The organism is Streptomyces sp. NPDC056128, from assembly GCF_042263835.1.
GTDB lineage: Bacteria > Actinomycetota > Actinomycetes > Streptomycetales > Streptomycetaceae > Streptomyces.
Window position 1 is genome coordinate 1 of sequence record NZ_JBHJVQ010000009.1, and the last position, 112,622, is coordinate 112,622.

The 112,622-nt window shown below is 72.2% G+C and carries 101 protein-coding genes, 14 tRNA genes, 1 other RNA gene and 1 riboswitch (1 of these 117 running past the window's edge); of the genes, 53 read left to right on the plus strand and 63 right to left on the minus strand.

What is annotated here, in order from left to right; translation table 11 throughout:
- Positions 1–121: 121 nt before the first annotated feature.
- Positions 122–2,239 carry an asparagine synthase-related protein gene (locus ACFC1X_RS19230; protein ID WP_376355187.1) on the minus strand — a complete coding sequence of 706 codons (2,118 nt, stop codon included), beginning with the start codon at positions 2,237–2,239 and terminating at the stop codon, positions 122–124.
- Positions 2,240–2,974: 735 nt separating this feature from the next.
- Between ACFC1X_RS19230 and ACFC1X_RS19235 the strand changes: the two genes are divergently transcribed.
- The 4 genes from ACFC1X_RS19235 (at position 2,975) to ACFC1X_RS19250 (ending at position 7,938) form a co-directional block, all read left to right on the plus strand.
- Complete coding sequence (locus ACFC1X_RS19235; protein WP_376355189.1) at positions 2,975–4,396, plus strand: MFS transporter; 1,422 nt, start codon at positions 2,975–2,977, stop codon at positions 4,394–4,396.
- An 89-nt stretch (positions 4,397–4,485) separates the two neighbouring features.
- The gene (gene lhgO, locus ACFC1X_RS19240; protein ID WP_376355191.1) at positions 4,486–5,691 is read left to right on the plus strand and encodes an L-2-hydroxyglutarate oxidase; all 1,206 of its coding nucleotides are present in this window, start codon (positions 4,486–4,488) and stop codon (positions 5,689–5,691) included.
- 35 nt (positions 5,692–5,726) lie between these two features.
- Positions 5,727–6,575, plus strand: coding sequence for a tRNA (guanosine(46)-N7)-methyltransferase TrmB (trmB, locus tag ACFC1X_RS19245; RefSeq protein ID WP_376355193.1), 849 nt, complete (start codon positions 5,727–5,729; stop codon positions 6,573–6,575).
- Between the two features lie 10 nt (positions 6,576–6,585).
- A complete protein-coding gene (locus ACFC1X_RS19250) occupies positions 6,586–7,938 on the plus strand; it encodes a PrsW family intramembrane metalloprotease (RefSeq protein WP_376355195.1) in 1,353 nt (450 codons plus the stop codon).
- Positions 7,939–7,960: 22 nt separating this feature from the next.
- Here the strand turns inward: ACFC1X_RS19250 and ACFC1X_RS19255 are convergent, their stop codons facing one another.
- The 10 genes from ACFC1X_RS19255 to ACFC1X_RS19300 form a co-directional block, all read right to left on the minus strand.
- Complete coding sequence (locus ACFC1X_RS19255; protein ID WP_376355197.1) at positions 7,961–8,905, minus strand: aldo/keto reductase; 945 nt, start codon at positions 8,903–8,905, stop codon at positions 7,961–7,963.
- Between the two features lie 135 nt (positions 8,906–9,040).
- Positions 9,041–10,081 (minus strand): M23 family metallopeptidase, encoded by a 1,041-nt coding sequence (locus ACFC1X_RS19260; RefSeq protein WP_376355199.1) that lies wholly within the window; start codon positions 10,079–10,081, stop codon positions 9,041–9,043.
- Positions 10,082–10,092: 11 nt separating this feature from the next.
- Positions 10,093–10,248, minus strand: a riboswitch (cyclic di-AMP (ydaO/yuaA leader).
- 224 nt (positions 10,249–10,472) lie between these two features.
- On the minus strand, positions 10,473–11,708 hold the full coding sequence (locus ACFC1X_RS19265) for a PP2C family protein-serine/threonine phosphatase (RefSeq protein WP_376355201.1): 1,236 nt from the start codon (positions 11,706–11,708) through the stop codon (positions 10,473–10,475).
- A 149-nt stretch (positions 11,709–11,857) separates the two neighbouring features.
- Positions 11,858–11,931 (minus strand) — tRNA-Met (locus ACFC1X_RS19270).
- A 57-nt stretch (positions 11,932–11,988) separates the two neighbouring features.
- On the minus strand, positions 11,989–13,143 hold the full coding sequence (locus ACFC1X_RS19275; protein WP_376355203.1) for a dihydrofolate reductase family protein: 1,155 nt from the start codon (positions 13,141–13,143) through the stop codon (positions 11,989–11,991).
- Between the two features lie 161 nt (positions 13,144–13,304).
- A complete protein-coding gene (locus ACFC1X_RS19280) occupies positions 13,305–14,024 on the minus strand; it encodes a hypothetical protein (RefSeq protein WP_376355205.1) in 720 nt (239 codons plus the stop codon).
- Between the two features lie 84 nt (positions 14,025–14,108).
- Positions 14,109–14,483, minus strand: a complete 375-nt coding sequence (locus tag ACFC1X_RS19285; RefSeq protein ID WP_376355207.1) for a hypothetical protein — start codon at positions 14,481–14,483, stop codon at positions 14,109–14,111.
- A 23-nt stretch (positions 14,484–14,506) separates the two neighbouring features.
- Positions 14,507–14,875 carry a hypothetical protein gene (locus ACFC1X_RS19290; protein WP_376355209.1) on the minus strand — a complete coding sequence of 123 codons (369 nt, stop codon included), beginning with the start codon at positions 14,873–14,875 and terminating at the stop codon, positions 14,507–14,509.
- Between the two features lie 43 nt (positions 14,876–14,918).
- Positions 14,919–15,119, minus strand: a complete 201-nt coding sequence (locus ACFC1X_RS19295) for a hypothetical protein (protein WP_376355211.1) — start codon at positions 15,117–15,119, stop codon at positions 14,919–14,921.
- Positions 15,120–15,278: 159 nt separating this feature from the next.
- A complete protein-coding gene (locus ACFC1X_RS19300) occupies positions 15,279–15,731 on the minus strand; it encodes a hypothetical protein (RefSeq protein ID WP_376355213.1) in 453 nt (150 codons plus the stop codon).
- Positions 15,732–15,987: 256 nt separating this feature from the next.
- Here ACFC1X_RS19300 and ACFC1X_RS19305 point away from each other — a divergent pair, with 256 nt between their 5' ends.
- Positions 15,988–17,607, plus strand: coding sequence for a translation initiation factor 2 (locus tag ACFC1X_RS19305; RefSeq protein ID WP_376355215.1), 1,620 nt, complete (start codon positions 15,988–15,990; stop codon positions 17,605–17,607).
- Between the two features lie 22 nt (positions 17,608–17,629).
- Here ACFC1X_RS19305 and ACFC1X_RS19310 read toward each other — a convergent pair whose 3' ends face one another.
- The 6 genes from ACFC1X_RS19310 to ACFC1X_RS19335 form a co-directional block, all read right to left on the minus strand.
- Positions 17,630–19,546: a tetratricopeptide repeat protein gene (locus ACFC1X_RS19310; protein ID WP_376355217.1), complete on the minus strand. Its 1,917-nt coding sequence runs from the start codon at positions 19,544–19,546 to the stop codon at positions 17,630–17,632.
- Between the two features lie 316 nt (positions 19,547–19,862).
- A tRNA-Lys gene (locus ACFC1X_RS19315) sits at positions 19,863–19,938 on the minus strand.
- Between the two features lie 108 nt (positions 19,939–20,046).
- The gene (locus ACFC1X_RS19320) at positions 20,047–21,582 is read right to left on the minus strand and encodes an amino acid permease (RefSeq protein WP_376355219.1); all 1,536 of its coding nucleotides are present in this window, start codon (positions 21,580–21,582) and stop codon (positions 20,047–20,049) included.
- Positions 21,583–21,698: 116 nt separating this feature from the next.
- Entirely contained in the window at positions 21,699–23,840 is a 2,142-nt protein-coding gene (locus tag ACFC1X_RS19325) for a DEAD/DEAH box helicase (protein ID WP_376355221.1), read from the minus strand.
- Between the two features lie 235 nt (positions 23,841–24,075).
- Entirely contained in the window at positions 24,076–24,624 is a 549-nt protein-coding gene (locus ACFC1X_RS19330; protein WP_376355223.1) for a hypothetical protein, read from the minus strand.
- Between the two features lie 136 nt (positions 24,625–24,760).
- Positions 24,761–25,111 (minus strand): metallopeptidase family protein, encoded by a 351-nt coding sequence (locus ACFC1X_RS19335; protein ID WP_064728673.1) that lies wholly within the window; start codon positions 25,109–25,111, stop codon positions 24,761–24,763.
- 71 nt (positions 25,112–25,182) lie between these two features.
- On the opposite strand from ACFC1X_RS19335, the gene ACFC1X_RS19340 reads away from it, so the two are divergent.
- From ACFC1X_RS19340 to ACFC1X_RS19370, 7 genes are all read left to right on the plus strand, one after another.
- A complete protein-coding gene (locus ACFC1X_RS19340) occupies positions 25,183–26,745 on the plus strand; it encodes a metallophosphoesterase (RefSeq protein ID WP_376355225.1) in 1,563 nt (520 codons plus the stop codon).
- 80 nt (positions 26,746–26,825) lie between these two features.
- Positions 26,826–26,898: transfer RNA gene (locus ACFC1X_RS19345), tRNA-Glu, on the plus strand.
- Between the two features lie 34 nt (positions 26,899–26,932).
- Positions 26,933–27,007: transfer RNA gene (locus ACFC1X_RS19350), tRNA-Asp, on the plus strand.
- Between the two features lie 24 nt (positions 27,008–27,031).
- Positions 27,032–27,105: transfer RNA gene (locus tag ACFC1X_RS19355), tRNA-Phe, on the plus strand.
- A gap of 108 nt (positions 27,106–27,213) precedes the next feature.
- Entirely contained in the window at positions 27,214–31,158 is a 3,945-nt protein-coding gene (hrpA, locus tag ACFC1X_RS19360; RefSeq protein ID WP_376355227.1) for an ATP-dependent RNA helicase HrpA, read from the plus strand.
- 107 nt (positions 31,159–31,265) lie between these two features.
- Positions 31,266–31,340, plus strand: a tRNA-Asp gene (locus tag ACFC1X_RS19365).
- Positions 31,341–31,644: 304 nt separating this feature from the next.
- Positions 31,645–31,839, plus strand: coding sequence for a DUF6274 family protein (locus ACFC1X_RS19370; protein WP_125492939.1), 195 nt, complete (start codon positions 31,645–31,647; stop codon positions 31,837–31,839).
- 429 nt (positions 31,840–32,268) lie between these two features.
- On the opposite strand, the gene bldC is transcribed toward ACFC1X_RS19370, so the two are convergent.
- Both bldC and ACFC1X_RS19380 read right to left on the minus strand, forming a co-directional pair.
- Positions 32,269–32,475, minus strand: coding sequence for a developmental transcriptional regulator BldC (bldC, locus tag ACFC1X_RS19375; RefSeq protein WP_003949541.1), 207 nt, complete (start codon positions 32,473–32,475; stop codon positions 32,269–32,271).
- A 532-nt stretch (positions 32,476–33,007) separates the two neighbouring features.
- Entirely contained in the window at positions 33,008–33,859 is an 852-nt protein-coding gene (locus tag ACFC1X_RS19380; protein WP_376355229.1) for a hypothetical protein, read from the minus strand.
- 220 nt (positions 33,860–34,079) lie between these two features.
- Here ACFC1X_RS19380 and ACFC1X_RS19385 point away from each other — a divergent pair, with 220 nt between their 5' ends.
- The gene (locus ACFC1X_RS19385) at positions 34,080–35,174 is read left to right on the plus strand and encodes a Leu/Phe/Val dehydrogenase (protein WP_376355231.1); all 1,095 of its coding nucleotides are present in this window, start codon (positions 34,080–34,082) and stop codon (positions 35,172–35,174) included.
- 320 nt (positions 35,175–35,494) lie between these two features.
- The gene (locus ACFC1X_RS19390) at positions 35,495–35,749 is read left to right on the plus strand and encodes a DUF3073 domain-containing protein (protein ID WP_003974884.1); all 255 of its coding nucleotides are present in this window, start codon (positions 35,495–35,497) and stop codon (positions 35,747–35,749) included.
- Between the two features lie 69 nt (positions 35,750–35,818).
- On the opposite strand, the gene purM is transcribed toward ACFC1X_RS19390, so the two are convergent.
- From purM to purS, 9 genes are all read right to left on the minus strand, one after another.
- Entirely contained in the window at positions 35,819–36,886 is a 1,068-nt protein-coding gene (gene purM / locus ACFC1X_RS19395; protein ID WP_376355234.1) for a phosphoribosylformylglycinamidine cyclo-ligase, read from the minus strand.
- A gap of 47 nt (positions 36,887–36,933) precedes the next feature.
- The gene (gene purF / locus ACFC1X_RS19400; protein WP_376355236.1) at positions 36,934–38,460 is read right to left on the minus strand and encodes an amidophosphoribosyltransferase; all 1,527 of its coding nucleotides are present in this window, start codon (positions 38,458–38,460) and stop codon (positions 36,934–36,936) included.
- Between the two features lie 62 nt (positions 38,461–38,522).
- Complete coding sequence (locus ACFC1X_RS19405; RefSeq protein ID WP_376355238.1) at positions 38,523–39,311, minus strand: META domain-containing protein; 789 nt, start codon at positions 39,309–39,311, stop codon at positions 38,523–38,525.
- 62 nt (positions 39,312–39,373) lie between these two features.
- Complete coding sequence (locus ACFC1X_RS19410) at positions 39,374–40,171, minus strand: sterol carrier family protein (protein WP_376355240.1); 798 nt, start codon at positions 40,169–40,171, stop codon at positions 39,374–39,376.
- Positions 40,172–40,181: 10 nt separating this feature from the next.
- Entirely contained in the window at positions 40,182–41,015 is an 834-nt protein-coding gene (locus ACFC1X_RS19415) for a M23 family metallopeptidase (protein ID WP_376355242.1), read from the minus strand.
- Between the two features lie 28 nt (positions 41,016–41,043).
- Positions 41,044–41,550: an ArsR/SmtB family transcription factor gene (locus ACFC1X_RS19420; RefSeq protein WP_376355244.1), complete on the minus strand. Its 507-nt coding sequence runs from the start codon at positions 41,548–41,550 to the stop codon at positions 41,044–41,046.
- Between the two features lie 122 nt (positions 41,551–41,672).
- A complete protein-coding gene (gene purL, locus ACFC1X_RS19425) occupies positions 41,673–43,931 on the minus strand; it encodes a phosphoribosylformylglycinamidine synthase subunit PurL (protein ID WP_376355246.1) in 2,259 nt (752 codons plus the stop codon).
- The gene (purQ, locus tag ACFC1X_RS19430; protein WP_376355248.1) at positions 43,928–44,608 is read right to left on the minus strand and encodes a phosphoribosylformylglycinamidine synthase subunit PurQ; all 681 of its coding nucleotides are present in this window, start codon (positions 44,606–44,608) and stop codon (positions 43,928–43,930) included. Before purQ ends, purL begins: the two co-directional genes overlap by 4 nt.
- Entirely contained in the window at positions 44,605–44,877 is a 273-nt protein-coding gene (gene purS, locus ACFC1X_RS19435; protein WP_365643086.1) for a phosphoribosylformylglycinamidine synthase subunit PurS, read from the minus strand. Before purS ends, purQ begins: the two co-directional genes overlap by 4 nt.
- Before the next feature lie 340 nt (positions 44,878–45,217).
- Between purS and ACFC1X_RS19440 the strand changes: the two genes are divergently transcribed.
- The 8 genes from ACFC1X_RS19440 (at position 45,218) to ACFC1X_RS19475 (ending at position 49,854) form a co-directional block, all read left to right on the plus strand.
- On the plus strand, positions 45,218–45,535 hold the full coding sequence (locus ACFC1X_RS19440; RefSeq protein ID WP_064728688.1) for an Lsr2 family protein: 318 nt from the start codon (positions 45,218–45,220) through the stop codon (positions 45,533–45,535).
- Positions 45,536–45,662: 127 nt separating this feature from the next.
- Positions 45,663–45,734 (plus strand) — tRNA-Gly (locus ACFC1X_RS19445).
- An 80-nt stretch (positions 45,735–45,814) separates the two neighbouring features.
- Positions 45,815–45,887, plus strand: a tRNA-Gly gene (locus ACFC1X_RS19450).
- 142 nt (positions 45,888–46,029) lie between these two features.
- Complete coding sequence (locus ACFC1X_RS19455) at positions 46,030–47,022, plus strand: ABC transporter ATP-binding protein (protein WP_376355250.1); 993 nt, start codon at positions 46,030–46,032, stop codon at positions 47,020–47,022.
- Positions 47,019–47,834: an ABC transporter permease gene (locus ACFC1X_RS19460; RefSeq protein ID WP_376355252.1), complete on the plus strand. Its 816-nt coding sequence runs from the start codon at positions 47,019–47,021 to the stop codon at positions 47,832–47,834. The genes ACFC1X_RS19455 and ACFC1X_RS19460 overlap by 4 nt, the downstream gene beginning before the upstream one ends.
- Before the next feature lie 47 nt (positions 47,835–47,881).
- The gene (locus ACFC1X_RS19465; RefSeq protein ID WP_376355521.1) at positions 47,882–49,144 is read left to right on the plus strand and encodes a sensor histidine kinase; all 1,263 of its coding nucleotides are present in this window, start codon (positions 47,882–47,884) and stop codon (positions 49,142–49,144) included.
- 11 nt (positions 49,145–49,155) lie between these two features.
- On the plus strand, positions 49,156–49,758 hold the full coding sequence (locus ACFC1X_RS19470; RefSeq protein WP_122617087.1) for a response regulator transcription factor: 603 nt from the start codon (positions 49,156–49,158) through the stop codon (positions 49,756–49,758).
- 23 nt (positions 49,759–49,781) lie between these two features.
- A tRNA-Gly gene (locus ACFC1X_RS19475) sits at positions 49,782–49,854 on the plus strand.
- A gap of 60 nt (positions 49,855–49,914) precedes the next feature.
- On the opposite strand, the gene ACFC1X_RS19480 is transcribed toward ACFC1X_RS19475, so the two are convergent.
- From ACFC1X_RS19480 to ffs, 6 genes are all read right to left on the minus strand, one after another.
- Entirely contained in the window at positions 49,915–50,814 is a 900-nt protein-coding gene (locus ACFC1X_RS19480) for a phosphoribosylaminoimidazolesuccinocarboxamide synthase (protein ID WP_376355254.1), read from the minus strand.
- 85 nt (positions 50,815–50,899) lie between these two features.
- Positions 50,900–52,360 (minus strand): N,N-dimethylformamidase beta subunit family domain-containing protein, encoded by a 1,461-nt coding sequence (locus tag ACFC1X_RS19485; RefSeq protein ID WP_376355256.1) that lies wholly within the window; start codon positions 52,358–52,360, stop codon positions 50,900–50,902.
- Between the two features lie 176 nt (positions 52,361–52,536).
- A complete protein-coding gene (locus tag ACFC1X_RS19490) occupies positions 52,537–54,405 on the minus strand; it encodes a hypothetical protein (protein ID WP_376355257.1) in 1,869 nt (622 codons plus the stop codon).
- Between the two features lie 306 nt (positions 54,406–54,711).
- On the minus strand, positions 54,712–55,965 hold the full coding sequence (gene purD / locus ACFC1X_RS19495) for a phosphoribosylamine--glycine ligase (protein ID WP_376355259.1): 1,254 nt from the start codon (positions 55,963–55,965) through the stop codon (positions 54,712–54,714).
- 120 nt (positions 55,966–56,085) lie between these two features.
- On the minus strand, positions 56,086–58,410 hold the full coding sequence (locus tag ACFC1X_RS19500) for a DNA polymerase III subunit gamma and tau (protein WP_376355261.1): 2,325 nt from the start codon (positions 58,408–58,410) through the stop codon (positions 56,086–56,088).
- 47 nt (positions 58,411–58,457) lie between these two features.
- Positions 58,458–58,552, minus strand: an RNA gene (ffs, locus tag ACFC1X_RS19505) — signal recognition particle sRNA small type.
- Between the two features lie 74 nt (positions 58,553–58,626).
- On the opposite strand from ffs, the gene ACFC1X_RS19510 reads away from it, so the two are divergent.
- Positions 58,627–58,714 (plus strand) — tRNA-Ser (locus ACFC1X_RS19510).
- Between the two features lie 88 nt (positions 58,715–58,802).
- Here ACFC1X_RS19510 and ACFC1X_RS19515 read toward each other — a convergent pair.
- From ACFC1X_RS19515 to ACFC1X_RS19535, 5 genes are all read right to left on the minus strand, one after another.
- Complete coding sequence (locus ACFC1X_RS19515; RefSeq protein WP_376355263.1) at positions 58,803–60,596, minus strand: copper resistance protein CopC; 1,794 nt, start codon at positions 60,594–60,596, stop codon at positions 58,803–58,805.
- A 201-nt stretch (positions 60,597–60,797) separates the two neighbouring features.
- Positions 60,798–61,574: an SDR family NAD(P)-dependent oxidoreductase gene (locus ACFC1X_RS19520; protein ID WP_376355265.1), complete on the minus strand. Its 777-nt coding sequence runs from the start codon at positions 61,572–61,574 to the stop codon at positions 60,798–60,800.
- Positions 61,571–62,062, minus strand: coding sequence for a cupin domain-containing protein (locus ACFC1X_RS19525; RefSeq protein WP_376355267.1), 492 nt, complete (start codon positions 62,060–62,062; stop codon positions 61,571–61,573). Before ACFC1X_RS19525 ends, ACFC1X_RS19520 begins: the two co-directional genes overlap by 4 nt.
- A complete protein-coding gene (locus tag ACFC1X_RS19530; protein ID WP_376355269.1) occupies positions 62,059–62,679 on the minus strand; it encodes a GNAT family N-acetyltransferase in 621 nt (206 codons plus the stop codon). Before ACFC1X_RS19530 ends, ACFC1X_RS19525 begins: the two co-directional genes overlap by 4 nt.
- Entirely contained in the window at positions 62,672–64,801 is a 2,130-nt protein-coding gene (locus tag ACFC1X_RS19535; protein WP_376355271.1) for a penicillin acylase family protein, read from the minus strand. The genes ACFC1X_RS19530 and ACFC1X_RS19535 overlap by 8 nt, the downstream gene beginning before the upstream one ends.
- Positions 64,802–64,884: 83 nt before the next feature.
- On the opposite strand from ACFC1X_RS19535, the gene ACFC1X_RS19540 reads away from it, so the two are divergent.
- The 7 genes from ACFC1X_RS19540 (at position 64,885) to ACFC1X_RS19570 (ending at position 69,124) form a co-directional block, all read left to right on the plus strand.
- On the plus strand, positions 64,885–65,613 hold the full coding sequence (locus ACFC1X_RS19540) for a siderophore-interacting protein (protein WP_376355273.1): 729 nt from the start codon (positions 64,885–64,887) through the stop codon (positions 65,611–65,613).
- Positions 65,614–65,637: 24 nt separating this feature from the next.
- A complete protein-coding gene (locus ACFC1X_RS19545) occupies positions 65,638–66,228 on the plus strand; it encodes an HhH-GPD-type base excision DNA repair protein (protein WP_376355275.1) in 591 nt (196 codons plus the stop codon).
- Positions 66,229–66,676: 448 nt separating this feature from the next.
- Complete coding sequence (locus ACFC1X_RS19550; protein ID WP_376355277.1) at positions 66,677–67,354, plus strand: HdeD family acid-resistance protein; 678 nt, start codon at positions 66,677–66,679, stop codon at positions 67,352–67,354.
- A gap of 82 nt (positions 67,355–67,436) precedes the next feature.
- Positions 67,437–67,757 (plus strand): hypothetical protein, encoded by a 321-nt coding sequence (locus ACFC1X_RS19555; protein ID WP_376355279.1) that lies wholly within the window; start codon positions 67,437–67,439, stop codon positions 67,755–67,757.
- Positions 67,758–67,809: 52 nt separating this feature from the next.
- Positions 67,810–67,944 carry a hypothetical protein gene (locus tag ACFC1X_RS19560; RefSeq protein WP_376355281.1) on the plus strand — a complete coding sequence of 45 codons (135 nt, stop codon included), beginning with the start codon at positions 67,810–67,812 and terminating at the stop codon, positions 67,942–67,944.
- Positions 67,945–68,099: 155 nt separating this feature from the next.
- On the plus strand, positions 68,100–68,396 hold the full coding sequence (locus ACFC1X_RS19565) for a type II toxin-antitoxin system VapB family antitoxin (RefSeq protein ID WP_003999914.1): 297 nt from the start codon (positions 68,100–68,102) through the stop codon (positions 68,394–68,396).
- Positions 68,397–68,506: 110 nt separating this feature from the next.
- On the plus strand, positions 68,507–69,124 hold the full coding sequence (locus ACFC1X_RS19570; RefSeq protein ID WP_376355523.1) for a LytR C-terminal domain-containing protein: 618 nt from the start codon (positions 68,507–68,509) through the stop codon (positions 69,122–69,124).
- Positions 69,125–69,160: 36 nt separating this feature from the next.
- Here the strand turns inward: ACFC1X_RS19570 and upp are convergent, their stop codons facing one another.
- Positions 69,161–69,796 carry a uracil phosphoribosyltransferase gene (gene upp / locus ACFC1X_RS19575; protein WP_031036926.1) on the minus strand — a complete coding sequence of 212 codons (636 nt, stop codon included), beginning with the start codon at positions 69,794–69,796 and terminating at the stop codon, positions 69,161–69,163.
- Between the two features lie 138 nt (positions 69,797–69,934).
- Between upp and ACFC1X_RS19580 the strand changes: the two genes are divergently transcribed.
- The 8 genes from ACFC1X_RS19580 (at position 69,935) to ACFC1X_RS19615 (ending at position 74,498) form a co-directional block, all read left to right on the plus strand.
- The gene (locus ACFC1X_RS19580) at positions 69,935–70,159 is read left to right on the plus strand and encodes a hypothetical protein (RefSeq protein WP_376355284.1); all 225 of its coding nucleotides are present in this window, start codon (positions 69,935–69,937) and stop codon (positions 70,157–70,159) included.
- 300 nt (positions 70,160–70,459) lie between these two features.
- Positions 70,460–71,002: a hypothetical protein gene (locus tag ACFC1X_RS19585; protein WP_376355525.1), complete on the plus strand. Its 543-nt coding sequence runs from the start codon at positions 70,460–70,462 to the stop codon at positions 71,000–71,002.
- Positions 71,003–71,076: 74 nt separating this feature from the next.
- Positions 71,077–71,508, plus strand: a complete 432-nt coding sequence (tadA, locus tag ACFC1X_RS19590; RefSeq protein ID WP_376355527.1) for a tRNA adenosine(34) deaminase TadA — start codon at positions 71,077–71,079, stop codon at positions 71,506–71,508.
- Between the two features lie 66 nt (positions 71,509–71,574).
- Positions 71,575–71,659: transfer RNA gene (locus ACFC1X_RS19595), tRNA-Ser, on the plus strand.
- Between the two features lie 89 nt (positions 71,660–71,748).
- Positions 71,749–71,925, plus strand: a complete 177-nt coding sequence (locus tag ACFC1X_RS19600; RefSeq protein WP_376355286.1) for a hypothetical protein — start codon at positions 71,749–71,751, stop codon at positions 71,923–71,925.
- Positions 71,925–72,218: a Dabb family protein gene (locus ACFC1X_RS19605; protein ID WP_376355288.1), complete on the plus strand. Its 294-nt coding sequence runs from the start codon at positions 71,925–71,927 to the stop codon at positions 72,216–72,218. Before ACFC1X_RS19600 ends, ACFC1X_RS19605 begins: the two co-directional genes overlap by 1 nt.
- Positions 72,219–72,421: 203 nt before the next feature.
- Positions 72,422–73,285 (plus strand): RNA polymerase sigma factor SigF, encoded by an 864-nt coding sequence (locus tag ACFC1X_RS19610; protein ID WP_376355290.1) that lies wholly within the window; start codon positions 72,422–72,424, stop codon positions 73,283–73,285.
- Between the two features lie 292 nt (positions 73,286–73,577).
- Positions 73,578–74,498, plus strand: coding sequence for an RNA polymerase sigma factor SigF (locus ACFC1X_RS19615; protein ID WP_122616462.1), 921 nt, complete (start codon positions 73,578–73,580; stop codon positions 74,496–74,498).
- An 809-nt stretch (positions 74,499–75,307) separates the two neighbouring features.
- Here the strand turns inward: ACFC1X_RS19615 and ACFC1X_RS19620 are convergent.
- Positions 75,308–75,505 carry a hypothetical protein gene (locus ACFC1X_RS19620; RefSeq protein WP_376355292.1) on the minus strand — a complete coding sequence of 66 codons (198 nt, stop codon included), beginning with the start codon at positions 75,503–75,505 and terminating at the stop codon, positions 75,308–75,310.
- Between the two features lie 207 nt (positions 75,506–75,712).
- Here ACFC1X_RS19620 and ACFC1X_RS19625 point away from each other — a divergent pair, with 207 nt between their 5' ends.
- The 3 genes from ACFC1X_RS19625 (at position 75,713) to ACFC1X_RS19635 (ending at position 79,728) form a co-directional block, all read left to right on the plus strand.
- Positions 75,713–76,213 (plus strand): MarR family winged helix-turn-helix transcriptional regulator, encoded by a 501-nt coding sequence (locus tag ACFC1X_RS19625; RefSeq protein WP_122616464.1) that lies wholly within the window; start codon positions 75,713–75,715, stop codon positions 76,211–76,213.
- A gap of 13 nt (positions 76,214–76,226) precedes the next feature.
- Positions 76,227–78,797: an MFS transporter gene (locus ACFC1X_RS19630; protein ID WP_376355294.1), complete on the plus strand. Its 2,571-nt coding sequence runs from the start codon at positions 76,227–76,229 to the stop codon at positions 78,795–78,797.
- A gap of 109 nt (positions 78,798–78,906) precedes the next feature.
- Positions 78,907–79,728, plus strand: a complete 822-nt coding sequence (locus ACFC1X_RS19635) for a YceI family protein (protein WP_376355296.1) — start codon at positions 78,907–78,909, stop codon at positions 79,726–79,728.
- On the opposite strand, the gene ACFC1X_RS19640 is transcribed toward ACFC1X_RS19635, so the two are convergent.
- Together ACFC1X_RS19640 and ACFC1X_RS19645 are read right to left on the minus strand one after the other, a co-directional pair.
- Positions 79,711–80,412, minus strand: a complete 702-nt coding sequence (locus tag ACFC1X_RS19640) for a GAF and ANTAR domain-containing protein (protein ID WP_376355298.1) — start codon at positions 80,410–80,412, stop codon at positions 79,711–79,713. The two genes, ACFC1X_RS19635 and ACFC1X_RS19640, sit on opposite strands and share 18 nt — an antisense overlap.
- Positions 80,413–80,430: 18 nt before the next feature.
- On the minus strand, positions 80,431–81,183 hold the full coding sequence (locus tag ACFC1X_RS19645; RefSeq protein WP_376355300.1) for an ANTAR domain-containing protein: 753 nt from the start codon (positions 81,181–81,183) through the stop codon (positions 80,431–80,433).
- A gap of 217 nt (positions 81,184–81,400) precedes the next feature.
- On the opposite strand from ACFC1X_RS19645, the gene ACFC1X_RS19650 reads away from it, so the two are divergent.
- Complete coding sequence (locus ACFC1X_RS19650) at positions 81,401–81,769, plus strand: STAS domain-containing protein (protein WP_376355302.1); 369 nt, start codon at positions 81,401–81,403, stop codon at positions 81,767–81,769.
- Positions 81,770–81,893: 124 nt separating this feature from the next.
- Positions 81,894–82,364 (plus strand): PPOX class F420-dependent oxidoreductase, encoded by a 471-nt coding sequence (locus tag ACFC1X_RS19655; RefSeq protein WP_122616469.1) that lies wholly within the window; start codon positions 81,894–81,896, stop codon positions 82,362–82,364.
- 31 nt (positions 82,365–82,395) lie between these two features.
- Here ACFC1X_RS19655 and ACFC1X_RS19660 read toward each other — a convergent pair whose 3' ends face one another.
- From ACFC1X_RS19660 to ACFC1X_RS19695, 8 genes are all read right to left on the minus strand, one after another.
- On the minus strand, positions 82,396–83,154 hold the full coding sequence (locus ACFC1X_RS19660) for a TetR/AcrR family transcriptional regulator (RefSeq protein WP_376355304.1): 759 nt from the start codon (positions 83,152–83,154) through the stop codon (positions 82,396–82,398).
- Between the two features lie 122 nt (positions 83,155–83,276).
- Positions 83,277–84,767, minus strand: a complete 1,491-nt coding sequence (locus ACFC1X_RS19665) for an MFS transporter (RefSeq protein WP_376355306.1) — start codon at positions 84,765–84,767, stop codon at positions 83,277–83,279.
- A gap of 47 nt (positions 84,768–84,814) precedes the next feature.
- The gene (locus ACFC1X_RS19670; RefSeq protein ID WP_376355307.1) at positions 84,815–86,983 is read right to left on the minus strand and encodes an ArnT family glycosyltransferase; all 2,169 of its coding nucleotides are present in this window, start codon (positions 86,981–86,983) and stop codon (positions 84,815–84,817) included.
- Positions 86,980–88,317 carry a glycosyltransferase gene (locus tag ACFC1X_RS19675; protein WP_376355309.1) on the minus strand — a complete coding sequence of 446 codons (1,338 nt, stop codon included), beginning with the start codon at positions 88,315–88,317 and terminating at the stop codon, positions 86,980–86,982. Before ACFC1X_RS19675 ends, ACFC1X_RS19670 begins: the two co-directional genes overlap by 4 nt.
- 14 nt (positions 88,318–88,331) lie before the next feature.
- Positions 88,332–89,879 (minus strand): sensor histidine kinase, encoded by a 1,548-nt coding sequence (locus ACFC1X_RS19680; protein ID WP_376355311.1) that lies wholly within the window; start codon positions 89,877–89,879, stop codon positions 88,332–88,334.
- Positions 89,876–90,616, minus strand: a complete 741-nt coding sequence (locus ACFC1X_RS19685) for a response regulator transcription factor (protein WP_376355313.1) — start codon at positions 90,614–90,616, stop codon at positions 89,876–89,878. Before ACFC1X_RS19685 ends, ACFC1X_RS19680 begins: the two co-directional genes overlap by 4 nt.
- A gap of 81 nt (positions 90,617–90,697) precedes the next feature.
- The gene (locus ACFC1X_RS19690) at positions 90,698–91,588 is read right to left on the minus strand and encodes an amidohydrolase family protein (protein WP_376355315.1); all 891 of its coding nucleotides are present in this window, start codon (positions 91,586–91,588) and stop codon (positions 90,698–90,700) included.
- A 57-nt stretch (positions 91,589–91,645) separates the two neighbouring features.
- Positions 91,646–92,527 (minus strand): DUF2797 domain-containing protein, encoded by an 882-nt coding sequence (locus tag ACFC1X_RS19695; protein ID WP_376355317.1) that lies wholly within the window; start codon positions 92,525–92,527, stop codon positions 91,646–91,648.
- A gap of 46 nt (positions 92,528–92,573) precedes the next feature.
- On the opposite strand from ACFC1X_RS19695, the gene ACFC1X_RS19700 reads away from it, so the two are divergent.
- Positions 92,574–92,933, plus strand: a complete 360-nt coding sequence (locus tag ACFC1X_RS19700; RefSeq protein ID WP_376355319.1) for a winged helix-turn-helix transcriptional regulator — start codon at positions 92,574–92,576, stop codon at positions 92,931–92,933.
- 28 nt (positions 92,934–92,961) lie between these two features.
- Here ACFC1X_RS19700 and ACFC1X_RS19705 read toward each other — a convergent pair whose 3' ends face one another.
- The 3 genes from ACFC1X_RS19705 to ACFC1X_RS19715 form a co-directional block, all read right to left on the minus strand.
- Positions 92,962–94,449 carry a peptidoglycan D,D-transpeptidase FtsI family protein gene (locus ACFC1X_RS19705; protein WP_376355321.1) on the minus strand — a complete coding sequence of 496 codons (1,488 nt, stop codon included), beginning with the start codon at positions 94,447–94,449 and terminating at the stop codon, positions 92,962–92,964.
- Positions 94,450–94,679: 230 nt separating this feature from the next.
- On the minus strand, positions 94,680–95,150 hold the full coding sequence (locus tag ACFC1X_RS19710) for an NUDIX domain-containing protein (RefSeq protein ID WP_376355323.1): 471 nt from the start codon (positions 95,148–95,150) through the stop codon (positions 94,680–94,682).
- Between the two features lie 2 nt (positions 95,151–95,152).
- Entirely contained in the window at positions 95,153–95,896 is a 744-nt protein-coding gene (locus ACFC1X_RS19715; protein WP_376355325.1) for an XRE family transcriptional regulator, read from the minus strand.
- A gap of 107 nt (positions 95,897–96,003) precedes the next feature.
- Here ACFC1X_RS19715 and ACFC1X_RS19720 point away from each other — a divergent pair, with 107 nt between their 5' ends.
- The 3 genes from ACFC1X_RS19720 (at position 96,004) to ACFC1X_RS19730 (ending at position 97,843) form a co-directional block, all read left to right on the plus strand.
- Positions 96,004–96,246, plus strand: a complete 243-nt coding sequence (locus ACFC1X_RS19720; protein ID WP_376355529.1) for a hypothetical protein — start codon at positions 96,004–96,006, stop codon at positions 96,244–96,246.
- 247 nt (positions 96,247–96,493) lie between these two features.
- Positions 96,494–96,937 (plus strand): hypothetical protein, encoded by a 444-nt coding sequence (locus ACFC1X_RS19725; protein WP_376355327.1) that lies wholly within the window; start codon positions 96,494–96,496, stop codon positions 96,935–96,937.
- 69 nt (positions 96,938–97,006) lie between these two features.
- A complete protein-coding gene (locus tag ACFC1X_RS19730; protein WP_376355329.1) occupies positions 97,007–97,843 on the plus strand; it encodes a protein kinase in 837 nt (278 codons plus the stop codon).
- A 32-nt stretch (positions 97,844–97,875) separates the two neighbouring features.
- Here the strand turns inward: ACFC1X_RS19730 and ACFC1X_RS19735 are convergent, their stop codons facing one another.
- From ACFC1X_RS19735 to ACFC1X_RS19745, 3 genes are all read right to left on the minus strand, one after another.
- On the minus strand, positions 97,876–98,292 hold the full coding sequence (locus tag ACFC1X_RS19735) for a DUF6234 family protein (RefSeq protein ID WP_376355331.1): 417 nt from the start codon (positions 98,290–98,292) through the stop codon (positions 97,876–97,878).
- Between the two features lie 111 nt (positions 98,293–98,403).
- A tRNA-Arg gene (locus ACFC1X_RS19740) sits at positions 98,404–98,476 on the minus strand.
- Positions 98,477–98,679: 203 nt separating this feature from the next.
- Positions 98,680–98,770, minus strand: a tRNA-Ser gene (locus tag ACFC1X_RS19745).
- 180 nt (positions 98,771–98,950) lie between these two features.
- Between ACFC1X_RS19745 and ACFC1X_RS19750 the strand changes: the two genes are divergently transcribed.
- A complete protein-coding gene (locus ACFC1X_RS19750) occupies positions 98,951–99,430 on the plus strand; it encodes an SSI family serine proteinase inhibitor (protein WP_376355333.1) in 480 nt (159 codons plus the stop codon).
- Between the two features lie 204 nt (positions 99,431–99,634).
- A complete protein-coding gene (locus tag ACFC1X_RS19755; RefSeq protein ID WP_376355335.1) occupies positions 99,635–103,927 on the plus strand; it encodes a PAS domain-containing protein in 4,293 nt (1,430 codons plus the stop codon).
- An 18-nt stretch (positions 103,928–103,945) separates the two neighbouring features.
- Here ACFC1X_RS19755 and ACFC1X_RS19760 read toward each other — a convergent pair whose 3' ends face one another.
- A complete protein-coding gene (locus ACFC1X_RS19760) occupies positions 103,946–104,524 on the minus strand; it encodes a TetR family transcriptional regulator (RefSeq protein WP_376355337.1) in 579 nt (192 codons plus the stop codon).
- A gap of 137 nt (positions 104,525–104,661) precedes the next feature.
- Here ACFC1X_RS19760 and ACFC1X_RS19765 point away from each other — a divergent pair, with 137 nt between their 5' ends.
- The gene (locus ACFC1X_RS19765; RefSeq protein ID WP_376355339.1) at positions 104,662–105,909 is read left to right on the plus strand and encodes an MFS transporter; all 1,248 of its coding nucleotides are present in this window, start codon (positions 104,662–104,664) and stop codon (positions 105,907–105,909) included.
- Between the two features lie 554 nt (positions 105,910–106,463).
- On the opposite strand, the gene ACFC1X_RS19770 is transcribed toward ACFC1X_RS19765, so the two are convergent.
- The 3 genes from ACFC1X_RS19770 to ACFC1X_RS19780 form a co-directional block, all read right to left on the minus strand.
- Positions 106,464–108,140 (minus strand): long-chain fatty acid--CoA ligase, encoded by a 1,677-nt coding sequence (locus ACFC1X_RS19770; protein ID WP_376355341.1) that lies wholly within the window; start codon positions 108,138–108,140, stop codon positions 106,464–106,466.
- Positions 108,141–108,275: 135 nt separating this feature from the next.
- Entirely contained in the window at positions 108,276–108,848 is a 573-nt protein-coding gene (locus tag ACFC1X_RS19775) for a SigE family RNA polymerase sigma factor (protein WP_376355343.1), read from the minus strand.
- Positions 108,849–109,173: 325 nt separating this feature from the next.
- Positions 109,174–109,500: a hypothetical protein gene (locus ACFC1X_RS19780; RefSeq protein WP_125495747.1), complete on the minus strand. Its 327-nt coding sequence runs from the start codon at positions 109,498–109,500 to the stop codon at positions 109,174–109,176.
- 366 nt (positions 109,501–109,866) lie between these two features.
- Here ACFC1X_RS19780 and ACFC1X_RS19785 point away from each other — a divergent pair, with 366 nt between their 5' ends.
- From ACFC1X_RS19785 to ACFC1X_RS19795, 3 genes are all read left to right on the plus strand, one after another.
- Positions 109,867–110,751 carry a bifunctional DNA primase/polymerase gene (locus ACFC1X_RS19785; protein ID WP_376355345.1) on the plus strand — a complete coding sequence of 295 codons (885 nt, stop codon included), beginning with the start codon at positions 109,867–109,869 and terminating at the stop codon, positions 110,749–110,751.
- Positions 110,752–110,780: 29 nt separating this feature from the next.
- Positions 110,781–111,245: a hypothetical protein gene (locus ACFC1X_RS19790; RefSeq protein WP_376355347.1), complete on the plus strand. Its 465-nt coding sequence runs from the start codon at positions 110,781–110,783 to the stop codon at positions 111,243–111,245.
- A 150-nt stretch (positions 111,246–111,395) separates the two neighbouring features.
- The gene (locus ACFC1X_RS19795; protein ID WP_376355349.1) at positions 111,396–111,893 is read left to right on the plus strand and encodes a hypothetical protein; all 498 of its coding nucleotides are present in this window, start codon (positions 111,396–111,398) and stop codon (positions 111,891–111,893) included.
- Positions 111,894–112,162: 269 nt separating this feature from the next.
- Here the strand turns inward: ACFC1X_RS19795 and ACFC1X_RS19800 are convergent.
- Both ACFC1X_RS19800 and ACFC1X_RS19805 read right to left on the minus strand, forming a co-directional pair.
- A tRNA-Ser gene (locus ACFC1X_RS19800) sits at positions 112,163–112,249 on the minus strand.
- A gap of 59 nt (positions 112,250–112,308) precedes the next feature.
- On the minus strand, positions 112,309–112,622 hold the end of the coding sequence (locus ACFC1X_RS19805) for a S1C family serine protease (RefSeq protein WP_376355351.1). Its footprint extends 1,180 nt past the window's final position; the window shows 314 of its 1,494 coding nt (coding positions 1,181–1,494); the start codon falls outside the window, past its right edge — the gene reads right to left on this strand; the stop codon is at positions 112,309–112,311.

Consider the following 112,622-nt stretch of genomic DNA (forward strand, 5'->3'; position numbering starts at 1 on the left):
TGTGGCCGACCGATTCCGCGCCGTTCCGAGGACGGACACCCCCCGGCGCGGCCCCGACCCACCACCGAACCCGAAGCGCTACGCGCACCCCCACCCCACCCGCCACAGGCCGCCGCAGGCATCACCCCCGCCGCACCACAGCCCCCGCCCCACCCAACGCCCCCCGCTCCGGCGCGATCCCGCCCGGTACCGCCCGCTGGCGGGCCGGCGTCCCCGTCCAGCACGTCCCCCGGCGGGCCAGGAGGCGGCGGAGCCACAGTTCCAGGGAGACCAGGTCGGCCACGCCGTCCAGTGGCAGGGCCTCCCCCGCCGCCACCGCGCGCACCGCCTTGCGCACCACCCGCGCCTCCACCAGCCCCGCCTGCGCGAGCAGCGGCGTCTCGAAGAGGCCGAGCAGGGAGTCCGCGGAGACCCGCAGCCCCGCCCGTGCCGCCGACGCGGCCAGCGCCTGCGTGGGCGCCCCCCACCCGCTCGGCAGCTCGCTCACCCCCGCCCCCTCCAGCACCGTCCGCAGAATCGACGCCCGCGCCCCCGGCTGCACCCGCAGCGCCTCCGGCAGGGCACGGCACGCGCGCACGACCTGGTTGTCGAGGAACGGCGCGTGCAGCCGCTGGAAGCGGATCTCGGCCGCCTGCTCCAGCACCCGCACGTCCGCGGCCTGCCGCGCCAGCGCCGTACGCGCGCGGAAGTCACCCGGCCGCTGCCCCGGCCCCACCCCCGACCGCTGCGACGAGGTCTGGAGGCGAACCGATACTTCAGCCAGCGCCTCTCCGGTCAGCCACCGCGCCGCCGGCCCGGGCCCGGCCCAGGTCAGCGCGGCCAGGGACGCGTCCATCGCCCCGTCACCGAGCGCGTCGAACCGCCGCCGCAGCAGCCGCTCGGCGAGCACCTCGAGACCCGTCCGGTACGGCGTCCGCGCCAGCCGCCGCGCCGCCCCGTACACGCGCGCGGGGACCAGCACCGACCCGTCGGCCTTGGCCAGTGCCGCGACCGGCCGCACGAGATGGCGCCGTTTGCGGTCCATCAGCAGATCGGCCAGGCGCGCCGGATGGGCGTCAAGCACCTGCCGCGCCCCGTACCCCGTGAAGTGGTCCGCGCTGCCCGCCGCCAGCCGCGCCCGGTGCCGCGCGGCCGCGATCAGAGAGGAACCCGGTTCGTCGGTGAGCGGCCCGTCCAGGTCGGCGTAGGGCAGCATGTCCTCCCCGCCGGTTACCACCACGTGGTGCAGCCGCGGGTTGGCCGCCAGCGCGCCCGCCCGCGCCACCTCGGACTCCTGACCGCCCACGGCGAGGTCGTTGAAGGTGACGGCCAGCAGCCGCTCCCCGGCACCGGTGCCGTGCCCGAGCACGGTCCCCGGCATCCCCGGCAGCCCGGCGGCCAGCAGCGCCAGCGTGCCCGAGGCCGGCCCGCCGGACAGGTCGGCCCCGATCCCCGGAACCGGCATCCCGCGCGCGGCACGCCGTTCCGCGGGCCCCATGCCCGGGACGGGCCCCGGGTCGATGCCGTCGCCGGGGACGTGCCGCGGCGCGGCGAGCCGGGTGCGCACGGCCTCCACGAGCGCGTCCCGCACCCCGTCCACCGCACGGTCGGGATCGGCGGAGGGCGCCGCGACGGCGAGCGAGGCCACCGGCTCGTACCCGGCGATCTCGCGCGCCCCGGCGCGCAGGATCAGCGCATGCCCCGGCGGAACGCGCTTCACGCCGTCGTACGGGGTGGAGTCGTCCAGCGCGGCGGGCACGTCGGGCGCGGCGAGCAGCGCGGCGAGGTGGCCGAAGTCGAGGTTGGCCTCGACGAGGTCGGCCAGGGGCAGCGCGGCGGTCGCGTAGGCGGTGCCGCCGGACCAGGGGGTGTGGAACACCGGCCGCGCGCCCGCGAGATCGCCGCAGACGGTGATCCGCCGCCCCACCTGGACGACGGCCGTGTAGCTGCCGGGCCACGCCGTCAGGTGCCGGAGGGCGCCGCCGCGCGCGGCGAAGAGGGCGACCCGCAGCTGCTCGTCGGAGGCGCCGCAGATGCCGAGGACGGCGATCCGGGTCTGCGGATCGGCGTCGACCACGCGGACCTCGTCGGGGCGCCAGTCGCCGACCGCCCACAGGGGGTCGGGGTCACCCCACAACGGCTGGGCGCCGACGGGCTGCACGGTCTCGCCGTCGTACCCGGTGGCGCCCGCGGACCGGGCCGCACCGGTGATCCCCGCGGCTCCCACGGCGGCGCTGCTCCACCCCACCAACCACCGCATCGACGCCTCCACAGGCTGGGGACAACCAGTGCACCGTACGAACTGGTTCCCCATGCTGCCATGAAGGGCGCGCCACAGAGCAGCGGCGGAGCCGCACTGGCTCCCGTGAATGCGTCCTCGCGGTCACTCGCGCGAGGACGTCAACTCCCCTTCCGCTTCCGCTCGGCGCTCAATCCGCGCTCAATCCGCGCTCCGTTCGCGCTCCGTCCGAGGGCGCGAAGACGACTCGAATGCGCCCCCACAACGCGCCGTTTGGCTCCCCAACGCGCCCTCAACTCCCGTGGTGAGGACGGATGTACGCCCGAAATACCAGGAACGATTTTCAGCCAAATCGACGACACACGGACAGACTCGAACACGCTGCGTACAGGCTCCCCGCCCGCCCGCCGGCGCTCGGCCCGGGAGGCGGGACTCGCCCCCCGGGCCGGTCCGCCGCCCGCGGGGATGTAGGCGGCGGTGTCCCCCAGCCCACTGGATCCAGTACAGCGGGCCGACCCACGCACCGCCCATGGAATCGCTCCCCCGATGGCCGGAGAAGAGCGCACGGGCGGGCGCACGGCCACACACCGGGAGCACGCCGCAACGGACCGTACATACAACGCACTTGAGTACGGACCACAATCCCGCCATCCGGAACAATGCCTCTTAACGCCTGGGATCCGGCGAACTACGCTGGGTTTACGAATGCCGCGTGGTTATGCCAGCGCGGCAGCCGTCTGTGTCGAGGGGTGGCGCATGTCCAGGGAGCAACGCGGGCCGAACGAAAAGCTCGGCGCCGTTCTCGCCCTCGCGGGAATCAGCAACGCAGGACTCGCCCGGCGCGTCAACGACCTTGGCGCTCAACGCGGGTTGACACTTCGCTACGACAAGACGTCGGTGGCGCGCTGGGTGTCGAAGGGGATGGTGCCGCAGGGTGCCGCGCCGCACCTCATCGCCGCCGCCATCGGCCAGAAGCTCGGCCGCCCGGTGCCGCTCCACGAGATCGGCCTGGCGGACGCGGATCCCGCCCCCGAAGTGGGCCTCGCCTTCCCACGGGACGTCGGCCAGGCGGTGCGCTCCGCCACCGAGCTGTACCGTCTCGACCTCGCCGGCCGCCGGGCCGGCGGCGGCATCTGGCAGTCGCTGGCCGGTTCGTTCGCGGTGAGCGCGTACGCGACGCCCGCCTCCCGGTGGCTGATAACCCCGGCCGACAGCTCGGTGGCGCGCGACGTGGGCCCGGCCGAGGGCTCCGGCGCACCGCTCAAAGTCGGCCACAGCGACGTGCAGAAACTGCGGGAGGCCGCCGAGGACGCCCGCCGCTGGGACTCCAAGTACGGCGGCGGCGACTGGCGTTCGTCGATGGTCCCCGAGTGCTTACGCGTCGAGGCGGCACCCCTGCTGCTCGGCTCCTACTCCGACGAGGTCGGCCGCGCCCTGTTCGGCGCCTCGGCGGAGCTGACCCGGCTGGCCGGCTGGATGGCCTTCGACACCGGTCAGCAGGAGGCGGCCCAGCGCTACTACATCCAGGCCCTGCGCCTGGCCCGCGCGGCGGCCGACGTCCCCCTGGGCGGCTACGTCCTCGCCTCGATGTCCCTCCAGGCCACCTACCGCGGCTTCGGCGACGAGGGCGTGGACCTCGCGCAGGCCGCCCTGGAGCGCAACCGGGGCCTGGCCACGGCCCGCACCATGAGCTTCTTCCGCCTGGTGGAGGCCCGCGCCCACGCGCGCGCGAGCGACGCACCGGCGGCCGGCGCCGCACTGAAGGCCGCCGAGAGCTGGCTGGAGCGCGCCCGCCCCGGCGACAGCGACCCGTCGTGGCTGGGTTTCTACTCCTACGACCGGTTCGCCGCCGACGCGGCCGAGTGCTACCGCGACCTGAAGGCACCACGCCAGGTGCGCCGCTTCACCGAGCAGGCCCTGTCGAAACCGACGGAGGAGTTCGTACGCTCGCACGGCCTCCGGCTCGTCGTCTCGGCGGTGGCCGAGCTGGAGTCGGGCAATCTGGACGCGGCCTGCGAGCAGGGCGTGCGGGCGGTCGAGGTGGCCGGCCGCATCTCCTCGGCCCGCACCACCGAGTACGTGAAGGACCTCCTGCATCGCCTGGAGCCGTACGGCGACGAGCCGCGCGTGGTCGAGCTGCGTGAGCGCGCGCGGCCGCTGCTGGTGACCCCGGCCTGACGCAGCCGGCCTGATACACCGCCCCTTCCGGGTTTGAAGGCATTGTCAGTGGCGCAGTGCACTATCGAAGCCGGGAGGTGGACCGGGAGATGGAACGAGTGTTCGACTGCGATGTGCTGGTGATCGGCGGCGGCATCGTCGGCCTGTCGACGGCGTACGCGATCACGCGCGCCGCCCCGGGCACCAGGGTCACGGTCCTGGAGAAGGAACCGGGCCCGGCCCGGCACCAGACGGGCCGCAACAGCGGCGTCATCCACAGCGGGGTCTACTACCGCCCGGGCTCGCTCAAGGCGCGCTACGCGGTGCGGGGCGCCGCCGAGATGGTCAAGTTCTGCGCCGAGTACGGCATCGACCACGCCGTCACCGGCAAGCTGATCGTCGCCACCGACCGCGCCGAGCTGCCCCGCCTGCACGCCCTCGTCCAGCGCGGCCGGGAGAACGGCATTCCGGTACGCGAGCTGGGCGCCGCCCAGATCCAGGAGTACGAGCCCGAGGTCAGGGGCCTCGCCGCCATACACGTCGGCACCACCGGCATCTGCGACTACGTCGCCGTGGCCCGGCAGCTGGCCCGGGCGTCCGGCGCGGAGCTGCGCTACGGCGCCGAGGTACGGCACATCGACCGCCGCCCCGGCCTCGGCGTCGCCGTCCGCACCCGCTCCGGCGAGGTGCTGCGCGCCCGCGTCCTGGTCAACTGCGGCGGGCTGCACTGCGACGAGATCGCCCGCATGACCGGCGACGACCCGGGGATGCGCATCGTGCCGTTCCGGGGCGAGTACTACGAGCTGGCCCGTCCCGAGCTGGTGCGGGGACTGGTGTATCCGGTGCCGGACCCGGCCTTCCCGTTCCTCGGGGTGCACCTCACCCGCGGCATCGACGGCGGCGTGCACCTCGGGCCGAACGCGGTGCCGGCGCTGGCCCGCGAGGGCTACGGCTGGGGTGTCGTCCGCCCCCGCGAGCTGGCCGCGACGCTGGCCTGGCCCGGCTCCTGGCACATCGCGCGGCGGCACTGGAGGTACGGCACCGGGGAGCTGCGCCGGTCGCTGTCCAAGGCGGCCTTCACCACCGCCGTACGCAGACTGCTGCCGTCCGTGACGGAGAGCGACCTGGTCGCGGCGCCGGCCGGCGTGCGGGCTCAGGCGGTGCTGGCGGACGGGACGCTGGTGGACGACTTCCTGATCAAGGAGGGCCCCCACGCGGTGCACGTCCTGAACGCGCCGTCGCCCGCGGCCACCGCGGCCCTGCCGATCGGGCGGGAGGTGGGCCGCAGGGCACTGACCCTGCTGGGAGGCTCGTGAGCCCGGCACGGGCGGGCCGTAAAATTGGGGGCACTGTGTCTGATTTCCCCAGCGCCCCCGACGCTCACCAGCCAGCCGCCACCCACACCGGCACCTCCCTGAGGCACACCCGTGCCAAGGGGGAGCCGCGTTTCCCGGACGGGCCGAAGGCCGACCCCGCCGGGTCGCACTTCGAGCGGCGGATCCGCAGTTTCCAGCCCCGGCGCAGCCGCGTGACGGCCGGCCAGGCGGACGCGCTGCAACGGCTGTGGCCCCTGTGGGGACTGGACATCGACGGGCAGCGCGACCTCGACCTCGGCGAGCTGTTCGGCGACGCGCGCCCGGTCGTCCTGGAGATCGGCTTCGGCATGGGCGAGGCCACCGCCCAGATGGCCGAGGCCGACCCCGGCACCAACATCCTCGCCGTGGACGTCCACACCCCGGGCCAGGGCAACCTCCTCGGTCTCGCCGAGCGGAACGGCCTGTCCAACATCCGGGTGGCCAACGGCGACGCGATCATCCTGCTGCGCGAGATGCTCGCCCCCTCCTCGCTCGCCGGACTGCGCGTCTACTTCCCCGACCCGTGGCCGAAGAAGCGCCACCACAAGCGGCGCCTGATCCAGCGGGAGTTCCTGACGCTGGCCGCGACCCGGCTCGCGCCGGGCGCCTTCGTGCACTGCGCCACCGACTGGGAGCCGTACGCCGAGCAGATGCTCGACGAGCTGACCGCGCACCCCGACTTCGAGAACACCGCCCCGGACGGCGGTTTCGCGCCGCGTCCCGCGCACCGGCCGCTGACCCGGTTCGAGGGCCAGGGACTGGACAAGGGACATGTGGTGAACGACCTGGTCTTCCGCCGCGTACAGCTCCGCGATCCCCACGAAGAGCAGCCTCCCACCGGTTAGGGTCCATGCCGTGGCCAGTCCCCCGTGTCCGACGCGTCAGCCCACGTTCCCGCGTACGCATCCGCACTGGTGGCAGCGGACCTGGGTGCGGTACGGCGCGCTGATCACGCTGCTCGCGCTCTCCGGCCTGGTGATCCTGGCCCTGGTCCGCGAACAGACCGGCACGCGGGGGTTCCTGGTCGGGCTCGGCCTCGCGGTGCTGCCCGTGCCGCTGCTCGTGGCCGCCTTCCGCTGGCTGGACCGGGTCGACCCCGGGCCCTGGCGCAACCTGCTGTTCTGCTTCTCCTGGGGCGCCTGCGCGGCGGCGCTGATAGCGATCGTCGCCAACAGCTTCGCGACCAGATGGATAGCGACCGCCACCGCCGACCCGGCGAGCGCGGACACCCTGGGCGCCACGGTGATAGCGCCGGTCGTCGAGGAGTCCGCCAAGGCCGCCGCGGTCCTCCTGGTCTTCCTGTTCCGCAGGCGGGACTTCACCGGCATCGTCGACGGAGTGGTGATCGCCGGGGTCACCGCCACCGGCTTCGCCTTCACCGAGAACATCCTGTACCTAGGCACCGCGTTCGGCACCGACCAGCTCACCGGCGGCAGCGGCATCGCCTCCGTCACCGCGGCGACCTTCTTCGTCCGCGTCGTGATGTCCCCGTTCGCGCACCCGCTCTTCACCGTGCTCACCGGCATCGGCTTCGGCATCGCCGCGCTCTCCGCGGGCCGCCACCGCCTGCGCCGCGCCCTGCTCCCGCTGTCCGGCCTGCTGCTCGCGATGGGCGTGCACGCGCTGTGGAACGGCTCGGCCGCGTTCGGCGAGTACGGCTTCTACGCCGTGTACGCGGCCTTCATGGTGCCGGCCTTCGGCCTGCTGACCTGGCTGGTGATCTGGACCCGGCAGCGCGAACTGGGCACCGTACGGGCCGAGCTGCCCGCGTATGTCCTGGCCGGGTGGCTGACGCCCGCGGAGCCGCACGCGCTCGGCTCGATGCGGGCCCGCCGCGTCGCCCGGCAGCACGCCCGGCGGCAGGGCGGGAAGGAGGCGGCACGCGCGGTGGCCCAGTACGAGGCGTACGCGACCTCGCTGGCGTTCCTGCGGCAGCGTGGCCGCCGGGGCGGGGCGGGCGCCGACTACGCCGTGCGGGAGCGGGAGATGCTGGACGCCCTGTGGCACCGGCGCGGCGCGGCCCGCCCGGCCCTGGACCACGCGGCCCGCGCGACGGCACCGCCCGTGCCCCGTCCCGCGCCGCCCTGGGCGTACCCGCACGGGACGTACGGCCCGTACGGCGGCGGCCCCCCGGCGCCGTACCCGGCCCAGGCGCCGTACGTCCCGTACGCCCACCCATACGCACCGCCGGGCCCCTACCGCCCGTAGGCCGGCACCCGCGGCGTCACGCTCAGGCCGACGCCCGTGTCAGCCGCGCGACCTCGTCGTCCGTCAGGCTCAGCTCCGCGACGCCCAGCAGTGCGGGCAGCTGCTCCACCGTGCGCGCGGACGCGATCGGCGCGGCCACCGTCGGCCGGCCGGCCAGCCAGGCGAGGGCGACCGTGGCGACGGGGGCGTCGTGCGCCTCGGCGATCTCGTCCAGGGCGGCGAGCACCCGCCGGCCGCGCTCGGTCTCCAGGTGCTTGGCCGCACCGCCCGCACGCGGACTGTCGACGCTCGCACCGGGCCGGTACTTGCCGGTGAGGAAGCTGGCCGCGAGGGCGTAGTACGGCACGGCGGCCAGTCCCGCGCCCTCGGCGAGGTCGCGCAGCCCGCCTTCGTAGGTGTCGCGCGAGACCAGGTTGTAGTGCGGCTGGAGGGCGACGTACCGGGCGAGGCCCTCGCGGTCGGAGAACTCCAGGGAGGCCGCGAGCCGCTCGGCGGAGATGTTGGAGGCGGCGATGTGCCGCACCTTGCCCGCCTTCACCAGCTCGTCCAGCGCGCCGATGATCTCCTCGACCGGCACCTCGGGCTTGTCGAAGTGCGTGTAGTAGAGGTCGATGTGGTCGGTGCCCAGGCGGCGCAGCGAGGCGTCGGCCGCAGACTTGATGTTCGCGGCGGAGAGCCCCGGGTACTCGGGGTGCTGGCTGACCTTGGTGGCGAGGACGACGTCGTCACGGTTGCCGCGGGCCGCGAACCACTGGCCGAGGACGGTCTCGGACTCGCCGCCGCTGTTGCCGTCGACCCAGGCGGAGTACGAGTCGGCGGTGTCCACGAAGTTGCCGCCGGCCGCGGTGTAGGCGTCCAGGACGGCGAAGGACCGGTCCTGGCCGGCGGTCCAGCCGAAGACGTTGCCGCCGAGGGCGAGGGGGAAGACCTCCAGGTCGGAGGAGCCGAGCTTGCGCAGAGAAGTCATGTAGGGCGTCAACGAACGCACCGGATCAGGTCATTCCGGTACGGACGCGAAAACCCCGCAAACCGGCAGCCCTGACGTCGGGGGGTTGCCGTCAGGACCGCCGGGGACCAGCGGGGAAGCGGATGGGCCGGTGACTCAGGGGGTGAGGCCCTTGCTCTGCAGCCAGGCCATCGGGTCGATGCCGGAGCCGCCGTCGGTGTGGACCTCCATGTGGAGGTGGGCGCCGGTGACGTTGCCGGTGGCGCCGACGCGGCCGATGACGTCACCGGTGGTGACCTCCTGGCCGACGCTGACGCTGATGGAGGACTGGTGGGCGTACCAGATCTCGGTGCCGTCATCCAGGGTGAGCACGGTCTTGTAGCCGTACGACCCGTCCCAGCCGGCCGACGTGATGGTGCCGCTGTGCACGGCCTTGAGCAGCGTGCCCGTGGGTGCGGCGAAGTCGAGGCCGGTGTGGTGGCCGGAGGACCAGTAGGCGCCGGCCTGGCCGAAGGTCGAGGAGATCGTGTACGAGGAGGTCGGCAGCGTGAACTGCTTGGCCAGCTTGGCCAGGCGCTCGGCCTCGGCCTTCTTCGCGGCCTCCTCCTCCGCCTTCTTCTTGGCGGCGGCGGCCTTGGCCTCGGCCTCCTTCTCCGCCTTGGCGGCGGCTTCCGCGGCCTTCTTCTCGGCGGCCGCGGCGGCCTCGGCGGCGGCCTTGGTCTCGACCTGGGCCTGCTGCTGCTCGGCCTGCGCCATGATCCGGGCCCGCAGGGACTCACCGGCGCCCGCGGTGTCGGTGCCCTCCGTGGTGTCGGCGGCGGCGGTCACGCCGATGCCGCTGAGCGGGGTGCTGGAACCCTCCGGCTGCGGCGCGTCCTCGTCGGAGATGAGCGAGCCGACGTTGGGCAGGTCCGGCATGGAGATCGACACCGGCGGCTTGCCGGTCTGCGCGCTGGCCATGCCGCCCGCGCCGACGGCGGCTATGACACCGACGCCCAGGACGGTGGAGCTGCGGGCGAGCCCGCCACGCTGCTTGGCGACGCGGTGCCGGCCGCGTACGGGGCGGATGGAGTCCTCGGTGGGATTCCACTCCTCCCAAGGGCCCTCTTCGGTGCGGTAACTCTCGTAGCCGAAGGTTTCGGTGTCGTGCCGACTGGGCACGAACGGGGCCTCGGGGGCAGGCCGGTTGGACGCCACGTGGGCGTACTCCTTTCCTTCCTTTCGCCTACCGGGTTAGCTGACGGGTTCGGAGCAGGAAGGTCTCCTACGCGCGCATGCAGCCGTGTTGCCACGACGTCAAACGCCCGATTCACCCCAATGTGGTGGTTCCCCGGTTCCCTTGCGGGATTCGGCGCGTGCGCACGGAGCCGCCTTCTGTGACGGCTGGGACGACCGCGCTGCGTTATCGAACGTTAATAGACCCGGGGCCCGGATTCCAAGCTGTTCCTCTTGATCATTAACGAAAACAGCCCGGACGTACACCTCAGGATCGGTGAAAACCGGGCGAGTTGACCGCCGGTCAGTATTCCCCTTCACGCCACTTTCTTCTGACGGATCGTCAGTTGTTATGCGGAGGGACGCCACCCCGTCACGGCTCGTGACAATGATCATGCTCGCCGCGCCGTGGCCGCCGTACGGCGAGCAGCGCCATGTCGTCCGCCATCCCGCCCCCGGAGTGGCGGCGCACGTCGCGGGCGAGGGTGTCGAGCAGCTTCGCCGGGTGGCGGAAGACGCGGCCGGACAGCCGCGCGTACGGATCGTAGAACTCCCCCCGGTCGTCCCGGGCTTCCGACAGCCCGTCGGTGTACAGCAGCAGCGTGGCCCCACCGGGGAAGGCGGTCTCCTCCGCGCGGTCGGGCCACACGCCCAGCTCGCCCATGCCGAGCGGCAGCGCCGACTCCCGGGCGGGCAGCGACCCCACGGTGCCGTCGCCGTGGAGCAGCAGGGGCGGCGGATGCCCGCGGTTGACGATGCGTACGGTCCCGGCGCCGTGCGGGAGTTCGGCCAGGACGGCGGTGGTGAAGCCCTCGAAGGCGTCCAGTCCCTCGCGCCGGGTGCCCTCGCGGGCCAGCGCCCGCTCCAGGCGCTGCGCCACCGCCTCCAGCGTCGCCTCCTGTTCGGCGGCCTCCCGGAAGGCGCCGATCACCACGGCGACGGCGGCCACCGCTCCCATGCCCTTGCCCCGCACGTCCCCCACGATGAGCCGGACGCCGCGCGCGCTGTCCTGCACCGCGTACAGGTCACCGCCGATGAAGGCGCCGGCCTGCGCGGCCTCGTAGCCGACGGCGATCTCGAAGCCGGCGATCCGCTCGGCCGGCTCGGGCAGTACGGCGCGCTGGGCGGCCTCGGCGATCTCCCGGGCGATGGCGAGGCGCTCGTCGGTACGGCGGACGAAGGCGTTGACGAAGACGGCGAGCGCGGCGACCGTCGCGATGGTGATCAGCTCGGTGAGGGAGTCGACGTAGTGGATGACGCCCTTGCCGATCTGCAGCCCGACGACCGAGGCGACCACGGCGACGCCGGTGAGCGCGGTGCCCCGCCGGGAGTAGATCGGGGCGGCGACCAGCGGCGCGGCGGTGTAGAGGGGACCGGCGGTGAAGTAGCGCGGGGTGAAGATGTCGTACAGGACGGCGACGATGATCAGCAGTACGGGGAGCGAGCGCACGAGCACCCGGCCGTAGGACGTACGCCACGGTCGCGGCTGCCCGGTGGGCGGCACGGGCGGTGTCTCGTCACCGAGGCCCGGGTCGGGCACGGGATCGCCGGGGAGCCGGCCGCCGGCTCTGGCGTACGCTCCCTCGTCCTCGACGTCACCTGCCCGCACCACTGGTCTCCCGCCACCCCCTGTCCGCGCCGCTTGCCGTGCCGTACTCCAGGTTTCCCGCGGCGGGGGTGGGCGGCGAGCGGTGAGGGCCGAGCGGGTGAACGCACCGAGGGCCGGAACCCTTTCGGATTCCGGCCCTCGGCCTTCAGTAGCGGGGACAGGATTTGAACCTGCGACCTCTGGGTTATGAGCCCAGCGAGCTACCGAGCTGCTCCACCCCGCGTCGTTGTGTTCTCCACTGTACGTCATCCCAGGGGCGGAATGCACATCCGTATCTCCCTCACCCGTCCAGATGACGGTTCGGCGCCTTCGCCCGCCCCTCGTACTCCGGCAGTACGACCACGGCGGCGCCCCCGGCGGCGAGCACCCCGCCGCCGTCCGCCCCCGGCACGAAGGTGTCCGGCTCCCGCCAGGCCGTGACCACGCGACGCACCCCGGCGTCGAGGATCAGCCGGGCGCAGGGCGCGGGCCGGGAGGCGCGGCGCGCACAGGGCTCCAGGCTGCTGTACACGGTGGCCCCCGCGAGCCGCGGATCGGAGCGGTCGGCCTTGGCGAGGGCGGCCTCCTCGGCGTGCACGACGGGGTCGCCGCCCTCCCGCGAGTACCCGCGCGCCAGCTCGCTCCCGTCCGCGGCGACCACGACCGCCCCCACGCTGAACGCCGTCCGTGACGGCGGACACAGCTCGGCCAGCTCGCAGGCGAGCGCCAGCCAGTGCCGGTCGGCGGCGCTCACGTGCTCACCGGTGCCGGGCGCGGTGGGCAGGTACCTCATCAGCACCACGTCCTCGATCCGCCGCGACTCCACCAGCCGCAGCCGCCCGCCCTGGTAGGCGCCGGGCCCGAAGAGCCGGGGCGCGGCCGGGTCGCCGACGAGCAGGGGCGCGAGAACGAGCTGAAGCTCGTCGGCGAGTTCCTGCTGAAGCAGCTGGGTGTGGACGGTCCCGCCCCCCTCCACCATGAGCCGCCGCACCCCGCGCCGGTCGTACAGGTACTCGAGCACCGCCCGCCAGTGGAGCGCGTCGCCGAGCGGGACGACGACATCGCCGGCGATCCCCAGCGCCCGGGCCCGCCCGGCCCCCTCGTCCGTGGTCAGCAGCGCCTTCTCCCCACCGGTGTGCCAGAACCGCGCCGTCGGGTCCAGCTCACCACTGCCGCTGACGGTGACCTTGAGCGGGTACTCCGCCTTCCCGGCCGTGGTGCGGGCTGCCCGCCGCTCGGCGGAGTTCACCAGCAGCCGCGGATTGTCGGCCCGGACCGTCCCGGCCCCGACCAGAATCGCGTCGACCGACGCCCGCACCTCGTCGACCCGCTCGAAGTCGGCGGGGCTGGACAGCAGGAGCCGGTCGGGTCCGGTGTCGTCCAGACAGCCGTCGAGGGAGACGGCGGCGGAGAGGAGGACGTAGGGGAGGGGCCTGCTGGACCCGTCGTGGGTCACTGGCCGAACTCCGGCTCTTCCGGCCCGGCGGGTGCCAGGGGCGGAACCACCAGTTCGTTCGTGATCCTTGGGCGCAGCATGCCTACGAATCTAGTCCGTCCCCGCAGGGGTGGCCGGAGTCGTCGTCGGCCGGCCGTCTTCAGACACCGCCGACGGACGACCTACCGGGCGCTGTCGTCCGTCTCCGCCTGCGGCGGCAGAAAGATCAGGCGATCCGCTACGGCGTCCAGATGCCGCGGCGGCAAATCCATCGTGACCGAAAGGTCGTCGACCGACCCGAAGCCGCCGACCACCCTCACCATCCGTACGACCTCCGCGGCCTGGCCGTCCGACAGGGTCAGGAGGCGGACCAGGACGCCGGCCGGCACGTTGTTGACGTCGACGAGACCGCCGTCGGGGAACTCGCGGTCGGGCAAGTCCGCGCGGCCGATACGCAGTTCCACGGCCCGCCGCTGGTCGGCGTCGGCGATCGCGCGCGCCGTCTCCCGCGCCGCCCGCTCGTCGCGGTGCGCGGCGAGCAGGGCGCGCTGCCGGTCCTGCAGGGGACGGAACTGCTCGGCGTCGCGGCTCCTCCACACCCTGGACCGGATCCCGAAGGCGTGTCCGGTCCCGCCGAGGATGTTGACGAACATCCCCGCACCGAAGAGGACTTCGTACGTGGCGGACACATCCGGGTCGAAGATGAAGTACAGCGCACTCGCCCCGACGTAGGGCACCGTGGCCAGCGCCTGCGCCCAGCTCTTCATGCGCACCGACGCGTGGATCATCAGCGGCAGCGTCCCGAGCCCGAGCGTCAGGACGGGAATCAGGGCCCACAACGAGGTGAGCAGGGTCCGGGCAGGGTGTTCGCGCCTGCTGAGAAAGGGCTCGTAGTCGGCCATGCTGCTCCCCCGTGTCCGGCGACCGGCACTCTCCCACCCAGGGTAGGCCGCTCGCGTGAAGCACGACACAGCCAGCCCACGTCGTCAGCCCCAGTCGCCGTTGATCCACGCGAGCAGACGGGCGCGCTTCTTGTAGGAGCAAGGAGCGTAGGCAGGGCCGGACGTGACGTACGTCTCGGACCCGCCCTGCAGGTCGTAACCGTAGTCGCTGGGGCCGTACTCGCCGTCGCGGTAGCCGTCCATGTCATCGGCCCAGTCGAGTAGACCGAAGTCGAGGTTGAGGTTGTCGAGGTATCGGCTGGGGTCGGCCGGTTCCACCGGTGCGGAGCGGCCGTCCGCCCGCCGGTCTTCGAGGCAGCCGTCGGAGCGCACGGGCTGGCCCAGCCACCATCCGGCCAGGAACACCGCGTACAGAGTGGTGACAGCGCCGAGGCGGCGCACGGATATCCAGGCGGGCACCCTGGGAGTGTCGCGCCCTCCCTTCACCGCCATTGGCCCTCGAACCACGCTCGCATGCGGGGGCGTTCGCTCGTGTCGTTGGTGCAGGAGACGGCGTAGGCGGTGATCGTCTGGGTTTGCCTGACGTAGGTGCCCCCACCCGGGATGTGGGCCAGGCCCGGCCCCGAGCCGTACCGTGACGGGTTCGCCGACGGCGTCGGCGTGGGGGACGGCTCGGTTTCGTACTCCTCGGCGATCCGGTCGAGGTCGGCCTGGTCGACGTGGCATTCGGGAGTGACGGGCTGACCCAGGTACCACCCCGCGACGAACACGCCGTAGATCGCGGCGGCGGTGCCGAGGCGGCGCGGGGTGATCCGACTAACGCGGCCTATTTCGGGCGGTGTTGTGCTCATGCCGCAGGACCCTATCCGCGGACAGGAGGGGTCGGCAGCCGGGTCACAGGTCGTTGAGAGTCCAGAACAGGCCGACCTCGGTGTCCGAGACGACGACGCCGCAGTCCTCCGCGAAGACGCTCATCGGGCTGTACCCCATGCCCTCCAGCGTGAAGTCGAGGGTGCCGGGTGCGCTGCCGGTCTTGCTGACGTTGGTGCGATAGGTGGCCTCGTCCCCGTACCGTGCGAGGACTGTGCGTGTCATCGCCCGCAGCTCATCCTCGGACTCGTCGAAGTACTGGAGGTTGGACAGGGTGCAGCCCTCACCGTAGAAAGATCCCCGAGGCTTGAACAGCCCGCGTCTCGGCGCGTCACGCTCAAGTCGGCCTGGTAACGACTCACATCGTTTCGTTGCCAAGCACCGTCAAGGTGCCACTGCCCGCTGTGCCGCCGCGATGAAGGCCGTCCTCGCCTCCTGCACTCGATCCAGCGCCTGGTGACGCGCCAGGCTGTCAATGAACCCACGCGCCGCGGCCACGACTTCTTCCGGCCCTTCGAGAACGACACCGGCGTAGGCCCGCTGCAGAAGCAGCTCTTCGTCGCCGTCGCCCCGACCGCTCCGTTCGGCGAGGATCCTCGTCTCCACAGCGCAGAGGAACTCGGCGTAGACCTGACGCCGGAGCGCGATCGCACGTTGCCCGTCGGCGCCCCGCAGCGTCATCCGGACGGACTCCAGCAGTGCTTCTGCCTGCCGGTCGGCCGCATCACGGGCCGCCTGAGCCTGGCGTTGACCGGCGCCCCTGCTGAACCAGCCCGTAACAACGCTGCCCACGATCGCTGCGCCCGCGGCCAACAGCGCGATACCCCATTCACCCATGCACCCATCCTCAGGTACCGGGAACGGCATGGCCGGTACGATCAGAATATGCCTCACGAGGACGCCGAGAAAGCCGCCCAACCTGCGCAAACACCACGTAGCGGCGGGCAGCCCCGGCTAGAATCGACTATTGGGGCGACGGGCGACGGGCGACGGGCGACGGGCGACGGGCGACGGGCGACGGGCGACGGGCGACGGGCGACGGGCGACGGGCGACGGGCGACGGGCGACGGTGCTGCTTGCCGCCCGTTCGACAGTGGCTCTCTACCGCCTGCTGGACGCACTCCCCGCACTGTCCGGTGACGACAGGATCACTCGGTACTTCACGCTCGTACCCGGCTCCGACTTCGGAGTCGACGTGTTCTCCGCCATCGAGGGCGTCGGTGGGACGCTGGTGCCTTGGGACGAGGCGCGCAACCGTTCGTACGACCTGGTCCTCTCGGCCAGTCCGAAGGGTGACCTGCGCCTGCTCCGCGGCCGGCACGTGTTGCTGCCGCACGGCGCCGGGTACAACAAGTCGATCCCCGGGGAGTACTCGGATTCGGCATCCGGGCTCGACCCGGACCTCCTGCTCCGCGAGGGAGACAGCTCACCCGTCACACTCCACGCCGTTGCCCATCCGGATCAAGTAGCGCGCATAGCCGCCGTCGACCCGCGTGCGGCCGAGCGGGCCAAGGTCGTCGGAGACCCGACGCTGGAGCGCGTCCTCGCCTCGCGCCCGCTGCGTGAGCGCTACCGTGCGGCGCTGGGAACGGGGTCGCGCAGACTCCTCGTACTGGTCTCGACCTGGGGCCCGGAGTCGCTGCTCAGGCGGCAGCCGGATCTCCCCGCCAAGCTGGCCGCCCAACTCTCCTACGACGCCCATCAACTGGCGATGGTGATCCACCCCAACGAGCACAGCCGGCTGGGCACGTACGAGCTGACCGAGCGGCTCGCCCCGGCCCTCGACGCGGGCATGGTCCTGGTACGCCCGCACGAGGAGTGGGCGTCCGTCCTGATCGCTGCCGACGCGCTGATCACCGACCACGGTTCCACGGCCCTGTACTACTGCGCCGCGCAGGACCGGCCGGTCGTCAGCGCCTACGAGGGCGGAGTCGAACTGATCCCGGGCACTCCCATGGACCAGCTCCTGAAGCGTGTTCCGCGGTTGGATTCCGCCGACTCGCACTCGCTGGAGCAGGCCCTTCTCGGCTATCGGCCGGGAACGGCCGCAGAGGCCGCCCAAGCCGCCTTCGCGCACCGCGGCAGGGCACTCAACCTGCTACGCGCCGAGCTCTACAGCCTGCTCGGCATGGAGCCTCCCGGCGCTCCCTGTCCGCCCCGCCTCCTGCCCCGGCCTCTCGCCGCCGAACGGGCGCCGACGGCTTTCGACGTGGACGCCGACACCACCGGCCACGGCATCCGCGTCGTTCGGCGCCCCGTCGGGATCGGCCCACCCGGCCACCACCTGGCTGCGGAGCACGGAGCCGCGAGCCAGGCGTTCATCCACTCCGCGGGACTGCTGTACCGGCGCCCGCTCCCGGTCCCGGCAGGCCAGCCCGGGCTCTCCTGGACGTCGGACGGCTGGATGCGCCACGCGCTGTCCGCGTACCCGGGCTGCCGCTCGGCCGCCGCGATCCTCCCGTCAGGCCTGGTACTGCTCAGGACGTGTGGCCACCCCGATGCGTACGCCGTCGAGGTCGAGCCCCGGGACGAAGGCGGTCGGGTGACGCGCATCGATCCGGCCGCAGCGGCGTCGGCGGTCCACGCCTGGCTGCTCCACCGGTCCCCGGCCGCCACCGCGGCACCGAGCCGGCTGAGCTGCGTCATCGGAGACCGCGCCCACGCCCTCGTGCTGCGCCCAGCCACCGCTGACGAGGTCGCGGAACTCTTCTGACCCGGACGCACCACGGAACACGCTAGGCGCCCAAGCCGCTGAGGCGCCTGATGTCACCAGCCGCAGTACGGTGCTCGGCCGATTCGGCGGTCCGTCCCTCCGTCTGGCACAGCTCGGCCAGCGCGTCATGGATCCGGGCCTGGTCGAACCCGGACCGGCGTCGACGCGCGGCGCGCAGGGACTCCTCGTACAACGGACGGGCCTCCGCCGGCCGGCCGAGACGGCACAGTACGCCGGCGAGCGCGAAGCCGGTGCGGCGGCTCATCCTCTCGCGCTCCTGTGCCACGGCCATGTCGTGTGCCTCGGCGAGCAGCCCGTGGGCCATATCCAGCTCACCCAGCTTCGCCCTGGCCTCTCCCAGCCGGTAGGTCTGGAGCATGACGCCGTAGGGGTTGGGGATCTCGGCGTGCAGCTGCCGGCACCTCGCGAACTCGGCGGCCGCAGTGCCCCATTCGTCTCGGGCTCCGGCCAGCATGCCGCGGAACTCGACGAGGGACGCGGCGACCTTGCAGTCCCGTTCGTCGTCCCCCAGCAGCCCGAGCACTGCCCCCGCGTCGTCGAGTTGGGCGCCCGCCTCGTCCAGCAGGCCGGTTTCCCACAAGTTCCGGGCAAGCTGGCAGCGCGTACGCACCAGCCAGGCGGCCCGGGCACCGTCGCGGACCGCGGAGTCGACGGCGAGCCGCAGAGCCCCCGTGACGTCCGACTGGTGCGGGTGGTCCAACGCGTACGTCCACACCGGCTCGGAGAGCGCCACCACCTCGGCGTCCATCTCCCGTTCATGGGCCAGCCGCAGCGATGCGAACAGCACATGGCGCTCGTCGTACAGCCAGGCGGAGGCACGGTCGGTGCGCTCCGCCTTCTCCGCGTCGTCCGACGCCTCTTGCGGATCCTCCATGAGAGCGTCCGGCGCACCGTCCACCGCGGGAAACACGTCACCGACAATGAGGCGGGGACCAGCGGCGAACCGGTCGGCGCGCTGGAATTGCCTGACCAGCCACCGGAGAAGTCGCTCGAGGCCCTCTTGCGCTTCCTCCGGCCAGGCGTCCTGACGCGACCGGCGCAACGCGTGGGCGCGCAGCGGCCCGGGCAGTCGCATCCGGCCGTTCACCGAGGCCAGCACCGCACTCAGGTCCAGCAGTCCGACCCGGTCCAACTCCTCCAGTGCCGCTTCGCACGCCTCCGGGCCCAGCCCGAGCAACGCGGTGGCGGAGTCCAACGTGAACGTGGTGGAGGGATGGTGCGGCAGCAACCGGTACGCCAGAGCGGCCGTGGGCGACAGACCTTCGTACATGGTGTCCAGGAACAGCTCCACGCCGGGCACTCCGTTCTCCGCCCAGTCGTCCCGCAGTCGCGACACCAAGCGGGACAGGGGGCGCAACCGGTGTTCGCGCACCCACCCGGCGGCGACGTGGAGCGCCGCCGGGTGGCCGTCGCACAGGCGGACCAGTGCCCTGACGGACTCGGGGTCCGCTGCCAGTCGCGGATCGCGGACGACCAGTTCCAGCAGCTCGGTGGCCGCCCACTCCTCCAGTGGCGGCAGCGCGAGCCCCAGCGCGGCTCCGTCCTCCAGGTCGCGCAGCGGTGTGTGGCTGGTGACGATCACGAGGCTGTCACCGGACGCGGGCAGCAACGGGACGATCTCCGACCCGTACCGTGCGTTGTCCACGATGAGGATCAGCCGCGCACCGTCCGTCCTGCTCCAGTACTGCTTACATCTGGCCTCGAAATCCTGTGCGACGAAGCCCGGCTCCGCCTTGAGCGACACGAGCAGCTCCGTCAGCACGTTTCCGGGATCCGCCCCGCCGCCCAGCCGGAAGTCATCCAGATCCACGGACAGAATCCCGTCCGGGTAGCCGTACTCGTCACGCAGGACACGGGCGAGCAGTCGGGCCAGTTCGGTCTTGCCGATGCCCTGCGGCCCGCTGAGCGTCACGAGCATCGGCCGCGACCGCCCCGCCCACTCCCTCCGCGCACGCAGCACATGCTCTCGTTGCTCCTCGCGGTCGACGAAGCACGCCGGCTCAGGAGGAAGCTGCACTCTCACGGCGCCGTCCCAGCCCTTCACGTCAAGGGACCATCCAATTAACACCTCAGCCTAGAGCTGTAGTTGACGGCACATGGTTTGGTCTCACACGAATGGCCGAGATGCTCCACCGGCGGCACATGAGTGACACCGATCACTGTTTGGGTGCCACCCATGGTCAAAACGGGCCGGACCCCAGCTCAGTCTTGCTGTGAGCTGGGGTCCGGCCGACTGGTAGGCCCTGTGGGACTCGAACCCACAACCAATGGATTAAAAGTCCACTGCTCTGCCAATTGAGCTAAGGGCCCAGGGGGTGCCGCGCGGTGCTGCGTGATGTTGCCACACCGAGCATAGCCCGACGTGGCCGTGACGCCGATCGGGTATCCCGGTCACGGCCGCGTCGGGGGCGGCGGTGGCTACGGGTCCACCGGCTCGGGGGCGTTCGCGCGGGCGGCCGCGCGGGCGCGTGTGCGGGCGTGGTCCGGGTTGAGGAACCAGTGGCGGGCCGAGGCCAGCCACCAGGTCGCCGCGAAGCCGAGGACGACCAGGACGGCGATCGGCGCGTAGTTGAAGGTCTCCCAGGTGACCGGGGAGACCTGCGGCAGCATGAACAGGACCGTGATGACGCCGACCCACGCCACCGCGACCACGCCGATCGCCCGGGACCAGCGGCCCAGGTGCCACGGCCCCCGCTCGAAGGCCTCGCCCTTGCGCAGGCGCAGCAGGGTCGGGATGACGTAGGCGATGTAGAGGCCGATGACGGCGATCGACGTCACCGCCGCGTACGCCGTGACGTTGATCAGGTACGGCAGGCCGAGGGCCAGCGCGGACAGGGCCGCCAGCCAGACCGCCGCGACCGGCGTGCGGGTGCGCGGGTTCACGGTGTGCCAGACGTGGGAGAAGGGCAGCGCGCCGTCGCGGGAGAAGGCGTAAATCATGCGGCTGTTCGCCGTCACCGACGCCATCCCGCAGAAGAGCTGCGCCCCTATGACGACCAGGAGGAGCAGCTTGCCCGCGGTGGCGCCGAGCGCGTCCAGGAGGATCTGGGCGGGCGGCGCGCCGGTCGGGGACGTGAGGGCGCCCTCGTAGGACTGGATGGCGAAGGTGAAGCCGAGGAGGAGGACGAAGCCGGCGATCCACGACGTCCAGATGGAGCGGACGATGCCCTTCGGGCCGGCCGTGGACGCGTCGTGCGTCTCCTCCGTCATGTGGGCGGAGGCGTCGTAGCCGGTGAAGGTGTACTGGGCCATCAGCAGGCCGATCAGGACGACGTAGACGCCGCTGCCCCAGCCGGTGTTGTTGACGAACTCGCCGAAGACGAACGACGCCGACTGGTGCCGGTCGGGGGCGAAGGTCAGCGCGCCGACGATGACCGCGACGCCGAGGACGTGCCACCAGACGCTGACGCTGTTCAGCAGGCCGACGATGCGGACGCCGAAGGTGTTCAGCAGGCCGTGCAGGACGAGGATGGCCGCGAAGAGCAGGATCGTGCGGCCCGGTGTGACCTCGAAGTCGAACTGGAGGTTCAGGTACGCGCCCAGGAAGGACGCGGCGCCGAAGTCGATGCCGGCGGTCACCGCGACCTGGCCCAGCACGTTGAACCAGCCGGTGAACCACGCCCAGGCCGCCGCCGTACGGGGCGGCGCCAGGCGGTGCGCCCAGAAGTACAGGCCCGCCGAGGTCGGGTACGCCGAGCAGATCTCGGCCATCGCCAGGCCGACGAAGAGGGTCATCAGGCCGACGGCGACCCAGCCCCAGGTGATGACGGCGGGGCCGCCCGTGTTCATGCCGAAGAGATACAGGGTCAGGCAGCCGGAGAGGACCGAGATGATGGTGAAGGAGACCGCGTAGTTGGAGAACGCCGACATGCGGCGGGCCAGAACCTGGGTGTAGCCGAGCTGGGCCAGCCGTTCCTCGTCCGACAGCCCACTCACTTTGGCGTCATCTGTCATGCCCCCAGCAATTCCCTTGGGGCGGGCGTGACATGCGTCACCACGTGGCCGAAATGGGAGCGCCGTGGCCCCCACCCGTCAGGGCAGGGGCCACGGCGCGTACGGACGTTCAGGCGTCAGCCGTTGCGCTTCCAGCGGGGCTTGTCGTCACGGCGGCCGAAGGACGAACCGGACGAACCGCGGTGGTCGTCACGGCGGCCGTACGGGCGGTCGTGGCCGCCGGAGCGGAAACCGGGACGGTCGCCCTGGCGGTCGCGGTTGAACGGGCGGTCGCTGCCGCGGTGTCCGCCGCGCTCACCGCGGTCGTCGCGGCGGAAGCCGCCACGGTCGTCACGGCGCTCGAAGGAACGGCCACCACGGTCGTCACGGCGGTCGTCGCGACGGAAGCCACCACGGTCACCGCGGTCACCGCGGTCGTCACGGCGCTCGAAGGAGCGCCCGCCCCGGTCGTCACGGCGGTCGTCGCGGCGGAAACCGCCACGGTCGTCACGACGCTCGAAGGAACGGCCACCACGGTCATCGCGGCGGTCGTCACGGCGGGAACCGCCACGGTCGTCACGACGCTCGAAGGAACGGCCACCACGGTCGTCACGGCGGTCGTCGCGACGGAAGCCACCACGGTCACCGCGGTCGTCACGGCGCTCGAAGGAACGGCCACCACGGTCATCGCGGCGGTCGTCACGGCGGTCGCCGCGGTCGGCGAAGCGGTCGCGGCCGGCCGAGGCGACGCGCTCCGGCTTCTCCACCTTCTCCACGTCGCGCGCGCCGGGCTGCTCGGGCAGCGAGACCTCGGTCGCGGCCGCGGCCACCTCGGCCAGCACCGTCTCCGGGTCCTCGCCCCGCTCGCGCGCGACCCTGGCGACCAGGCGGTCCGCGTCCTCGCGCAGCTCGGTGGCGCGGCGCTGGGCGCGCTCCAGCTCCTTGGTGAGCTGGGCGACCTCGCGCTCGGCCTGCTGCGCCGCGTTGCCCGCCGACTCGGCCTGGACCTCGGTCATCGACCGGGCCCCGGTGATCTCGGCGACCTCCGGCTCGAAGGCCGCGCCGCCCTGGATGATGTGGCGCGTGGCGTCGACGCCCGCGTCCTCCATCAGCCGGAAGATCTGGCGGCGCTGGTGCGGCAGGGAGAGCGAGACCACGGTGCCGGTGCGGCCGGCGCGGGCCGTACGGCCGGCGCGGTGCAGGTAGTCCTTGTGGTCGCCGGCCGGGTCCACGTTCAGGACCAGGTCGATGCCGTCGACGTGGATGCCGCGCGCGGCGACGTCGGTGGCGACCAGGACGTTGACGTAGCCGTCCTTGAAGTCGGCCAGGGTGCGGGTGCGCGCGCCCTGGGTCATGCCGCCGTGCAGCGCGTCCGCCTTGGCGCCCGCGTCGCGCAGCTGCTCGGCGACGCGGTCGGCGCCCAGCTGGGTGCGGACGAAGATGATGGTGCGGCCCTTGCGGGAGGCGATGGCCGCGGTGACCGGCGCCTTGTCCTTGGGCTTCACGACCAGGATGTGGTGCGACATGGTCGTCACGGCGCCCTGGGCGGCGTCGACCTCGTGGCTGACCGGCTTGTCCAGGTACCGGTCGACCAGGGTCTTGATCTCGTTCTCCATGGTCGCGGAGAACAGCATCCGCTGGCCGCCCGCCGGGACCTGGTCGAGCAGCTCGGTGACCTCGGGCATGAAGCCCAGGTCGGACATCTGGTCGGCCTCGTCGAGAACGGCGATCTGCACGTTCTCCAGGGAGCAGGCGCCGCGGTTGATGATGTCGCGCAGCCGGCCCGGGGTGGCGACCAGGACGTCGACGCCGCGCTCGAGGGCGTAGATCTGGTTGCCCATCGAGGTGCCGCCGCAGACGACCTTCATCTTCAGGCCGAGGACGTCGCCGTACGGCTGGAGCGCGTCGGCGACCTGCATGGCCAGCTCGCGGGTCGGGGTGAGGATGACGGCGCGCGGCTTGTGCTTCTCGGTGCGACCGCCGGCCAGCGTGGCCAGGGTCGGCAGACCGAAGGAGAGGGTCTTGCCGGAGCCGGTGCGGCCCCGGCCGAGGATGTCCTTGCCCGCCAGCGCGTCCGGAATGGTCGCGGCCTGGATGGGGAAGGGGGTGGTCACGCCGTTCTGCGCGAGCTTGCGCACGACGCCCTCGGGCAGGCCCAGCTCGGCGAAGGTCACCTCGGGGGTCGCGGGGGTGTCGGCGGCCTCTACGGCCTCCGTCGCGCCCTCGACGCCTTCGGCGTTCTCGGGCATGACGGCGTGATCGGTACTGGTCATGGACATGCGAATGCGAAACCTTCCGGAGTCTCTCGTCGGCACGCGCCCGTCAACTCCGTGAATCGCGATTCGCAATACGACCGCCTCAATGCGGTCCACCACGGCAGGGGGAGAGAACGCGCCACACGGCGCGCTCTGCGGTGGCGCCGGGCAAATGGGATCAAACGATCTACCACCATACGCACCTCACACCCCCGAAGGCAAACCGGCCCGCAATGCCCAGGTCAGCCGGGGGATGCGGCTAGGCCGGAGCACCGGCCGCGGGTGCCGGTTCCCGCTGCGCGAGCTGGGTCCCCGGCGGTTCGTGCGCGGACGAGGAGGGCTCCGCCACCGTCGGCTCCGGGGTCGGGGTCGTCGGCGGCTGCTCGGTCGGCGTCGGCTCCGGCTCCACGGTCCGGGAGGGCTCCGCGGGCGGCGTCCAGGTGGGCCCCGGCCCGTCGCCCCCGCCCTTCGGCGGCGGGGTCCCGGGTCCGCCTTCCTTCGGCCGCTCGGGGGCGGACCCGCCCTTCCCCTTCGCGTCCCCGGCCTTCCCCTTGCCGTCGCCCTTGCCCCCGCCCTTGGCCCGCTTCCCCTTGCCGTCCCCCTCGTCGCCGGCCGCCGCGCCGTGTCCGGCGCTCCCGCCCGGGCCCGCGGGGCCGCCCTCGGGCGCCTCGCCGCCCCGCTCCCCGGCGGAGTGCGACGGCCTGACGCCCCCTCCGGACTCGTCGTCGCCGACGCTCATGCAGCCGGTGGCGGCGACGACGACCATGGCCGTGGCGGCCAGACGGACGGGTACGTACAAGGGGCGCACGGGCGGCCACCTCCGGGGTTCAAGGAGTCGCCGTGCCCAACTCCCTTCACCCACAAGAGGACACGCGCCCGGCGAGGCGGACTTGACCCGAGCGCGTCACCCGTACCCGGAGACGTTCACCCGCACCCGAGTACGTTCACCCGTACCCGAGCGCGTGCAACCGCTCGTCGTCGATCCCGAAGTGGTGCGCGATCTCGTGGACCACCGTCACCTCGGTCTCCGCCACCACGTCCTCACGCGTCTCGCAGAACCGCAGCGTCGGCCCCCGGTAGATCGTGATCCGGTCCGGCAGCACCCCCGCGTACCACTCCCCGCGCTCCGTCAGCGGCGTCCCCTCGTACAACCCGAGCAGCTCGGGATCCTCCGCCGGCGGCTCGTCCTCGACGAACACCGCGACGTTGTCCATCAGTCGCGTCAACTCCGGCGGAATCCGGTCCAGCGCCTCGGCGACCAGTTCCTCGAACTCCTCGCGCGTCATCTCCAGCACAGACCCATTGTCGGGTACGACCATGCGGTACGACCCGCATATCCGCCCGCGGCCATGGGCATACGGGACCAATGGCCCGCGTCCCAGCCGCAGCCCCGCACGCCTTGGCCCAGGTGATGAACTCCATCCGCAACGCCCCGCGCGCCCTCACCCGCCGGCTCCGCGCCCGCCGGACGCCCACCGCCACACCCGAGCTGGCCGCCCGCCCCCGGCCCTGGACCCGCGCCGTCGGCCTCGTCGCCGTCGTCCTGCTCGGCGCCTGGCTCGGCCTGCTGGTCGTCGGCAACGTCCGCGTCCCCGTCGGCCCCATGAACACGACGATGACGCTGCGCCCGTCCGTGACCGGCGGCACGAAGATCAACGTCTCCCCGCTGGGCGCCCTCCAGCTCGACAGCCACATCGCCCCGGTCCGCCTCGACGTCAACGTCGACCAGCTCGACCCCGACCGCGCCCAGGCCCTCGTCGACCACCCCGAACGCCTCTCCGGCCTCCAGGACGAGGTCGCCCACGACGTCGAACACGGCACCCTCGACCTCGCCGTCCGCTCCTGCGTCGCCGTCGTCACCGGCGCCACCGCCCTCGGCCTCGCCGTCTACCGCCGCCCCCGGCGCGCCCTGGCCGCGGGCGGGCTCGCCCTCACCCTCCTGGTCGCCTCCGGCGGCACCGCCTACGCGACCTGGAACCCCGACTCGGTCCTGGAACCCAGGTTCTCCGGCCTGCTCTCCTCCGCGCCCTCCCTGGTCGGCAACGCGCGCAGCATCGTGACCGAGTTCGACGTCTACCAGAAGGAACTGGCCCGCCTGGTCACCAACGTGACCAAGCTCTACGACGTCACCTCCACGCTCCCCGCCTACCAGCCCGACCCGACCACGATCCGCGTCCTGCACGTGTCCGACATCCACCTCAACCCGGCGAGCTGGAAGATCATCGCCTCGCTGGTGGAGCAGTACAAGGTGAACGTGATCGTCGACTCCGGCGACACGATGGACCACGGCACCGCCGCGGAGAACGGCTTCCTCGACCCGATCGAGGACCTCGGCGCGCCGTACGTGTGGGTCCGCGGCAACCACGACTCCCGGGAGACCCAGAAGTATCTGCGGAGCCTGAAGAACGTCCACGTCCTCGACGACGGCCGGGCCCGGAACGTCGCGGGCCTGCGCTTCGCCGGCATCGGCGACCCGCAGTTCACCCCCGACCGCTCCAAGTCGGACGGGGCCGAGGCCTCCCAGGAACTGGCCGGCGCCCGCCTGGCCTCCGCCCTGCGCGACCAGAGCGCCGCCGGCACCCCCGTGGACATCGCCATCGCCCACGAGCCGTCGGCCGCCCGCGAGGTCGACGGCGCGGTGCCGCTGGTCCTCGCCGGCCATCTCCACCGCGAGGACATGGAGGTCATGAAGTACGGCACCCGTCTGCGCGTGGAGGGCTCCACCGGCGGCAGCGGACTGCGCGCGGTCGAGGGCAAGTACCCCGACCCGATCCAGGCGTCCATCCTCTACTTCGACCGGGACACCCGGCGTCTCCAGGCCTGGGACGAGATCAAGCTGGGCGGTCTGGGCCTGACGACGGCCGAGGTCAGCCGCCACCTCCCCAAGGAGAACCAGCCGGGCGCCACCCCCTCCCCCAGCCCCTCGTAAACCGTTTTGGCGATACCTCCCGCCATCCCATATGCTTCTCACGTCCCCGACGCGCTGCGAAGCGCCCAGGCGGGCCGATAGCCCTCATCGTCTAGCGGCCTAGGACGCCGCCCTTTCAAGGCGGTAGCACGGGTTCGAATCCCGTTGGGGGCACGCAGTACATGTGCGACACTGTCGTACGAAGCTTGGTCCTGTGGAGCAGTTTGGAGTGCTCGCCACCCTGTCAAGGTGGAGGCCGCGGGTTCAAATCCCGTCAGGACCGCTGAGGTTTCACGTGAAACCTCACGGCTGGGTAGCTCAGTTGGTACGAGCGATCGCCTGAAAAGCGATAGGTCGCCGGTTCGACCCCGGCCCCAGCCACATACAACCCCCGTCGAGATCATCGACGGGGGTTCTGTGTTGCCCGGACGTCGCCCGGACGGAAATCGTTCGCCAGGTTTTTCCCGGGGATGAGATCCTGGAACCCGTATGTCTACGCATCCCGCCCCCGCCCTCGGTACCCTCGCGCCCCGGCTGGCCGAGCTGTCACTGCGCGACGCGCACCGGCTCGGCCGGCGGCTCGAAGGTGCGCGGAAGATCCGTAAGCCCGAGGCGCGCGCCGCCGTTCTCGCCGAGATCGAGACGGAGGTGGCCAAGGCCGAGCAGCGCGTCGGGGAGCGCCGGGCGCGGGTCCCCGTCGTCAGCTACCCCGAGCAGCTCCCGGTCAGCCAGAAGAAGGACGAGATCGCGGCCGCCATCCGTGATCACCAGGTGGTGATCGTGGCGGGCGAGACGGGCTCCGGCAAGACCACCCAGATCCCGAAGATCTGCGTCGAGCTGGGCCGTGGCGTCCGCGGCATGATCGGGCACACCCAGCCCCGCCGGATCGCCGCACGCACCGTCGCCGAGCGGGTGGCGGACGAGCTGGACACTCCGCTCGGGGAGACGGTCGGCTGGAAGGTCCGGTTCACCGACCAGGTGAATCCGGAGTCCACCTTCATCAAGCTGATGACGGACGGCATCCTGCTCGCCGAGATCCAGACCGACCGCGAGCTGCGCGCCTACGACACGATCATCATCGACGAGGCCCACGAGCGGTCCCTCAACATCGACTTCCTGCTGGGGTACCTCGCCCAGCTGCTGCCCAAGCGGCCGGACCTGAAGGTCGTCATCACGTCGGCGACCATCGACCCGGAGCGCTTCTCGCGGCACTTCGGTGACGCGCCGATCGTCGAGGTCAGCGGGCGGACGTACCCGGTGGAGGTGCGGTACCGGCCGCTGCTGGAGGAGGACCGCGACGACGCCGACCGGGACCAGATCACCGCCATCACCGACGCCGTCGAGGAGCTGATGGGGGAGGGCAAGGGCGACATCCTCGTCTTCCTCTCCGGTGAGCGGGAGATCCGGGACACGGCGGACGCGCTGGAGAAGAAGAAGTACCGGTTCACGGAAGTACTGCCGCTGTACGCGCGGCTGTCGCACGCCGAGCAGCACCGGGTGTTCCAGCAGCACACCGGGCGCAGGATCGTTCTGGCCACCAACGTCGCCGAGACGTCGCTGACCGTGCCGGGCATCAAGTACGTGATCGACCCCGGTTTCGCCCGGATCTCGCGGTACAGCCACCGCACCAAGGTGCAGCGGCTGCCGATCGAGCCGATCTCGCAGGCCAGCGCCAATCAGCGCAAGGGCCGCTGCGGGCGGACCAGCGACGGCATCTGCATCCGGCTGTACGGCGAGGACGACTTCGAGGCGCGCCCGGAGTTCACGGACGCCGAGATCCTGCGGACCAACCTGGCCTCCGTCATCCTGCAGATGACCGCGGCGGGCCTCGGCGACATCGAGAAGTTCCCCTTCATCGACCCGCCGGACCACCGCAACATCCGCGACGGCGTGCAGCTGCTCCAGGAGCTGGGCGCGCTGGACCCGGCGCAGAAGGACGTACGCAAGCGGCTGACGGACACCGGCCGCAAGCTGGCCCAGCTGCCCGTGGACCCGCGGCTGGCCCGGATGGTGCTGGAGGCCGACAAGACCGGCTGTGTCCGCGAGGTCATGGTGATAGCCGCCGCGCTGTCCATCCAGGACCCGCGGGAGCGGCCGTCGGAGAAGCAGGCCCAGGCCGACCAGCAGCACGCCCGCTTCAAGGACGAGACCAGCGACTTCCTCGCCTTCCTCAACCTGTGGCGGTACGTCCGCGAGCAGCAGAAGGAGCGGGGTTCGTCGTCCTTCCGCCGCATGTGCAAGCAGGAGTACCTCAACTTCCTGCGGATCCGCGAGTGGCAGGACATCTACTCGCAGCTGCGTACGGTCGCCAAGCAGATGGGCATCCACCTCAACGAGGAGGACGCCCCCGACGACCGCGTGCACGTCTCCCTGCTGGCCGGACTGCTCTCCCACGTCGGCATGAAGGACGTGAAGGAAGGCGCGAAGAACGAGTACCTGGGCGCCCGGAACGCCAAGTTCGCGATCTTCCCGGGGTCGGCGCTGTTCAAGAAGCCACCGCGGTTCGTGATGTCCGCCGAGCTGGTGGAGACCTCCCGGCTCTGGGCCCGGGTCAACGCGAAGATCGAGCCGGAGTGGGTGGAGCCGCTCGCCGAGCACCTGCTCAAGCGCACCTACAGCGAGCCGCACTGGGAGAAGGACCAGGCGGCGGTGATGGCGTACGAGAAGGTCACGCTGTACGGCGTACCGATCGTGGCGCAGCGCAAGGTGAACTACGGGCGGATCGACCCCGAGGTCAGCCGCGAGCTGTTCATCCGCAACGCCCTGGTGGAGGGCGACTGGCGGACGCACCACAAGTTCTTCGCGGACAACCGCCGGCTGCTCACCGAGGTCGAGGAGCTGGAGCACCGGGCGCGGCGCCGGGACATCCTGGTGGACGACGAGACGCTGTACGACTTCTACGACCAGCGGGTGCCCGAACACGTCGTCTCGGGTGCGCACTTCGACTCGTGGTGGAAGCACAAGCGGCACGAGCAGCCCGACTTCCTCGACTTCGAGCGCGAGATGCTCATCAACGAGAAGGCGGGGGCGGTCACCAAGGACGACTATCCGGACTCCTGGCGGCAGGGTCCGCTGAAGTTCCGGGTGACGTACCAGTTCGAGCCGGGGGCGGACGCCGACGGCGTGACGGTGCACGTGCCGCTCCAGGTGCTCAACCAGGTCACGGACGAGGGCTTCGACTGGCAGATCCCGGGGCTGCGGGAGCAGGTGGTCGTGGAGCTGATCCGGTCCCTGCCGAAGCCGATCCGGCGCCACTACGTGCCGGCCCCGAACTACGCGCAGGCGTTCCTGGACCGGTCGGTGCCGTTGCAGGAGCCGCTGACGGTGACCATGGCGCGGGAGTTGAAGCGCATGGTGGGGGTGCCGTTCGACGCGGAGGACTTCGACTGGGCGAAGGTCCCCGAACATCTGCGGATCACCTTCCGGATCGTCGACGAGCGGCGCCGCAAGCTGGCCGAGGACAAGGACCTGGAGGCGCTGAAGCTCCGGCTGCGGCCGAAGGCGCGCAAGGCGCTCTCGCAGGCCGCGGCGGCCACCGCGGAGCGCAGCGGCGGTGAGTCGGTGGAGCGTTCGGGTCTGACGGACTGGACGATCGGGACGCTGTCGCGGGTCTTCGAGACGCGGCGGGCCGGACAGCCGGTAAAGGCGTACCCGGCGCTGGTCGACGACGGCGACACCGTCTCCGTGCGGCTCTTCGACACCGAGGCCGAGCAGGCGCAGGCGATGTGGAAGGGCACGCGCCGGCTGATCCTGCGCAACATCCCGGTCAACCCGGCGAAGTTCGCCTCCGAGAAGCTGACCAACCAGCAGAAGCTGAACCTCTCCGCGAACCCGCACGGTTCGATCCAGGCCCTGTTCGAGGACTGCGCGACGGCCGCGGCGGACAAGCTGATCGCGGACTTCGGGGGCCCGGCGTGGGACGAGGAGTCCTACCGGAAGCTGTACGAGCGGGTCCGCGCGGAGATCGTCGACACGACCGTCCGCACGGTGGGCCAGGTACAGCAGGTGCTGGCGGCCTGGCAGGCCTGCGAGCGGCGCCTGAAGTCCGTACGGAGCCCCGCGTTGCTGGCGAACCTCCAGGACGTACGGGGGCAGCTGGACGCGCTGGTGAAGCCCGGCTTCGTCACGGAGGCGGGGATCAGGCGGCTGCCGGACCTGATGCGCTACCTGGTCGCCGCCGACCGGCGCCTGCAGCAGATGCCGACCGGTGTGCAGCGGGACACGTCGCGCATGGAGAAGGTCCACGAGATGCGGGACGAGTACGCGTGGCTGCTGGAGCAGCTGCCGCAGGGCCGGCCGGTGCCGCAGCAGGTGCGGGAGGTCCGCTGGATGATCGAGGAGCTGCGGGTCAGCTATTTCGCGCACGCGCTGGGCACGGCGTACCCGGTCTCCGACAAGCGGATCGTGAAGGCGATCGACGCGCTCGCGCCGTAGCGCCCGGCCCGTAACGGGGCCTGTGCGGAGGGTGAGTTCGACCCGGGCGCAACCCTCCTGTACAGTCTCTTCTCGCAGCGCAACGCAGAAGAAGCGCCGCGAAACCTGGTCCTGTGGAGCAGTTTGGAGTGCTCGCCACCCTGTCAAGGTGGAGGCCGCGGGTTCAAATCCCGTCAGGACCGCAACAGAGAAGGGCCCGCACCGATCGGTGCGGGCCCTTCTTCTTGCTCCGCGCACCACTCGCCACCCTGTCAAGGTGGAGGCCGCGCCCGCGGCGCAGCCGCCATCGGGTACAGCAAATCCCGTCAGGACCGCAAACAAGAGGCCCGCACCGTCTGGTGCGGGCCTCTTCTCATGTCTGCAGCCTCGTTCCACCCCACGACCCCCAGAGGCCCTGGGCGCCCCTCTCCCGGCCTTGACGGCGTCACATTCGCTCGGTACTTCAAGAAGCAGGGAACGTCCCGTGTGCGGCCCCGGAGGTGGCGTATGGCGGCATCGGTCAGGCACGAGACACGGGCCCTGCTCCGCGCGCATCTGTCGGCCGCGTCGTCGTACCGTCACGCGACGCGCCACTGCGCGATCTGCCACCGGCTGTTGCGCCTGGCGCTGGACGCTCCGGGGCCACAGTCTCCGACCGGACGTCAAGAGGGCCTCGAGGACGAGAGCGTGCCCGTGGCGTGATCCACGGAGGATCCCAACACCCTTGCCACGCAGACCTCCTGGAAGCGATGCCTCCACTAGCGCACGGGCAGGTCGGCCAACAACCACCGCGTCGTGTGACGGGTGTCACCGCATGAGTTTTTGAAACCGTGGCACTTACGGCTCCCCTACAACTGGTCAATTTAATATGTGCAATTGCACTGGCTCTCGCAGTGCTCGCACAGCCGATCCGACACCCCTCCCCAGACTCCGACAAGGCCGCTCACAGAACCGGCCCGGCCTCGTCCCGGCGCACAGGGCCGGACACAAAAAGATCGCGCTGGACCCGGCGGAGTCCAGCGCGATCAACGACGCACCCCTGTTGGGGCAGGAACGGCGTCGCTTGGAGCTGTGGTTCCGAGCGCCTCGACAGGTTGGGGGACCTGCCGTTTTGCCCGGTTATTCAGTTGTTCAGGCCTCGCTGCGCTGCTGCGGAATGCCCGCGAGCAGAGCGCGGACCTCGGCTTCGCGGTAGCGGCGATGCCCGCCGAGCGTGCGGATCGACGTGAGCTTGCCGGCCTTCGCCCAGCGCGTGACCGTCTTCGGGTCGACGCGGAACATGGTGGCGACCTCAGCCGGGGTCAGCAGCGGCTCGGCATCAGGGGTGCGAGCGGTCATGAGCGGCCTCCTCGGGAGAACCGAACCTTCTCGGTTCATTCCTCTAAATTCTGCACCTTGACCCGCGTTGCCCGAAATGGCGGACGCGAGTCGAGTCGGTTATAGGACGAACGGCTTGTCCTCGGCACTACAACTACACCATCTGTCCAGCCGCGTCGGCCAAACCGATGGAATTGCCCTCCCAGGTGTTCATCAGCGACGGAAGCCGATGGACCATGCCATAGCGGACAGTCACGCCACTGTGACGATCAGTCACAGGGCGATCAGGAGTCACGAGACCCCCCAAAGCGTGCAATGCTGAGAATCCGCCCACAGTGCATCACAGCAGGACGGAAGGAGCCCTCCCCGGGCTCCTTGTCCTATTTTGGCATGAGGAGGGGGAAGGGGCGCAAGAGTGATGTACGTGCGGTCCGTCACGCTTGACGCACATGCCCGGATCGGGACCTACGTCCCTTGTTGACAAGGCATCAGCACATCCGTGACGGGTGTCGGATCGGAAGACGAAACCTCAAAACGGGCGGTACGTCAAACGTCAGTTCGCCGAGCGCCGGTCCCGGACCGACCGCCAGCGCTCCACCAGCCGCCCGTACGCCTCCCCCGCGGTGGCCGGGTCGCCGTCGCGCAGCGCCTCGATCCCCTCGGCCACGTCCGCCGCGGAGTGGTCGTCCTCCAGCTCCCCGGCCGGCACGGCGTGCACGAGCCCGCCGTAGTCCAGCTCCACGAGGGAGCGCGGGTGGAATTCCTCCAGCCAGCGCCCGACGTCCATCAGTCCGTCGATCAGCGGACCCTCGTCCACGGCCTCCTTCAGGGCCCGCAGCCCCCGGGCCACCCGCCGCCGGGCCTGCACCATCGGCGTCCGGTAGCGCAGTACCGGCGCGGTCGGCCCCTGGTCGTCGCCGCCCTTGTCGTACTCCCGCTCCGCGTCGGAGACCAGCACGAACCAGTTGATCGGCACCTGCCAGGTGGCCGTGCGGATCCAGGGGCGGGCGTCGGGGTTGCGCTCCAGCCAGCGCTCGTAGTCCTGCGTGGTCTCACGGCGTACGACCGGGGGGATCAGGGCGTCCAGGACGGGCTCCGGGAAGTCCCCGGCCAGCTCTCCCAGGGCCTGCCAGCCGCGCAGCCGGGTCCGCCAGGGGCAGACGCAGACCACTCCGTCGACCTCCGCCACGAAGGCGTCGGCGCTCTCGTGCACCGGCACCGCCACCGGCGGGGTGGGGAGCAGGTCGGCCAGGGAGCGGCGCAGCTCCACCTGGTAGGAGGGCAGGTCGGGGCGGCGGGCGTACCGGGCCCAGTGCTCGCGCTCCGGCTCGCGGAAGGCGGCCAGCGGTTCGTACACACGCAGGTACGCCGCGTAGGGGACGATCACCGAGGACACCTTGGGCACGCCTGCTCCCTCCCCCGCGCACCGCACCGAAAACCTGCCGGAGCCGATCACAAACGCGCGGGAACCTCAGCAAATCGTCGCACGCCCGTACTCCGTGCGGAGGTGATCCTGGGCACGGTGCGGCGAGGGGGCCCCGTCAGGCTCTAATCTCGTGCCACAGTCCCCGCCACCCTCACGGGGACAGGTCTCCACCCGCCGAACCTACACAGGAGTCACCACCGTGACCGACGTAACCGGCGCACCTGCTGATGTACTGCACACCCTGTTCCACTCGGACCAGGGGGGTCATGAGCAAGTCGTGCTCTGCCAGGACCGGGCCAGCGGCCTCAAGGCCGTCATCGCCCTCCACAACACCGCCCTGGGCCCCGCGCTCGGCGGTACCCGCTTCTACCCGTACGCCAGCGAGGCGGACGCCGTCGCCGACGCGCTGAACCTCGCGCGCGGGATGTCGTACAAGAACGCCATGGCCGGTCTCGACCACGGTGGCGGCAAGGCCGTGATCATCGGCGACCCGGAGCTGATCAAGAGCGAGGAGCTGCTCCTCGCCTACGGCCGGTTCGTCGCCTCGCTCGGCGGCCGGTACGTCACCGCGTGCGACGTCGGCACCTACGTGGCCGACATGGACGTCGTGGCCCGCGAGTGCCAGTGGACCACCGGGCGCTCCCCCGACAACGGCGGCGCCGGCGACTCCTCCGTACTCACCGCCTTCGGCGTCTACCAGGGCATGCGGGCCTCCGCCCAGCATCTGTGGGGCGACCCGACGCTGCGCGACCGCACCGTCGGCATCGCGGGCGTCGGCAAGGTCGGTCACCACCTGGTCGAGCACCTGCTCGCCGAGGGCGCGCACGTGGTCGTCACCGACGTGCGCAAGGACGTCGTGCGGGCCCTCACCGAGCGGCACCCCTCGGTGATCGCCGTCGCCGACACCGAGGCGCTGATCCGGGTGGAGAACCTCGACATCTACGCCCCCTGCGCGCTCGGGGGTGCGCTCGACGACGACTCCGTGCCGGTGCTGACCGCCCGGGTGGTGTGCGGCGCCGCCAACAACCAGCTCGCCCACCCGGGGGTGGAGAAGGACCTCGCCGACCGCGGGATCCTCTACGCGCCGGACTACGTGGTGAACGCCGGCGGTGTCATCCAGGTCGCCGACGAGCTGCACGGCTTCGACTTCGAGCGGTGCAAGGCGAAGGCGGCGAAGATCTTCGACACCACGCTGGCCATATTCGCACGTGCGAATGAGGACGGTATTCCGCCGGCCGCCGCGGCCGACCGGATCGCCGAGCAGCGGATGGCGGAGGCGCGCCCGCGGGGGTGATCCCGCGGCGGTCCTCCGGTGATCGGGCAGGGCCCTCGCAGGTTTGACCGGTACCCGTCGGGGGGAGTTGGAGAGAACTCTCACTTATCCCGGCGGGTCGACCGTCGAAAGGTGGTTAAAATCGCCGTTGACCAGCGAGGACGGGGCGCCTCGAAGGTCCTGGGGATGGCCACGTGCTGCGGGCGACGTACCGTATGGGCGTGGGCTCAGGTACCGTGGAAGCCCTACGGACCGGTCTCTCCACGGAGAGCCCGTTCCGGACCATGAACGCGTGTCAAGACTCTGGGGCCGTCGAGCCCCGTCGTTGAGGGGGTCGAGCCATGGGGCGCGGCCGGGCCAAGGCCAAGCAGACGAAGGTCGCCCGCCAGCTGAAGTACAACAGCGGTGGGACTGATCTCTCCCGCCTGGCCGAGGAGCTGGGCGCATCGCCGTCGAATTCGCAACCGCCGAATGGCGAGCAATTCGAGGACGATGAGCAAGACGATGACGTGTACGCCAAGTACGCCGACCTCTATGAGGACGACGACGAGGACGAGGACGGCCAGTCCCCGAGCCAACAGCGACGCGGCGCTTGACCTTGCACTGAGCACCTTCCCGGTCGGTGACGGATGTCACCGGCCGGGTTCTGTGCTACCCGCGGGGTCTCAGCCGGCGTAGTCGCCCACCAGTGCCGCGCCCGTCTCGTGGTCCGTGCGGTCGGTGATCTCGCCGGCCACCCAGGCGTCCACGCCGCGGTCGGCCAGGGTCGTCAGGGCCACGTCCGTCGATTCCTCGGGCACGATCGCGATCATGCCCACGCCCATGTTCAGGGTCTTCTCCAGCTCCAGGCGCTCGACCCGGCCGGTGCGGCCGACGAGGTCGAAGATCGCGCCCGGGGTCCAGGTGGAGCGGTCGACGACGGCGTGCAGTCCGTCGGGGATCACACGGGCCAGGTTGGCCGCGAGGCCGCCGCCGGTGACGTGGCTGAAGGCGTGGACCTCGGTGGTGCGCAGGAGGGCCAGGCAGTCCAGGGAGTAGATCTTGGTCGGCTCCAGCAGTTCCTCGCCGAGGGTGCGGCCCAAACCGTCCAGATGGGCGTCGAGCGCGAGGCCGCCCTCGTTCAGCAGGACGTGCCGGACGAGCGAGTACCCGTTCGAGTGAAGCCCGGAGGACGCCATGGCGATCACCGCGTCACCCGTACGGATGCGATCGGGGCCGAGCAGCCGGTCGGCCTCCACGACGCCCGTACCGGCGCCGGCGACGTCGAAGTCGTCCTCGCCGAGCAGGCCGGGGTGCTCGGCGGTCTCGCCGCCCACCAGGGCACAGCCGGCCAGGACACACCCTTCGGCGATGCCCTTGACGATCGCGGCGACGCGCTCGGGGTGGACCTTGCCGACGCAGATGTAGTCGGTCATGAAGAGCGGCTCGGCGCCGCACACCACGATGTCGTCCATGACCATGGCGACCAGGTCGTGGCCGATGCTGTCGTAGACGCCCAGCTGGCGGGCGATGTCGACCTTGGTGCCGACGCCGTCGGTGGCGGAGGCGAGCAGGGGGCGCTCGTAGTTCTTGAGGGCGGAGGCGTCGAAGAGCCCGGCGAAGCCGCCGATGCCGCCGAGGACCTCGGGGCGGCGGGTCTTCTTCACCCATTCCTTCATGAGCTCGACGGCGCGGTCGCCCGCCTCGATGTCGACGCCCGCGGCTGCGTAGCTGGCACCAGTTGTGTCAGGCATGACGATGAGAACCTTCGTGTCGTACGGCAGGTATTGCGGACGGACGGCTACGGGCGACGGATGGCGTCGGCGGCGGCCGTACCGGCGGGCCCGGCGGCCAGCTCGGTCTCCAGGAGCTGCTTGCCGAGCAGCTCGGGGTCGGGGAGCTCCATCGGGTATTCGCCGTCGAAGCAGGCACGGCACAGGTTCGGCTTGGCGATGGTGGTCGCCTCGATCATGCCGTCGATGGAGATGTAGGCGAGGGAGTCGGCGCCCATGGAGGTGCCGATCTCCTCGACACTCATGCCGTTGGCGATGAGCTCGGCGCGGGTGGCGAAGTCGATGCCGAAGAAGCAGGGCCACTTCACCGGCGGGGACGAGATCCGGATGTGGACCTCGGCGGCGCCGGCCTCGCGGAGCATGCGGACCAGGGCCCGCTGGGTGTTGCCGCGGACGATGGAGTCGTCCACGACGACCAGCCGCTTGCCCTTGATGACTTCCTTCAGGGGGTTCAGCTTCAGGCGGATGCCCAGCTGGCGGATGGTCTGCGAGGGCTGGATGAAGGTGCGGCCGACGTAGGCGTTCTTGACCAGGCCGTTGCCGAAGGGGATGCCGGAGGCCTCGGCGTACCCGATGGCGGCGGGCGTGCCGGACTCCGGGGTCGCTATGACCAGGTCGGCCTCGGCGGGGGCCTCCTTCGCCAGCTTGCGGCCCATCTCGACGCGCGAGAGGTAGACGTTGCGGCCGGCGATGTCCGTGTCCGGGCGGGCCAGGTACACGTATTCGAAGACGCAGCCCTTGGGCTTCGCTTCCGCGAATCGCGAAGTGCGCAGGCCGTTCTCGTCGATGGCGACGAACTCGCCCGGCTCGATCTCCCGGACGTAGCTGGCGCCGCAGATGTCGAGGGCGGCGGACTCGGAGGCGACCACCCAGCCGCGCTCCAGCCGCCCGAGGACCAGCGGGCGGATGCCCTGCGGGTCACGGGCGGCGTAGAGGGTGTGCTCGTCCATGAAGACGAGGGAGAAGGCGCCGCGCACCTGGGGCAGCACCTTGCCGGCCGCCTCCTCGATGGTCAGCGGCTTGCCGTCGTCGTCCACCTGGCCCGCGAGCAGGGCCGTGACCAGGTCGGTGTCGTTGGTCGCCGCGACCCGGGTGGAGCGGCCGTCCTGCTTGGGCAGGTCGGCGACCATCTCGGCGAGCTGGGCGGTGTTGACGAGGTTGCCGTTGTGCCCGAGCGCGATGGAACCCTGCGCGGTGGCACGGAACGTCGGCTGGGCGTTCTCCCACACGGAGGCACCGGTGGTCGAGTAGCGGGCGTGACCGACCGCGATATGACCCTGGAGCGAACCGAGCGAGGTCTCGTCGAAGACCTGGGAGACCAGGCCCATGTCCTTGAAGACGAGGATCTGGGAACCGTTGCTTACCGCGATACCCGCGGATTCCTGGCCTCGATGCTGGAGGGCGTAGAGCCCGAAGTAGGAGAGCTTTGCGACCTCTTCGCCAGGAGCCCAGACACCGAAGACGCCGCATGCGTCCTGGGGGCCCTTCTCGCCTGGAAGCAGATCGTGATTGAGTCGACCGTCACCACGTGGCACGCCACCGAGTGTAGGCGAGATCGACCACTGGTCCGAATTGGGGATTTCGGCTCACCAGTGGATCACTGATCGGCCACGGCTCGCACGGTCGTCCCGTCTTCGCTGGTCAGGGTGAGGGTTTCCTGATCGATCCGGTAATCGACCGGACCCTTGAGGAAGCTCAGCATCCGCTTCTCGGCGTCCATGAGTGAGCCTTCGCACATCATTCGGGTCGTGGAAGGGGCGCTGACGGTGATACGCCCGTCGCTGACGGTGGCCTTGGCGTTGACGCGGTTGCAGGGGAGGCGGCCGGAGACGGTCTTGGCCTCCGGGTCGAAGGTGAGGTGGGCGCGGTCCTGCTGGGCCGGGTCGGTCACGGTCCACTTCGTGCCGTACAGGGACGCGTCCTTCGCCCGGCTGAGCTTGACGGTGTCGCCCCCGGAGGTGGTGAACGTCAGGCGGTCGCCCTTGCTCTCGGTGGTGAGCGTGCCGGTGGTGAGGGCGCGGCCGAGGGACTTCTCGAACTCGACGGGCGTCTTGTCGCAGGCCTTCTCGGTGAACATGGCGTCACTGAGCCGGACGCGTTCGCCCTTGACGTCGGCGCGCGCGCTGAAGGTGTTGCAGCCGGTGCTGCCCTCCGCCGCGCCGGCGTCGTCGATCCGGACCCGTGCCTCGTCCGGTGCCTTGTGGGTGGTGCCGTCGACGGTGACGCTGTCGATGCTCCACTGCACGCCGGTGATGGGCTTTCCGGCGCCTACGGAGGCGCTGCCGTCGTCCGCCTTCTCGCTGCCGCAGGCCGCGGCGAGCGGGACGAGCGCGGCGACGGCCGCCACGGTCAGGGTCTTCCTTCGCTGCTGCTTCTGCCTGTACATGGCGATTCGACGGAGGACTGGAGGATCTGGTTCCCCTCGCTCTCCTCGCGGCCGTCGCCCGGTCAGCCGAGCAGGGGCAGCAGCTCGCCCAGGTCGGCCCGCTCGCCGCTCGCGCTCAGCTTCGCCTCGGCCACGGCGTCCTTCCAGGTCAGCCGCCCGGTGGCCAGCCGGACCCAGGTCAGCGGGTCGGTCTCGACGACGTTGGGCGGGGTGCCCCGGGTGTGCCGGGGGCCCTCGACGCACTGGACGACGGCGTACGGCGGGATCCGCACCTCGGTCGAGGCGCCGGGCGCCTTCACGGCGAGCGCGTCGGCGAGCAGCCGGGTCGCGGCGGCCAGCGCCTGCCGGTCGAGGGGGATGTCAAGGCCGGGCACGGCGGCGGTGAGGTCGTCGGTGTGCACGACGAGTTCGACGGTGCGGGTGACGACGTAGTCGGCGAGCGGCAGCGCGCCCGCGCTGGTGGGGAGCAGCCGGCTGCCCGGGTGGGTGTCGAGGCGCTCGGTGAAGCGCCGCTCGACATCGGCGAGGTGGGCGTCGAGGTCGGGGTGCTCGGCGGCCAGGCGCCGGGCGGTGGCGGCGATGGCGTCCGCGTCGGCGGCGATCGCGCACGGCCAGTCGAGCAGCCGCCCGTCCTGCCGCACGGGCTCGGGCTCGCCGAGCAGCCGGTCCACGGCGGTCAACGCCATCCCGACATGCGCGACCAGCTCCCGCACGGTCCAGTCCCCGAGCCGGGTCGGCAGCGCGAGCTGCTCGGCCGTGAGACTACGGACGGCCGCCCGCACATTCCCGAACTGAGCGAGGACGGCGGCACGGGTGCGGGCGGGGTCGTAGGCGCGGGGGCGTCTTCTGGCGGGCGGCATGGGGGTGAGCCTATGCGGGTGCGCCGGTCGCTGAGGGGGTCTCGAAGACCTCGCCGTTGCGCGGGACGCCGATGTCACGCCAGGTGAAGGGGACGCCCCGGGCGGTGTCCGGGTCGGGGCCGTCCATCAGCTGGAAGTGGACGTGCGGCTCGGTGGAGTTGCCGGAGTTGCCGCAGCGGCCGAGGACCTGCCCGGCGGTGACCCGGTCGCCCTCGCGGACGGCCAGGGAGCCGCGCTGGACGTGGGCGTACAGGGCGTGGGTGCCGTCGCCGAGGTCGATGACGACGTGGTTGCCGATGATGCGGCGGACGCCGGCCAGCTCGCGGACCGAGCCCTCCAGGATCATCAGGTACAGCAGCGCGGGCAGCGAGTTGCGGCTCAGGTGGTCGCGCTGGGTGTCGGAGACCCGGACGACGGTGCCGTCGGCCACCGCGAGCAGCGGGGCGCCGAACGCCGGGAAGTCGCGGTTGCGGCGGGCGATCGGCCACAGCACGCGGAAGCCGGGGCGGGCGCCGGGCTTCGGCTCGGCGACGAGGTCGATGGCGAAGGTCTGCCCGTAGGCGTGGATGCCGTGGCTCGGGGTGCGGTCGGCCGGGCTGTTCAGCGCGGACCAGCGGCCGGTCACGGGCGGGCCGACCTCGACGGGCTCGCGGGCGGTGCCGGGGGCGTCCGGGGCGCCGCCCCAGCGGTTGACCACGGTGATCAGGACGTACGCCAGGACCAGCGGCAGGAAGTTCCACCACCAGGCGTGGTCCAGGTCGAACAGCACGCTGGCGGCCACCGCGCACAGGAAGGCCACTTGCAGCAGCCGGAAGACGAGCATGGCGAGCTTGCGGACGGACATCGTTCCCCCTGGTTCGTGATGGTCCCGGTCAGTGCCGGGCCGTCGACAACGCCACCAGCAGCGGTACGACCCGCCCCGGCGGCACCTCGTGGCGGCCCCGGCCGGTGGCGTGCAGCCAGCCGGCGCCGGTGAGCTGGCGCAGGTGGTGGTAGATCTGGCCGGTCGTGCCCACGCCGTCCAGCTCCGCCAGTTCGGCCGCGGTGCGCCGGCCGCCGAGGATCTCGCGCAGCAGCCGCAGCCGTACCGGATGGCCGAGCGCGGCGAACACCTCGGCGCTCTCCGCCCAGTCGGCGTCCATCAGGCCGTCGGTGAGCGTGCCGTGCTGCCAGCCGTACTGCTCCCCGGTCGGGAGGCGGACGGCACCGGTGAACAGGACGCCGCCGTCGGCCGCTCCCAGCTCGGCGAGCTGCTCCTTCAGCCCCTCCAGGGCCCAGAAGTCGCCCTCACCCGGGCCGGGAGCCGGTCGGTCCCCGGCCTCCTCCAGTGCCGCCAGCCGCCGTTCGAGGTCGTCGACGCGTTGTTCCAGTTGCTCCACTCCTTCGAGATTACGTAACTACGTAATCTCGCGCAAGGTCCTGCTCCCCGTATCCCGGCGGCCGGGACATGCGGAAGGGCCGCCCGGAAGATTCCGGACGGCCCTTTCACGTGGTGCGATTCCTAGGCGAGGAGCCCCGGGATCGTCCCCTCGTGGGCCTCGCGCAGGTCGGTCAGGGGGAGGGAGAACTCGCCCTGGACCTCCACCGCGTCGCCGTCGACGACACCGACGCGGGTGACGGGCAGGCCGCGCGCGCCGCACATGTCGTTGAAGCGGACCTCCTCCGAACGCGGGACGGCGACGACCGCGCGGCCCGCCGACTCCGAGAAGAGGAAGGTGAAGGCGTCGAGCCCGTCCGGTACGACCAGACGCGCGCCCCTGCCGCCGAGCAGCGCCGACTCCACGACCGCCTGCACCAGACCGCCGTCGGACAGGTCGTGCGCGGAGTCGATCATGCCGTCGCGTGAGGCGGAGATCAGGATCTCGGCGAGGAGGCGTTCGCGCTCCAGGTCGACCTTGGGCGGCAGGCCGCCGAGGTGGTCGTGGACCACCTGGGACCAGGCCGAGCCGCCGAACTCCTCACGCGTGTCGCCGAGGAGGTACAGCAGCTGGCCGTCCTCCTGGAAGGCGACCGGCGTGCGCCGGGCCACGTCGTCGATGACGCCGAGGACCGCCACGACCGGGGTCGGGTGGATGGCCGCCTCGCCCGTCTGGTTGTAGAGCGAGACGTTGCCGCCGGTCACCGGGGTGCCGAGCTGCAGGCAGCCGTCGGCCAGGCCGCGCACGGCCTCCGCGAACTGCCACATGACCGCCGGGTCCTCCGGCGAGCCGAAGTTCAGGCAGTCGGAGACCGCGAGCGGCTTGGCGCCGGTCGTCGCGACGTTGCGGTACGCCTCCGCGAGGGCCAGCTGCGCGCCCGTGTACGGGTCGAGCTTGGCGTAGCGGCCGTTGCCGTCGGTGGCGATGGCGACGCCGAGGCCGGACTCCTCGTCCACGCGGATCATGCCCGAGTCCTCGGGCTGGGCGAGGACGGTGTTGCCCTGCACGAAGTGGTCGTACTGCTGGGTGATCCACTGCTTGGACGCCTGGTTCGGCGAGCCGACCAGCTTCAGGACCTGGTCCTTCAGCTCGTCGGACGACTGCGGCCGGGGCAGCTTGTTCGCGTCGTCGGCCTGGAGGGCGTCCTGCCACTCGGGGCGGGCGTAGGGGCGCTCGTAGACCGGGCCGTCGTGGGCGACGGTGCGCGGGTCGACGTCGACGATCTTGCCGCCGTGCCAGTAGATCTCCAGGCGGTCGCCGTCGGTGACTTCACCGATGACGGTGGCGATGACGTCCCACTTGTCGCAGATCTCCAGGAAGCGGTCGACCTTCTCCGGCTCGACGACCGCGCACATGCGTTCCTGCGACTCGCTCATGAGGATTTCCTCGGGCGAGAGGGTCGAGTCACGGAGGGGGACGTCGTCCAGGGTGACGCGCATGCCGCCGGAGCCGTTGGAGGCCAGCTCGGAGGTGGCGCAGGACAGGCCGGCCGCGCCGAGGTCCTGGATGCCGACGACCAGCTTCTCCTTGAACGCCTCCAGGGTGCACTCGATGAGGAGCTTCTCCTGGAAGGGGTCGCCGACCTGGACCGCGGGGCGCTTGGACGGCTTGGCGTCGTCGAAGGTCTCGGAGGCCAGGATCGACGCGCCGCCGATGCCGTCGCCGCCGGTGCGGGCGCCGTACAGGATGACCTTGTTGCCCGCGCCGGACGCCTTGGCGAGGTGGATGTCCTCGTGCCGCATGACGCCGATGGCACCGGCGTTGACCAGCGGGTTGCCCTGGTAGCAGGCGTCGAAGACGACCTCGCCGCCGATGTTGGGCAGGCCCAGGCAGTTGCCGTAGCCGCCGATGCCGGCGACGACGCCGGGCAGGACGCGCTTGGTGTCGGGGTGGTCCGCGGCGCCGAAACGCAGCGGGTCCACGACGGCGATGGGACGCGCGCCCATAGCGATGATGTCGCGCACGATGCCGCCGACGCCGGTCGCGGCGCCCTGGTAGGGCTCCACGTACGACGGGTGGTTGTGCGACTCGACCTTGAAGGTGACCGCGTAGCCCTGGCCGACGTCGACGACACCGGCGTTCTCGCCGATGCCGACGAGCATCGCGTCGGACTGGGGGGCCTTCTCGCCGAACTGGCGCAGGTGGACCTTGCTGCTCTTGTACGAGCAGTGCTCGGACCACATGACGGAGTACATGGCGAGTTCCGCGCCGGTCGGGCGGCGGCCGAGGATCTCCACCACCCGCTCGTACTCGTCCTTCTTCAGGCCCAGCTCGGCCCAGGGCAGCTCGACGTCGGGGGTCGCGGTCGCGTGCTCGACCGTGTCCAGAGGCGTCCGGCTCATGCGTTGACCAGCTTCTTGAGGATCGAGGTGAAGAACGGGAGGCCGTCGGTGCGGCCGGTGCCGATCAGCGGCTCGACGGCGTGCTCGGGGTGCGGCATGAGGCCGACGACGTTGCCCGCGGCGTTGGTGATGCCCGCGATGTCGTTGAGCGAGCCGTTCGGGTTGAAGTCGACGTAACGGAACGCGACCCGGCCCTCGGCCTCCAGCTCGTCCAGCGTCCGCTGGTCGGCGACGTACCGCCCGTCCATGTTCTTCAGCGGGATGTGGATCTCCTGGCCGGCGGTGTAGTCGCTGGTCCAGGCCGTGCCCGCGTTCTCCACCCGCAGCTTCTGGTCGCGGCAGATGAAGTGCAGGTGGTCATTGCCGAGCATGCCGCCGGGCAGCAGGTGGGCCTCCGTGAGGATCTGGAACCCGTTGCAGATGCCCAGTACCGGAAGACCGGCCTTCGCCTGGTCGATGACGGTGTCCATCACCGGCGAGAAACGCGCGATGGCGCCGGCCCGCAGATAGTCGCCGTAAGAGAAACCACCGCAGAGCACCACGGCGTCGACCTGCTTGAGGTCCTTGTCCTTGTGCCAGAGGGCGACGGGTTCGGCGCCGGCGACGCGGATCGCGCGCTGCGTGTCCCTGTCGTCGAGACTGCCGGGGAAAGTGACGACGCCAATACGAGCGGTCACTTCACGGCCCCCGCGACTGCGTCTTCCGACTCGACCTTGACGGTGAAGTCCTCGATCACGGTGTTGGCGAGGAAGGATTCCGCAAGATCATGGATGCGGGCGAGGGCCGCGTCGTCGACGGGCCCGTCCACTTCCAGTTCGAATCGCTTTCCCTGGCGGACGTCCGAGATCCCTTCGAAACCCAGCCGCGGCAGTGCGCGCTGCACCGCCTGGCCCTGGGGGTCGAGGATCTCCGGCTTGAGCATGACGTCGACTACGACGCGTGCCACTGGCACTCCCGGTGTGTGGTGCTGAGCAGGTTCCATCAGACTACCCGTACAAAATTTCTACGCGCGTAGCCTTGGAGGAAACTACGTGAGCCCGATCACGATTGGGCATCGGCGGGGGACGTCCGCGAAAAGCTTCGGGAAAGATCCCGGATCGAACCCGGACACCTATTGCGCGGCGGACACGCCAAGAGATTTAGTCGGGCTTCACATTGCAATGCCGGGCACTGTACAAATGAAATGTCATTAGCCGATACTTTGCCCAATTACAGGCGAACAGTCGGCATCATCGCGGCGTCTTGGCACGTCATCGCGGAGATGCCGCACGAAGGGACCGATATTCGTGGCGCAGCGTGTCGTGGTCACTCTCTTTGACGACATCGACGGCTCGGAAGCGGCGGAGACGATCGCCTTCGGTGTGGACGGCCGGATGTACGAGATCGACCTGAACGAAACCAATGCCCGGAAACTGCGCAAGGCCCTGGAGCCGTACGTGTCGGCCGGCCGCAAGCGGTCGAGGTCCGGCAAGGCGTACCGGCAGACGGAGGTCGCGCCGGACCCGGCGGCGGTCCGCGCCTGGGCCCAGGCCAACAAGATGGACGTGCCCGCGCGGGGCCGGATCCCGAAGAAGGTGTACGAGGCGTTCGCCGCGGCCCGGTGAGCCCGGCGGCGGCCGACGGCCGCTCAGTCGCCCCTCGCGGCAACCGACTTGCGCGGCACCCCGGGTGATCAGCTAAAGTCTGGAGCACGCCGAGGGGCGAGGCCGCAGGGCCCGGCTCACGGAACATGCGGGTGTAGTTCAGTAGTAGAACATCCCCCTTCCAGGGGGAAGGCGCAGTGTGCAATTCCTGTCACCCGCTCTGCATCGCCGTACCGATGACCCGATTGGATCAGGTAGGCTGGTGCTCGCACCGATCGGTGAAGGCCGGTCGGCGGCAATGCGGACGTAGCTCAGTTGGTAGAGCGCAACCTTGCCAAGGTTGAGGTCGCGAGTTCGAGCCTCGTCGTCCGCTCGGGAATCAGACCCCGGTCCTCCACGGACCGGGGTCTTTTCGTGCGCCCGGCGACCCCGGCCCCACCCCCTCTGACATTTGTCATGTCCGGTGATGACGGCCCGCACTGTTACGCGGCCCGGATGCCCGGAAGGCTTGAAGCATGCAAACCAACGGACACGAACACGTGATTGAGGTCACCGACCTGCGGCGGGTGTACGGGGGCGGGTTCGAGGCCGTGCGCGGTATCGACTTCTCCGTGCGCCGCGGCGAGGTCTTCGCGCTGCTGGGCACCAACGGCGCCGGCAAGACCTCAACGGTCGAACTGCTGGAAGGGCTCGCCGCCCCGGCCGGCGGCCGGGTGCGCGTCCTCGGGCACGACCCCTACACCGAGCGGGCCGCCGTACGCCCCCGCACCGGGGTCATGCTCCAGGAGGGCGGTTTCCCCTCCGAGCTGACCGTCGCCGAGACGGCCCGCATGTGGGCGGGGTGCGTGAGCGGCGCCCGTCCGCCGGCCGAGGTCCTGGAGCTGGTCGGACTGGAGTCGAAGACCGACACCCGCGTGAAGCAGCTCTCCGGGGGCCAGCGGCGCCGGCTCGACCTGGCGCTCGCGCTGCTCGGCGACCCCGAGGTGCTCTTCCTCGACGAGCCCAGCACCGGACTGGACGCCGAAGGCCGCCGGGACACCTGGGAGTTGGTGAGCGCCCTGCAGGAGCAGGGCACGACCGTGCTGCTGACCACGCACTACCTCGAAGAGGCCGAGAACCTCGCCGACCGGCTCGCGATCATGCACGAGGGCCGGATCGCCGCCACCGGCACCCCGGCCGAGGTGACCGCCGCACAGCCGTCCCGGATCTCCTTCGAACTGCCCGCGGGCTACTTCGTCGGCGACCTGCCGCCGCTCGACGGCATGGGAGTCAGCGGCCACGAGGTCGAGGGCCGGATGGTGAAGCTGCGCACCCGCGAACTCCAGCGCGCGGCCACCGGCCTGCTGGTGTGGGCCGGCCAGGCCGGAGTCGAACTGCGCCGCCTGGACGTCCGCTCGGCCTCCCTCGAAGAAGCCTTCCTGAGCATCGCCAAAGAGGTGTCCGCGAGGACCGCCGACGGGGCGTCCGACGGAACGGCTCCGGAGACGACGAAGGAGTACGCGACATGAGCGCCATCAGTACGAAGGACGCCGCGGCACCCGCCGTGAAGCCCCCGGTCAGCACGCCGAGGACGCGCATGACCGCCCTCGCCCGCGCCGAACTGACCCTGCTCGGACGGAACAAGGGCACCCTCTTCGCCGCGCTGTTCGTGCCGCTCGTGCTGCCGCTCAGCGTGAAGTCGGCGGCCAAGGAGATGGACCTCGCCGGGGCCGGACTGACCACCGGCACGCTGGTCCTGCCCGCCGCGATCGGCTTCTCCCTGCTGTTCGCCGTCTACTCGGCCCTCGTCGGCGTCTTCGTCGTCCGCCGCGAGGAACTCGTCCTCAAGCGGCTGCGCACCGGCGAACTGCGCGACGTGGAGATCCTCGCCGGATCCGCGACGCCCGCCCTGCTCAGCGGGCTCGTGCAGTCCCTGCTGCTCGCCGTGGGCTGCGCCGTACTGCTCGACCTGTCCGCGCCGTCCGCGGTCCACCTCTCCGTCCTCGGGCTGCTGCTCGGCCTGGTGCTGTGCGCCGCGCTCGCCGGGGTCACCGCGAGCTTCACCAGGACCGGGGAGAGCGCGCAGGTCACGCCGCTGCCGTTCATGTTCGTCTCGATGCTCGGCTCCGGCATGTTCGTCCCGCTGGAGCTGCTCCCCGACCGCCTGGCCGCCGTCTGCGAGCTGCTGCCGATGACGCCGGTGATCACCCTGGTGCGCGGCGGCTGGACCGGCGACCTGTCGGGCGGCGAGGCACTGGGCGCCGTGGTGACGGCGGTGGCCTGGACCGTGGTCGCGGTGTTTGCTGTACGACGGTGGTTCCGCTGGGAGCCACGGCACTGACGTACGGGACGGGCGAGACGTACGGGATGAGCGGGAGCGGCGGGCGGATGCGCAGGCCAGGCGGATGGTGGCGGCGGAAGAACACGCCGGAGAAGGTGGAGACGTACACGCGGTGGTCGTTCCACTTCTTCGGGGTGTGCGAGATCGGCGGCATCGGCCTGTCGACCTACGGCCAGGTGGGGCCGGGGCTCGCGACCGTGCTCTCCCTGATGGTCGTCGCGCACGCCGCGGTGTGCATGGCGACCGCTTCACGGGCCCTGGACTGGACCCTCGGCCGCCGGCCGCGGCCGGTACGGCGGCTGTGGACGCTCGGCGCGGTCACCGCCCTCCTCGCGATCGCCGCGGTCGCTCTGGTGGAGCACGGACCCCGGGGCGCGGAGGTCGACTCCGCGGCCCTCGGTGTCTTCGTGGGAGTGCAGGGCTTCGGCGTCGGCGTGCTGGCCCTCGGTGTGCACGACCAGCGGCGGCGCGTCATGGGCCTGGTCGTCGGCTTCGCGGCGGGCGGAGGTGTCGTGGCGTTCGCGCTGGGCCTGTCCTGGATCAGCGCGCTGATCACGGCGTGCGCGCTGGTGGTGGGCGGCGCGTTCCTCGCCTTCACCGCGGTGTTCTCCGTCTGGCTGCTCAAGGCGGTCTACGCGCTCGACGACGCCAAGGAGACCCGGGCCCGGCTCGCGGTCGCCGAGGAGCGGCTGCGGTTCGGCCGGGACCTGCACGACGTGATGGGGAGGAACCTGGCGGTGATCGCGCTCAAGAGCGAACTGGCCGTCCAGCTGTCCCGGCGCGGGCGGCCGGAGGCGGTGGAGCAGATGATCGAGGCGCAGCGCATCGCGCAGGAGTCGCAGCGCGAGGTCCGGGACGTCGTACGCGGCTACCGGGAGGTCGACCTGGAGGTCGAGCTGGCCGGTGCCCGGGGCGTGCTCTCGGCGGCGGGCATCGTGGCGGAGGTCACCGGCGGGACGGCCGGGCTGCCCGCCGAGGTGCAGTCGGCGCTGGGCTGGGTGGTGCGGGAGGCGACCACGAACGTGCTGCGGCACGGGGACGCCAAGAGGGTGGCCGTGGCGGTGCGGATGTCGGAAGGGCGGGTAGTGCTGACGGTGGAGAACGACGGAGTCCTGGAGGGGACCGGCCCCTCGGCGGACGCGGACGCGCCCGCCGGGACCGGCGGTTCCGGGCTGGCCGGGCTGCGGGAGCGGCTGTCCGTGGTGGACGGGACGCTGGAGGCGGGGACCGTGCGCAAGGGCGTGTTCCGGGTGACGGCCGAGGTGCCGCTGCCCCCGCACACCCCGGCCGCGCGGGAGGTGGCGCCGTGACGACCACCCCGGTGCGGGTGCTGCTCGCCGACGACGAGCACCTCATCCGCGGCGCCCTGGCCGCCCTGCTGTCCCTGGAGGACGACCTCGTCGTGGTCGCCGAGGCGGCCACCGGTCCCGAGGCCCTGGCGATGGCGCGGGCCCACGCGCCGGACGTCGCCGTACTGGATCTGCAGATGCCCGGCGCCGACGGTGTGAAGGTCGCCACATCGCTGCGGGCCGAGCTGCCCGCCTGCAAGGTGCTGATCGTGACCAGTCACGGCCGGCCCGGGCACCTGAAACGGGCGCTCGCGGCGGGGGTGCGCGGGTTCGTGCCCAAGACGACCAGCGCCCAGCGGCTCGCCGAACTGATCCGCACGGTGCACGCCGGAAACCGTTACGTCGACCCCGAGTTGGCCGCCGACGCGATCTCCGCCGGGGACTCGCCGCTGACCGCGCGCGAGACGGAAGTACTGGAACACGCCGCCGACGGCGCGCCCGTATCGGAGATCGCGGAGCGCGCCGCGCTCGCCGAGGGGACCGTGCGGAACTACCTGTCCTCGGCCGCCGGCAAGCTCGGGGCGGAGAACCGGCACGCGGCGGTGCGCCTCGCACGGGAGCGGGGTTGGGTATAGTGGCTGACGCGCCACGGCGCAGTGCGAACGTAGCTCAGTTGGTAGAGCGCAACCTTGCCAAGGTTGAGGTCGCGAGTTCGAACCTCGTCGTTCGCTCCGTGTGAGAAGCCCCCGGCTCCGGCCGGGGGCTTCTTCGTGTCCGCGGGGCCGCGGCCGCTACGACCAGCTCAGGCCGGTCAGGAGTTCGTACGCCTCGACGTACTTGGCGCGGGTGGCGTCCACGACCTGCTGCGGCAGCGGCGGCGGGGGCTGCTCGCTCCCGCGATCCCAGCCGGACTCCGCCGAGGTCAGCCAGTCCCGCACGAACTGCTTGTCGTACGACGGCTGCGCGCGGCCCGGCTGCCACTGGTCGGCCGGCCAGAACCGGGACGAGTCCGGGGTGAGGACCTCGTCGGCGAGGACCAGGTCGTCCCCGTCGAAGCCGAACTCGAACTTGGTGTCCGCGAGGACGATGCCGCGCTCGCGGGCGATGTCGCGGGCGCGGGAGTAGACGGCGAGGGTGGCCTGGCGCAGGGCGACGGCGGTGTCCGCCCCGACCTGGCGGGCGACCTCCTCGTAGGAGACGTTCTCGTCGTGCTCGCCGACCTCGGCCTTGGTGGCCGGGGTGAAGATCGGGGCGGGCAGCTCCGAGCCGTCGACGAGGCCCTCGGGGAGGGCGAGGCCGCAGACGGTGCGGGTCTGGTCGTACTCCGCGAGCCCGGAGCCGGTGAGGTAGCCGCGGGCCACGCACTCCACGGGGACCATCCGCAGCGACTTGCAGACCAGGGCGCGGCCCTCCCAGTCGGCGGGGGCGCCGGGGGGCAGCTCGGTGCTCAGGACGTGGTTGGGGGCCAGGTCGGCGAGCTGGTCGAACCACCACAGGGAGAGCTGGGTGAGGACCCGGCCCTTGTCCGGGATCTCGGTCGGCAGCACCCAGTCGTAGGCGGAGATGCGGTCGCTGGCGACCATCACGAGGTCGCCCGCCTCGTTCCGGTACAGCTCGCGCACCTTGCCGGTGTGCAGGTGCACCAGACCCGGAACCTGGATCGGCTCGGGCTTTTCAACGAATCCGGACACGGTTCCTCCCCGTGGTTCTGTCCAATGGCTCGATTGTCCCTGACGGGCGGGGGATCGGGGACGGCGGGTCGGGCCCGGGGGTGGGTCAGTCCCGTTTGCAGATGCGGTCCAGGAGGTTGGCGGTGGCGCGCTGGACGCGTGGGTCGACGTGGCCGGGGCGGTCCAGGGCCGGGGACCACGCGAACGTCCCGGACGCGAAGACCCAGGCGCCCGACGGGGCCCGGTACAGCGAGGTCTCCTGGTGGCGCCGGGCGCCGTGCGCGTCGGTGTACGGGGAGTGGGCGAGCAGGACCCGCTCGTCGTGCGCGGGGAGCGCGGTGCGCGGGAAGTAGCGGTCGGCCTCGCCCGCCACCAGGTCCTCGATCGGGTCGCCCTCGTGGGCGCCGGTGGCCTCCCAGAGCCAGTGACCGGCGTTGCGGACGATCATCGGGTGCGGTTCGGGGACGCGGCCGGCGTACTGGATGCCGAGCAGCTGCTGCTCGGGGCGGTCGATCTCCCGCCACAGCGCCGGCCGGCCCGGGCCTCGGCGCTTGCGGCAGGTCAGCAGGCGGTCGGGGGCGCTGGACGGCGACGGGGCCAGGTCCACCTGCCAGTACATGGTGTTGGCGGAGAGGAAGACCAGGGACGTGCCCCGCTCGCGGGCGAGTTCCGTGGTGCGGCGCATGGCGGCGGACCAGTACTCGTCGTGGCCGGGGAAGACCAGGCCCCGGTAGCGGGACGGGTCGATCCGGCCGGAGTGCAGGTCGCGGGCGTCGGCGTAGGCGAGGTCGTAGCCGTAGCGCTCGGCGAAGCGGATGAAGTCGTAGGCGTGGCCGACGTGCAGCGGCAGCCCCGCGCCCGCGTAGGGCCGGTCGAAGGAGACGGTCGTGGCGGCGTCCGCCTCGCCGAGCAGCCGGCCCTCCTCGTCCCAGGCGTGGTAGAGGCTGGCTCCGGTGCGGCCGTCCTCCGGGTACAGGTTGTACGCCTGCCAGGTGATGTCCGGCAGCAGGAGCAGCAGGTCGGCCGGGTGGCTGTCGCGGACCGTGAAGGGGACGTGGGAGCGGTGGCCGTCGGCGGTGGTGAGGACGGCGACGTAGGCGCCGATGCTCCAGTACGACGGGATCTGGAGCCGCCAGGACAGCCACCAGTGGTGGCAGGAGACCGTGCGGTCGGCGGTGAGCGGCGGGGGCTGGACCATGCCGGACAGGCGGGGGCTGGTGGTGATCTTGGCGGCGCCGTCACCGCCGTAGTGGCCGATCCGGTAGACGTCGACACTGAACTGCTGCGGCGGGTCGACGGTGATGTGGAAGTCGATGGCCTCGCCGGGGGCGGCGGCGCCGGTGGCGGTGAAGCCCTTGATCTGGCGGCGGACGTCGTCGGCGGCGCGCGGGCCGCCGCGCTGGGCGGGGACGGTGTCCTGGTCCGCGTACCAGGCGACGACCTGGCCGGTGTCGCCGAAGTACGTCTCGCCGCCGCGCAGCCACGGGAGGGGCCCCTGTCCGAAGGGGTCCGTCACGGCGTGCGCGAGTGCTCCCGACTCCCAGCGGCGGATCTGCTCGGACCCCATGGGACCGCCCCCTCCCTCGTGCCCCCGTGGTCATGCGTATGACGAACGCCCTTGCCATGTGCTCGATTCGGTCCCAGCACATCACATGTCGCACGCGTGCGGTCACTGTTCGTTGCGAAGTGGCCGAAAGTGGAATTGGGGGATCCGATTCGGCGGCAGGGTCCCGTCCGGCCGCGTCAGACCAGGCGCACCGGCTTCTCCGGGCGTATGCCCAGGTCGGTCATCCAGGCGCGCAGGGGGCCCGGGTCGCCGGACTCGACCAGGCTGAGCACGCTGGGGGCCAGGTCGGCGGCGCGGGCCCCGTCGAACAGGAGCGACGGCCCGTCCAGCCAGTCGAGGCCCGGGGCCGCGCCCGCGGTGTCCATCGCCGCGCAGCACACCATCGCGGTGATGTGCGCGGTGAGGATCTCGCGGCCGGTGCGCGGGGGTTGCAGGGGGAAGAGGGGGAGCGCGCGGTCGTCCCAGAGGGCGGCGTCGGGTCCGACGGCGGTCGCCGAGGGGGTGGAGGCGGCTCCGGCTCCGGCGCCGGCTCCGGTGGGCTGTGCGGCGGCCTCCTCGCGGGCCAGCTGGGCACTGAGTCCGGCGGCGAGGGCGGCTCCGCGCGTGGTAGTGCCCGCCAGATCGTCGTCGTCCTCGGGGTGTGCGAGGCCGGTGGCAGGCGGGTGCGGGTCGGTTTCCGGGGCGGCCGGGGCGGTCGCCGTGTCGGGTGCGTCCCTGTCCCCGGTGGCCCGGGGGTCGTCGGCGGGCGTCGCGGTGTCCGTCGTGAGGTGGTCCAGGACGCGGGCCAGGGTCGGGCCCTCGGTGCCCGGTGCGGCGCCCTCGGCGGCGCGGCGGACGCCCAGGGTGTCCAGGACGCGGTGGAGGCGGGCCGCGTCCGTGCGCCAAGTGCGGTCCACGACCTCCTCGGGATACTCGTCCCAGTCCACCGGCGACCAGTCCGGGCCGGTCTCGGGCCCGCCGTGGAAGAGGCGCGCGGTGAGCAGTGAGACCGCCTCGTCCATCGCGCCGGGCTCCTCCAGCAGGTCGCAGGCGGGGCGCTCCCCCAGGCGCGAGGCGAAACCCTCGGCCAGGCGGTCGCGGCGGGACAGCTCGGTAAGGGCGGCGACGACGCCCACGTCCAGCCGGGAGGGCCAGCGGCCCATCCGCCAGGCGGGCAGCGCCACCCGGGTCAGCAGCCGGTCCCAGCCCGCGTAGGCGAGCCCGACCTGCTCCTGGGCGACGATCCGCAGACCGTAGTCCACAGCCTGTGCACGCTCGGCCGCCGCCGACGCGACGCCGCGCTCCATCTCGGCCGCGTGCACGCGACAGCCGCGCAGCAGCAGCCGGGACACCCGGCCCAGGCCCGCGCACGCCGCCCGGGACAGCGGGTCGCGCCGGTCCGCCGAGGCCACGGCCACCGCGGCGTCCAGGCCGCGTATGAAACGGCGGGCGGCGGCTATGTCGGGGTGCGCCGAGGGTCCCGTACCGGCGACGACCGGGGCGAGGACGGCGCGCAGCTCACCCACGCGCATCCACCACAGGAAGGGCGAGCCGATGACGAGGACGGGCGCGGTGGCGCCGGCGCCGCGGGGGCGGGCGGGGCCGCCCGGGACGGCCGGGTCGTCGCGCTCCGCCGCCGGGGGCGGTCCGTGGGCCGGGTGGGTGCGGTCCTCCAGCCAGCTGTCGCAGTCCGGCGTGAGCGCTATCGCGGAGGGGGCGGGCACGTCGAGCCGGTCGGCCAGGTCGCGCACCATCCGGTAGAGGTCCGGCGCCGACTCCTCGGCGATCGTGACGGTGGGGGTGACGGCGGGCCGGGAGCGGGCCACGACGAGGGCCACTCCGGCCGCGGCCACCAGCACGAGCAGCGCGAGGACGGACACGGCCCAGCGGGCGGCGTCCCAGCCCGCGCCCACCAGGCGCCCGGTGGAGCCGCCCACGAGCAGGATCACGGCGAGGGCAGCGGGCAACAGGGCGACGGCCAGCGCGCGACTGCGGACGCGCAGCACGGCCAACGCCCGGGAACGCGCGGCCCGCGCGCCCATCTCCTCACCACCGGTACCGGTCACGGCCGGACCTCACCCCCTCATCGACGTCCTGTCTGTCCTGGCTCGTCCACTGCTCTGCTGCTGGTGCTCACTCCCCCACTGTGGCACCCGCCACTGACATCGCAATGTCGGTGGGCCATGTGCCGGAACGCTTGCGCGGCACCATAGTTGGGGCCTTCGTGCCCGTCAGCCGTATGGGCTATCGGTCACTCGATGGAATGGCTTTGGGGAAAGGTGGATGACGGATTGCAAGGATCAGGCCCCGGTTCCTGGGACGGATCCGGGGCCTGTGGGGTTGCGGTGCGCGGGCGGGTCCCGCGGGGCCGGTCAGGCGCCCGCGGCGGCCTTCGCGGCGATGTCCGTACGGTGCTGCGAGCCGTCGAGGCCGATGCGGGCGACGGCCCGGTAGGCGCGGTTGCGGGCCTCGGTGAGGTCCGTGCCGGTGGCCGTGACGGACAGGACGCGGCCACCGGCGCTGACGACGGCGTCGCCCTCGGCGCGGGTGCCGGCGTGCAGGACGTAGGCGTGCGGGGCGTCCTGGCCGGCCACCTCGGCGAGGCCGGTGATCGGGTCGCCGGTGCGCGGGGTGCCGGGGTAGTTGTGGGAGGCCACGACCACGGTGACGGCCGCGTCGTCGCTCCAGCGCAGCGGCTCCAGGTCGGCGAGGTTGCCGGTGGCGGCGGCCATCAGAAGACCGGCCAGCGGGGTCCGCAGGCGGGCCAGCACGACCTGGGTCTCGGGGTCGCCGAAGCGGGCGTTGAACTCGATCACGCGGACGCCTCGCGAGGTGATCGCCAGACCGGCGTAGAGGAGCCCGGAGAACGGGGTGCCGCGCCGGCGCATCTCGTCGACGGTCGGCTGGAGCACGCTCTCCACGACCTCGTCGACCAGCTTGGGGTCGGCCCACGGCAGCGGCGAGTAGGCGCCCATGCCGCCGGTGTTGGGGCCCTCGTCGCCGTCGAGGGCGCGCTTGAAGTCCTGGGCGGGCTGGAGCGGGCGGACGTTGTCGCCGTCGGTGATGGCGAAGAGGGAGACCTCGGGGCCGTCCAGGAACTCCTCGATGACGACGCGGTCGCAGGCCGCGGCGTGCGACCGGGCCGCCTCGATGTCACCGGTGACGACGACGCCCTTGCCGGCGGCCAGCCCGTCGTCCTTGACGACGTACGGGGCGCCGAAGGCGTCGAGGGCCGCGTCGACCTCGGCCGGGGTGGCGCAGACGTACGAGCGGGCGGTGGGGACGCCGGCGCCTGCCATCACGTCCTTGGCGAAGGCCTTGGAGCCCTCCAGCCGCGCGGCCTCCCCGGAGGGGCCGAAGACCGGGATGCCGGCCCCGCGCACGGCGTCGGCGACCCCGGCGACCAGGGGTGCCTCCGGGCCGACCACGACCAGTTCGGCACCGAGGCGTTCGGCCAGCGCGGTGACGGCCGCGCCGTCGAGGGCGTCGACCTGGTGCAGTTCGGCGACCTCGGCGATACCGGCGTTGCCGGGTGCGCAGTGCAGCGCGGTCACGTCGGGGTCGAGGGACAGGGAACGGCACAGGGCGTGTTCGCGGGCGCCGCCGCCGATGACAAGGACCTTCACGGGGCCAGCCTAATGGGAACGGGCCGGGGCCCCTTGTGCGGGCTTCCGAAGGGCGGGGCGCCGGAGCCTTGTGGGTTCCTCCAGGCCGAGCGGGGCGGGACGCGCCCTCGCCCCCCGCTCCTACTCGTGCGCGATCTCCTCGACGACCGTCGCTCCCAGCTCCCGTACCAGCAGGTCCCTGCCGGAGAGCGCGGACTCGTCGAGGTCCGGGTCGTCCTCCTCGGGGATGTCGTCCTCGGGGGAGACCTGGCGCGGCTCGGGAGCCGGCGGGCGGGGCGCGGGGGTGGCGGACGGGGCCGAGGAGCGGCCGGAGTCCGGGGCCGGCGCGGCAGCGGGCGGCGGGGTGGCGGGGGCGGGCGCCGACGGCCGCGGGGCGGGCGCGCCGCCCCCGAAGCCACCGCCACCGCTCCCGCTTCCGCCGCCGAAACCGCCGCCGAAGCCGCCACCCCCGCCGCCGGAGCCGCCGTGGCCACCGGAGGGCCCGGCGGGAGGCGGAGGTGCCGAGCCGCCGGAGGGGTCGACGACCGCGTCGATCTTCCACTGCACGTTGAACTGCTCGGCCAGGGCCTGGCGCAGCACGTCCTCGCTGCCGCTGCTCACGAAGTTGTCGCGAGCACCGGCGTTGACGAAGCCGATCTGGAGGGAGGTGCCGTCGAAGCCGGTCACCTGGGCGTTCTGGCTGAGCAGGATCCAGGTGAACCGGCGGCGGTTCTTGACCGCCTCCAGGATGTTGGGCCAGAGCGAGCGGGGGTCGACCCCTCCGCCCGGCGGCGGGGAGGCGGGCGGAGGCGTGGAGGCGGCCGGTGCGGGTGCCGGAGCGGCGGGCGGAGCCGCGGCGGGGCCGGGAGCGGCCGGGGGCCGCGCCTGTCCGCCGCCCGCCGGTGCCGCCGTGGGCCACCCTCCCGGCCGTCGCCCGCCACCGGCGGGTGCCGCGGTCGGCCACGCACCCGGCGCGGAGGCGGGACCGGGCTCGGCGGCGGGGGCGGGAGTGGCCGGAGTGGACGTAGAGGTTGGAGCCGGAGCCGGGGGTTCGGCAGCGGGAGCGGGTGCGGGTGCCGGTGCGGCATGAGGCTGCTGCCCACCACCGTGGGAGCCGCCGCCCTCGCCCTCCCCGGGACCGGCACCGGTCGCCGGAGCCGCCGCGCCACCCGGTGCCCGTACGGCCGCCCGGGCCGCCGCGGGCCCGCCGCCCGGCGCGACCGGAGCGGCGGCGCCCTGGCCACCGCTGTGCGCCTCGGGCCCCGGCACGTACCCCATGGCCGGCGCGCCCGCGCCCCCGGAGAACTGCACTCCGCGCTCGATCCGGTCCAGGCGCGCCATCACCGACCGCTCGTCGCCGTACGCGGCGGGCAGCAGCACGCGCGCGCAGATCAGCTCCAGCTGGAGACGGGGCGACTGGGCGCCGCGCATCTCCGTGAGCCCCTCGTTGACGATGTCGGCGGCGCGGCTCAGCTCGGCGGCGCCGAAGGACCGCGCCTGCGCCTGCATCCGCTCGATGACGTCGGCGGGGGCGTCGATGAGCCCCTTGTCCGCCGCGTCGGGCACGGCGGCGAGGATCACCAGGTCGCGCAGGCGCTCCAGCAGGTCGGTGACGAAGCGCCGCGGGTCGTTGCCGCCCTCGATGATTTGGTCCACGACCCCGAAGGCGGCCGAGCCGTCCCCTGTGACGAACGCCTCGACGACGGAGTCGAGCAGCGAGCCGTCCGTGTAGCCGAGCAGGGCGGTCGTCATGTCGTACGTCACACCGTCGGCCCCGGCGCCCGCGAGCAGCTGGTCCATGACGGACATCGAGTCACGGACGGACCCCGCGCCGGCCCGGACGACCAGCGGCAGCACCCCGTCCGCGACCGGGATCTCCTCCTTGCCGCAGACCTCGGCGAGGTAGTCGCGCAGGGTGCCGGGCGGGACGAGGCGGAAGGGGTAGTGGTGGGTGCGCGACCGGATGGTCCCGATGACCTTCTCGGGCTCGGTGGTCGCGAAGATGAACTTGAGGTGCTCCGGGGGCTCCTCGACGACCTTCAGCAGGGCGTTGAAGCCCTGCGGGGAGACCATGTGGGCCTCGTCGATGATGTAGATCTTGTACCGGCTCCGGGCGGGCCCGAAGAAGGCCTTCTCGCGCAGGTCACGGGCGTCGTCCACGCCTCCGTGCGAGGCGGCGTCGATCTCGATGACGTCGATGGACCCCGGCCCGTTCCTCGCGAGGTCCTGGCAGGACTGGCACTCGCCGCAGGGGGTCGGGGTCGGACCCTGCTCGCAGTTCAGGCAGCGGGCCAGGATCCGGGCGCTGGTCGTCTTGCCGCAGCCGCGCGGACCGCTGAACAGGTACGCGTGATTGACCCGGTTGTTCCGCAGCGCCTGCTGCAGCGGGTCGGTGACATGCCCCTGCCCGATGACCTCGGCGAAGGACTCCGGGCGGTAACGGCGGTAGAGCGCGAGAGACGACACGCATACGAGGTTATAGGCGTCCACTGACAACCGGATCGCCCGCGAACGCGAACGCCCCCCACGCACCCGCCAGAGCCAACCTACCCTTGCTGCCTTCCGGCCCTGGGGGAGTTCAGTCAGATAGCGCCGCGTGAGGGGCTGGGCCACACGTTACCCGATGTGGGGCCCTCAGAACGAGTTCGCAAGCACTCCTCCACGTCATGTAATGTTCTCGGCGGAGGATTCGCCTAGAGGCCTAGGGCGCACGCTTGGAAAGCGTGTTGGGGGCAACCCCTCACGAGTTCGAATCTCGTATCCTCCGCCAGTGCCTCACCGGGCACGAAGTCGAAGGGCCCCACCGTTCGCGGTGGGGCCCTTCGACGTTGTGTCCGGCTGCCCGGGCCGGCCTCCCGTCACCGTTCGATCCGGATCCGCCGCTCCTCGCTCACCTGGTCGATCTCCGAGACGCGGACCGTCGTTCGCATGGTCCAGGTGCCGGGGAGGGGGAGGGTGAGGGTGTTGGCGCTCCAGTAGCCGCCCCGGTCGACGAGTCGCGCGTCGATGGGGCCGACGTCCTTGTCGGGGAGGGTGAAGGAGAGGCGGAGTTCGGGTACGGCGGCCAGGGCGCCGTCGGGGCCGAAGACCACGGCCTGTACGGCGTTGTCGCCGGTGCGGCCGGGGTCCAGGGTGATCTGGACCGTGCCCCGGCCGGAGCCGCCGACCTCGAAGGGGATCGTGGTGACGGACGCGGGCAGCACCCCGCCGGCCGGCACGGCCCGCGCCGCCTCGTCCGCCGCCCGGCCCGGCAGGGTGCTGGTGAGCACGGTCGTGACCACCAGGACGACGGCGGCGACGACCGCCTCGGCCAGGACGGAGCGGCGCAGTCCGCGTCGGAGGGCGTCCGCGGCGGTGGAGGGGTCGTCGGGGGCGGGCGGCTCCGGTGCGGAGGGTTCCGGTGCGGAGGGTTCCGGCGGTGGGACGGGTGGGCCGCCGGCCGGGACCGGCTCCGGTGCCCGCTCGCGCTCCCGTTGCCGTACCGGCGTCCGGGCCGTCGCCATCGCGGCCGTCCAGCGCCGGGACACGGCCGCCGCGGCCAGCAGTACGGTCACCAGGGCCACCTTGGCGAGCAGAAGCCTGCCGTACGTCGTCCCGGTGAGCGCCTGCCAGGAGCCGAGGCCGCGCCAGGACTGGTAGACGCCGGTGGCGACCAGGACGGTCACGGAGACGAGGGCGATGCGCGAGAAGCGCGCGACCGTGGCGGCGTCCGGGGCCGCGCGCAGGGTGGTGAGGAGGGCGACGAGGCCGCCGAGCCAGACGGCCGTGGCCAGCAGGTGCAGTACGAAAGACGTCACCGCGAGTGGGACCTGGATGCCGGCGGAGGCGTGCTCGGCGGCGGCCCAGGTCAGGGCGAGCGCGATCGCGAGTACGGCGCCCACGGCGGCGGTCAGCGGGCGGCGCTCCCGGTGGCGGTCCTCGCGGCCCATGCGCACCAGGAACACCGCCACCGGCGCGAGCAGCACCAGCCTGGCCAGCAGCAGTACGCCGGGGCGGGTCGTGAGGGTGTCGGCGAGCGCGCCCGCGTCCAGGGCGTCCGCCGGTCCCGTGCCCGCCTCGTACGGGGCGCGCAGGAGGAGGAGGGCGAGCGTGGCGCCCAGCAGGGTCCACCAGCCGGCGACCAGCGGGCGGCGCAGTGCGGAGACCTCCGGCGGGCGGCACAGGACGACGAAGGCCGCGATGCCGATGAGCAGGGCGGCGGCGAGGTAGGAGAGGTAGCGGGCGACTTTGTTGAGGGTGGCGGTCAGGGGGTCCTCGGAGGGGCCCGTGTCCACCGCCGCGGTCGTCGTGGAGGGCTGGCCGACCGAGAAGGTGAAGGCGCCGGATATGGGGTGGCTGTCGGCCGACACCACCCGCCAGGCCACGGTGTACGTGCCCTCCCCCAGCTCGGCGGGCAGGTCGACGCGGGCCGTGTCGGAACGGCCGTCGGCGCGGCCGGCCTCCCCCGTGCGCACCCGGTGGCCGCCGGGGTCGAGGACGCGGAAGGAGTCGTCGCGCAGGCCGACGGACTCGCTGAAGGTCAGGGTGACGGCGTCGGGGGCCCGCTGGAGGACGGTTCCGTCGCCGGGGTCGGTGGAGTCGAGGGCGGCGTGGGCGGACGCGGGGCCCGCGCCGCCGAGGAGGAGCAGGACCAGCACGGCGCCCAGCAGCACCAGCCGCCGGAGTCCGCGCCGGTCCGGCCGGTCCCGGCGCTCCCCTCCCGCCCGCCGGTCCGGCCGGCCTCCCCGCCCTCGGGCTCCAGCGCGCGCACCGCCCACACACCTCACGTCGCATCTCCGTCGTCGGGACCCACTGCCTCGGGGATACGTACGGACACGGAGGCCGCCCCGCTCACCCGCCCGCCCCGCGGATCCTCACCACGACGGGCGTGCCGTCACCCCGCCGTCCACCACGAGGTCGTGGCCGGTGATCCAGGACGCCAGTCGCGAGGCGAGGAACACGCACGCGTCGCCCACGTCCTCCGGGCGCCCCAGCCGTCCCGTGGGCGCCGCCCGCCGCCACCGCCGTACGCCCTCCGGCCAGGCCTCGTCGAGGCCCTCGCGGTCGATGAGGCCGGGCGAGACGGAGTTGACCCTGACGCCCCACGGGCCGTACTCCAGAGCCGCCGAACGGGCGTGCATCACCACCGCCGCCTTGGAGGCGCTGTAGTGCGCGTGGGCGGGCGCGGGGGCGGACGCCTCGATGGAGGCGATGTGGGTGACCGAGCCGCCGCCGTCCTGGGCCCGCATGATCCCGGCCGCGGCCTGGGTGCAGGCGAAGACGCCGGTGAGGTTGGTGTCCACCACCGAGCGCCACTCGGCGGCCGTCATACCGGGCAGGTCCCGCAGCGGCTGCACACCGGCGTTGTTGACCAGCGCCGTCAGCCGTCCGCCGCCCCGGTCGGCGGCCTCCTCGACCAGGCGCCGGGCGGCGTCCTCGTCGGTGAGGTCGGCGCACAGGACGGTGGCGCTCCCGCCGCGTGCCCGGATGCGGTCGGCCGTCTCCCGCGCCGCCGCGACCGACGTACGGCAGTGCAGCGCGACCGCCGCGCCCTCCTCGGCGAACCGCAGCGCGATGCCGCGGCCGATGGAGCCGCCCGCGCCCGTGACGAGCGCCACCTGACCGTCGAGGAGCCGTGTGGGCGGGTTCATGGGCGGCACAGTTCCACGATCCGCGCGGCCCGGTCCGGATAGCGCGCCGTCAGGTCGGCCGCGTCGCCGTGCTCGTAGTCCCCGTAGGTGAATCCGGGCGCCATCGTGCACCCGAAGAGCGTCCACGCACCGCCGGCCGCCACGGCCGCGCCCATCCAGGTGCCGGCGGGGACCGTGAACTGCACGTGCTGGCCGCCCAGGACGTCCGGTCCCAGTACGGCCGTACGCGTGCCGCCGTCGGGGGAGAGGAGCAGCAGTTCCAGCGGGTCGCCGAGGTAGTGGTGCCAGACCTCGTCGGTGGGCAGGCGGTGCAGTGCGGAGAAGTCGCCGGGGCGGGCGGTGAGCAGGGCGACGACGGCCGATCCCGCGGGGCGTCCGTCCGGGCCTTCGGGGCCTGCCCAGGTACGCCGGAACAGGCCGCCCTCGCGGGGGATCGGCTCCAGTCCGTAGTGCGCGATCAGGTCCTCTGCGGTGGGCGGCGACGTCACGCCGGGAACGCTACCTCCCGGCGGAGGAAAGCGAGTTGTGCCTTCTTCTCGGGCAGGTGGACGTCCGGCAGGTCGATCTCGGGCAGGACGACCGCGGGTCCGGCGGTGAAGCCCTGCCTCAGGAAGCGGGCGATCGCCTTCTCGTTGCCGATGTCCGGGTCGACCACGATGCGGGTCCGGTCCAGGCCAAGCAGTACGTACGCCATGAGGGCCCCGGCCAGCGCGGCGGTCCAGCCGGGCCGGGCGCCCTTCGTTCCGGCCGGGGCCAGCAGCAGGTGGACGCCGATGTCGCCGGGCTCGACGTCGTAGCACTCGCTCACCCGGTCGGCGGCGGGCTCGTAGGTCTGGAGCAGGGCGACCGGGTCGCCGTCCTTGACGACCAGGTGGGCGTGGTGGGTGTCGAGGGCGTCCATGTGCGCGTAGACGGCCTCGACCTGGTCCCGCGTCAGGTCCGTCATCCCCCAGAACGCCGCCCGCTCCTCGCTCACCCAGCGGTGGATCACGTCGGCGTCCTCGGCGGCGTCGAGGGGGAGGACGCGGACGGTGCCGAAGCCGTCGAGGTGCTGCTCGTGGAGGGGGGTGCGGGTGGCGTACGAGGGTGTGCGCGGGTCAGGCATCGGATTCCTTCGTGAGTTGGTCGAAGTCCGTGATCACGGGGGCGAGGTCCCCGCTGAGCCACAGGCGTTGCTGGTCCTGGTGGTGCGGCGAACCGGGGGTGCCGGAGGCGCCGTGGGGTACCGTCCAGCGGCTGTTGCTCCGGTCGGCCAGGTCCCAGACGTAGCGGGCGGCGGGGCCGCGGGCGGCTCGGTCGGTGACGCCGGGCACGGGGGACGTGCACAGGACGCAGTCGTGGTCGCCGGAGAGCCTCGGGCCCGGGGTGGGGGTGGTGTCCGGCAGCGCCCGCCAGGCGGCGAGGCGGTGGGTGTCGCCCCAAGTGCCGGCCGGGGGCCGCGCGGCGACCTCCTCCAGCGCGGCGCGGACGGCGGCGGCGCGGTCGATGCCGTACAGGTCCTCCGCGCGCAGCAGGTGTTCGAGGGCGTGGCCGACGCGCGGCACGAGCGCCAGCCACGGCTGGAGCACCTCGGGGTAGGCGGGCGGCACGGAGGCGGGGGCGAGGACCGGGTGCGCCGCCAGCCGCCGTACGACGGCCGTGCGCACGGCGGCGTAGTGGGCCGCGTCGGCGCTGTCGGCGTCCATGTGCCGGTCCCAGGCCAGGAGGCGGTCGCGGAGGGCGGCGGCCTCGGGGGTCAGGCCGTCCAGGGTGGTGAGGCGGTCGAGGAGGGCGGCGGCCGACCCGAGGTGGGTGTCCGTGTGGATGGCCGGCATGTCCGCCGCCGACCAGCGCTCCTTCGCGGCGAGCAGGGCGGTGATGCGGTCGGCGCGGTGCGGCGGGGCGAACTCGATGCCGAGCGGGGTGGCCGGGCCGCGCTGGTTGGCCATCACGGCGACGCCGTCGGTGAGACCGGCCCGGGGCGGGGTGTGCCAGCCGTCCCATGCGTGGCCGGGCTCCCAGGCGGGGACCGGGCGGAGGCGGTTGGCGTCCGGTCGTACCGGCACGCGTCCTGCCACCCGGTGCAGCAGCCCGCCCTCGGTGTCGGCGGCCTGCACCACGTTGACCGGCTCCGCCCACGCGTCCAGGGCCCGGTCCACGTCGGCGACGCGGCGGGCGCGGAGCAGGGGCAGCAGGGCGCCGAAGCCGAGGTCGGCGGTGACGCGGGGCGGGTAGCGGAGGCTGAGGGCGGCCGGGGTGCCGTCGTCGAGGCCCTCGGGGCCGCCGGCGATCACCGGGCCGCGGTCGGTCTCGATGACCTCCACCTCTACCTCTACCTCTGCGGTCTCCTCGCCCGTCTCCCCCGCGACCCGGATCAGTTCGGTGTGGCGGGCGGCTCGGTGCCAGGTGCCGTCGGGGCCCAGTGCCTCGACGCCGGCGCCGGTGCGGCGCAGTCGCTCCTGGTACAGGTCCTGGTAGTCGGACATCGCGTTGGTGATGGCCCAGGCGACCGTTCCGGTGTGGCCGAAGTGGGCGATGCCGGGGATGCCGGGGACGGCGAGGCCGACGACGTCGAACTCCGGGCAGGACAGGTGGATCTGCTGGTAGACGCCGGGGTCCTCGATCCAGCGGTGCGGGTCGCCCGCGATGACCGCGTGCCCGGTCGTGGTCCGGTCGCCGCCGACCAGCCAGCCGTTGCTGCCGGCGGTGCCGGGGCCGTCGGTGGCGAAGAGGGCGACGGCCTCCGGGCCGAGGTGGGTGGTGATGTGCTCGCGCCAGAGCTTGGCGGGAAAGCCGGCGAAGAGGATGTGCGTGGCGAGCCAGACCGCGAGCGGGGTCCAGGGTTCCCAGCGGCCGGGGGTGAGGCCGGTGCGGGTGAATTCGGGGGCGTGGGGGTGGGCCGTGTCGTGGGTGGTTCCCAGTGTGGTTCCCAGTTCGGTGAGGCCCTCGTTCACGCCGTCGACGTACGACCGCACCCAGGCGGCCGTCTCCGGGTCCTTCTGCTCCAGGGCCGCGTAGCAGCGGCGGGCGGTGTCGGCGAGGCGGGCGCGCCGGGCGAGGCGGTCCCACGAGAGGGCCTCGGGGCCGAGGAAGGACGCGGAGGTGCCCTGGGCGCGGTGCCGTTCGACCTCCAGCTGCCAGGCCCGGTCCCGGGCGGTCACCCGGCCCTGGGCGCGGGCGAGTTCGTCCGCGCTGTCCGCGCGCAGGTGGGGGATCCCCCAGGCGTCGCGGTATGTCTCGGCGCTCACCCCTGTGCCTCTACTTTCCTTTAGGTTAGGCTCACCTAAGTATTGCCGTGGTGGCCGAATAGTACGTGAAGGGTGAAGAAACGATGGGGCAGGGGCGGGGTTGGGAGGGCGCGGTCCTCAAGCTGATGCGCGCGAAGGACTTCGAGTTCACGGTGACGGACGCGGAGGACGTGACCCCGGAGTTCCGGCGGCTGCGGCTGACCGACGGCGGCATGCTGGCGGCGACCGGGGTGCATCCGACGATGTGGGTGCGGCTGTGGTTCGACAACGCGGGCAAGCCGCACCAGCGGGGCTACACGCTCGTCGACCCGGACGCGGCGGGCGGCACCTTCAGCATGGAGTTCGCGCTGCACGAGGGGTGCGCGAGCGACTGGGCGCGGGCGGCGAAGCCGGGGGACACCATCGAGGCGACGGTCCAGGGAACCGGGTTCGACTTTCCGGAGCCCGCTCCGTCCCGCGTGTTCGCGGTCGCTGATCCGGCGTCGCTGCCCGCGCTGAACTCGCTGCTCGACGCGCTGGGGCCGGTGCCGGCGACGATCTGGTTCGAGGGGGGCGCGGACGACGGGCTGCCCTTCCGTACGGATCCCGGGCGGCACGAGGTGCGTGCGGTGCCGCGCCGGGACGCGGGGGCGCATCTGGTGGCCCGGGTGAAGGAGGAGCTGCCGGAGCTGGTGCGGGGTGCCGGCGGCGAGCCGTACGTCTGGATCGCGTGCGACACGGCGACCACGCGGGCGCTGGCCTCGTACGCCCGTAAGGAGCTGGGGCTTCCCAAGCAGCGGGTGAACGCGCTGGGGTACTGGCGCGCGTCCTGAGCCGGTACGCGCGATCATCGGGGCATGGACGTCACACTGCACCTCGCCCAGGACCCCGAGGCCGACGAACTCCTCGGCCGCAGTCCCCTCGCCGCGCTCGTCGGCATGCTGCTCGACCAGCAAGTGCCGATGGAGTGGGCGTTCAAGGGGCCGTCGACCATCGCGCGGCGCATGGGGGCGGAGGATCTGGACGCGCACGACATCGCGGCGTACGACCCCGAGGGGTTCGCGGCGCTGCTCTCCGACAAGCCGGCCGTGCACCGGTACCCGGGGTCGATGGCGGGGCGCATCCAGCAGCTGTGCCGGTACCTCGTGGAGAGGTACGACGGTGACGCCGAGGGGGTGTGGCGGGGGGTCGAGACGGGGGCGGAGCTGCTGAAGCGGCTCCAGGAGCTGCCGGGGTTCGGCAAGCAGAAGGCGCAGATCTTCCTGGCGCTGCTGGGCAAGCAGCTGGGCGTGCGGCCCGAGGGGTGGCGGGAGGCGGCCGGTGCGTACGGGGAGGCCGACGCGTTTCGCTCTGTCGCGGACATTACGGGGCCGGAGTCGTTGACGAAGGTGCGGGCGCACAAGCAGGAGATGAAGGCTGCGGCCAAGGCGAAGGCCTCCGGCAAGTAGGGGGTGGGGTGCCTGCGGCGGCCTGTGGCTGCTTCGGTGGGGGTGCGCGTGGCGCGGTGCGTTGCGTTGTGGGTCGGGGTCGCGCCGGGGGGTGTCCGTCCTCGGAACGGCGCGGAATCGGTCGGCCACAGAAGTGCCCTCCGTTGACGCGCCAACCGCTGCGGGCGGACACCCCCCGACACGACCCCTTCTCGCCGTACGCGGCTATCCCGCCGTAGCCGCGCTGTCCGCGCCGCTGCGGGCCGCCGACCCGCCGAAACCGCGGGCAGATGTGCCGCCTGGGGCGGCACGGGTGGGCGCGGCGGCAACCGGACAGTGCCGGGTCGCGTCACCCACCCCCGCGCCCGCAGCCGCGCCGGGTGCCATGTGGATGCCGGGCAGGTAGCCGTGTCAGTCCCGTGGACCGTCTCAAGTGGCGGGAGTGTCGGGGGCCTTCCCAGCATGGAGCATGACCGAGCCACCGAGTGGGCCTCCCGGAGGGACGCCGTACGACGATCGCGGGGTGCACGCGCGGCACGGTGTGCGCGGCACCGGCGGCGGTCGGTCCGAGCCTGAGCCCGCGTTCGAGGGGCCCCTGCGGCTGCTGTCCCGCGCCGCATGGCAGACCGTGCTGTTCACCGGCATCGCCTCACTGGTCCTCGGCGTGCTCGTCCTCGTGTGGCCCGGCGCCTCGCTGCTCGCCGCCGGCGTGCTCTTCGGGCTCTACCTCGTCGTCAGCGGCATCCTCCAGCTGGCCGCCGCCTTCGGCACGCACCGCACGACCTCGCTGCGGGTGCTGGCGTTCATCAGCGGCGCCGTGTCCATCCTGCTGGGGCTGTTCTGCTTCCGCGGGCCCCTCCAGTCCGTGCTGCTGCTCGCGCTGTGGATCGGCATCGGCTGGCTCTTCCGCGGCGTCACCCAGATCGTGGCCGCCGTGCACGACCCGGCGATGCCCGCGCGCGGCTGGCACGTCTTCCTCGGTGTCGTCACCGTGGTGGCCGGCATCGTCCTGATCGACTCGCCGGTCGAGTCCGCCTCCGTCCTCATGCTGGTCGGCGGCTGGTGGCTGGTCGTCGTCGGCCTCGTCGAGACCGTCACCTCGCTGCGGCTGCGCGGGCGCGCGCGTCAGGCCCCGCACGAGCTGTGAACGGCGCCCGCGCCTACGCCGAGCGAGCGGTTCTCATACCCGGCGCGATGGACGGCGTACGCCCGGCGGGGACACGAGTGACGTGAGCCCCGCACCGCACGCCGCCACCGCACGCGCCGGGCGCACCGCCTGGCTGCGGGTGCTCGTGCTGCTGCTCGCCCTGGCCGTGCCCTGCGCGCACGCCACGGCCGAGGCGGTGCCCACCGCGACGGTGGCCGGCGCGGTGGGGGAGTACGACCAGGTCGAGACCGCGCTGCGCGCTCCCGTGCGCAGTGGGCGGCGGGCCGGGCCGGAGCGGCCCGTGGTCCGGCGGGCCGCAGGTCGTGCCCGGTCCGCACCTTCTGTTCCGGCCGTGCGGCGCTCCCGCGCGTGCGGCCCGCGCTCCGTGGTTCTGCGCTGCTGACGGGACCGGGCTCCAGCAGCACGGAATCCCGTACACGGAGACAGGAGCAGTCATGCCCAACGACCCCTACGCCGTCCTGCGCGCCCTCCTGCGTGCCGAGGCCGCCCGCACGACCCCCAAGTCCGGCAACGCGCCGCAGGCTCCGACCGAACGGCCGCTCCCCACGCGGGAAGGGAGCCGCGGCTGAGGCGACGGACCGGGCGGTGGGGGCGGGTTCGGGACCGCCTCCGCCGCCGGCGGCGCGTCCGCCTTCCCGATTGATCCCCTTTACGGCGTCATTTCCAGCGCCGCACTCGGGCGCCATGGCTGCGCCCGCAACGTCCGGGCCGGTAGGCTTTCCGTGTGATCTTCAAGCGCATCGGAAACGGCCGGCCGTACCCCGACCACGGCCGGGAAAGCACCCGGCAGTGGGCGGACGTCGCTCCGCGTCCGGTCCGCCTCGATCAGCTCGTGACGACCAAGGGCCAGCTCGATCTGGAAACCCTCCTCGCCGAGGACTCCACCTTCTACGGCGACCTCTTCGCACACGTCGTGAAGTGGCAGGGCGACCTGTATCTGGAGGACGGTCTGCACCGCGCGGTGCGCGCCGCGCTCCAGCAGCGGCAGGTGCTGCACGCGCGGGTTCTCGAACTCGACTGACCCTTTCGGGTTGCCTTCCGGCGAACCACGGAACGTCTACTGATCATCTAATAGGCATCGCCGTCCCGGCGCATTACGCTGCGCCCATGAGCATGCTGACTCCTCCCGGCATGGGTGGCCAGTACAAGATCACGGGGGACAAGTACCCCCGGATGCGCCCGGCCCGGCGACGCGGCAGGCTCGCGTTCCTCGGCGTCGCGTGCGTCACCGTCCTCGGCGTGCTCGGCTGGGGCACGCTCCAGCTCGTGGACGTCTTCACCGGCGGCGACAAGGCCTCGGCGGCCGGTGCCGCGGGGTGTGTCACCGCGTCCGCCAAGACGAGCGCCGCGCCCGCCGCGGCCAAGCTGCCGAAGCCCGGTCAGGTCACCGTCAACGTCCTCAACGCGACGACCCGCGGCGGGCTCGCGCAGAAGACCGCCGACGAGCTGAAGAAGCGCGGCTTCCGCATCGGCGACGTGAGCAACGCGCCCAAGGAGTACGACAAGAAGGTCGACGGCACGGGCCTCCTGCTCGGCCCGGCCGCCTCCCTGAAGAGTTCGCTCACCGTGCTCGGCACCCAGTTGGCCGGTGCCGAACCCCGTGTCGACGCGGCCCGCAAGGGCGCCGAGGTCGACCTGATCATCGGCAACGCCTTCAAGGGGCTGGCGAAGCCGGCGGACGCCAACGCCGCGCTGGCCCGGCTGAGCGCGCCGCAGCCGACGCCCACCGCGGAGAAGAAGAGCTGCTGAGCAGCCCCGGGGGGCTGCTGCGCGGCCCTGCGGGTGCTACTCGGCCGCGCCGTACATGCGGTCGCCCGCGTCGCCGAGGCCCGGGACGATGTAGCCCTGCTCGTTCAGACGCTCGTCCACCGAGGCCGTCACCACGGTCACCGGGGTGCCGGCCAGCTCGCGCTCCATCAGTTCGACGCCCTCGGGGGCGGCGAGCAGCACCACGGCCGTCACGTCGTCGGCGCCGCGCTTGATCAGCTCCCGGATCGACGCGACCAGGGTGCCGCCGGTGGCCAGCATCGGGTCCAGGACGTACACCTGGCGACCGGAGAGGTCTTCCGGCATGCGGGTCGCGTAGGTGGAGGCCTGGAGCGTCTCCTCGTTGCGGATCATGCCGAGGAAGCCCACCTCCGCGGTCGGCAGCAGCCGGACCATGCCGTCGAGCATGCCGAGACCGGCCCGCAGGATCGGCACCACCAGCGGGCGCGGGTGGGAGAGCTTGACGCCCGTGGTCTGCGAGACCGGCGTGCGGATGTCGACCTGTTCGGTGCGCACGTCGCGCGTGGCCTCGTAGGCGAGCAGGGTGACCAGCTCGTCGGCGAGGCGGCGGAAGGTCGCGGAGTCGGTGCGCTGGTCGCGCAGCGTGGTGAGCTTGTGGGCGACCAGGGGGTGGTCGACGACGTGGAGACGCATGTCCCCCACAGTAACCGGGCCCCGTGGGCCGTCGTCCCCGCGGCGGGCAAGCCACCGAACCGCCGCGCCACTCATTCGCCGGAGTCAAACCGCCCGGGCGGGGGAAGGTGGGAGGGACGGACACTGGGTGGTGAGACTGTGCCTGACCGGAACTTCCACGACATGCCGTCCCGCGGCGAGGAGCCTGGGACACGACGCGGTACGGAGACGGAGCGGGACCGGGGGGCCGAGCGGCGACGGCGCCGGGCCCAGTTCCTGCGGGACCTCGCGGAGGCCCGTGAGCTGCGGGACCGCGTGCAGCCGCGCCGCGTCAAGGTCGCCCGGCTGCGGCACGCGATGCGTATGCGCACCTTCCGCTGGTGACTTTCCGCCCCGGCAGGGGAAGATCGCGCGCCGCGCCGACGTTGGTCGGAACGGACGTACGCGGGGACCCGGGAGAATCCGCGTACGATCCGCACGTGGCGGCGACAGGGCGGCTGCCCGGGTAGGTACTTCTCGGGACTCCGGTCAAAACTGCCGGACACAGGGCTCCGAAGACGTCCCCTGAGCGCCTTGTTTCTGCCACGATTCCGAGTGGGTGGGCTCGGAGCACCGCTCCCCCGCCCACAGCCTCCGCCGGGGGGACCCCCAACCGGCACGCCTATGACCAGTGGGAGAGTCACGGTGTACTTCGCCGCACTGCTCGCGCGCACCGAAGACGGGTGGGAAGCGAGCGACACGGAGCTCGACGATGTGGAGACCCTGTCGGATCTGGCCGACCTGGCCCGGGAGGCCTCACCCGACGAGGACACGGTGCTCGTGCTGATCGAGCAGGAGGACGCGTGGTTCGGAGTCGTCCGGGTGGACGGCGAGGAGGACCCGCGCATCTACGTCTCGGACGCCGCCGCGGCCGCCCGCAGCAGCTACGGCGAGATCCTGCTCACCGACGAACTGCTCGGCCGGGACCCCGGTGACGACGACGACCTCGACGCCCTCGACCTCGACGGCACCGAGGACGGCGAGTCCGACGACGACGAGGACGGGTCCGAGGGCGCCGACGGTGCCGCCGGCGCCGGCGAGGCCGTGCCGCACGGCCCGGTCGGTGACCCGGAGGTCCTCGACGACCTCGGCGTGAGCGAGAAGGAACTGCGTTCGATGTCCGGGGACGCGGTCGGCGAGATCGCCGAGGCGCTGGGCGCCTCCGACGTGCTGGAGACCGTCCGCTGACCGGACCGGAGCAGGAGGACGACACGGAAAGCGCCGTACCGCCCGACCCGGTGCGCGACCGGTGGCGGACCGCGATGCGGCTCGCCCTGGCCGAGGCCGGGCGGGCCGCGCGGGGCGGGGACGTCCCGGTCGGCGCCGTCGTGCTGGCGCCGGACGGCCGGACCGTGCTGGCGGCCGGGCACAACGAACGCGAGGCCACCGGCGACCCGACCGCCCACGCCGAGGTCCTGGCGATCCGGCGGGCCGCGGCGGTGCTCGGTGAGTGGCGGCTGGCCGGCTGCACGCTCGTCGTCACCCTGGAGCCGTGCACGATGTGCGCGGGCGCGCTGGTGCAGTCCCGCGTGGACCGCGTCGTCTACGGCGCCCGCGACGACAAGGCGGGCGCGGCCGGATCCCTGTGGGACGTCGTGCGCGACCGGCGGCTCAACCACCGTCCCGAGGTGATCGAGGGCGTGCTCGCGGACGACTGCGCCCTGCTGCTCACGGACTTCTTCCGGGACCGCTGACGGCCCCGTGCCGGGCGTCCACAACCGATTTCAAACCAGGCCGCACTCTGTTGTAAGGTCTCTCTCGGTAGCGTGTCCGAGCGGCCGAAGGAGCTCGCCTCGAAAGCGAGTGTGGCGCAAGTCACCGAGGGTTCAAATCCCTCCGCTACCGCTCTTGAAGGGCCCCGTCGAAAGACGGGGCCCTTCGTGCGATCATGTTCGACCGAAAGGCGTGCGTCGAAAGGGACAGGGGAGGCCGCGGTGGCGGTGAACTCGAAGAAGATCGCCGTCTACGTGCTCGTGGTCTTCGCGCTGTATGTGATCATCACGGATCCGGCGAAGGCCGCCGACTACGTCCAGATAGGTTTCCAGGGCATATCCGACGCGGCGAGCTCCGTCGGCGACTTCATGACCTGGGCCGCCAACGGAGGAAAGTGATGATCCGACACCTCGTGCTGTTCAAGCTGAACGACGGCGTCGAGCGCGACGACCCGCGCGTCGTGAAGGGCGTCGAGGCCTTCCGGGCGCTCGGCGGCCAGATCGAGGAGCTGCGCTTCTGGGAGTGCGGCTGGAACATCAGCGACCGGCCCATCGCCCACGACTTCGCCATCAACTCGGCCGTGGACGACGCCGACGCCCTCACCCGCTACCTCGAACACCCGGCGCACCAGGCCGGCGTCGCGCTCTGGCGCGAGTTCGCCACCTGGGTGATCGCCGACTACGAGTTCTAGCGCCGGACGGGCTCCGATACGGCCCGCGTCCCCCGGCCCGCGCGCTCCCCGGCCCCGCACCTGCCCGGTGCGGGGCCGTTCCGCGTTCACTCAACACGGCGTTATGCGGTGCTTGCACACAGTGGACATGTCTTGTGATGCTATGACCGCTTTTGACGGATGAGTTGACGGAAGAGCTGACTGATCACGAGGTGGAGTTGACCGTGCCGGCCAGTACTGCGCCTCAAGCACCGCCCGCACCGCCTGCCCAGGCCTCGACCGAGGCCCAGCCCCAGGAACCGGAGGCCCCCGCGCCCCCGCGCAGCCGGGGCGCCGACACCCGGGCCCTGACCCAGGTGCTCTTCGGTGAACTCAAGGGCCTCACCCCGGGCACGCCGGAGCACGACCGGGTGCGCGCGGCGCTCATCGAGGCCAACCTCCCGCTGGTGCGCTACGCCGCCGCCCGCTTCCGCTCCCGCAACGAGCCGATGGAGGACGTCGTCCAGGTCGGCACCATCGGGCTCATCAACGCCATCGACCGCTTCGACCCGGAGCGGGGTGTGCAGTTCCCCACCTTCGCGATGCCGACCGTCGTCGGCGAGATCAAGCGGTACTTCCGCGACAACGTCCGCACGGTGCACGTACCGCGCCGGCTGCACGAGCTGTGGGTGCAGGTCAACAGCGCGACCGAGGACCTGACGACCTCCTTCGGGCGGTCCCCGACGACCGCCGAGATCGCCGAGCGGCTGCGCATCACCGAGGACGAGGTGCTGTCCTGCATCGAGGCGGGACGGTCGTACCACGCCACCTCCCTGGAGGCCGCCCAGGAGGGCGACGGGCTGCCCGGGCTGCTCGACCGGCTCGGCTACGAGGACCCGGCCCTCGACGGCGTCGAACACCGCGACCTCGTACGGCACCTGCTGGTCCAGCTCCCGGAGCGGGAGCAGCGGATCCTGCTGCTGCGCTACTACAGCAACCTCACCCAGTCGCAGATCAGCGCGGAACTCGGCGTCTCCCAGATGCACGTGTCGCGGCTACTGGCGCGTAGTTTCCAGCGATTGAGGTCCGCGAACCGGATCGACGCGTAACCTCGGAACGGACTCGGAGCGCGGTCGAAAGCGCGAGCGAGACGTCACCGGGGCGAGCGAATCGCTCACCAGGGCCGTTGCTCGCCCAATCGGGCTGAAAGGCCGTCAGACCCCCTGTTTCCAGGGGGTATTCGTGTCTCGGATGTCGACATGTCACTACAGCGCGTTGCCGACATGTGACATTCTGCCGGAGACGCGTTTGCCGGAGCCCCGGCTCCGGTATTCAGGTGAAGGCTGCGTTCCCGGCGTGGGAGCGTGTGCCGTGACCGTCCCGCGACCCAAAGGGGGTGGCATGTCCGCAGACCAGGGCAGCTCGAAGGTGCTCGCGCTCGCGGAGAGCGAGACCGCGCCCGACACGATCGAGGCGCTCGGCCCCGTCGATGACGTCCAGGCCATCGAAGCCGTTCCGACCCTCGACGCCGTGCCGGCCCAGACCCTTCCGGCCACGGAGGCCATCGACACCCGCACCCTGTCCCGCTCCCTGTTCCTGCGGCTCGCCGCGCTCGACGAGGACAGTCCGGAACGCGGCTACGTCCGGGACACCCTGATCGAGCTCAATCTCCCGCTGGTGCGATACGCCGCCGCGCGCTTCCGCTCCCGCAACGAGCCGATGGAGGACATCGTCCAGGTCGGCACCATCGGCCTGATCAAGGCGATCGACCGCTTCGACTGCGAACGGGGCGTGGAGTTCCCGACGTTCGCGATGCCGACCGTCGTCGGCGAGATCAAGCGGTTCTTCCGCGACACCTCGTGGTCGGTGCGCGTCCCGCGTCGCCTCCAGGAGCTGCGGCTGGCGCTGACGAAGGCCAGCGACGAGCTGTCCCAGAAGCTGGACCGGTCCCCGACGGTCGGCGAGCTGGCCGCCGTGCTGGGCGTGTCCGAGGAGGACGTCGTCGACGGCCTCGCGGTCGGCAACGCCTACACCGCCTCCTCGCTGGACTCCCCCGCCCCGGAGGACGACGGCGGCGAGGGTTCGCTGGCGGACCGCCTGGGCTACGAGGACACGGCGCTGGAGGGCGTGGAGTACCGCGAGTCCCTCAAGCCGCTGCTGGCCAAGCTGCCGCCCCGGGAGCGCCGGATCATCATGCTGCGCTTCTTCGCCAACATGACCCAGTCGCAGATCGGCGAGGAGGTCGGCATCTCGCAGATGCACGTCTCCCGGCTCCTCACCCGCACCCTGTCCCAACTGCGCGAGGGCCTCATCTCCGACTGAGCGGGATCCCTGCGGCGCGCCCTTGGCCAACTGCGCCGCGACAACGACAGCCCGGCGGCCGCCGCGGCACCTCGGGGGTGCCACGACGGCCGCCGTCGCGCGCCGGGGTGCCGGTCATGGCCCTGGGGCCGGGGGCCTGTTTCGGCCGGACGCGGGGGCTGCGCCGGGTGCCCGTCCGGGCCGGGCGCGAGGGCTGTGCCGGGTGCCCGTCCGGGCCGGTCGCGGGGGCTGTGCCGGGTGCCCGTCCCCCTGCCCGGGCGCGGGTGCCCGTCCCGCCCAGGCGTGGGTGACTGTCCCGGTCGGGCGCGGGGGCTGTGGGCCGGGTGCCTGTCTCGGCCGGACGCGGGGGCTGTGCCGGGTGCCCGTCCCGGCCGGGCGCGGGCTGTGCCGGGCGCCTGTTCCCTGCCCGGGTGCGGGTGCCCGTCCCGCCCAGGCGCGGGTGACTGTCTCGGCCGGGCGCGGGGGCTGTGCCGGGTGTCTAGGACCGGCTCCGGGGATTGACTGCCCCGCACGGGTGGGGGGGTGCCGGGGCGAGCATGCCGTCGGCCAGTCGGGCCATGGAGACACCAACCCCGCCCGGGTGCCGGCCCCAGGCCCCGGGAACACCGAGCCGCCCGGCCCCGGTCCGCCGGACCACGGGCACACCGAGCCACCCCGACGTCGGCCGGCAGGTCAACGCCGCACCGAGCCGCGCCCGGGCCGAAGGGATACGCAGCCCACCCGGACGCCGAGCCTACGGGCACACCGAGCCGGCCGGGCCGCGCGCCCGTGGGGATACCTGCCCGCCCGCGGGCCAGGCCCCGTGCTGTCTAGCCCAGTGCCAGCCAGGCCACCGCCGCGACGACGACCACCGCGGCCACGATGCCGACGATCAGGCCGATGCGGGGGCCGGCGGAGGCGGCGGGGGCCGCCTGGCGGGTCTGCGGGGCGTCGTCGACGAACGCGCGGAACATCTGGGTGCTGCCTGCGGGGTCGTTGGTGCCCTGGGGGCCCTGGTTGTTAGCCATGGGCCGAGACACTAGCGAATCCGCGGGTGCCGCCCAAGTGCGGGGCTCCCGACCGGCCTTGCCCCGGCCCACAGGCCGCCACCTGCGCGTTTACTTTCGTAATACTTGCCTTTGCCAACTTTTTATGGCGCGGTGACCGTTTTTGTTTGCCTGTAGCAACCAACGGAACTTATCGTTGCCCTAAGCAACGAATCGGGAGGTGCGCGCATGGCCGGGAAGGCGCAGTACGAGGAGCTGATCCGTCAGTTCAGCGCCTTCGGCGCCGTCAAGCGGGAGATGGGCCGGCTGCTGCCGGCCGACTGCCCCGGCGGCTCCGCCGCCGTGATGACACTGCTCGGCCGGCACGGGGACATGCGCATGAGCAAGCTCGCCGAGCTGCTCGCCGTCGACATGTCGGTGACCAGCCGCCATGTCGCCCATGTCGCGGACCGGGGCTGGATCGAACGCTCCCCCGACCCCGCCGACAAGCGCTCGCGCATCCTGCGTCTGACGCCCGAGGGGCAGGCCCAGCTCGACGACATCGCCGAGCGGACCACCCAGCTGCTCGCCCACCGGCTGAGCGACTGGTCCGACGACGAGGTCGGTCAGCTCTCCCGGCTCATGGCCCGCCTCAGGGCCAGCTTCGACGACTGCCGGACCCCCGCGGTCCGGCCTCCCGCACTGTCCGGGGACGAACAGTCCACCCGTACACCCGCGATCACCACGTAAGCAAAGGAAGTCCATGGCAACGACCACACCAGCCGGTGTGCGGGCTCATGCCAAGCACGGGGGAGGCTCCAACGGAGACGCTCCGATGACGCACCGGCAGATCATGGAAGCGCTGTCCGGGCTGCTGCTCGGCATGTTCTGCGCCATTCTGTCCTCGACCATCGTCACCAACGCGCTGCCCGAGATCATCGGCGACCTCGGCGGCGGCCAGAGCGCCTACACCTGGGTCGTCACCGCCTCGCTGCTGACGATGACCGCCTCGACCCCCCTGTGGGGCAAGCTCGCGGACCAGTTCAGCAAGAAGGCCCTGGTCCAGATAGCCCTGATCGTCTTCGTCATCGGCTCCGTCGTGGCCGGTCTGGCGCAGAACCCCGCGATGCTGATCACCGCGCGGGCCATCCAGGGCCTGGGCGCCGGCGGTCTCTCCGCCCTGGCGCAGATCATCATGGCCGCGATGATCGCCCCGCGTGAGCGCGGACGCTACTCCGGCTACCTGGGCGCGACCTTCGCCGTCGCCACCGTCGGCGGCCCGCTGCTCGGCGGCGTCATCACCGACACCAGCTGGCTCGGCTGGCGCTGGTGCCTCTACGTCGGCGTGCCCTTCGCCATCCTCGCGCTGATCGTGCTGCAGAAGACGCTGCACCTGCCCGTGGTCAAGCGGAAGGTCAAGGTCGACTGGGCCGGCGCCTTCTTCGTCACGGCGGCCGTCTGCCTGCTGCTCGTCTGGGTCACCTTCGCCGACGACAAGTACTCCTGGATGTCCTGGCAGACCGGCGCCATGGTCGGCGGCGCGGTCGTGCTGACGCTGCTCTTCCTGCTCGTCGAGTCCAAGGCGAGCGAGCCGATCATCCCGCTGCGGCTGTTCCGCAACCGCACGATCGCGCTGGCCTCGCTGGCCTCGCTGTTCGTCGGCATCGCGATGTTCGCGGGCACCGTCTACTTCAGCCAGTACTTCCAGCTGGCCCGGGACAAGTCCCCGACCATGTCGGGCGTCATGACGATCCCGATGATCGGCGGCCTGTTCATCTCGTCGACCGTCTCCGGCATCGTCATCACCAAGACCGGCAAGTGGAAGCGCTGGCTGCTGGCCGGCGGCGTGCTGCTCACGGCGGGCCTGGGCCTGCTCAGCACCATGCGCTACGACACCGCGTACTGGCACATCGCGATCTTCATGGCGCTGATGGGTCTCGGCGTCGGCATGATGATGCAGAACCTGGTGCTCTGCACGCAGAACCAGGTGGCCCCGAGCGACCTGGGCGCGGCCTCCTCCACGGTGACCTTCTTCCGGTCGCTCGGCGGCGCGGTGGGCGTCTCGGTGCTCGGCTCCGTGATGTCCACCCGGATCAGCCACTACGCCTCCGACACCATCGGGCAGCTCAGCCCGCAGGAGCAGGCGGCCGCCGCCAAGGCCGCCGGCAGCGGCGCCATCCCCGACATGGACCTGCTGCCGCACGGCATCCGCGAGTGGCTGGAGAGCGCCTACGGGCACGGCATCGCCGACATCTTCCTGTACGTCGCCCCGATCGCCCTGCTCGGCTTCCTGGTGACCCTGTTCATCAAGGAGGTCCCGCTGCGCACCTCGGGCGCCCTCGCCCAGGCCGCGGAGGCCGCCGCCGAGTCCACCCCGCCGGTGGCGGGGACCCCGGCCGAGGCGACCCGGATCGCCGGCGAGCCGGTCCCGGCCGGTGCGATGGCGGCCGTGGCGGCGTCTTCCGCCCCGTCGGCCGTCTCGGACACCCAGGTCGCCGCGAGCGCGGCCACCCAGCGGCTCGGCGCCGTCGCCACGGCGACCGGCTCCGGTGCGCCGATGGCACCCGTGGCCAGTGGCATCGCCGTCCGCGGCTTCGTCCGCGGCGCCGAGTCCGCCCCGGTCCCGCAGGCCGCCGTCACGCTGATCTCGCTGGCGGGCCGGCAGCTGGGCCGGTCGGTCGCCCAGGCCGACGGCTCCTACGTGCTGGACGCGCCGAGCGCGGGATCGTACGTCCTGATCGCCTCCGCCGACGGCTTCCAGCCGCAGGCCTCCACGATCGTCGTGAACGACGAGCCGGTCGCCTTCGACATCCTGCTCAGCGGCACCAGCGGCCTGACCGGCCTGGTCCGGGCGCTGGAGAACGGGCTGCCGGTCAAGGACGCCATGGTGATCGTGACCGATGTCCGCGGCGACCTGCTGGCCAGCGCCGCCACCGGTGAGCAGGGCGAGTTCTCCTTCGCCGAGCTGGTGCCCGGCACGGTGACCGTCGCGGTCAACGCCGTCGGCTACCGGCCGCGCGCCCTGCCGGTCGAGGTCGGCGGCACCGGGGTCACCCGGGTCGAGGTCGACCTCCAGGCGGGAGCCCGGGTCCAGGGCGCCGTCCGGGCGCCGCACGGCCCGCTGGCCGACGCCCGCGTCACCCTGGTCGACGCGGCGGGCAACGTGGTCGGCACGGCCACCACCGGCGCGGACGGGGCGTACGCCTTCACCGACCTGGACGCCGGTGAGTACACCGTCATCGCGACCGGCTACCCGCCGGTGGCGACCGCCCTGACGGTCGCCGGGCCGGGTGCCGACGGCCACGACATCGAACTCGCCCACCCCGGCGAGTAGCGAGTCCCCGGCCCGTGGTGGCGTGCGCGCTCTGAGCGGAGGCGCGCCCGCCCACCACGGGCCGGCTTCTTTACGACCACTTTCTGAGCCTTTGCAGGGAGAAAACGGGATGGGACTGACCGCGAGGATCCGAACGCGGGACGGATGGGCCGTGTCGCACGCGGTCGTCACGGTGACCGACATGACCGGCACTCAGGTGCTGCGCGCCGAGGCGGACACCGAGGGCACCGTGCGGAACGCCACCCCGCTCGCGCCGGGGGCGTACACCGTCATCGTCACGGCGGTCGGGTACGCGCCCGCCGCGTCCAGCGCGATCGTCACCGCGAGCGGCCGGGCCGAGGTCGGCCCGGTGACGCTGGCCCGGCACGGCGGCACCGAACTGCCGCCGCCCGGACCGTGGACGGTCGACCCGGCGCACTCCGCCGTCTCCGCCGTCGCCCAGCACCTCGGCATCTCCAGCGTGCGGGGCCGCTTCACCGACTTCGCCGCCCTCGTGGAGATCGCGCCGGACGACGTGTCCAAGTCCCGGGTCGAGGCGGTGATCCGGGCCGCCTCCATCGACACCGGCAACGGCATGCGCGACACCCACCTGCGCTCGCCGGACTTCCTGGACGTCGAGCGGTTCCCGGAGATCACCTACCGCTCCGCCGGGGTGTCCGAGGCCGGTCCCGACCGCTGGACCGTCCACGGCGAGCTGGGTCTGCACGGCGTGGTCCGCCCGGTCGACCTGGACCTGGCCTACCTCGGCACCGGCGCCGACCCGTGGGGCGGCGTCCGGGCGGCGTTCCGCGCGACGACCGAGCTGCGCCGCGAGGACTTCGCCATGAACTACAACCAGGTCGTCCAGGCCGGCATCGCCGCCATCGGGACGACGCTCAGGGTCGAGCTGGACATCCAGGCGGTCCAGGGGGAGTCACTGCCGGCCGTCTGACGCGGCGCCGGACGCCCTGGCCACCAGCTCGCCGCAGAGATCCCGGAGCTTGACGTTCCGGTGCTGCGAGGCCCGGCGCAGCCGCTCCATGGCCCGGTGGGCGTCGATGCGCTCCCGGGCCATGATCATGCCGACCGCCTGGTCGATGACGCTGCGGGAGAGCAGGGCGGTGCGCACGTCGGCCGCGGAGGCCTGCTGCCGTTCGATGCGCAGGGCCTCGTTCACGGCCGCCGCCGCCCGCTCGGCGAACGCGCGGGCGGCGTCCCGGCCGTCGGCGAGGGAGTCCGGTTCGAGACCGTAGAGGTTGAGCGCGGCGCCCGTCTCCCCCTCGACGGCCAGCGGCAGCGCCAGCACACAGCGCACCCCGGTGGCCAGCGCGTACTCCGTGTAGGCGGGCCAGCGCGTCTCGGTGGCCAGATCGGCGGCGTACCGCGGGCTCTCCGTCTCGGCGGCGTCCACGCAGGGGCCCGAGCCGTTCTCGTACTGGCGCAGGTCCAGGCCGCTGGGCAGCCCCGCGCTGCCCGCCAGGGTCATCAGCCGGTCGGACCGGCGCACCGTGATGGAGCAGGCGGCGGCGCCGGGCACCTGCGCGACCGCGCGGTCGGTCACGTCGCGCAGCAGGGTGTCGAGTCCCTGGCTGCGTGCCATCGCCCGGTCGAGGGTGTCGGGGATCTCCGAGGTCATGCCCCTACGTCTGTCCCGTCACCGGTCGTTGACGCCTCGGCCGCCCGAACCCGTGTTCGCGTCGACGATGCGCCGGGCCAGGTCGCGCAGTTTCACGTTCTCCCGCTGGGAGGCCTTGACCAGGGACTCGAAGGCGCCGGCCGCGTCGATGTCCAGGCGCTCCATGAGGATGCCGGTGGCCTGGCCGATCAGGTCCCGGGTGCGCATCGCCTCGGTGAGCTGCTCGCGCACGGTCGCCGAGTCCAGGGCGAGCGAGACGTGGGCGGTGAACAGCCGTCCGATGCGGGTGGCGTCCTCGTCGAAGGCCTGCGGTTTACGCGCGTACGCCGTCAGCACGGTCAGGCGGCGCCGGTCGGCGCGCAGCCGCAGCGAGAGGGCCGAGCGCAGGCCGAGGCCGGAGAGGGCGTTGGCGCCGCCGTCGGCCTCGCTGTCGGCCGTCCGCACCACGGGCGTGGTCCACAGGCGCTCCCAGTCCGGGTGCGGGGTGTGGCCGCCGCCGTGGCGGGGCTCGGCGGCGAACCGTACGGTCTCGTCGGTCCAGGCGAGGGTGCGCAGCCGGCCGCCGCGCTGGATCTCCGCGATGCCGGCGTGTTCGGCGTCGGGGAGCACGCGCACCGCCAGCTCGACGGCGGCACTCATGGTGTCGTCGGGGGTGCCCGTCCCGTGCAGGTGGCGTGCGGCCGCCGTCAGGGACTCGGCCAGCTCGAAGCCCACCGGAAAACGCGGCAAATCAGGAAATTCGGACGCAGCCACCACGAACCTCTTCGGCATGCCCGGCCAAACGGCCGTGCGCAGGAGAGCTCCGCAGCACATTCCCGACTGCGAGCACAGGACGAACAGCACTTTAGCTGCTTGGTTGCGTGCCGGTGACGCCCGGCCGAAGGAGCGGGCGGCCGCCTTCCGTACCGCCCGGCCGCGTGGTGGAATGGGGAGCGGGTCAGGAAGCGGCCCGGCCGGAAGCCGGACGGACATCTGTCAGGTGAGTGCTGTGACCTTCCTCCCCCAGCCCTGCGGGCCGCGCGAGCCGTGTGATCCACCCGGCTGCGCGGTGCTCGACATGCCGGGCGAGATCGACTTCTGCAATGCCTCGGGGCTGCTGCCCCTGATCATGGCCGCCGTGGACCAGCGGTCCGCCGACTTCCGCCTCCTCGTCCTGGACCTGTCCGCGACCCGCTTCATGGACTCCCAGGGCGTCCGCCTCCTCACCGCGGTACGCCACCGCCTGCCCGCCGACGCCCGCCTACGGGTGGTGGCCGCCCCGAAGGGCGTACCGAGCCGCGTCCTGGAACTCTCCGGCCTGCGCCGCGACGTCCCGGTGTACGACAACCTCGCGGAGGCGGTGCGCACGGGGGCCTAGGCCCGGCCGGCGATACGCGCGGCGTGCCGTGGCGGGCGCCGTGCCCCGTGGCCGGGGCGGGGCGTGTCCCCGATCGGCGGGACGGCGGACCCCTCGGTGGGGCGTGGCGGCCTAGGGTGGCCGTATGGCACCGAACATCGCGACGAACACCCGTGTCTCCCTCGCCGAGTTGCTGGACTTCGTCCGCCCCCGGCACCGGGCGATCCTGCTCACCCGGCGGGGCGACGGCGGCCCGCAGGCGTCGCCGCTGACCTGTGGGGTCGACGACTCCGGCCGGATCGTCGTCTCCACCTACCCGGAGCGGGCCAAGACCCGCAACGCGCGCCGGGACCCGCGGGTCAGCCTCCTCGTGCTCAGCGACGAGTGGAACGGCCCCTGGGTCCAGATCGACGGCACGGCGGAGGTCATCGACTCGCCCGACTCCGTGGAGCCGCTCGTGGAGTACTTCCGCAACATCTCCGGCGAGCACCCCGACTGGGACGAGTACCGGGAGGCCATGGTCCGGCAGGGCAAGTCGATCGTCCGGGTGACGCCGGAGCGGTGGGGGCCGGTGGCGACGGGCGGCTTCCCGGCGCGGCTGGCGGCGGACGACTGAGAGCCCCCAGGGGGCGACGGCTGACGCGGGGTCAGCCGCGTTCGACCATCGCCTCGATGCCCGCGACCAGCAGGTCGAGGGCGAACTCGAAGTCCCGGTCGAGCATCTCCGCGACGGTGCCGCCGCCGCGGGCCGCCATGATCTCCTGGGCCTCCCCGATGACGTCCGCGGTGTCCGGCACCTCGGTCGCCGCGTCCATCGAGTCCTGGAAGTACTCGTCCGGGCTCCGGCCGTGGTCCGCCGCCCGGGCGAGGAAGCGGCCCTCGACGGTGCCGTAGCCGTTGACGAACTGGAAGACGGCGGAGATGGCCCCCGTCAGCCGGTGCTCGGGCAGGCCGCTGCCGCGCATGACGGCCTGCACCGCCCGGGAGAAGGCCAGCGAGTGCGGCCCGATGTTGAGGTACGTGCCCAGCAGCGGGGCCAGCCACGGGTGGCGCACCAGCAGGGCGCGGTTCTCCCTGGCCAGCGTGCGCAACTGCGCGCGCCAGTCCTGGCCGGCCTCCGGGTCGGGGTGGCGCAGCTCGCCGAAGACCGCGTCCAGGGCGAGTTCGAGCAGCTCGTCCTTGGTGTCGACGTACCAGTAGACGGACATCGCGGTGACGTTCAGCTCGGCGGCCAGGCGGCGCATGGAGAACCCTGCCAGCCCCTCGGCGTCCAGCAGCCGGACCGTGGCCCCGGTGATCCGCTCCCGGTCCAGCCCCGACGGCTGCCCGCCGCGCCGCCCGCCGCGGCGCTCCGCGTCCGCCATCCAGACACTGGCCCGGGGGCCCTGCCGCCCTGCCTTCGCCATGCGCGTCTTCTCCCTCGACTCATCGAACGCCGGTCAGCCGGACGCCCCGTGAGGGGCGCGGGGAACGGCGCGACCAGCCACGACGGGCCGGCAGCCGCACGACTACCCTGCCACCCCGCCCCTCAGGCGGCCACCTTCTCCGCCCGCCGCAGCAACACCGCCGCCACCACCCCACCGAGCAGCACGGCCACCGCCCCCACCAACTGACTGCTCTCAAGGCCGGAGGAGAACGCGTCGATCACCCGCTCCCGCTCCGCCTCTCCCTCCGCCGCGGCCAGAGCGCCCGGCAAGGACGTCGCCGCGACGGGCACCAGCGCCGCGAACCGCGAGTTCAGGACCGCCCCCAGCACGGCCACCCCCAGCCCGTTGCCGAACTCCGCCAACGTACCGTTCACCCCCGCCCCGACCCCGGCCTTGGCCGGCGGAATCGCGCTCATCAGGGCGTGCGCCATGGCTGGGTTGCCGAGCGCGCACCCCACGCCGATCAGCAGCAGCCCCAGCAGCGTGCCGGCGTAGCCCTGCCCGGCCAGCGTGGCGATGGACACCAGGCCCGCCGACATCAGCACCATGCTCAGCAGCACCGCCACCGGCGTGCCCAGCCGGGCCAGCCACTTCGCCGCCACCCCGGAGAAGTTGAGCAACACCACCGTCAGGGCCAGCGGCGCCGTCCGCAGCCCCGCCTCCAACGGGCCGTACCCGAGCACGAACTGGAGGTGCTGGGTCAGCAGGAACAGCGCGCCGCCCATCCCGAAGGTGATCAGCACAAGACCGGCCACCGCGCCCGTGAACCGCAGGTCGCGGAAGAACTGGAGGTCGAGCATCGGATACGGGATCCGGCTCTCCCAGTACGCGAAGAGGGCGAGCACCCCCACCGCGACGGCGGCCGTGGCCAGGACCCTGCCCGACGTCCAGCCGTGCTCGGGGCCGGAGATGATCGCGTAGACGAGCGCGGCCATCCCGATCGTGGAGAGGACGGCGCCGAGCAGATCGGGGCGGTCGCCCCGCCGGTCCTTCGACTCGGGGACCAGGGTCACGACCGCGACCAGACCGAGGGCCACGACCGGCAGGTTGATCAGGAAGATCGCGCCCCACCAGAAGTGGTCAAGGACGAACCCGCCGATCAGCGGACCGCAGGCGAAGCCGAGCGCGCTGACCGCGCTCCAGATGCCGATGGCCTTCGCGTGCTCGGCGGGTGCGAAGATCTGCATGACCACGGCGAGCGTGGTGGTCAGCAGCAAGGCGCCGCCGACGCCCATCCCGGCCCGTGCCGCGATCAGCTGACCGGTGGTCTCCGCGAGCCCCGCGGCCAGCGAGCCCAGGCCGAACAGGGCGAGGCCGGTCGCGAGCATCTTCTTGCGGCCGTAGCGGTCGGCGGCGCTGCCCGCGGTGAGCAGCAGGCCGGACTGGACCAGCGAGTAGGCGTTGATCATCCACTGGATGTCGGAGGTGGCCGCGCCCAGTTCGTCGGTGAGCGAGGGGATGGCCACGTTGAGCACGGTGTTGTCCAGGACCACCGTGAGCTGGGCGAGGCTGATGACACCGAGGATCAGCCAGCGCTGCGGGTGGCCCTGGACCGTGGGGGCGGCCTTCTGTTCCTGGGAGGACGTCGTCATGTTGTACAGCGTAGAGGACTTCCCATACGCTGTACAACACGAGGGTCTCAGTCCGTCTTCGGCTGGGTGAGGTCGTAGAAGGTGGCCGAGCCGGCCGTGACCTCCTTGAAGTTGGCCTCGACCCAGGAGGTGATCTGCGACGCGGTGCCGGAGTCGCCGCCCATGCCACCGCCCATGCCACCGCCGCCGATGAAGTAGTGGATCCTGCCGTCGGCCACGTACTTCTTGAACTGGGCCAGGGTCGGTGACGGGTCCGTGCCGTTGAAGCCGCCGATCGCCATCACCGGGTCGCCGGTGCTGAGCTGGTAGCTCGCGGCGTTCTGGGAGCCGATCGCGGCGGCCGCCCAGGTGTAGTCCCCGGCGTCGGTCTCCAGGAGCTTCTTGGCCTCGGAGTCGACCTGGGCGCCGTTGAGCAGGCCGCCCGCGCCGCCGCCCATCCCGCCGGCGCCCGTGCGGCCGCCTTCGCCTGCCTGGCCGTTGGGGGCCGTGCCGGTGCCGGGGGTGCCGTTGCCCGTGGTGCCGTCGCCCTGCTGGTTCTGGCCGGGAGCGGTGCCGCCCCCGCCGCCGGGGAAGCCGCCGCCCCCGGGTCCGCCCTGGCCCTGTCCCTGGCCTTGGCCCTGCCCCTGCCCGGGTGCGTTCCCGCCGCCGGGGAAACCGCCGCCGCCCCGGCCGCCCCCGCCGCCACCGCCCGGGCCGCCCATCATGCTCGCGCCGGACGGACCGGCCGTGACGATGGAGCCGCTGTGCCCCTCCCGCACGGTGCTCAGCGTGTACGCCGTCGGCGCCGCCAGCGACGCCACGAGGCCCAGCCCGGCCACCGCGAGGACGATCCGGCGCCCCAGCCGCCCGGCGAAGACCAGTCCGAGCGCGGCCACCAGACCGCCGGCCAGGACCAGCCACTTCAGCCACGGCAGGTAGTCCGGCGTGCGGTTGAGCAGCACGTATCCCCACGCCGCGGTCGCCGTGACGGCCGCCGCGAGGGCGAGCGAGGCCCAGATCCGCTCCCGCCGCTCCCACAGCGCCGCGGCGCCCATGCCGACCACGGCCGCCAGGTAGGGCGCGAGGGCCACCGTGTAGTACTGGTGGAAGATGCCGGCCATGTAGCTGAAGACGGCCGTGGTCATCAGGAGCGAACCGCCCCAGACCAGGAAGGACCCGCGTGCGGTGTCCGTGCGGCCCGCGCGGCGCGTGGCGACCAGGCCCGCGACGAGCAGGATCAGGGCGGCCGGCAGCAGCCAGGAGATCTGGCCGCCGATCTCGGAGTTGAACATCCGGTCCCAGCCGGTCTCGCCCCACATCCCGCCGCCCGCGCCACCGGGGCCACCGCCGCCGCCGACGCTGCCGGTCTCCTCGCCGTTGAGCCGGCCGAGGCCGTTGTAGCCGAAGGTCAGCTCCAGAAAGCTGTTGTTCTGCGAGCCGCCGACATACGGGCGGGACGACGCGGGCCACAGCTCCACGACCGCGACCCACCAGCCGCCGGAGACGACGATGGCGAGGGTCGCCAGCGCGAGCTGCCCGAGCCGCCTGCGCGGCCGCACCGGCGCGCAGACGCCGTAGACGAGGGCGAGCGGGGGCAGGATCAGGAAGGCCTGGAGGGTCTTCGCCAGGAACGCGAAGCCGATCGCGACCCCCGCCCACACCAGCCACTTGGTCCGGCCGTCCTCCAGCGCCCGTACGACGAGGTAGCAGGCGACGGACATCAGCAACGCCAGCAGCGCGTCCGGGTTGTTGAAGCGGAACATCAGCGCGGCGACGGGCGTGAGCGCCAGCACCGCACCGGCGATCAGGCCGGCCGCGGGGCCGAACCGGCGGCGCACGGCCGCGTACACGACGGCGACCGTCGCGACGCCCATCAGCACCTCGGGGACGAGGATCGACCACGAGGAGAGCCCGAAGAGCCGCACCGCCAGCGCCATCGGCCACAGGGCGGCCGGGGGCTTGTCGACGGTGATGGCGTTGCCCGCGTCGAGCGAGCCGAAGAAGAACGCCTTCCAGGACTCGCTGCCCGCCTGCACGGCCGCCGAGTAGAAGGAGTTGGCGTAGCCGGAGGCGCTCAGGTTGTAGAGGTAGAGCAGCGCGGTGGCCAGCAGCAGGCCGAGGAAGGCCGGGCGGACCCAGCGGGGGTCCTGGCCGCTTCTGGGAGGCGCCTCCAGGGCGTCCGTGGTCCCGTCCTGGTCCGTCGGCGTCGTCCGTGTCCGGTCGTAGTACGTCGTCATCGTCCGTTCCTCGGGGCAGTGTCGGCGGACGGCACCGGATGCGGGCCAACGGCGGCGTCGCTCCAGTCGGGGAAGGGTTCCGGGAACCGGGACTCCTCCGCGTCCGGGAACACCCAGGCGCGGAAGAGCAGGAAGCGCAGGACGGTGGCCGCGAGGTTGGCCGCTATCAGCACCGCCAGCTCGGTGGAGTGGTCCGGGTCGGCCGTCGCCGCGTTCAGGGCGGCGAGCGAGCCGCTGGTCAGCGCGAGGCCGATGGCGAACACGACCAGCCCCTGCGCCTGGTGCCGCACGGCACCGCCCCGGCCCCGCACCCCGAAGGTCAGCCGCCGGTTGGCGGCGGTGTTGGCGACCGCCGAGACCAGCAGGGCGAGCGCGTTGGCGACCTGGGAGCCGGCGATGAGGCGGAAGCCGCTGTAGAGGAGCAGGTAGAAGAGGGTGGACAGGACGCCCACGACGCAGAACCCGACGAGCTGCCGGGCCAGCCCCTGCGGTACGCCCGTCAGTTCACGGTCGCGCGGATCGTCGCCGAAGGGCCGGGCCAGCCGGTCCAGCGGCAGCGAGCCGGTGGCCAGCGCCCGGCCGACCCGCCACACGCCCTTGAGGTCGTCGGTCGCGGTCCGGACGATGTGCACGGTGGAGTCGGGGTCGTCGACCCAGTCGACCGGGACCTCGTGGATCCGGCATCCGGCACGCTCGGCGAGCACCAGCATCTCGGTGTCGAAGAACCAGCCGGTGTCCTCCACCAGCGGCAGCAGCACCTGGGCGACGTCCCGGCGGATCGCCTTGAAGCCGCACTGGGCGTCGGAGAAGCGGGCCTGGAGGGAGCCGCGCAGGATGAGGTTGTAGGTGCGGGAGACGAACTCCCGCTTGGCGCCGCGCACCACCCGCGAGCTGCGGGCGAGCCGCGAGCCGATCGCGAGGTCGGAGTGCCCGGAGATCAGCGGCGCGACCAGCGGCAGCAGCGCGTTGAGGTCGGTGGAGAGGTCCACGTCCATGTAGGCGAGGACCGGGGCGTCCGAGGCGGACCAGACGGTTCGCAGGGCCCGGCCCCGGCCCTTCTGCTCCAGCCGGACGGACCTGACCTCCACGAGGTCCGCCGCCAGCCGGGCCGCGACGTGCTCGGTGGCGTCGGTGGAGGCGTTGTCCGCGACGGTGATGCGGAAGGCGTAGGGGAACGTCCGGGTGAGGTGCTCGTGCAGCCGCAGGACGCACGGCCGCAGGTCCTTCTCCTCGTTGTAGACGGGGACCACTACGTCCAGGACAGGCGTACCGGCTCCTGTGGCCGGGAGATGCTCCCGCGCCGGCAGGGAGCCGGGAGAAGAGTCGGTTCGCATGGGACCGACTCTTCTCAACTCCCCTGTCGCACCCGTGTGGTGAGGCTGTGCCGTGCCTGTGAGTGCGCCCGGTCGCCGGCCGGGTCAGGCGGCGCGGGCAGACGCACGGTGAAGACCGTCCGCCCCGGCACGCTCGTGACCGTCACACCGCCGCCGTGCGCGGTCGTCACGGCGTGCACGATGGCGAGCCCGAGCCCCGTCGAGCCGGTGGCGCGGGAGCGCGCGGAGTCGCCGCGCGCGAACCGTTCGAAGACGTGCGGCAGCAACTCCGCCGGGATCCCCGGCCCGTTGTCCTCGACGTCCACGCACAGCCGGCCGTCGCCCGCCCGCACGCGCGCGGTGACGGTGGTGCCGGGCGGGGTGTGGTTGCGGGCGTTGCCCAGCAGGTTGACCAGCACCTGCTGGAGGCGGGCGGCGTCCGCCGCGACGGGTGCCGGTTCCTCGGGCAGGTCGAGCCGCCAGTTGTGGTCGAGCCCGGCCGCGCGGGCGTCGCTGACGGAGTCCACGACCAGCGGCACGAGGTCGGTCCGCTCGAACCGCAACGGCCGCCCGGCGTCCAGGCGGGCGAGCAGCAGCAGATCCTCGACCAGGAGGGTCATCCGCCCGGCCTCGGACTCGATGCGGCCGAGCGCGTGCCGGGTGTCGGGGCCGACCTGTTCGCGTCCCCTGCGGGTGAGTTCGGCGTACCCGCGGATGGAGGACAGCGGGGTGCGCAGCTCGTGGCTGGCGTCCGCGACGAACTGCCGTACCCGCGTCTCGCTCTCCTGCCGTGCGTGCAGCGCCCCGTGCACGTGGTCGAGCATCCGGTTAAGGGCGGACCCGACCCGGCCGACCTCGGTGTGCGGGTCGCACTCGGACTCCGGGACGCGTTCGTCGAGGTTCACCTCGCCCGCGTGCAGGGGGAGTTCGGAGACCCGGCCGGCGGTGGCGGCGACCCGGCGCAGGGGGCGGGTGGCGACACCGACGATGACGGTCCCGGCGAGGGAGGCGGCGATGAGACCGGCGGCGGTGACGCTGGCCTCTACGAGGATCAGGGTGTTGACGGTGCTGGTGACCTCGGAGGTCGGAACGGCGGCGTAGTAGCCGTCCTTGTACTCCACGCGGTAGTCGCCGAGGTCGCCGATCTCGACGGTGTGCTGGTCGCCGTCCCGGGGAACGGACGCCAGCGCGGCGCGCTCCGCCTCGGTGAGGGCGACCGGGCTGGTGCCGCTGAAGTTGGTGCTGTCGTCGTCCCTCTTGCCGTACTTGGCGTCGACCACGGCGCCGTCCCGCACCTCGGCGACGATCGTGCCGCGAGGCTGCGGTCCGCGGGTGACGAACTCGTCGAGGTCCATCCGCTGCGGGCCCCCGCCGCCCGGCTGGCGGTCGCCGGGCGGCCCGAACCCGGACACCCGCATCGCGACCTCGTCCACCTGCTTGTCCAGCTGCTCATACAGATGGGAGCGCAGCGCCACCGTCGTCACGGTCCCGATCACCGCGCAGACCACGGCGATCAGCGCCACCGACGCGACAACGAGCCGGGTCCGCAGGGTCCGCGGCCGCGGTCGTCGCCGTCGGCTCATGAAGCGGCGGGCTTGATCAGGTAACCGGCTCCGCGCCGGGTGTGGATCATCGGCTCGCGTCCGGCGTCGATCTTCCGCCGCAGGTACGAGATGTACAGCTCGACGACGTTGGCCTGGCCGCCGAAGTCGTACGACCACACGCGGTCCAGGATCTGCGCCTTGCTCAGCACGCGCCGCGGGTTGCGCATCAGGAACCGCAGCAGCTCGAACTCGGTGGCGGTGAGGTGGATGCCGTCGCCGCCCCGGGTGACCTCGTGGCTGTCCTCGTCCAGCGTGAGGTCGCCGACGACGAGGACGGACTCGGAACGCCGGTCGGCGGCGCCCGAGCGCCGGATCAGGCCGCGCAGCCGGGCGACGACCTCCTCCAGGCTGAACGGCTTGGTGACGTAGTCGTCCCCGCCGGCGGTCAGCCCGGCGATACGGTCCTCGACCGCGTCCTTGGCGGTCAGGAACAGCACCGGCACGTCCGGCAGGTCGCGGCGCAGCCGCCCCAGCACGCTCAGGCCGTCCATGTCGGGCAGCATCATGTCCAGCACGACGGCGTCGGGCCGGAAGTCCCGCGCGGTCTGGACGGCGCCGTGGCCGTCACCGGCGCTGCGGATCTGCCAGCCCTCGTAGCGCAGGGCCATGGAGAGCAGCTCGGTGATGGACTGCTCGTCGTCCACCACAAGCACCCGGACGGGGCTCCCGTCCGGCCTCAGCAGTTCGGTGCGCCCCTGGGGCGAGGTCGTGGTCATACCGGACACGATGTCGGGGTGCTCTGAGAACGTCCTTTCCCCAAGCTGTGATTTCTCTGAGAAACCCCGGTCTCCGCAGTCTCAGCCCTCCGCCAGTCCGAACAGCCGGGCCGCGTTGTCGTGGCACACCCCCCGCAGCCACGCGTCCCCCAGGTCCAGCCGCTCCAGGGCGTGCAGCTGGTGCAGGTAGGGGTACGGGATGTTGGGGAAGTCCGACCCGAGCAGGACCCGGTCGCCGAGGTCCGCCAGCCTGGGCAGCGCCCGGCGTGGAAAGGGCGCGAGGCGTTCGCTGAAGTCGGTGAAGGCCATGGTCGTGTCCAGCCGTACCTCGCCGTACCGCTCGGCGAGGTCCAGGAAGTCCTCGTACTCGGGCATCCCGAGGTGCGCGACGATCAGCCGCAGCCGGGGGTGCCGGGCCAGCACCCGGGCGATCGGCTCGGGCCCGGTGTGCTTGCCGGGCGCGGGTCCGGACCCGCAGTGGATGACGACCGGGACCCCCGCCTCCGCGAGCACGCCCCAGGCCGCGTCGAGCAGCTCGTCGGCCGGGTCGTACGCCCCCACCTGGACGTGCGCCTTGAAGACCCGCGCCCCCGACTCGACGGCCCGGCGGACGTACGTCTCGACGCCCGGCTCGGGGAAGAGGGTGGAGGTGTGCAGGCAGTCGGGTGTGCGGCGGGCGAAGTCCACCGCCCAGCCGTTCAGCCACTCGGCCATCCCGGCCTTGTGCGGGTACAGCATGGCGGTGAAGGCGCGCACGCCGAACTCCCGCAGCAGCGCCGCGCGTTCGTCCTCCTCCTGCCGGTACGTGATCGGCCACTCGAACCCGCCGGTCAGCGGACCGAGGGCGTCGAAGTAGGCCCAGACCTTGGCCAGTACGCGCTCGGGCATGAAGTGCGTGTGCACGTCGACCAGCCCGGGCAGCCTGAGCCCCTCCCAGAACCGCCGGACCTGCCCGGCCTCGTGATCACTCATGGGGCCACGATCGCGCCCGGCCCGCCTCCCGGACAAGGGAGGGGGTCGCAGAACAGCTCAGAACAGCTCGTCCTGCACCCCGGCCGCTGCCCTGAACTCGCGCACCGGCACGGCACAGGGCTCCCCGCCGGCGGACACCAGCTCCCACCCCGTCATCAGCCGGGTGTCGAGGACGACGACCCCGCGCTCCGTCGACAGATGCAGATCCGGCCCGGCGGCCGCCACCAGCGCGCCCCCGATCGCCCCGCCCGCCACCAGCTCGGCCACCTCTCCCACGGCGGCCGGGCACCGGTCCGGGCCCTCGATCCCGAAGACGCCCGCGTGGTCCACACCCCGGAACGGCTCCGGCGTCAGCGACTCCGGCCAGCCGCCGAGCGCCACCGCCCGCGCGTGCAGCTCCGCGATCTCGGCCGACCGCTCCGCCCCCGTCCCGGGCAGCGAGGAGCGCACCGCCCGCTTGTGGGCGTACGGAATCCGGTCCGGGACGCCCAGCGCGGCCCGCAGCAGCTCCTCGGTCCGCCGCGCGGCCATCAGGGGCCCGCAGCCGAGCCAGCTGAAGCAGACGGCACCCTGCTCCAGCAGCCGGGCCGCGCCCCGCGCCTGCGCGGTGATCCCCACCTTGACCAGTCCGGGCCCGAACCAGGCCAGATAGACGCGGTACGGGCGCGGGTCGTCCGCGATGGTGTCCGCGGCCACGGAGTGCGCCCGGTCCAGCCGCGCGCACTCCTCGCACCGCGCCCCCGTGCTCCGCCCCGGCACACCGGCGCGCACCGGGCACGCGTTCCCCCGTGCTCCCACGCATGTCCGCACACCCCCCTCGGCGACCGCGAAGGCCACCCGTCTCCCCCGGGCCAGGGCACTGCTCCGCCCCCCGACCCACGTCAGCACGGGACCCTCGCCCGTCCAGCGCAGCCCCGCGCACTTCCATGCCTGTGCCATCACCGTCGAGACTAGAGGCCACCACTGACAACGGCGGAAGTACCGTATGGACATGGCAGACATCGACCCGCTGTGCCCAGAGCGCCTGGTCATGGAGCACGTCACCAGCCGCTGGGGCACGCTGGCCCTGATCGCGCTGCTCGAGCGCCCCTACCGCTTCAGCGAGCTGCGCCGCGAGATCGGCAGCGTCAGCGAGAAGATGCTGGCGCAGACCCTGCGCACCCTGGAGCGCGACGGCCTGGTCCACCGGGACGCCAAGCCGGTGATCCCGCCCCGCGTCGACTACTCCCTGACCGGCCTCGGCCGCGAGGCCGCCGAGCAGGTCAGGGACCTGGCGCTGTGGACGGAGCGGCGGATGGCGGCGGTCGAGCGGGCCCGCGAGGCGTACGACGCCGCGGGACCCTGAACCACCGCCACCACCACCGCCCCCGGCGTCACTGCTTCAGGACCGCCTTCATGACGCTCTTGGCGATCGGCGCGCCGAGACCGCCACCGGAGATGTCCTCACGGGAGATGTCCATGTCGGTCGGGTCGATGAAGACGGCCACCGCGACGGAGGACCCGTCGTCCTTCTTTCCGTAGGAGACGAACCAGCCGTAGGGCACCTCGTCGTTCACGTCGACACCGCGCTGCGCGGTACCGGTCTTGCCGCCGACCGTGACCCCTTCGATCTGGGCGCGGCGCGCGCTGCCCTCCTTGGCGGTGAACTCCATCATCTCCTGGACCTTCTGCGCGGTCTCGGCGGAGACGGCCTCGCTCATCACCTTGGGCTCGGTCTTCTCCAGCGTGCCGAGATCCGGTCCCTTGACCTCGTCGACGACGTAGGGCTGCATGACCTTGCCGTCGTTGGCCAGCCCGGCGGTGACCATGGCCATCTGCATCGGCGTACTGGTCAGGCTGCCCTGTCCCATGCCGGTGAGCGCGGTGCCCGGCGCGTCGAGGTCCTCCGGGTAGAGGCTCTTGGAGGCGAGCAGGTCGCCGAAGTCCTCGGAGTAGACGTCCTCGTTGAAACCGAACTTCTCGGCCGTCTCACGCATCTTGTCCTGCCCCAGCTTGGAGGCGGCGTCCAGGAAGACGTTGTTGCAGGAGTACTGCATGGCGGTCTTCATCGAGGCCTTGTTGCAGACCGCGTCGCCGGCCTCACTGCCGATCTTGTTGCTGGCCTGCGGCAGCTGGTAGGGGGAGGCGGCGTCCGTGCGGGCGTCGACGTCCGTGACGGCCCCGTGCTCCAGGGCGGCGGCCGCGGTGAGGATCTTGAAGGTCGAGCCCGGCGGGTAGGTCTCGCGCAGCGCGCGGTTGGCCAGCGGCTTGTTCTTCTGCTTGTCCAGCGCCACGAAGCGGTCGGACTCCTTGAAGGTGCTGCCCGCGAACTTCGACGGATCGTAGGAGGGCGCCGAGACCAGCGCCAGCACCTTCCCCGTCTGCGGGTCCAGCGCGACCACGGCGCCCCGGGCGCCCTTCAGGTCGGTCAGCCCGTCCCAGGCGGCCTTCTGCGCCTTCGGGTCGATGGTGGTGACCACCGAGCCGGCCCGCCGCCCCTCACCACTGACGACGTCGGCGAACCGCTGGAAGGCCAGCCGGTCGTCCTTGCCGGTGAGGATGCCGTCGTAGGTCTTCTCCAGCAGCGTCATGCCCTGGGCCTGCGACGCGTATCCCGTCACCGGCGCGTACATCGGCCCGTCGGTGTAGGTGCGCTTGAACTTGAGGTCGGTGCCCTTCACCTCGGCGGAGCCGGTGATGGCCCGGCCGCCGACGACGATGTCGCCGCGCGGGGTGGCGAACTGCTCGATCTGGACCCGTCGGTTCTTGTCGTCGGAGGCGAGCTCCGGGGCACGGACGTACTGCAGCCAGTTCGCCCGGATCAGCAGACCGAGCACCAGCAGCCCGCAGAAGATCGCCACGGCCCTCAGCGGCTTGTTCACCGGGTGCCTCCGTCGAGGCTCGGCCGGATGGATATCCGGGTGGATATGAAGACGCGTCCTCGCAACATGGGCACACCCTAGACACAGTCATGTGCGGCAATCATCCCAGTGGGGGGACAACGACGGACTCAGCACGCTTCTGCGAAGGCCGCCACAGGGCCTCCGGCCTGTTGTGAACTCGTCCAAACCGGAACGGCGCTGCCATCAGAGCTGCCGTCGGCCACGAAGACTCAGCCGAGATACGGCCGCTCACGGTGTTCCAAGAAGTGACGGATCCGAAGCCGCTGGGTGTGATGTATCGGCAGTTGGGCGACCTCCTCCGTTCCGACGAACCGCAGCTCCGTGGACTCGTCCGAGATCGCGAGCCGGCCCCCGACCACACGGGCGGTGAAGCAGACGTTGAACTGTCTGCGAACCTCACCGTCCGAGTAGGCGATGACGTGGCGAGGATCGGTGTAGGTGCCCACAAGCCCGGTGATCTCGATGTCCAGACCGGTTTCTTCCTTCATCTCGCGAACGGCCGTTCCCGGGAGGGAATCGGTCATCTCCATGCCGCCTCCAGGTAGCGCCCAAAGATCGTTGTCCCGGCGGCGCTGAAGGAGTACGCGCCCTTCGTCGTCGGTGACCACGGCGGACGCGGCGACGACCAAACTGTTCGGCTCCGGTGCCGCCGGGTCGTCGTAGTACTCGGTCCGCGCCATGGTCACCCTTCTCGTACCGGCGTCGCGGTTTCCCACACAGCGTCGAAGCTGCTGGTGTAGGTGTCGAACATGCCGCCCTTGCCGCTGCGCCGAAGATGCCACACGGGAGCGCCGTAAGCGTTCACGCCCCAGACATGGGCATTGACCAGTGCCTGGTCGTCCGCACGATAGATCGAGTTGTAGAGCGTGGTGGCATGGGTCCGCACCTCGATGCCAGGTACCCCGGCAAGGGGGCGATAGTGCATGAGGGCGAGTCGACAACGCGATTCGATGCCGTGGCCGAACCTCTCCTCCTTACCGCGCTGTTGGACATTCGTGCTTTCGGGGTCGCCGATCGCGATACGGACTGCACACCCGTCGGCAGCGCGCTCTCGCAGCAGGTCATTGAGCAGCGGGTACGCCTCGTGCAGGAACACGGCGGCGTAGACCAACACGTCGATGTGTTCACGGGCCTGGGTGAGCATGTCCACGAAGGTGGACACGGGGATGTCCGCCCGCTGGTCGTAGAGAGCCACAAGTTCCGGACTGACAGCGCGGGCAGGGCGTGCCTGCCGGAGCGCGGGCCATAGAGCGTGCACGTCTTCTCCCAGTGTTTCCGCAGCCAGCATGGCCGTGCCACGGCGCGGCGTACGCCCCAGATTGACCCATCGTTCAACGGACTTGGGATCGACCTCGGCCTTGTCCGCAAGGGCCGCGTACGTCCAGCCACCGGCCGCCATGGCAGCACGTAACCTCTCGTTCGACATCCCAATCTCTCCTAACACCCAGGGACGGCACTAGGGACGTTCTACCCGACGCGGGACGTCCCGAAGTGGGGTTTGTCGGAGGTTCCGACGTCCTGATGAGCGGCATGATGCTCGTCCGCATGGCGAGCAACCAGCAGACCAGACCAGGCCTCGGTGAACTGGCGAAAGACACTGCTAGTGGACGTATCGGCGTCGTCATGGGTGCGGTCGGTGCCCGAGTGCAGATACGGCCCGTTGGCGGCGGCCTGGAGTGGGATGCCCTGCCGGACAATGTGGTGGTCCCGACCGCGCGGGAAGAACTGAGCGCCCGCCTGGCCATCAGGAACGCCAACAGCCGGGACGGGCTGTGATGCGCGCCATCGGCCGGTACGCAGGGGTTCTGCTCATCGTCGTGATCAGCGGCTCATGCGGCTTGGTGGTCGGCATGGCCCTCGGTACCAGCCAGTAGACCGGCCGCCCCGAACGGAGTGCCACCTTCCTGGCTTCCCCCTTCCCCGTTCGGGGCCGGCCCTCCATCCCCCGGTCGCCATAGGCCGTGCCTCGGCGACCGATTCGAGCCTCTATGCCAGAGCACAGCGGCACTCAAGGAGTACTCGCATGACGGCAACAGCCAACGATCAGAAGACCGGTCGCGCGGTGGCTCGCGAGGAACTGTTCGGCAGCCTCGCCCACTTCGTGGTGGTCCACGACGGTCAACCGCGCGAGCGCGCCGAGCGGATCGCCGACCAGGCGGTGGCCTTCGTGGTCACCGCAGCGACCACCACTGTGCCCATGGTCCCCTCGGACGACGTGGACCTCGGCTTGCACGCGCTCATCCTGCACACGAAGGAGTACGCCGAGCTGTGCGAGCGGTTCGCCGGCCGCTTCCTCCACCACAATCCGAAGCCGGGTGGAGGGGCGCGAGCCCCGGAGAAGGTCGCCGCCTCCGCACGCGCGATGAAGGCGGCCGGGTTCTTGGTCTTCGACGACCTGTGGACCGTGGACGGCACGAACCTCGCACAGTGCGACTCGGACTGCGGGCGTCCGTACGGTCAGGCGTAGCGACAGGAACCCAGCAGCGCGACCGGCCTCGATGCGGGTCGGTCGCGCCGTCCGGAAGGAGAACAGACGTTGCCCGGGGCATCCCCTGAACTGCCGATCGTCGTGCTCGATGCGCTCTTGCCCACCACTCAGCGCCTCGTCCTCAATCGCCGGGGCTCCATGGTCTGGGAGGTCGAGAGCGATCGGGGCCACTACGCCGTGAAAGTCGGCTATCCCATTGAGACAACGGCTGACTGGCCTGCCCAGCCGTGGACGGCGCTCGCACCGGCGCGTGAAGGCTCCGTGCTGCACCACCTCGGGTTCGATGACTTCGCGTACGGCGAGTGGGAGGGCGGTACCTGGAACTTCCAGCCGTGGCGCGAGGGGCCAGACCTCTTCCAGCTGTGGGAGCCCTGTCGTGCGCCGGATTCGCGCGTCAAGCCGCATACCAGCGTGGCCCTGGGCTGCGTGGAAGCACTGGCTGAACTGCACGCCAAGGGCTGGGCTCACGGCGACGTCCAGCCCGCGCACTTCATCATCGGCCCGGAACGGACGCACCTGATCGACCTGGCACTTGCGCACGGCGGACGCGTCCCCGAGCGGTATGACTTCCCGTTCCGCGGCTGCCTCGTCCACTACGAGGCACCGGAAATCGCGCGCAGCGTGCTCGCCACCGGAGAGGCTGAGCCCACACAGCAAGCCGACATCTATGCCTTGGGTGCATCCCTGCTCATCTCCGCCACGGGCTGGCGGGCCGTCGAGTACCCGGACGACGCACCACGCCCTGAGCAGAGAAGGGCCGTGGCGAGCGGCAAACGGCGGCCTGTGAAGGTGGGTGGCGAACTGGGTGACTTGATCGACGCCATGCTCAGCCCCGCTCCCGAAGACAGGCCAACGATCTACGAAGTCGGTAAGGCCCTGAGCTGAACCGTCCACCGATCACCTGCCCAGACCAACCCTCAGTCAAGATCCTTGCAGCCCGCCGCTGACGGTACGTCACGGCATCGCTGATCTTGGTGGGCCTGCACCTCAACGCCACCGAAGACAACGATGCAGATCAGGGCGGCCATGACGGCCTGTGTGATAACCGTCACGACGGCCCCGGCCCGCGCGGCAATCGCGGCTGCCACAACGGCGAGGACACCGACTCCGCCGGCAGCAGCCAGGTAGTTCCACAACGAGTCGGTCGTGACGCTCTTCGCCGGGTCGAGGTTGAACCCGGACAGGAACCAGAGTCCGAAGATCACAAAGAGAATGATCAGTTCCACGAAAACAAGACCGCACCCGGATCCGATATCGGCGCCTCGGTCCGCACGGCGCCGCTGTCCGGGGCCGGTGGTGGCGTCGAAGGCCGACGGGGCAACGGGCAGGTTCATACTCGCCACCATGCTCGCCTCTGGGAGGCTGACGCATGAGTACGACTACTCAGATGTCAGTCCTTGATGTCAAAGGCCCCGCGAGATTTCCCGCGGGGCCTTTGACCTGTGTGCACTCGGCAGGATTCGAACCTGCAACCTTCTGATCCGTAGTCAGATGCTCTATCCGTTAAGCTACGAGTGCTTGTCTTCTTCAGTTTTACCGCCGCTCCCGGCCCTTCCGGCCCGCTCGCGGCGACAGGAAGAACATTACATGACTGCCGCCGCCATGTGAAATCCATTGGCCGCACCCGTTGTGAGCTGCGGAAACGGCCTTCAGGGCGGGGTGCGCGACCCCGGACGACAGCGAAGCCCCGGCCGGGTGGGCCGGGGCTTCGGTGATCGGTGCGGAGGCGGAGGGATTTGAACCCTCGATGGGCTTTAAGACCCAAACCGCATTAGCAGTGCGGCGCCATAGACCGGACTAGGCGACGCCTCCAGACAACATCACCATCTCGCGGGCGAGCGCGAGTGGCGCGTGCCGATGATGACACAGTTGAGCGCGCTGTCACCAATCGACCCCTACGGTACTAGGCGGGCGGGCCGCAGGGCAAAGCCCTTACGGCCCGGTCGGCGGGCCGCCGCGCAACGTCCGGCGCGTCCGCGCGTTGGGCAGGTCATGTTCCAGGTCACCCGTCTCCCCGCCGCCCGCCTCCTCGGCGCCGCCGCCCTGTCCGTCGCGACCCTCGCCTCCCTCTCCGCCGCCCACCCGGCCGCGGCCGCCGACACCGGTGCCGGTGCCGACGCCGGTGTCCCGGCCGGTGATCACCTCACCGTCACCGTGCGGGACGCCGGTCCGGCCGCCGACGGGACGTTCCAGCTGTACTGCCACCCGGCCGGCGGCAGCCACCCCGACCCGGAGAGCGCCTGTGCCGTGGCCGAGCGCGACACCCGCTGGGGCCAGGACACCTTCGCCCCGGTCGCGGAGGGCAGCGTCTGCACCATGCAGTACGGCGGCCCGGCCACCGCGCACGTCACCGGCATCTGGGCCGGACGCCCCGTCGACGTGACGTACGACCGGCGCGACGGCTGCGAGATCTCCCGCTGGGACCGCATGGTGCCGCTGCTGCCCGAGGTGGGGGCGCCGGGACGGTCGTAAGGTCGCAAGGGGCGGGGTCCCCGCGCGCGCCCGCCCGGCGGTCACCGCTCACACGTTCTACGTCACTTCCTCGTGCGACCTCCGTCGCATCCCACGCCGCCCGCCGGGGCCCAACCCTTAGACTCCCTCGCGTGACACCCTGGGGGCCGGTTGGCAAGATGGCCCAGGCGGTCGGCAAGTGCGGTAACAGGAGGGAAGCGTCTCGTGAGCAGCAGGCCATCCCGAGGCACTGCTCGCCTCGCAGCCATACTGGACGCGCTGCCCGACGCGTTGGTACTGGTCAACGCCAACGGCACCGTGGTCAACGCGAACACCATCGCGCTGGAGGCATTCGAGACTCCGGGCACCGCGCTGGTGGGCCGCGGACTGCTGGACCTGCTCCCGCAGTTCGACTCGCGGCTCATCCCCGGTTCCATGCGGCGGCCCGACCACGTCGACCCGAGGGCGCGGACCAAGCCGACCCGGATGGTCGCCCGGCGCACCGACGGCGCCGAGTTCCCCGTCGAGGTCACCAGCGCCAACCTGGAGACCGGCCAGCAGGCCTACGACACCTACGGCTACACCGGCGACGAACTGCTGATGCTCGTCGTCCGCGACCTCTCCGGCACCGTCGACACCGAGGCCGAGCTGGCCCGTTCGCAGCGCCAGACCGAGATGATCCTGCGGGCCGCGGCCGAGGGCGTCGTCGGCACCGACACCGACGGGCGGATCGTCCTCGTCAACCCGGCCGCCGCCCAGATACTGGGCTACCGGGCCGGTGAACTCGGCGGCCGTGAGCTGCACACCCTCGTCCTGCACTCGCGGGTCGACGGCTCGCCCTTCCCGTACGACGAGTCCCCGCTCGCCGACACCCTGCGCTCCGGGCGCAAGCACCGGGTGCGCGGGCAGGTGCTGTTCTCCAAGAACGGCGACCAGGTGTCCGTCGACCTGACGACGGCGCCCGTGCGGGACGGCGACCAGCTCGTCGGCGCCGTGATGACCTTCACCGACCGCCGCCCCCACGACACGCTGGTCAAGGAGCACGAGGAGGCGGAGCAGCGGCACGCCGGGGAACTGGACCGGCTCGCCGAGGAGCACGCCTCCGAGCTGACCGCGCTGCGCCGGCAGCACGAGGCCGAGCTGGAGGAGCTGCGCGAGAAGCACGCGGAGGAGATCGCCGCCGACGCCGACCGCTACGCCGCGCTCGGCGAGCGGGAGAAGGACCGGTACGAGGCGATCGCCGCCCGGCACGAGCAGTTGCTCACCCTCCTCGGCGGCTCCCTGCGCGGGCCGCTGGACGAACTGCGCCAGGAACTGGCCGCGCTGGCCTCGGACGACGCCGGGCAGCTGTGGCCCGAGGCCAACCAGGTGCTGCACCACCTGTCGGCCGGCTACTCCCGCATCACCACGCTCATCGACAACGTCCTCGGCTACCAGCGCCTCGACGTCGGCAGCGAGCAGGTCGCCCGTACGAAGGTGATGCTCGACGCCGTCGTCGCCGCCGGTGTCGACGGGGCCGTGGAGCTGATCGGTCCCGGGCGGGTGCAGTTCGCCGTGCACGCGCCGCCCATCGAGGCCGAGGTCGACGTCCGGCTGCTGGCCACCGCGCTGGCCCACCTCGTCGCGGACGTCGCGGGTGTCGACGCCACCGGCAACTCGCCCGTGTCGGCGACGGGCGGCTACCTGGACAACACCGTCGTGGTCGCGGCGGCGCAGCGCGGCTCCGTCGTCCGCATCGAGGTGCGCGGGCCGTACGCCGGGGGAGACCCGGTGCACGAGCCGATCGTGCGCGGGATCGTGCGGGCGCACGGCGGCGTGCTCCAGACTCACGAGATGCCGGGCATGAGCGGCAGCGCGTACGTGCTGGAGGTGCCGATCGGGGGTGGGGCGGGGGCCGTGACGGCCCAGGCTCCGGGTCCCGATCCGGCGGCAGCGGCGGCACAGGTTCCGGCGCAGGGCGGCGGGGGCGGCGCTGCCACTGGTGCGGACAACGCGCTCGCCGTGCGTGAGCCGGCCGCCGGGGGCGGACGTCGGCGCGCTCGGCGTGCGGCGTCCTCCGTCGACGCGTTCCTGGAGAGCGAGGTCGGCGGCGGCGAGGAGCCGGGCGGGCCCGAGGGTGAGGGCACCGCACCGACCGGGCGACGCAGGCGACGCGCGGCCCAGACGCAGGAGCAGGTCGGGCCGGAGCAGGTCGCGCAGGAGCAGGTCCCACAGGGGTACGCCGGCCAGGCGCCGGGCGCCCAGTCCTCGGCGCCCCTTCCGGTGCCCGCGCAGGCGGCGTCGGGTGACGGGTCCGGGTCCGGCGGTACCGGGCGTCGACGCGGGCGGCCCGCCGAGGCCGCGGGTACTGACGTCGCCGAGTTGCCGCCGGGAGCGCAGGCCGGGGTGTCCGAGGGCGCCGTCGTCATGGCCGGCGAACACCGTGGCGGGGCCGCGGCCTCCAACACCGGTCTGGGCGGGACCGTACCGCCGCAGGGCGTGCCCGCGCCCGCGGGAGGGCGTACCCGGCAGGACGGCGGTGAGCAGCAGGCGCTGCCCCCGGCGCTGCCCGCGCAGGCCGGCGAGTCCGACCCGGCGGACGCCGACCGGCCGACCGGCCGCCGGCGGCGTGCCCTGGCCTCCGCGAACGAGCGGGCCGCCGCGCAGGAGGCGGCGCCGCGTCAGGTGTTCGCCCTGCCGCCCGCCGACGCGGACCGGGCGGCCGACAGCGGCGGCGATGCGACGACGGGGCAGGCACCGGCGCAGGGCGCTCCGGCGGCCGGTCACGTCGGCCAGGTCCAGGCGCAGGGCCAGGTCACGGAACACGCCCAGGCTCCCCATGCGCAGGCACAGGCACACGCCAAGCCGCGGACACAGACGCAGACACAGACACAGGTGCCCGGCCCGGCCGCCCCCGGTGACGCCCTGCTCGACGAGGGCCGCCACGACGCCGTACCGCACGACCAGGCCGAGGACCACACGCCGCCCCAGCCGCACCCGGCCGACGCACCCACCGGGCGCCGCCGCCGGGCCGGGGCCGCCCGTCCCGCCGACGAAGCGGCGCAGGTGCCGGCGCAGGGTGGCCCGGCGCAGGCCCCGCCGCCCGTGCCGGACTCCCCGGTGCCGCCGCAGCACACCGCGGGTCAGGGCGTACCCGACGCCCCGGCCGCACCCGACGCCCCGCAGCCCTGGCCCGCCACCGCCGCGCCCCAGCCCGAGGGCGCCCCGGTACCGCCCGACGGCACCACCCCGACGCCCCCGCAGGGCGTCCCCAGCTCCACGCCGAGCCAGGGCACGCCGCTGCCGCCCGAGAACGCGCCCGCACCCCGCGCGGCGCAGCCCCTGCCCGCCGAGACGTCCGCTCCCGTCGACCCGAACTCGACCCAAGGACGGTCGATCAGCGTCCGGACGCTGGGCCAGGGCGTGCCGTTCAACCGGCAGGCGGTCCAGGTGCAGCAGCCGTCGGCCGCTCCCGCGCCGCAGCAGCCGGGGCGGCGCCGCAAGCTGGGTACGCCGCCCGACCCGCGCGCGGACCAGTCGGCGCGCCCGCACCCGGCGACCGAGCAGCCGACCGCCGCCACGCAGCCGAAGCAGCAGCCCCAGCCGCAGCAGCCGGCGCAAGGACAGGAACAGACCTCGCTGGGCGGCGGACAGCAGCGGCTCGCGCCGGTCACCGAGGGCGCCGGACGGTCGTACGCCATAGGAGCGCCGGACAAGGACGCCGCCGAGGGGCCCGAGCCGCTGGACGGGCCCGGCGGGGCCGTGGAGGTGGCGGACCCGCCGCGTCCGCAGCCGATGGACGACGAGCTGCCGCCCGAGCCGCTGGACAACCCGCGCCGGCTGCTGGTGTGGCCCGCGCCGGACGTCTCCACGCAGCAGGCGCTCAGCGACCGCGGCTACCGGCCGGTGATCGTGCACTCGCGCGAGGAGGTCGACGCGCAGATCGCGGCGTTCCCCGCCGCGCTGTTCGTGGACCCGCTGACCGGGCCGATCACCCGCACGGCACTCCAGTCGCTGCGGCAGGCTGCGGTGGCCGCCGAGGTTCCGGTGCTGGTCACGGCCGGCCTCGGACAGGCCTCGCGGGACGCCGCCTACGGCGCCGATCCGGCCGTACTGCTGAAGGCGCTCGCGCCCCGGGACACCGAGCAGCACCCGCCGCGCGTGCTGCTGATCGAGGAGCACGCGGAGATTGCGCTGGCGCTGACCTCGACGCTGGAGCGGCGCGGGATGCAGGTGGCGCGGGCGGCGAGCGACGCCGACGCGGTGACGCTGGCGGGGCAGTTCCGGCCCAACCTGGTCGTGATGGACCTGATGCAGGTGCAGCGGCGCCAGGAGGGCTCCGCCGGGATCGTCGGCTGGCTGCGCGCGAACGGGCAGCTCAACCGCACCCCGCTCGTCGTCTACACCGCCGCCGTCGACCAGGCCGACCTGCCGCGGCTGGCGTCGGGCGAGACGGTGCTGTTCCTGGCGGAGCGTTCCACGAGCGGCGAGGTGCAGGGCCGGATCGTCGAGCTGCTCTCGCGGATCGGGACCAACTGACGCCGCGGTGCCCGGGCACTACCGGTCGACGATCCGGCGCGCCGCCTCCTTGATCGACGCGCGCAGGCGGTCGGCGTCGGTGTCCGCGCCGCCGACCAGGATGCGCTTCATCTGGGGCACGACGATCGCCCAGTTGGCCATCGCGACCAGCAGGAAGAGGAGGTCGGGCGCCGGGATGGCGTCGGTGACCACGCCGCGTTCCTGGCCGTCCCGTACGGCGGCGACCTTGCGGGCGTAGTGGGCCTGGCGTTCGGCCTCGTGGGGCAGCTCGGCCGTGCCGTACTCCATGCCCTCCCAGAAGAGGAGACGCAGCAGTTCGGGGTGGGCGGTGTGGTAGTCGAGCAGGCGGTCGATCCAGCCCTCGACGTCGTCGGGGTCGACGGGGACCGAGATCGCCAGGTCGAGCATCTTCTTCTCGAGGACGGACGCGAACAGCTCGTTCTTGTTGCCGTAGTAGGCGTAGATCAGCTGCTTGTTCGCCTTGGCCTCGGCCGCGATGCGGTCGATGCGCGCGCCGGCGATGCCGTGCCGGGCGAACTCGGCGACCGCCGCCGCGAAGATCCGGGCCTTGGTGGCCTCGGGGTCCCTTGCTCCCATGGGGGACAGGGTATGCGGGTGGGGCCACGTAACCAACTATTTGGTTGACAGGGCGCCGGGGGCGGGCGCAGACTCGGCCGGGTCAGTCCAACCAACCAGTTGGTTGTTAGTGTGCGCTCTAAGGAGTCGCTCCGCTCATGCCGTCATCGTCGTCAACCGCTGCCGCTGCCGCGTCCGCCGAGACCAAGCCTCCGACCGAGCTCGCGCGGCCGTCCGCCGAGGGCGGGCCGGCCGGTGCCGCGTCCCGGCTCTTCCTCCCCCTGATCGCCCTCTGCACCGCCGTGACGGCCGCCAACATCTACCTGGCGGCGCCCCTGCTCCCCCTCATCGCCCACGACATGGGCTCGACGCCGTCGGGGGTGGCGTGGCTCGCCTCCGTCGCCCAGCTCGGGTACGCGGCCGGCCTGCTCTTCTTCGCCCCGCTCGGGGACAGCGTGAACCGGCGCCGCCTGGTCGCCGTCCTCGCGCTGGTCGCCACCGCCGCCCTGCTGGCCGGCGCCGCCTCCGCCGGGACCGGCGCGCTGGCGGCCGCCGTGCTGGTCGCCTCGGCCGCGACCGTCGTACCGCAGCTCCTGGTCCCGCTGGTCGCCGAACGCGCCCCCGCCGACCGCCGGGCCCGTCATGTCGCGGCCGTCATCGCGGGCCTGTTCACCGGCGTGGTGGCGGCCCGCGTGCTCGGCGGACTGGCCGGACAGGCCTTCGGCTGGCGTGCGGTGTTCGTGGGCGCCGCCGTCCTGACCGCGGTCCTGGGCCTGGCGACCGCGTACATACTCCCGGCCGAGCGGCGACGGCGACAGGGCTCGCTGTTCGCGGGCCTGGCCGCGCTGCCCGGCGTACTGCGCCACTCGCCCGACCTGTGGCGCGCGTGCGTGCGCCAGGCGGGGATGTACGGCGCGTGGAGCGCCCTGTGGACCTCGCTGGCGCTGCTCCTGGCGGGGGACGACGGCTACGGCATGACGACCGCCGCGGCCGGGCTGTTCGGCCTGTTCGGGCTGGCGGCGAGCGTGGTCGCGCCGCTCGCGGGCGGCCTGGTCGACCGGTTCGGCGCCGCGAAGGTCGTACGGTCCGCGTATCTGCTCGCCGCCGTGTCCGTGCCGCTGTTCTGGCTGGGCGGGCAGGTGATGGCGGCGCTGTGCGCGGCGGCGGTCCTGGTGCACGCCGCGCTGGTCGCCTCCCACGTCGCCAACCAGACCATCGCCCTGACCACCACCTCCGCCCCGGCCACCGCCAACACGGCGTACGTCGTCTCCGGCTTCGCGGGCGGCGCCCTGTCCTCGGCCCTGGCGGGCCCGGCCTTCGACCAGTGGGGCTGGGGCGGCGTCTGCGCGGTGGCGGGGGTGGGGCTGGTGGTGGGGTGGATGGGGACGGTTGTGCGGGGGAGGTGAGGGTGGGGGGCTGGGCGGTGCCCGGATCCGAGGGCGGGCCGCGGCGGGGGCTGGGCGGTGCCCGGATCCGAGGGCGGGCCGCGGCGGGGGCTGGGCGGTGCCCGGATCCGAGGGCGGGCGGCGGCGGGGGCTGGGCGGTGCCCGGATCCGAGGGCGGGCGGCGGCGGGGGCTGGGCGGTGCCCGGGTTCGAGGGCGGGCGGCGGCGGGGGCTGCGCCCGGCTTGGGTGCCGTGTCGGCGACGGCCTGGGGCCGACCAGCGGACCCGCGCCACCCTCCCATCTGGCGACCGGCCGGTGGCCGGTGGCCGTGGCCGGGCCGGTGGCCGTGGCCGGTGGCCGATGGCCGTGGCCGGTGGCCGTCTGGCAGGGCGGGGTGGCGAGGGCGATGCCGGGCGGTGAGCACCGCCCGGCAGGGGAGCGTCCGCCCCATGGACCGTCGGCCGTACGGCCGGAGACCGGAGCCGTGGACCAAGGCCGGGGACCGGGGCCGGGGACCGGGAATGACCCCGCCGTCCTCAGCCCGCCCGCCGGCTCGCCCGCCCGCCGACCCGCGGTCAGAGCCGCGTGACGTCCAGCCCACCCTCCGCGTACTGCCTGCGCAGCACCTTCTTGTCGAACTTGCCCACGCTCGTCTTCGGCACCGTCTCGATGACCGTCCACCGCTCCGGCAGCTGCCACTTGGCGATCTTGCCGTCCTCGGCGAGGAAGGCGCGCAGGTCCTCGAAGCCGACGCTCGCGCCCTCCTTGAGGACGACGGTGGCCAGCGGACGCTCGCCCCACTTGTCGTCCGGGACGGCGACCACGGCGGCCTCGGCGACGTCCGGGTGGGACATCAGGGCGTTCTCCAGCTCGACGGAGGAGATCCACTCGCCGCCGGACTTGATGACGTCCTTGGCCCGGTCGGTCAGGGTCAGGAAGCCGTCGGGGGAGATGGTGCCGACGTCACCCGTCTTCAGCCAGCCGTCCTCGCTGAACTTGTCGTCGGGACGCAGCGGTTCGGCGCCCGGCCCGTTGTAGTACGCGCCGGCGATCCAGTTGCCGCGCACCTCCAGTTCACCGGCGGACTCGCCGTCCCAGGGCAGGCGCTCGCCGCCGGGACCGGTGAGGCGCGCCTCGACGCCGGCCGGGAAACGGCCCTGGGTGAGGCGGTACGCGAACTCCTCCGGCGTGCCGATCGCCTGGGCCGGCGGCCGGGCGATGGTGCCGAGCGGTGAGGTCTCCGTCATGCCCCAGGCGTGGCAGACCCGCATGCCGAGCGAGTCGAACGCCTCCATCAGCGACGGGGGACAGGCGGAGCCGCCGATGGTGACCTGCGTGAGGGAGGAGACGTCGCGGGGCTTGGCGGTCAGCTCCGCGAGCAGCCCCTGCCAGATGGTGGGGACGGCGGCGGCGTGCGTCGGCCGCTCGCCCTCGATCATCGCGGCGAGCGGGGCGGGCTGCAGGAAGCGGTCCGGCATCAGCATGTTCACGCCGGTCATGAAGGTGGCGTGCGGCAGTCCCCAGGCGTTGACGTGGAACTGCGGGACCACGACCAGCGAGGTGTCCTGGTCGGTCAGGCCCATCGACTGGGCCATGTTGACCTGCATGGAGTGCAGGTAGATGGAGCGGTGGCTGTAGACCACGCCCTTGGGGTCGCCGGTGGTGCCGGAGGTGTAGCACATGGCGGCGGCCGCCCGCTCGTCCAGCTCGGGCCAGTCGTACGTGGTCGGCTTCCCCGCGATCAGGTCCTCGTACTCGTGCACCTGGGCCGACGCCCCCTCCAGCAGGGAGCGGTCTCCGGGGCCGGTGACGACGACGTGTTCGACCGTCTTCAGGTGCGGCAGCAGCGGAGCGAGCAGCGGCAGCAGCGAACCGTTGGCGATCACGACGCGATCCGCGGCGTGGTTCACGATCCAGGCCAGCTGCTCGGGCGGGAGGCGGAGATTGAGGGTGTGGAGGACCGCGCCCATGGAGGGGATCGCGAAGTAGGCCTCGACATGCTCGGCGTTGTTCCAGGCGAGCGTCGCGACCCGTTCGTCGTCGCCGACCGCGAGGTCCTCGCGCAGGGCGTGCGCGAGCTGGGCGGCGCGGGCGCCGATCTCGGCGAAGGAGCGGCGGTGCGGCTCGTCCTCACCGGTCCAGGTGGTCACCTGGGAGCTGCCGTGGATCGTCGACCCGTGGGTCAGGATCCTCGAGATCAGCAGCGGTACGTCCTGCATCGTGCTCAGCACGGTGTCCTCCCGGGGCGACATTGCCTACGCGGCGGTAAGGGTTGCGCTGATTCTGCGCACATACCGCGCGGTATGTCACTACTCCCGGGTGATCGATCAGTACGGGTTCCCCGAGGGACACCCGGAGGGGTCACCCCCCAAAGGCCCCGTTGGGTCTCATTTCCGAACAATCCCCAGCTCAGGGTCTTCGCGGAGCTTGCCGAGCGCTCGGGACACCGCCGACTTCACGGTGCCCACGGAAACTCCGAGCACTTCGGCCGTCTGGGCCTCGCTGAGGTCCTCGTAGTACCTGAGGACGACCATCGCACGCTGCCGGGCGGGCAGCTTCATGATCGCCCGCCACATCGCGTCGTGCAGCGCCTGCCGCTCCGCCGGATCGTCACCGGCCGGCACGGGCTCCGGCTCGGGCAGCTCGTCGCAGGCGAACTCGTCGACCTTGCGCTTGCGCCACTGCGACGTCCGGGTGTTCAGCAGGGCCCGGCGCACGTAGCCGTCCAGGGCGCGATGGTCCTCGATACGCTCCCAGGCGACGTACGTCTTGGTGAGCGCGGTCTGCAGCAGGTCCTCCGCGTCGCTCGGGTTCGCGGTGAGCGACCGGGCGGTACGCAGCAGCACCGGCTGGCGTGCCTTCACGTACGACGAGAACGACGGGTACGGGAAGGTCTGCGCCCTTGCTGGCGCCTTGGCTGTGGCGGCTTCGGAAGCGCTGGTGCAGACGGGTGTGGTCATGGCTCAACGCTATGAGCGAGGGGGTGTCCGGCGGATCGGCCGCAGGTCCCGAAGCAGAGTCCGCCTCAGGTTGTAGGGGTGGTGCCAGGTGCACCTCCTGTAGGTGGACGAGAGGAGGAGGGGTACTGCGGGTTCCCCCTTGGGGGCTTCCCCTCGGGCGGCCCCGTACCCCTGACGCCGCCCGGCCCCACCCCGGGCCGGTGACGACGGGAAACGCCTGGGCGGCGGCACCGAAGCACCGCCGCCCACACGCACTGCGACCCCATGAAGCACACCCGCGAGCGAGGGGGCCGGCGCGGCAGCGCTCCCGCGCCGGCCCCTCAGCTCACCACCACAGCGGGGAGAAGGTGACGGCCACGTTCTCGTTGCCCTGCTGGATCGCCGTGAACGCGGAGCCGTCGACCTGCGCGGTGTTGCTCTGGTTCGAGGCCCCCGAGCCGACGGCCTGCTGCTGCGTCGTGGACGAGTTGCCGTTGTTGTTGCCGCCGACCCCGCTGCCGAGGATGCCGGCGTTGGCGCTGGCGGCGGTCGCGCTCGATCCGTCGTCCGCGAAGGCACCGTTGTCCGCCGCCGCCACACCACCGAGGAGCGCGGCTGCGAGCGGAAGGGCGGCGACGGCGGCGACGACACGGGCGGTACGGATGCTTGCCATGTTTGTTCCTCCAGAACTGAACCTGCGTGAGCCTGCGTGAAGCTGCGTGAAGCACTCTGAACTTTGGCTATTGCCAAGGCAGTTGGCCGACCACCTCGACGCTGTGCACGACGTCGCGTGATCAGAGTTGCCCACCGAATCCCCGGCGAACCACCCCGGAAGCCCTGATTCGCCCTCAAGCGTGAGGACAAGTCGATAAACCCCTTTGACCGTCTTCACCGCCCACCTCGGGGCAGCACGGACACTCCCACCCCAAGCCCCACAACAGCTGAAGCGTTCCGTCACACCCGAGAACTCCGCCCCCTCCCCGGCGCGTCACACTCCCCCGCCCTTCCCTTTCTCGAACATACGTACGAACATGGATCCATGGCCACCACCGACCGGCAGGCCACGACGCTGGCCCTCGCACACGCCCTGTCCGCCGCGGAACGCGGACTGGCGGTCATCCCCCTGTCCCGGACGAAGCTCCCGGCCCTGCGCTCCCCGCACCGCGCCGGCCCACCGGCGGAACCGCTCTCCTGCCACGGCGAGTGCGGCCGCTTCGGCCACGGTGTCTACGACGCCTCCACCGACCCGGCCCGCATCCGCGAACTCTTCGCCGCCGCCCCCTGGGCCACGGGCTACGGCATCGCCTGCGGCCTGCCCCCGCACCACCTCGTCGGCGTCGACCTGGACACGAAGTCGGAGACGGACTCCTCGGCCGCCCTGCGCGAACTGGCCCTGCGCCACCTGTTCACGATCCCGCCCACGGTCGTCGTCCTGACCCCCAGCGGCGGCCGCCACCTCTGGCTCACCGGCCCGCCCGACTCGGTGGTCCCCAACTCCGCCGGCCGCCTCGCTCCGGGCATCGACATCCGAGGCGCCGGCGGCTACCTGGTCGGCCCCGGCTCCCGCACCCGCCACGGCGTCTACACCACCGCCCCCGGCACGTCCCACCTCGCCCCCGCCCCCTGCCCACCCGCCCTCCTCCGCCTCCTACTCCCCCCACCGAGCCCCCACCGCCCCACTCCCGGCACTCCCGGCACCCCCGACGCACCCGACGGCCGGGGCCTCATCCACTTCGTCCTCGCCGCGCACGAGGGCCAGCGCAACACCCGCCTCTTCTGGGCGGCCTGCCGCGCCTACGAGAACGGCATCGGCCCGGCCCTCCTCGGCCCCCTCCTGGAAGCCGCACAGGCCACCGGCCTGACGGAACGCGAGGCCCGCACGACCATCGCCTCGGCGGCCCGCATGACCGGCCACCGCCCCTGACCCACTCGGCACAGAACCGAAAGACCCCCATGCACAACCGCCCCAGAGTGCCGACCATGTCACTGACCCGGGTCGTCCTGTCCTCCGGCCGCACGGTCGACCTGGCCGAACTGCACCTCACCCCGACCTACGGCACCCTGCTGGACGCCTACCCGTGCCGCCCCGTCAACGACCTGCGCATCAAGACCCTCCTCCACACCGCCGAGCGCATGTCCCCCACCACACCGGTCCACCTGATCCCCCCACCCCGCGAATACCCCGACCACTACGCGGGCCCCCAAGGCCCCGTCGAAATCCTCCCCCGAGTCGCCTGCGTGGCCCGCCTCTCCTCCCCACCCCTGAACCCCTCCAACGACCCCCTCCTCTACCACTCCACCCTCACCGTCCTCTGGTTCCAGCCCACCCCGCACATCCCCAACCCCCACGACACGACCTGGGCGTTACGGGACCTCGACTGGATCACTCTGGCCCGGGATCATGAGGTGCGGCCGTGAGGAACACGCATGAAGACGGCCCCCTGACCACAAAGCCTGGCTGTGTCCAAGACCGCTCAGGGGCCGCCGCATCTGCGTGAACGCCGCTGTATGTCTGTATGTTCTTCCGGACTCGCGGAGGGCGAGCCCGAGGGTGCGAAGAGGTCGATCGTGGCTGATGAACGGCTTCAGGCCGAGTGGGTCCGCCGCTGGTACGAGCAGACGGAGGCAGCACTCACGGAGATGGTGCAGTCGTTTCAGGCGCGCCACGGCTTTCCACCCGACAGGAATGGGGTCGAGCGGGCAACGGATGAGAGCCACAGGGCGACGGACGAGCTCGTGCAACTGACGTCGATTCCATCGGACTTGACGACAATGTACTGGGTGATCGCCGAGGTCTCCCTGCCCGATGTGGACAGCGGCTACTTCGTCCACCCGGCCTCAATGGTCGCAAGCCACTTCCGCGAGTACGGAGCCGTCCATATCGACGATGAAGAGCCTGCCCTGGTGTTCGCCAGCGACGGCGGAGGCCATCTGTTCGCGCTGGCCGGCTCCGGGCGGATCTGGAGGTCCACCACTGCCTCGTGGTTCGATCAGTTCGACCTTGCTGCTGCCAGCCTCCAAGAGTTCTTGGCAGGGCTGGGTCGACGGATCAGCAATCAGCTCTGACCGCAGCCGCGGAAGCCGCGCAGCGGCCGATTCACGAGTGGGTGAGGACGGCTGCGCCCCTCGGGCGAGCCGTCCATCTTGCCGGGTGGAAGCGCGAGATCGTCTAGGAGATTCCGATCCACCGGTATGCAACAAGGTGGCAGGCCCTCATGACATGCCCCAGCTGCGCCCGATCGGCCGGGAAGCGCGGGGAACGGCGGTGCTCGGCGGGTAGCGCGCATGACGACGGCCCCCGACCGTCATACCTGGTCAGGGGCCGTAATCCAATGCGGTGGGTGTGGGATTTGAACCCACGGTGGCATCGCTGCCACGACGGTTTTCAAGACCGTTCCCTTAGGCCGCTCGGGCAACCCACCCCGCGCCGGTCGTGATCGTGGCGCGGGACCAGGGTAGCGGGTCGGTCCGGGGGTGTGGGTCAGTCGTCGCCCAGCTTGGAGCCGAGGGTGAGTTCGGTGGTGTGCTGCTTGCCGCCGCGCTCGTAGGTGACCGTGACCTCGTCGCCGGGCTTGTGGGTCCAGATCTCGCCGATCAGGGTCGGGCCGCTGTCGATGACCCGGTCGTCGAGCTTGGTGATGACGTCGCCGGGCTTGAGGCCCGCGTCGGCCGCCGGGCCGCCCGCCTCGACGGGGTCCGAGCCGCCCACGCCCTGCTCGGTGAGCTTCGCGCCGTTCGCCGTCTCCTCCAGGGAGACCGAGGCGCCGATCTTCGCGTAGACCGGCTTGCCGGTCT

What these genes read in the sequence shown, in the direction of transcription:
- ACFC1X_RS19230 (WP_376355187.1), bottom strand. Translation starts at nt 2,239, where the DNA reads ATGCGGTGGTTGGTGGGGTGGAGCAGCGCCGCCGTGGGAGCCGCGGGG.
- ACFC1X_RS19235 (WP_376355189.1), top strand. Translation starts at nt 2,975, where the DNA reads ATGTCCAGGGAGCAACGCGGGCCGAACGAAAAGCTCGGCGCCGTTCTC.
- lhgO (WP_376355191.1), top strand. Translation starts at nt 4,486, where the DNA reads ATGGAACGAGTGTTCGACTGCGATGTGCTGGTGATCGGCGGCGGCATC.
- ACFC1X_RS19255 (WP_376355197.1), bottom strand. Translation starts at nt 8,905, where the DNA reads ATGACTTCTCTGCGCAAGCTCGGCTCCTCCGACCTGGAGGTCTTCCCC.
- ACFC1X_RS19280 (WP_376355205.1), bottom strand. Translation starts at nt 14,024, where the DNA reads ATGGCCGACTACGAGCCCTTTCTCAGCAGGCGCGAACACCCTGCCCGG.
- ACFC1X_RS19290 (WP_376355209.1), bottom strand. Translation starts at nt 14,875, where the DNA reads ATGAGCACAACACCGCCCGAAATAGGCCGCGTTAGTCGGATCACCCCG.
- ACFC1X_RS19295 (WP_376355211.1), bottom strand. Translation starts at nt 15,119, where the DNA reads ATGACACGCACAGTCCTCGCACGGTACGGGGACGAGGCCACCTATCGC.
- ACFC1X_RS19300 (WP_376355213.1), bottom strand. Translation starts at nt 15,731, where the DNA reads ATGGGTGAATGGGGTATCGCGCTGTTGGCCGCGGGCGCAGCGATCGTG.
- ACFC1X_RS19310 (WP_376355217.1), bottom strand. Translation starts at nt 19,546, where the DNA reads ATGCTCGTGACGCTCAGCGGGCCGCAGGGCATCGGCAAGACCGAACTG.
- ACFC1X_RS19320 (WP_376355219.1), bottom strand. Translation starts at nt 21,582, where the DNA reads ATGACAGATGACGCCAAAGTGAGTGGGCTGTCGGACGAGGAACGGCTG.
- ACFC1X_RS19325 (WP_376355221.1), bottom strand. Translation starts at nt 23,840, where the DNA reads ATGTCCATGACCAGTACCGATCACGCCGTCATGCCCGAGAACGCCGAA.
- ACFC1X_RS19340 (WP_376355225.1), top strand. Translation starts at nt 25,183, where the DNA reads ATGGCCCGCGTCCCAGCCGCAGCCCCGCACGCCTTGGCCCAGGTGATG.
- hrpA (WP_376355227.1), top strand. Translation starts at nt 27,214, where the DNA reads ATGTCTACGCATCCCGCCCCCGCCCTCGGTACCCTCGCGCCCCGGCTG.
- ACFC1X_RS19370 (WP_125492939.1), top strand. Translation starts at nt 31,645, where the DNA reads ATGGCGGCATCGGTCAGGCACGAGACACGGGCCCTGCTCCGCGCGCAT.
- bldC (WP_003949541.1), bottom strand. Translation starts at nt 32,475, where the DNA reads ATGACCGCTCGCACCCCTGATGCCGAGCCGCTGCTGACCCCGGCTGAG.
- ACFC1X_RS19390 (WP_003974884.1), top strand. Translation starts at nt 35,495, where the DNA reads ATGGGGCGCGGCCGGGCCAAGGCCAAGCAGACGAAGGTCGCCCGCCAG.
- purM (WP_376355234.1), bottom strand. Translation starts at nt 36,886, where the DNA reads ATGCCTGACACAACTGGTGCCAGCTACGCAGCCGCGGGCGTCGACATC.
- ACFC1X_RS19405 (WP_376355238.1), bottom strand. Translation starts at nt 39,311, where the DNA reads ATGTACAGGCAGAAGCAGCAGCGAAGGAAGACCCTGACCGTGGCGGCC.
- ACFC1X_RS19410 (WP_376355240.1), bottom strand. Translation starts at nt 40,171, where the DNA reads ATGCCGCCCGCCAGAAGACGCCCCCGCGCCTACGACCCCGCCCGCACC.
- ACFC1X_RS19415 (WP_376355242.1), bottom strand. Translation starts at nt 41,015, where the DNA reads ATGTCCGTCCGCAAGCTCGCCATGCTCGTCTTCCGGCTGCTGCAAGTG.
- purL (WP_376355246.1), bottom strand. Translation starts at nt 43,931, where the DNA reads ATGAGCCGGACGCCTCTGGACACGGTCGAGCACGCGACCGCGACCCCC.
- ACFC1X_RS19455 (WP_376355250.1), top strand. Translation starts at nt 46,030, where the DNA reads ATGCAAACCAACGGACACGAACACGTGATTGAGGTCACCGACCTGCGG.
- ACFC1X_RS19460 (WP_376355252.1), top strand. Translation starts at nt 47,019, where the DNA reads ATGAGCGCCATCAGTACGAAGGACGCCGCGGCACCCGCCGTGAAGCCC.
- ACFC1X_RS19465 (WP_376355521.1), top strand. Translation starts at nt 47,882, where the DNA reads ATGCGCAGGCCAGGCGGATGGTGGCGGCGGAAGAACACGCCGGAGAAG.
- ACFC1X_RS19485 (WP_376355256.1), bottom strand. Translation starts at nt 52,360, where the DNA reads ATGGGGTCCGAGCAGATCCGCCGCTGGGAGTCGGGAGCACTCGCGCAC.
- ACFC1X_RS19520 (WP_376355265.1), bottom strand. Translation starts at nt 61,574, where the DNA reads ATGAACCCGCCCACACGGCTCCTCGACGGTCAGGTGGCGCTCGTCACG.
- ACFC1X_RS19530 (WP_376355269.1), bottom strand. Translation starts at nt 62,679, where the DNA reads ATGCCTGACCCGCGCACACCCTCGTACGCCACCCGCACCCCCCTCCAC.
- ACFC1X_RS19540 (WP_376355273.1), top strand. Translation starts at nt 64,885, where the DNA reads ATGGGGCAGGGGCGGGGTTGGGAGGGCGCGGTCCTCAAGCTGATGCGC.
- ACFC1X_RS19545 (WP_376355275.1), top strand. Translation starts at nt 65,638, where the DNA reads ATGGACGTCACACTGCACCTCGCCCAGGACCCCGAGGCCGACGAACTC.
- ACFC1X_RS19550 (WP_376355277.1), top strand. Translation starts at nt 66,677, where the DNA reads ATGACCGAGCCACCGAGTGGGCCTCCCGGAGGGACGCCGTACGACGAT.
- ACFC1X_RS19560 (WP_376355281.1), top strand. Translation starts at nt 67,810, where the DNA reads ATGCCCAACGACCCCTACGCCGTCCTGCGCGCCCTCCTGCGTGCCGAG.
- ACFC1X_RS19570 (WP_376355523.1), top strand. Translation starts at nt 68,507, where the DNA reads ATGGGTGGCCAGTACAAGATCACGGGGGACAAGTACCCCCGGATGCGC.
- upp (WP_031036926.1), bottom strand. Translation starts at nt 69,796, where the DNA reads ATGCGTCTCCACGTCGTCGACCACCCCCTGGTCGCCCACAAGCTCACC.
- tadA (WP_376355527.1), top strand. Translation starts at nt 71,077, where the DNA reads ATGCGGCTCGCCCTGGCCGAGGCCGGGCGGGCCGCGCGGGGCGGGGAC.
- ACFC1X_RS19605 (WP_376355288.1), top strand. Translation starts at nt 71,925, where the DNA reads ATGATCCGACACCTCGTGCTGTTCAAGCTGAACGACGGCGTCGAGCGC.
- ACFC1X_RS19615 (WP_122616462.1), top strand. Translation starts at nt 73,578, where the DNA reads ATGTCCGCAGACCAGGGCAGCTCGAAGGTGCTCGCGCTCGCGGAGAGC.
- ACFC1X_RS19620 (WP_376355292.1), bottom strand. Translation starts at nt 75,505, where the DNA reads ATGGCTAACAACCAGGGCCCCCAGGGCACCAACGACCCCGCAGGCAGC.
- ACFC1X_RS19625 (WP_122616464.1), top strand. Translation starts at nt 75,713, where the DNA reads ATGGCCGGGAAGGCGCAGTACGAGGAGCTGATCCGTCAGTTCAGCGCC.
- ACFC1X_RS19630 (WP_376355294.1), top strand. Translation starts at nt 76,227, where the DNA reads ATGGCAACGACCACACCAGCCGGTGTGCGGGCTCATGCCAAGCACGGG.
- ACFC1X_RS19635 (WP_376355296.1), top strand. Translation starts at nt 78,907, where the DNA reads ATGGGACTGACCGCGAGGATCCGAACGCGGGACGGATGGGCCGTGTCG.
- ACFC1X_RS19640 (WP_376355298.1), bottom strand. Translation starts at nt 80,412, where the DNA reads ATGACCTCGGAGATCCCCGACACCCTCGACCGGGCGATGGCACGCAGC.
- ACFC1X_RS19645 (WP_376355300.1), bottom strand. Translation starts at nt 81,183, where the DNA reads ATGCCGAAGAGGTTCGTGGTGGCTGCGTCCGAATTTCCTGATTTGCCG.
- ACFC1X_RS19655 (WP_122616469.1), top strand. Translation starts at nt 81,894, where the DNA reads ATGGCACCGAACATCGCGACGAACACCCGTGTCTCCCTCGCCGAGTTG.
- ACFC1X_RS19660 (WP_376355304.1), bottom strand. Translation starts at nt 83,154, where the DNA reads ATGGCGAAGGCAGGGCGGCAGGGCCCCCGGGCCAGTGTCTGGATGGCG.
- ACFC1X_RS19665 (WP_376355306.1), bottom strand. Translation starts at nt 84,767, where the DNA reads ATGACGACGTCCTCCCAGGAACAGAAGGCCGCCCCCACGGTCCAGGGC.
- ACFC1X_RS19670 (WP_376355307.1), bottom strand. Translation starts at nt 86,983, where the DNA reads ATGACGACGTACTACGACCGGACACGGACGACGCCGACGGACCAGGAC.
- ACFC1X_RS19675 (WP_376355309.1), bottom strand. Translation starts at nt 88,317, where the DNA reads ATGCGAACCGACTCTTCTCCCGGCTCCCTGCCGGCGCGGGAGCATCTC.
- ACFC1X_RS19680 (WP_376355311.1), bottom strand. Translation starts at nt 89,879, where the DNA reads ATGAGCCGACGGCGACGACCGCGGCCGCGGACCCTGCGGACCCGGCTC.
- ACFC1X_RS19685 (WP_376355313.1), bottom strand. Translation starts at nt 90,616, where the DNA reads ATGACCACGACCTCGCCCCAGGGGCGCACCGAACTGCTGAGGCCGGAC.
- ACFC1X_RS19690 (WP_376355315.1), bottom strand. Translation starts at nt 91,588, where the DNA reads ATGAGTGATCACGAGGCCGGGCAGGTCCGGCGGTTCTGGGAGGGGCTC.
- ACFC1X_RS19695 (WP_376355317.1), bottom strand. Translation starts at nt 92,527, where the DNA reads ATGGCACAGGCATGGAAGTGCGCGGGGCTGCGCTGGACGGGCGAGGGT.
- ACFC1X_RS19700 (WP_376355319.1), top strand. Translation starts at nt 92,574, where the DNA reads ATGGACATGGCAGACATCGACCCGCTGTGCCCAGAGCGCCTGGTCATG.
- ACFC1X_RS19710 (WP_376355323.1), bottom strand. Translation starts at nt 95,150, where the DNA reads ATGGCGCGGACCGAGTACTACGACGACCCGGCGGCACCGGAGCCGAAC.
- ACFC1X_RS19715 (WP_376355325.1), bottom strand. Translation starts at nt 95,896, where the DNA reads ATGTCGAACGAGAGGTTACGTGCTGCCATGGCGGCCGGTGGCTGGACG.
- ACFC1X_RS19720 (WP_376355529.1), top strand. Translation starts at nt 96,004, where the DNA reads ATGCTCGTCCGCATGGCGAGCAACCAGCAGACCAGACCAGGCCTCGGT.
- ACFC1X_RS19725 (WP_376355327.1), top strand. Translation starts at nt 96,494, where the DNA reads ATGACGGCAACAGCCAACGATCAGAAGACCGGTCGCGCGGTGGCTCGC.
- ACFC1X_RS19735 (WP_376355331.1), bottom strand. Translation starts at nt 98,292, where the DNA reads ATGAACCTGCCCGTTGCCCCGTCGGCCTTCGACGCCACCACCGGCCCC.
- ACFC1X_RS19750 (WP_376355333.1), top strand. Translation starts at nt 98,951, where the DNA reads ATGTTCCAGGTCACCCGTCTCCCCGCCGCCCGCCTCCTCGGCGCCGCC.
- ACFC1X_RS19760 (WP_376355337.1), bottom strand. Translation starts at nt 104,524, where the DNA reads ATGGGAGCAAGGGACCCCGAGGCCACCAAGGCCCGGATCTTCGCGGCG.
- ACFC1X_RS19765 (WP_376355339.1), top strand. Translation starts at nt 104,662, where the DNA reads ATGCCGTCATCGTCGTCAACCGCTGCCGCTGCCGCGTCCGCCGAGACC.
- ACFC1X_RS19770 (WP_376355341.1), bottom strand. Translation starts at nt 108,140, where the DNA reads ATGTCGCCCCGGGAGGACACCGTGCTGAGCACGATGCAGGACGTACCG.
- ACFC1X_RS19775 (WP_376355343.1), bottom strand. Translation starts at nt 108,848, where the DNA reads ATGACCACACCCGTCTGCACCAGCGCTTCCGAAGCCGCCACAGCCAAG.
- ACFC1X_RS19780 (WP_125495747.1), bottom strand. Translation starts at nt 109,500, where the DNA reads ATGGCAAGCATCCGTACCGCCCGTGTCGTCGCCGCCGTCGCCGCCCTT.
- ACFC1X_RS19785 (WP_376355345.1), top strand. Translation starts at nt 109,867, where the DNA reads ATGGCCACCACCGACCGGCAGGCCACGACGCTGGCCCTCGCACACGCC.
- ACFC1X_RS19790 (WP_376355347.1), top strand. Translation starts at nt 110,781, where the DNA reads ATGCACAACCGCCCCAGAGTGCCGACCATGTCACTGACCCGGGTCGTC.